We start from the raw sequence: 115,343 nt of genomic DNA on the forward strand, positions 1-115,343 counted from the left end.
AGACAGTTCCATTGCACGAATTCTGGATATGGTGCAAAATGCAACTGCCAGAAAATCAAAGACGGAATTATTCATCAGAAAATTTGCTCGGATTTATACGCCTATCGTTGTATTCCTTGCCATCGGACTTACGTTTTTACCTTACTTTTTTGTAGATGATTATGTGTTTAGGGATTGGCTGTATAGAGCATTGATATTCCTCGTGATTTCGTGTCCTTGTGCGTTGGTCATTTCTATTCCTCTCGGCTATTTTGGTGGATTGGGTGCGGCATCGCGCAATGGTATTCTATTCAAGGGTGCATCCTTTCTCGATGCAATGACCCAAGTAAACACGGTCGTAATGGACAAAACCGGAACCGTTACCAAAGGCGTTTTTAAAATCAAGGAAATCAATTCCATCACATTTGAGGAAGCCGAGTTTATGAAATACCTGATGGCGATGGAAGAACAATCCACCCATCCCATTGCCAAGGCGATTCTCGAATACAAAGCGGACGGCTCGGATTACGAGGCAACCAATGTTTCAGAGGTTGCAGGAAAGGGACTAAAAGGAACGGTCAACGGAAAAACCGTACTGGTAGGAAACAAAGCCTTGATGACCTCAAACAGCATAGAAGTCCCCTCGGAAACAGATGGTATTGTAGAATCCATCGTTATGGTGTCCATAGATGGAACATTTGCAGGTTATGTAACCATTGCAGATGAATTAAAAGATGATGCGCACCAAGCCATTAAACAAATTCGGTATTCAGGAATTCAGCAACTCATAATGCTATCAGGCGACAAAGACTCAATTACACAACAGGTTGCAAAAGAGTTAAACATCGATTGGGCAAAAGGCGGACTGTTGCCTGAAGATAAACTCAATGAGGTTGAAGAGCTCAAAAAGCAACCCGAAACCAAAGTAGCATTTATTGGCGATGGTATTAACGATGCACCCGTTTTGGCAGCAAGTGGTGTAGGCATTGCGATGGGTGGTTTAGGAAGCGATGTTGCCATTGAAACGGCCGATGTTATTATACAGACCGACCAACCCAGCAAGATTGCAAGAGCGATTAAAATTGGTCGATCAACGCGAAGAATCGTATGGCAGAATATTGTTCTTGCATTTGGGGTCAAAGTCATAGTTTTAATTCTCGGTGCGGGTGGATTGGCCACAATGTGGGAAGCCGTTTTTGCTGATGTGGGTGTGGCACTTTTGGCCATTTTCAATGCGGTTCGGTTGCAGCGGATGACGTGGGATTAAAATCATACCAAATACAGAGATCATTATTTTCTTTCTGGACAACTGACAGCATCTCATACAATATAGTATTTCCATAATCCACTAACGCAGACCTTCCAAAGATTCCATAAGTTTTGCCCTGAGGAATTATATTAAAATATTTAGGCATATCTAAAAATATAATTATATTCGTATAAATATTTTTATAGTAATGTCTAAAATAATTTATATTTTTATTGGGGTCTCTTTACTTCTGCTTTGTGGCTGTGAAAATTTGGGACCCGAGGAACCTATGGAATTTGAGCTGTTGGATGGACCTATCGATGGCCTGTCCACAAGCGAGCAAAAACGGTTTTTAGCTGGTGACATTGCTTTTAACGATGACGTTTTTACTGTTGAAAATGGCCTTGGCCCCTTATTTGTCGGGACTAGCTGCGTTAGCTGCCATTCAGGGGATGGCAAGGGCCATCCTTTCAACCAACTTATCAGGTTTGGCAACAATGATTTGGGTCTACCCTCAATGCCAACTATCGGCGATGGCAGGAACCAAATTCAAAATAAGGCCATACCAGGTTTTGAGCCTGAAACCGTTCCTGATGGTTTGCCCTTTTCCATTTTAGTGGCACCTGCAGTAACAGGATTGGGTTTACTGGATGCTGTCCCCGATATGGATATTCTGGCATTGGCCGACCCAATGGATGAGGACGGAGATGGAATTAGTGGAAGACCCCACTATAATCGTCCTCCCAAATTCACCGAGATTCGGGAAAACAGTGTTCCAATTGGAAATAATTTTATCTTCAGGTTTGGTAAGAAGGCCAGTAGTTATGATTTGTTGCATCAAACCGTAGGTGCATATAATCAAGACATTGGGATAACCTCCCTTTTCGACCCCATTGACCCATTCAGCGGTCTTGAAGAAGATCCGGAGATAAGCACCCAAACTTTGAATGATGTTGTATTTTACCTTAAAACTCTTAAAGCTCCTATTCCAAGAAACCAGACAGATCCGGATGTTATTGCCGGGAAAGAGCTTTTTCAGTCCATACAATGCGCAGCTTGTCACACGCCGACCCTGACAACGGGGTTTTCGCCAATTGAATCTTTGTCCTTTAAGGAGTTCCATCCTTATACGGATTTACTGTTACATGATATGGGTCCTGGTCTTGATGATAGATTCACAGAGGGCAATGTTGAGACCTCCGAATGGAGAACTCCGCCGTTATGGGGAATCGGCCTGTCCGCCAATTCCCAAGGTGGACAAATGTTCCTGTTACATGACGGAAGGGCTTCAAGTATTGGGGAAGCCATTGAAATGCACGGTGGCGAGGCAAATAATTCAAAGGCACAGTACCTCTTATTAGAGCCAGAAGAAAAGTCACAATTGATACAATTCATTAACTCCCTATAGATGCGCAGGAAAGATTTCATCAAGCGTTTGGGATATCTAGCAACAGCCCTCCCGGCTTCCTCCTTTTTGCTCCACGGCTGTGCGGGCCTGTACTATGCCTCCTTCGCTGAGGAAGAGGGGATGTTGAGAATATCAAAAGGTGAGTTTAAACAGATAAAAGGAAAGAAACAAATAGAGCGGGATTTTGTGGTCATCCAAAGCGATTCCATGCAATATCCCATCGGCATTTTCAGAACACCAAAGCTTGACTATACGGCTAGTTTAATGCAATGTACCCATAGAGGCTGCGAACTCAACATTGGTGGTGGCATATATAATTGTCCATGTCATGGCAGCGAATTTGATCGCTCGGGCGGGGTCATGCAAGGGCCTGCAGAAGAAAACTTAAAGTCATTCCCAATAACAACCGATAATGAACATATCTATGTACATGTCTCCTAAAATATACGCTGCCCTTTTCATAGTGAATATTTACATTTCGACCATTAGCGCCCAAACCAGCGATAAAGACAGTATCAGGGCATCCATGAATATGGATGCAGTCTATGACCGTCCCTTTTTGACTTTTGACAAATTTCCCGTCAATCTGGGTGGTTATCTGGAGGCGAACTCAATCTATAGCATTGAGGATGGATTGTCAGAAGGGTTATCTTTTCAGGCCAGGAGATTGACTCTTTTCGTTTCGGCATCCATATCGAAGCGCATTAAGTTTTTGACTGAGTTGGAATTTGAAAACGGAACTGAGGAAATCGCCATCGAATTTGCCTCAATGGATATCGCCTTACATCCCTTGCTCAATCTTCGAGGAGGAATTGTATTGAATCCCATCGGCTCATTTAATCAAAATCATGACGGTCCGAAATGGGAATTCGTGGAGCGACCGGATGTTAGCACCAATTTGTTGCCTGCCACTTTCTCCAATGCCGGTTTTGGCATATATGGAAAGACGTATAAGGGAGATTGGACCTTGGGATATGAAGGGTATCTAACCAATGGTTTTGACACCAGCATTATCAATAACGAAGAGGAACGGACATTTTTACCTGCTGTAAAGGAAAATTCTGAGCGATTTGAGAACAATTTTAGTGGCAACCCGCTATTAAATGGAAAATTGGCGATTAAACATCGAAAAATTGGAGAACTGGGTATCTCTTATATGGGAGGCACATACAACAGGGAAGAAATAGATGGCCTCCAAGTTGACACTGAATCAAGGAGGGTCGATGTTCTTGCCTTCGACTTAAATACAACGATCAATAAGACAGGAACGAGGTTAATAGGCGAGATGACCTACATTTGGGTGGATGTACCGGATACTTTCACACAACAATTTGGAAATCAACAAGCGGGCTTTTTTGTTGATATTATTCAACCCGTGCTCAAAACGAAAATACTTGACTGGGAAGATGCAATACTGAACCTGTCGCTCAGGACGGATTATGTGGATTACAATATCGGGAAGTTTGCCCAGACCAACACCGATATTGGAGCTGACCTGTTTGCTTTGACCCCTGCCTTGAGCTTGAGGCCATCACCCCAGACCGTTCTAAGGATTAATTATAGGTACCAATGGCAGCAGGATATATTGAACAATCCTGCCTCAAAAACCGCAACATGGTATTTTGGAATCAGCACCTATTTTTAAAGTGATATCCTATTTATCAGCTTAAATCCGCCTGATTGCAAAGCAGTCATATCGAGCTTGAAAAATGTTTGCAAGTGCAACAACAATATATATTTAAGTATTTGCTTAAATAATATAATAATGATATATTTGTGACCACTTTAAATAAAAAAAGATGAGCTTGGAAATAACTTGTACACGGAACGAAGCAGACAAGAAGCAAATATCGAGATGCAAGGAAACCATAGAGAATTCTTCGGGCAGCTTAGAAGCAATAAGCAAAGTTTTGTCTCTCGCGGGAAGCGAGGTGCGACTGAAAGTCCTGTTCCTCTTGAACATAGAAAACGAATTATGCCCTTGCGATATTGCTGACATTCTTGAAATGAGTGTTCCTGCCGTATCCCAACATATCCGTAAAATGAAGGATGCAGGAATTATTTTGTCGAGACGTGAAGGGCAAACATTATATTATTCGCTGGTAAAGAGTGAGGACAATGTTTTGAATGGAATTTTCAATTCAATTTCAGCAAGAAAGAAAACAGCTTAGAAAGTTTACATTATGGCACCGAATAAAACTTCAAATACCGCGGCCTATACCGGCATTTTTACCGCAGTTGCAGCATCAATATGTTGTATAACCCCTGTCTTGGCATTAATTGCCGGAACAAGCGGAATTGCATCTACCTTTTCTTGGGTCGAGCCATTTAGACCCTATCTTATCGGCTTGACCATTATTGTTTTGGTGTTTGCCTGGTATCAGAAACTGCGACCGAAAACACAGGAAGAAATAGATTGCGCCTGTGAAGATGATGCGAAACCATCATTTTGGCAATCCAAACGCTTCTTGTTGATAGTAACACTATTCGCCGCATTGATGCTGGCCTTTCCGTACTATTCCAACCTATTTTATGCACAGCCCACCAAGGATATCGTCTATGTCTCTCAATCGAATATCAAAAAGCAGACTTTTGAAGTCGCTGGAATGACCTGTGCAGGTTGTGAGGCACACGTAGAAAGTGAAGTCAATAAATTGGACGGAATTATTTCGGTCAAAGCCAGCTACGAAAATGCCAACACCATAGTGGAATTTGACAAGGCCAAAACCGATTTGCCCGCAATACGAAAAGCTATAGAAAGCACCGGCTATAAAGTTGTCGAGAAAACCACTAAAGAAAATAAGTAGATGAAAAAATATGATGTTTTCATTATTGGTTCGGGTATGTCAGGTATGACAATCGCCAATAAATGCGCTTCAAAAGGTCTTTCGGTGGGCATTACTGATGAACTGCCTTATGGTGGCACTTGTGCCCTACGAGGCTGTGACCCAAAAAAAGTGATTATCGGTGCCACGGAAGTACGCGACTTCGCTAAAAGACTTAAAGGGAAAGGCATTGATACCATTCCGAATATCAACTGGAAGGATATAATGGCGTTCAAACAGACCTTTGTCGATGAAATGCCGAGGAAAATAGAAAAGGGGTATAAGAAGAACGGCATCGACACCTTTCACAGTTCCGCTACGTTTATAAATGAAAAGTCCTTATGTGTAGGTAACGAGACCATTCAAGCTGATAAAGTTGTAATTGCGTCAGGTTCAAAACCAAAAGTTTTAGATTTTGAAGGCGGACAGCTTGCGAAAACGAGTACGGATTTTCTAAACCTTAAGGAATTACCCCAATCCCTGCTTTTCATCGGTGGTGGATATATCGCCTTTGAATTCGCCCATATTGCCGCACGTTCCGGTGCCGAGGTAACAATAGTACATCGAGGCAAACGTCCATTGGAAAACTTTGACAAGGATATTGTAAAACATTTGGTCGATGCCACACGTAAATTAGGTGTTAAGCTCGTTCTTGAAACTGAAGTTTCTAAAATTGAACGTAAAGATGACAACTACATAACTACAGGAATTTCAAACGGAAAGGAAACTAACTTCAAATCGGCAGCGGTATTTAATTCCGCTGGTCGTCCCCCAGCCATTTTTGATTTAGAATTGGAAAAAGCGGGTATATCCTTCTCAAAAAAGGGCATAGAGGTCAACGAATACCTTCAGAGCACATCGAACGCGAACATATATGCAGCTGGCGATGCAGCGGACTCAAGAGGGTTGCCCCTGACACCCGTAGCTGTTTTGGAAGGACACGTCGTAGCTTCAAATATCATTAAAGGAAATGAGAAGAAAGTCAGTTATCCCCCAATGCCTTCCGTAGTTTTCACTTTGCCCGCTATGGCAACCGTTGGCCTATTGGAAGATGAGGCCAAAGAAAAGGGATATGATATCAATGTCAATTTTGAAAAAGTGGATGATTGGTTCAATGCGAGACGGCTGAATGTGGATAAATATGCTTTTAAAACAATCATCGATAAAGATAACAATACCATTTTGGGCGCACATCTTATCGGGCCTCACTGTGAAGAAACCATCAATCTTTTCGCAATGGCGATAAAGACCAAGATGACCATAAGCGATTTGCGGACAATGATATTTTCATATCCTACAATGGCATCTGACCTAACCTATATGCTCTAACTATTATTTATGGAAACTACTATATTAAAATCTACGATTACCTGTCCGGAATGCGGCCACAAAAAGGCTGAAGAGATGCCAACCACGGCCTGTCAATTCTTTTATGAATGTGATAATTGCAAACAAATACTAAAACCAAAAGAAGGCGATTGCTGCGTATTCTGTTCTTACGGAACTGTGGCCTGTCCACCTATTCAGGAAGGTTCAAAATATTGCTAATAAAATTGGAAAAATATTTGGAGACCACCCTACGAGCATACTTACATTGCAATAAAATTTTAACAAATGATACCACGGGATTTAAGTAAGGACATAAAAACAAGGTTACAAAGTATTAATGGGCAACTTAGCGGCCTCATTAAAATGCTGGACGAGGATACAGATCCTGAAAAGATATTGATACAGTTCAAAGCAGCACAAAAGGGTTTGGACAAGGCTCATTTCCTGTTACTGGACGAAACTTACAGAAAGGCCTTGGCAATCAAGATTTCAGAAACCGTGGAAGCTTGTCCTGGAGATTGTGGTAATGAAGACCGTATTGAATTTATACGGAAACAGTTCCCTGATTTGGAGCTGGACAGTCTTACCGACAAAATGAAAGAAATTGCCACGCTCAAATCCAAATTGGAAGACTCTAACGAGGAATAGAACTCGCAAAAAAACAACCCCCGTTGATGGCCCAAAGTTATGGGTCATTTTTTTTTGAAATAATGTTTGGAGACCACCCCGGGCACCCACCTACCTTTGTACCGTGCTTAATTGATAAGCCATTATAAATGAAATACTAATAAAAAAAAGAGATTATGAAACGTCAAGTAGAAGTCTTTACAGCCAACTGCCCCGTTTGTGACCCAGTGGTCAAAATGATTGAGGAACTGGCCTGTGATGAATGTGAAGTAACAACATACGATTTGGTAAAACAATGCGATGATAAGACTTATCTTACCAAGATGAACGAATATGGGGTACAAAAAATACCCGCAGTAGCCGTAAACGGAAAATTATTGGATTGCTGCAAGGATTCCGCCATTACCAAAGAAAAGTTGATGAAAGCGGGTATTGGACAAAATTAAAAAAAGATTTGGGTACGGCCATTTTCACCAATTATCCTGTTGCCGTACCAACAGGATATCATTTAAAATCCAAAAAATATGAAACCATTAAATTCTGAATTACAAAAATGTATTGATGATTGCAATGCCTGTATTACTGCGGCAAGAATCTGCCTTGACCAACATTTGGGCGAACCCGATATGAAAAAATGCCATCAGTTTTGTTTGGATTGCATTGCGCTATGTATCGCTTGTGTTCAATTACTCGCCAGCCAATCTGATTATTCGAAGCGCTTATGTGCCATTTGTGCGGACTTATGTAAAGCCTGCGCCGATGAATGTGCAAAATTCGATAGCGAGGTTTGCCAGCAATGTGCGGAAAAATGCTATGCCTGTGCCGAGAGTTGTAAAAAAATGGCAGCTTAACATTTAAAAACAAGTGATTTATGGCCATTTCTAATTTACATCTCAAAATCGTTCTAATCATTATACTCTGCTCATCGACAATATCCATTCTTAATGCGCAGGGACACGGGCCATTATATGGTTTACAGACCCCGACCCTCGCGAGGGGTGGCGTGGATCTAAATGTCGCAAGTATGAGTTTGAGCACCGAGAACGAAACTTCTTATATGCTGCGTTATTTGTTTTCCTATGGTATCACCGAAGATTTGCAGATTAACTTGACCACACCCACTATGATAGAGCGGCTTGACAATGCGCCGAGAACAAGGGGGAATAGCAATATGCCCGCAAATGGCGATATAGAAGCATCTCTTTGGTATCGATTTTTTTCCAATGCCTTTGGGGTGGGAAAACGTTTTGAGGGAACAGCTGTCCTCGGGGTTTCAGCACCTACCGATGATGTCCGCGCGCAAGTAAACGTGGGCAATTCCATTCACGGTGCAATTTCTACGGGATATGCTTCACGTACCTGGTATGCGTGGTTAGGTGGTGGCTATCAATATTACTTTGAAAAAGATAACGAACAACTCGGCGACCTGCCATACGCGAGTGCTGTGGTAGGGTATCGCCCCAATATCTTTATGGGCGATTATCCAAAACCCGATTGGAGGATATTTTTGGAAACAATGGCAGAATTCCCCGGTGACAATAAATATAACGGACAACAAAATTTTAGTGATACAAGAAGTAAAAAAGTATTGATGGGACCTTCATTTTTAGGGTTGTACGGAGCGTGGGGGATTTCATTTGGAGCCTTGTTTCCGGTGGTGCAGGATTTGACGCCAAGTGCCGTAAAAGAAAATTATAGGGTATCCATTAATCTAAGTTATTGGTTATAATAGAATTAAAATTTAAAAATTAAGAAGATGAAAAAAATAGCATTGGTTATGATAATAGCATTACTCGGTACTTTGAGTTCCGAGGCACAAATTCAAAAAGTTGACCAAGAGGTCTATGGAATGGATTGTGCACCTTGTGCCTATGGTCTTGAACGCGGTCTAAACAAAATGGACGGACTTCAAAATGTAAGGGTAAGTCTTAACGACGGGAAAGCCTATTTGCAACTTTTGAAAAATAACGGTTTAAGCCTCAAAAATATCCAAGAGGAAGTAAAGAAGAATGGTTTTTCAGCAAAGAAAGCCCAAATCACCATTTCAGGAACCGTGAAGAAGGAAAACGGGCTGTGGGTAATTGAAACCGGCCAAGAGCTATTTGATATATCGCAGCATTCACCGACTGAACTAGTGCAAGCATTGACTCCTGGAATGGCAATTGTAAGTGGTACGGTAGAAGATGAGGAGGATGGAAACCTTTCGGGCCGATGGGCCATAATACTTACAAAAGTCAAATAAGTTTTTATGAAGTCTTTCGTCAAAATGTTATTGAGCTCCAGTTTGCTTGCTGCCGTTCTTCCCTTGATGTGTTGTTTCATTCCCGCATTGCTTTCGGTGGTGGCCGGATTGGGATTTATAAGTAGAGGTTTTCAATGGGTACACCCCGCCGAGATCTATCTGACTCTATTTTCGGTTGGCAGCCTTGGAGTCGCACACTATAAAAATTTTGAAGGTTCGAAGAGGCTTTGCCGGAGGAAATCGTGCCAAGATGGTAAAATCAATCGTGGTATCAACTCCTGGTCTCTATGGATAATTACATCTCTGGTTTTAATTTCTATGATAGTAAACTTTTGGTATGAATTTTAGAAAGGTGTACATCTTCCCCGTTGTTTTTTTGGTTCTTGTCATATCTAGTTGTAAAAAGGTTAAAAAACAATGGCATTTCGAAAGGAAAATTAAGCTACCCATAGAATCCCGCCCCTTGGCATTGGCCAAGGACGGGGAAACCATTTGGTTTTCGGATCCTGATCATTTTCGTTTATATAAAATTGCCCTGAATGGGCAGGTATTAGATTCAATCACCGGTATCCAAAGGCCAATGAACATACATTTTGACAAGGGAGCACTATATATCCCCGAATTTTTGACCGACACCATCTGGCAATATAAAATGGGAAACTCCCGCCCCTTGAAAATCAATAAACGACCACAGGCCCCGGCCGGTGTTTCGGTATATGGGGATAGTATTCTAATAGCGGATTTTTACAATCATCGGATTCTAGTACAGACATCGAATGAAAGTTTTACCATTGGCAAGCAGGGCCACAAGGAGGGCGAACTGTACTATCCAATAGATGTCAAGCTAAAAGAGGGGAAAGTATATGTAACGGATGCCTATAACCACAGGGTTCAGGTCTTTGGTTTTGGTGGAAAACACTTAAAGACGATTGGTCTAAATGACCAAATAAACGTGGCCTCTGGTATTGCTTTGAATAGTCAGGAAATAGCGGTAACAGATCAAGAGAACGATCGTGTTTTGCTTTATGGCTATGATGGGCAACTGTTTCAAGTTTTGGAAGAAGGGATAAATTATCCTACGGATGTTTTATTGGATATGGAATATTTATACATTACAAATTTTAAGGAGAATTCCATTTTGATCTATCAAAAGAGGTGACTTGTTTCTGTTGATTGGAGGTTTGACATGGAGTGATAAGAAAAAGATGGCTCCTATTTTAGCTATTCCTTTTAATTTAGTGACTCAACCGATGCAATTAATTTTATCTCACACGTTCATATTCAGTAAATTCATAGACGGTTCCGTCAAGTGCTTTCGTGCCTGATTCATTCCTAATAAGTAACTTCTGAGTTGTCAATATAATCACGATAAGCGATTTGCTAACATCAGAATAGGAATGGGTCAGTTTCCCCGATTCCTCGATGTTCCAAGTACCAATCTCAAAGAATGAGTTGGCTATCTGGCTATGGCATGCAATTTCCCCTATTCCCCAGAAATAGATGTTTTCTTGGGGAGTCGTGCCCTGTTCATATCGGAGAATATCGTCTTTACGACAACTTTCGAACTTGGCAAACAAATCTTCCGTTGATATAATATTCCCAGCGAATCATTGGGTTGCCCCCTAAATTCAGCTATCCTTTTCCAATCTCCTATTAGATTATCTTCGGTAAACAATAGGTTAACCTGTTGTGAACCTTGGTCGTCGTTATTACATGCCAATAAAATCAACAAAATTAAGGGTAATAAAAGATTTGCCCGTTTTAACATAGCTATAGTAGTATAAAGTTACTTTCTATCATAACGTTCAATGTATCTATTCTTGGCATTTCATCATTTTTTAAAATTGCCCTATAGCTTTAGCCCATTATTGATAGTATCTTTAGGTTTCCCTGCGTTTTCCCATAATTTCCAGTATTTTGATACGGTAAACAATTGGAATACCCCTAGAGTATAATTTGCTTGAAAATTCGTTGATGAACTCGACCTCTTTGTGTTCTTTTCGTTTTATTGTATTTTTTATGCCTTCGGTAAATACGTGTAACTTTTGCTTTGCAACGCTGCCTTCAAGTTCTTCGAATGTGCCGTGTGCCATGGCCGATTCCCAATTAAACATGGATTGTATTTCTTCAACCTGTACGGAGACCGAATTGTTTTTGCGCATCGCATCGATTTTATGGCCTTCCGAGGTATAGCTAATGATTGTATTGTCAGTAGGATCAAAATAATAGGTAATGGGAATTACATAGGGTTTGCCCTGCCATAGATAGGCCAGGTGGCCAAGGTAGTTGTTTCTGAAGACACGCGTACTTGCGCTTGTTGTTAAATCTGTCATCGTTTTTTTTTTTAAAATTACAAATCGTTTAGAGACTGTTTTGGAACAGGTCGATTAATTATAATGACCATGCTTTACCTCCAGTAAGTTTTTGTGTAGCCTCACATGAAATATATTCTGCCGGAATAGGGAGATAGGCCAGTACTTCCTCACCCATATATTCAGAGATTTTATAGCCCCAGATAGTCAGCCCACGAAGATTGTTCGCAAAGCCAAATCGGGCAACAATGTCATCCAGATTAGCAATGTTACCATGGGCAACCGATTCTTGATACGAGTTTATCGTTTCAAAATTTTTGGCCTCCTGTTCTTTGGATACCTTTAATGACGAGGCCAAGACCGGCTTTAAATCCTCGGGAGTGAGGTCAAATGCCCTATCCTTGCCAGAATCCTTTAAAGCTTTGTCCATAAAACGGCCCATTGACATTTTAACGAAATCCTGCTGATTCTTCTCCATGGCCTCATCGAAAAATTTGTCGATAAATAGGTGTGTTTTTACCTCAGAGGCCGACGGTGTATCGGTCTTTGGAAGAATAATGTCCACCAAGTGAGTAATAACCGTACCTTCTTCCTTTGTAAAAAATTTCGGTGTCCATGTAGTTGCACTTTCATTTTTACAGCTTTGGGCAATGCCCATCAATGTCGGGGTTGCCACAATATAACCAAGAGACAGCCCCATGTTCTTCAATGCTTTTCTTCTTTCCATTAGATATTTCCTTTTTTAAGTTCTTGCGCTGCATGATCGGCAGCTCTCGCCGTAAAGGCCATGTAGGTCAATGATGGGTTTACACAACTGGCAGAGGTCATAAAAGCCCCGTCGGTTACGTATACATTGGGAACGTCATGAATTTGATTGTTTCCATTAAGGACAGAAGTCCTAGGGTCCCTGCCCATCCGGGCCGTACCCATTTCATGAATGCCAAGACCCAGTGCCCCGGGGGTGTCATAAGGTTCTACGTTGCGAAAACCTGCCTTCTGGAGCATTTCAACGGCGGATTCTTTCATGTCTTTGCGCATGGCCCATTCATTCGCCTTGAATTCGGCATCGAAGGTTACCGTGGGCAGCCCCCAGCCGTCCAATTTATCATAGTCCAAGGTCATTCTGTTGTCTTCATATGGGAGCACTTCACCGAAGCCCCCAAGGCCCATGGACCAACCTCCCGGTTTTAGAACGGCCTCCTTGAGTTCCTTGCCAAAAGATAGTTCCGCGATCAAGTCTTCCCAGTTGCCCCTTCCGCCACCGCCCTGGTAGCCAAAGCCCCTTTTGTAATCGTTTCTGTTGGTATTGTCGCCCAGATTTCTAAAACGCGGAATATAGATGCCATTAGGTTTTCTTCCTTTATAGTATCTATCCTCGAAGCCGTCGAACTTTCCTTGTGCCCCGACACCGAGATGGTGATCCATGATATTTCTTCCCAATTGATCTGAGTCGTTGCCCATCCCGTTTGGGAAGCGATCGGATCTCGATTGCATTAATATAGAGGTTGAGGCAATGGCCGAGGCGCATAAGAAAATTACCTTGGCCTTGAATTCGTAGGCTTCCTTGGAGACCCTATCGATGACCTTAACTCCGGTTGCCCGTTTCGTATCCGGACCGTATATTATCTGATGTACGATGGAATCTGGTCTCAATGTCATATTTCCGGTGCGTTCGGCAGCGGGCAAAGTAGATGAATTGCTGCTAAAATACGCCCCGAATGGGCAACCCCTAATACAGCGATTTCTGAACATGCAATGCTGCCGTCCCTCGAATTTCTTGGTTCCCGTGATATTGGCGACCCTTCCTGCCGTGACCACACGGCCATCGAAATTCTCGCTTACCTTTTCCCGAAAACGTTGTTCGACACAATTTAGTTCCATCATCGGTAAAAACTGGCCATCGGGTAATTGTTTCAACCCAAGATTTTCCCCCGACACGCCGATATAGGTCTCTACTTTATCGTACCAAGGGGCAATATCTTTATATCTAACAGGCCAATCCACTGCGATTCCCTCTCGCTGGTTGGCGGTAAAATCGATATCGCTCCAGCGGTAACTATGTCGCCCCCACATGATAGAACGCCCACCCACATGGTAGCCACGCATCCAGTCAAAACGTTTGATTTCGTTGTAGGGGTGTTCCAAATCGTTCACGAACCAAAGGGCACTGGCCGCATTGGTCGTGTACCCGGTCCTATTTTGCTTTGGTTGTTTTTTTAAATCTTCCTGGGTTGGTTTCCCTCCGTTCCGTAAGTCCCATGGATCTTTATAGGCAGTCGGATAGTCCTCGATATGGCGTACCATCCTTCCACGCTCAAGAACCAAGGTCTTAAGGCCGTTCTCACAAAGTTCTTTGGCGGCCCAGCCACCGCTGATGCCGGTTCCCACAACAATCGCATCATAGGATTGCTGTTCTTCGTTGTAATAGAATTTTTTCATTGTCAAATCTTTTAAAAAGCCATTCATTCTTTCGCTATCTTAAAATGTATAAATGACTTTGTGTTCACATTTTTATCATCTTTTAGCATTTAGTTTTCTAATCGGGCTCCATAGTTCTTATAACCATTTATCAATATTCTATAACCTGTAGTCTTTCAAAAACCTTAAATGGGGAAGAAAGGTGAGTAAAAGCATCGCCGTACGAACCATTTGATAGGAAACCCAATTTGCCAACCTGTTGAATATACCTGCTCTTTGTTTGAGACTCTCCTTTGTAATTTCGCTACACTCGCTGATAACCTTTTCAAAGTCAGCGCGAAGGTTTTCGGCAAATTCTACGGAGTGAATTTCCACGTTCATTTCAATACTACCGTAGCAACTAAGACTGTTCAGGTTAAATGAGCCTACGGTGGACCATTTTTTATCTACCACGGAGGCTTTACCATGCACTACGGATTTGTTCCACTCATATATCCTCATATGGTGGTTTAAAAAAGAGGAATACAAATGTTCGGTTGCCCTACGTACCAACGGCACATCGCTAATGCCCGCTAAGATTACCGTTGTCTTTATTCCTCTTTTACAGGCTTTTTTCAATGCCTTTGCTATTATGCTTCCAGGCAAAAAATACGAGCCTACGATTACTATCTCTTTTTCGGCATGGAGAATGGCATTAGTATAGGCATCGCAGACTTCAGTTTTACTTTTAAGCCAGTCGTTCTGTAAGATTCCAACCCTTGCTTTTTCCACCAAATGCAAGACAGGCTTTATTTTTTTTGAGCTACTTTGTTTAAAAAAATAATCCCTACACAGTTTCTGTAAATCTTCTGCGGCCGGACAATACAACTGCACGGCATAATCTAGCCAAGGCTCCGATTCAGTTGTGCCGTGGTATTTGTCGGCAATATTGATTCCCCCGATGAGTGCTGTTTTTCCGTCGGCAACGACTACTTTGTGATGCATACGCCTACCGAGATAAAAATTGTTCCAAGAGAACAAAGGGGAGAAAAAACGTAGTGAAATACCATGTTGTACCAAATCATGGGCAAAACTATCGGGGAGCGCAGCACAGCCATAGGCATCCAGTAAGACATACACTTTGACTTTTCGTTTGGCGGCTTCCTTCAGTAGAGTAGCTATGCGATTTCCCGTACTATCGTTTTCAAAAATGTAGGTTTGTAAATGTATTTCCTCTTGCGCCTTTTCAATTGTTTTTTCCAACCTATAAAAATAATCTTCGCCCGAATGCACCAACTCGATATAGTCTTCATTATGGTCCATAACGTGCAATACTTTTTTGGTATTATCTTCTGCTGATTTCTGTATCATCACTATTTCCTTAAATAATAAACCAATCCTATTGCAACTAAAACGACTAATCCTGCAATTATAAAAGGATAATAAAAGCCACCTGCAAGCAACCAAGTTCCCAATACGGGCCCCAAAATCTGTCCGATACTGTTCGTTGAGCTTTGTATGGAAATGTTTCTTCCCGTATCTTCCTTAGATAACAAAGAGACGGCTGAAAGCAGATTTGGGGTTACCATCGCACCACCACTGGCAAATAGTATTATCATACCATATACAGATAGCTCATTGCGCAAAAAAGGGAATACAATAAGTGAAAGTCCGGTAATCACTAAGCCTAACGTGATTTGCTGTTTCGAGGTCATTATCTTTTCCCCATAAGTAGCAAAAACAGGCTGTAAGACTGCCATCACTGAACCGCAAAGCATAAAGCCAATACCGACTTGACTACTATTGAACGCTAATTCATCCTTGCCATAGATTGAAAATACGGTTTCAAACAGGGTCACAACAAATTGCATTACAAAGGATAGCAGCAACAGTATGATAAAATAATTACTAAAAGTAAAATTAAATTTTATCGTTTTTTCTCTGATCTTGGTCACTATTGCCGTGTTCTTCAACCATTTCATAATTACGAATAATATGATTAACCCTAATATGGAAGCAAAGAAAAATGGAACCGAAAATCGGTCAAAATGAAATATGCCAAAAGAATATTTCAAGTGCACGTTGGTCTGTGATAACAGCCCCCCCAAAACAGGGCCAAAGATAACACCCGAACTGATCGCGACCCCGGACCATGCCATTATCTTGATTCTGCGCTTTTCCGAGGTTATATCACTTAGATAGGCATTGCTGACGGGAATTACCGAAGAGGTAAATATTCCTCCGATTATACGAGCTACATACAACATGGTGAGCGAAGTTGCCAGACCGGTCAATAGGTTCATTGTTATAAACCCGATAAGCCCAACCAGAATTATGGGCTTACGACCATATTTATCGGAAAGTCTGCCCCACACGATTACGAATACCAGTTGAAAAAATGGATAAATGCTGGTCAACATCCCTACGTGGAAGTTGATTAGGTCGGTATCCAGATTATCCTTTAATGCCAATCTTTCTGTATAATAGGGAAGAATGGGCAGTAGAATACCGTACCCCAACATTACTACAAATAGGCTCAACAAAACCAAAAATATCCTGTTGAGCTTTTCTTTCTTGTTCATTATTTTTTACCGATTTTTCGCTTTAATAATTGTGCATTAATGGCCACTATAATCGTACTCAAACTCATAAATACAGCAGCTACGGCTGGTCCCAATACGAATCCAGTTGAATATAGTACACCGGCTGCTAACGGGATGGCTACGACATTATAACCTGTAGCCCATATTAAATTCTGAATCATTTTATTATAGGTAGCCTTTCCGAATAAGATCAGGTTAGCGATGTCTTTTGGATTGCTGTTCACTAAAATAATATCGGCTGTTTCAGCAGCTATATCAGAACCAGAACCCACAGCAACACCAACATTTGCCTGTGCTAATGCAGGTGCATCGTTCACGCCATCGCCTGTCATGGCAACAAATTCACCTTTGCCCTGTAATTCTTGCACGATTTCAACTTTTTGATGGGGCAATACTTCAGCATAATAGCCATCCAGTCCAAGTTTATCGCTTACGGCTTTAGCGGTTTTTTCATTATCTCCGGTAGCCATATATACTTTAATATTGTTCTTTTTAAAGGTTTGTATCGCACTAGCGGATTCTGGTCTAATTTCATCCGAAAGGGCTATGTATCCTGCTAATTTTCCATCAATTAAAACGAACACTACTGTTTCGGCCGCATCGCTATAGGCATCCTCGGGAATGGTTATTTTTTCGTCCCGTAGATAACCGGGGCTTACCACCTTTATTTCCTTGCCTTCCACAATCGCTTCCACTCCTTTTCCTGTAATGGCATTGAAGTTTTTAGGTTTTGGTATGGCTATCTTGTCATCCTTTACCTTTTTTATGATTCCGACCGCAATGGGATGTTCGGAGCTTTGTTCCAGGGCACTTGACAATCGAAGGATTTCGGCTGTTGAATAATTATGGATAACAGATTCTATTCGGGTAACCCCAAAATCACCTTTGGTCAATGTTCCAGTCTTGTCAAATAATAATGCCGATATCTTTCTGGATTCTTCAAACGCAGTTCTATTTCGAATAAGCAAGCCATTTTGTGCTGAAACTGCGGTAGAAATCGCAACCACAAGTGGAATGGCAAGTCCTAAAGCATGCGGACAGGCAATTACCATAACGGTAACCATTCTTTCCAAAGCATATACGAACGGAAAACCTAAAGCCAGCCAAACTGCTAATGTTCCAAAACCAATTACTAAAGCGATGTAGGTCAACCATTTTGCAGCCCTATCTGAAAGGTTTTGCATTTTGGATTTAGTACGTTGTGCCTCATCGACCATTTTAATAACCTTGTTGAGGTAGCTGTCCTTACCTGTATGTTGAACCTTTACTTTTAAGGTGCTGTTGCCGTTAATGGAACCGCCGATTACTTTGTCATCCAATTCTTTTTTTACTGGTTTAGATTCGCCTGTGAGCATGGATTCGTTTAGGTAACTGGTGCCTTCGGTAATAATACCGTCTGCCGGTACTTTTTCTCCAGGTTTTATTAGGATGATGTCATCTTTCACCAGGTTTTCAAGACTAACATCTTCAATTTTATCGCCCACAACTTTGTGCGCTTCCGAAGGTAGCATGCTCACCAATAATTGCAACGCCTTGGAAGCACCTAAAACTGATTTCATTTCCAACCAATGCCCCAAAAGCATAATGACAATAAGCGTACTCAATTCCCAAAAGAAATCTTCGCCTTTAAGTCCGAAAACGGTTGCCGTACTATAAAAATAGGCAACACTGATAGCCATGGAGATTAGGGTCATCATTCCTGGACCTTTAGCTTTAATTTCCTTATAAAAGCCTTTTAAGAAAGGCCATGCGCCCCAAAAATATACAAAGGACGATAGGATAAACAGCACATAGGGATTTCCCGGCAATAAATAATCATAACCAAAAAATTCCTGTATCATTGGCGAGAAGAACAGAATTGGGATGGTAATTATCAATGATACCCAGAACCGTTTTCTAAAGTCCTTGACCATCATTTTATGATGGTCGTGACCCATTTGACCGTGACCCGGATTGTGACCCGAATGGTCCCCACCTTTGTGGTTCATTTTAGAATGGTCTTCTTTTTTGTGTTTCATCTTCGAATGGTCCATTTTTGAATGGTCCATTTCTTCGTGATTGTGGTGTTCGTGATTTTCCATTATTATCTTGTTTAAGTGTTATCGTAATTTTTTTCTCATAGCTTCCGAAATGTTTTCGGCATAGACGCCATAGGCATCTACCAAAAGTCCTTTAATCCCATTTTTTGATGAAATAGCATAAAGCACACTATTATCATCGGTACTGCTCATGCCTTCAAAGCGATAGGTTTTATCCACTTCAAAATCTTCCGGGTGTATTTCAATTTTTAGTGAAGCACACTCCAAACATTCAGGTTTTAGGTTAAAATCGTATGTATAACCATTTGCCTGCAAATCGTTAATTGCTTCTGAAAGGGTGTCGTAATTGTTCATTTTCGTTCTATTTATAAGTCATTGTAAAATAACTATTATCTTCCTCTGTAAATTTCTGAAAGGTCAGAAAGCCTTTACCATTTATTTTTTCATTGACAGTATAGTTGAGTTGCTTAATGCGAATTCCCCAGGCATAGGCCTTAATATTGATTTTTGAATTAATATTGTTTTCGTTGTCCTCTAATGTTCGGTTGTAAATCTTTATGATGCTTTTTGAACCAAAAAAATTCAATAAGCCCGAGCCAAAAGTCATTTTCAGTTCTACATCTTCCAGGTTTTCCAAATCGTATAGCTCTTTAAATTTTTCAGAGGTGGTATTAATTTCAGTCTCCTTTGATTTTGGATTAGAAAACGGAAAAGCCATAACCATTACACTTGCTTCATTAGGCCTACAGCGATATGTTGTTGTATATTTATCTGTAGACTTTTTGTTCTTATCAAACAATTCTGTAACCACCTTAATTTCATAATATTCATTTTTCTTTATTGCTTCACCCGCTTCAAAAGTTTGTTTGTTTAGAAAAGAGCCTTCTTCATCAAAATTTTCTCGAACAACAACTCTACCTGAAATCTGCCCAATAAGCATTTCAGTTTGTCCAGTCATTGTGATGCTGAACAAAGTGATTAGTACTATAAAGCCTTGTTTTCTCATATATGGTGCATTAATTTTTTTACCTCTTTTGCCATAATATCACTTAAATCTATTCCATTTGAAGAGTGTGGTATGGTATTACAAGTTACAATTTTTTCTACTCCGGAATCCAATAAATCTTGATAGGCGTTTCCTGAAAAAACTGCGTGAATACCTACGCAAATAGGTGCTTTCATTCCTGCTTTTTTAAGGTGCTGTACGGTTTCAATCATTGTTCGGGCTGTGGAAATAATGTCATCTACTAAAATAGGTGTGGCATTCTTGTACTTATCCACATCGGGAACAGAGACTTCTACATCACGGTCACTGTGACGTACCTTTTGTAATACGGTAAACGGAACCCCTGCTTTTTTTGCCACATCGGAGACCCATTGCTCGCTTTCGGAATCAGGGCCAATCAGTACAGGATTGTGTATATTTTCCTTGATGTATTTGGAGATGGCATCCGCGGCACGGATGACCCTATTTGGAATATCGTATACCTCGCCCAAAGAACTTATTCTATGCAAATGCGGGTCAATAGTAGTGATGCTATCTGCAAATCCTGAAATCAATTTCCCGAAATAAGAAGAGGTAACCCCTTCCCCCTCGTGAAACACTTTGTCCTGACGCATATATGCCAAATAGGGTGCCACCAAACAGGTGCACATAGCGCCTAATGATTTGGCAGTATGGCTTAAAAAGTAGAGCGGCAACAGTTTTTCATCGGGTTCATGAAGGGTACAGACCATTACTACACATTTGCCTTTCACATCGGAAAGGATACGGGTATAGGATTCGCCGTCAGGAAATTTGCGCAATTTGCACTCCCCGATTTCGGCGTTCATCTTTTTAGCTAGTTGTGCCGTAAGTTCCTGGTTTCCCGGAAGGCTGAACAGTATCGTTTTCATAATCACTTGTATTTAAAATTTTAACATTATGTTTTTCCAGATAGCCCTTCAATTCATCAAAATCACAAACTTCCTCAATGTGTTTCAATCCTTTTTGGGTTTTATTCAAGTACATCAGTTCAGAGGCGTATGAAGTAGCCGTTGCAGTAGCCAGAGCCTCATTTTCTCCTGTCGCCAAATACTTTATACTGTACTGCATCCCTAGACTGTCTTTTCCATTAATCTCTATTTGTAGCCCAAACCGTTCTGAACCTATGCGGATAAAATCCAGAACCTTTTTAAATCTTTTTGGACTTATATTCTTAAACCATTTCAAAACACCGATTTTCTGAAATAGATAGAACAAATACGTAATCACCTTTGAATCGAAACCAATGCGGGTATCTATGGCCTTGGTATCCACAAGAAGTGGAATGGCGTGATGGTCCGAGAAATCGAACAAATAGAAAGTCCGTTCTCTTTGTTCGTTCAATAAGCGGGTCGATCTAGGGTGGGTAAAACCTTTCACGCCAACACTTCCTTTTTTTGTCTTTATTTTGAAGGAACTATTGGCCTTTTCCAGCATCCACCTAACGGAATCAACACCATGTGATTCTCCCAAACCAAGTATCACATAAGTATGTATTTCATCTATTTCGGCAAATTGCTTAGCACCGTTGAATGCCAATATATTTGAAAGACCTGGCACCAAACCAACACTGGGAATTACTAAACAATCGGCATTGTCGATGTAATCCGATAGTTCAAAAAATCGTTTGTGTGCCTTGAAAGAGGCACCAACCTCTGTATAATTAATATTGAACTGTAGACACTCAAGAATAAAGGAAATATTCATGGTTTCTATACAACTTACAGCAGTATGTATTTCATTGAAATCTACTTCTTTCAATCTTTCTTTCTCAACATCTAAATATATGGCCTTGGCATTAAGTCCATTTTGTTCAATAAGCATTTGGGCCTTATCCTTGTTTCTGCCTCCGACGATGATTTTTGAAGGATATTGCAATGCAAGCTGTCGCGAGACAATAGATCCAACGGTACCGTACCCTCCGATTATTAATATTTTATCTTTATCTACCATATATTATTCGATTTCGATAATATCATCATGATTCTCATAATATTCCAAGGCATAGTTCAGTTCCCCATTTGTTTCCGCGTGGAGTATATACACCAACTCTCCTTTTTCTAACTCATCGCCCAACCGGACGTTCATCGAAATGCCTGCCGATTTGGATTGTGGCGCTCCTGACAGTTTTGCGAGTTTTGCAATCTTTCGATTGTTTATTTTTTTGACCGTCCCACGTTTAGGTGCATGCATCTCAAATTGATAAGGGGCAACATAGGTTTTGGAAAATCTTCCTTGGGCCGTGCATATGGCCTCGAATTTTTGGTAGGCCTTTCCACTTTCCAGCAGTTCTTTCGCTATTTCAAGACCTTTTTCGGGCTTCACTTTTTCGGATAGCTCCAAGAGATGCCCCGCCAACAATATTGCCCGTTCTTTAAGGTCTTGTGGCGCATCCTCTTTATTCTGCAAAACACTTAGAACATCAACCGCTTCTAAATTGGGACCGATACCCCTTCCCACGGGCTGGCTGCCATCGGTAATGACCACCTTTATTTTAAGCCCCACAGCATCGCCCACGGCTTCCATATGTTCCTTGAGTTTTTGCGCGGCCTCTTCGCTGCGCACCTTGGCCGTTTCTCCAACAGGAATGTCGATGACCACATGGGTAGAACCTGCGGCTGCTTTTTTGGACAATACAGAGGCTATTAGCTGGCCTTCACTGTCAATATCCAAGGCTTTTTCCACCTTGATGAGAATATCGTCCGCTGGACTTAATTGTGCCGTACCGCCCCACACCAAACATCCACCTTCCTGTTCCACGACACGTTTGATTTCTTCGCCAGAGAGGGTAACATTCGTTAGTACTTCCATGGTATCGGCCGTACCCGCTGGCGAAGTAATGGCCCGTGATGAAGTTTTGGGCATTGTCAGCCCGTATGCGGCAGCAATTGCGACAACTATAGGCGTTGTTCTATTCCCCGGTAGGCCTCCGATGCAGTGTTTGTCCACCACTATTTCCTTGTTCCAATCCAATTGTTTTCCCGAGGTTATCATCGCCTTGGTAAGGTCCGAGATTTCATCTAAATCCATTCGGTCGCCAGCACAGGCCGTAATAAATGCCGATAGGTGGATGTTTGAATAATCCCCTTCGATGATATCCGTAATGATGTCTTTGTAGGCTTTGTAATCGAGTCGTTGATTATAAATTTTCGCTCTTACAGAACTCAATGATTCTATGGGTTCCAAATGGGATACGTATAGCGTTTCGCCCTCCGATACTTTGAGTTTTTTTGCTGCTATTTGTGACAACCCTATTTCGCCCTGCCTAAGTACATCCGAAGTAATAATGTGGAGGCTTGCAATTACCGAGGTACTCATGTTAGATACCCGTATTCGGGTCAATGCTTCGAAACCTTCTGAAATGCAGACATGACAATCTTGCCGCATGTACACGACGTTTTCATTTTGCGTATAAATGCCTAGCGATTTGTATTTAAGGATGTTCGATTTTTCTTCCATTTCCGTGTTAATTTTTGTCTATTTTCATTACCTATCTTATCTCTTCGATACCATAGAGTTGGGGAATTTCACTCTCCCAACCATAGGTTTCCTTAATTCCCTTTTTTAAGGCTTCCGCTCCTTCCTTTTCTCCGTGGATTATGAATATCCGTTCCGGTCTTTCTTCTATATCGCTCAACCAATCCAGCAGTTCGGCATGGTCTGCATGGGCCGAAAGTCCTTCTATCTCTGTTACTTGCATTTTGAAGGGCACGGTCTTTCCGTAGACCTTTAGTACCTTTTCTCCTTCCAATAATTTTCTTCCACGGGTCCCGTCTGCTTGATATCCAACAAAGAGTAAAGTGTTATCAGGATTTTGTGCCTGCGTTTCCAGATAGTTCAACATTCTGCCGCCTGTGAGCATTCCGCTTCCTGCAATCACGATTTTTGGTTTGTTGTCTGTTCTTAATTCCATTGTTTCACGATAACTGCTAACAACTGTAAAGTGTGAGCACATTTCGTCACAATCGTGGGCTTCCAATCTGTGCCAATCCCGAGTTCTATGAAACAGTTCCCATACGTTGGCACCCATTGGACTATCCATAATCATGGGAACTTTCGGGATTTTGTTTTGCTCCAGCAACCTCCAGAATATCAACATCATCAATTGGGCCCGTTCAACCGAAAAACTTGGGATGAAAAGACTACCGCCCCTAGATAGGGTGTCGTTGACCAATTTTTCTATAAGAGGGATGGCCTCTTTCTCTTCGGGATGGAACCTGCCGCCATAGGTAGATTCCATAAACAAAACATCGGCCCGTTCTGGTTTTACGGGTGGATATAAGAGCAAATCATTCGTTCTACCAATATCCCCTGAAAAGACAAATCGTTTATCCTGCACATCCAATTCAATATAGGTTGCCCCAAGAATATGTCCGTTATACTGAAATCTTGCCTTTACGTTCTTTAACAGGGGAAGCCACTGGTTGGGCGGTATTCCCTTGAAATACGGAATGGTCTTTTCAACATCTTTTAAATCGTACAGCGGTTCTGCGGGACTGTGCTTTGAATACCCTTCCTTATTGGCACGTTCGGCCTCTTGTTCCTGTATTTTGGCACTATCGTTCAATATAATCTTGGCGATGTCCAGAGTGGGGTAGGTGCCATAAATGGGTCCCCTAAAACCTTGCTTTACCAACCTTGGCAGATAGCCGGTATGGTCCAAATGACCATGGGTAAGCAATACCGCATCAATTTCGTTGATGTTGACAGGTGGATATTCCCAGTTTTTCAGGCGTAGTTCTTTGAGCCCCTGAAATAGACCACAATCCACAAGTATTTTTCTGTCCCCTGTATCCAGAAGATATTTGGAGCCGGTAACGGTTCCCGCCGCACCTAAAAAATGGATTTTTATCGTATCTGTTTCCATTACTTTTATTCGTTAATGCTGGTTGCCGAACTCTTGTAAATCTCCTAAAATCGTTTTACCGCTTGTCTCCAAACTCAACATCACATTTTATTAATACTAATTTCACTTATCACTACATTCACTAACCCGCGCCTTGGCAGGGGTATAGACCTGTTCAATGGATACTACCATTTGTTGAGGTCTTTTATTTGTCCGTTGCTAGAGTCCCCCACAGCTGGAAGGTGTGTTTCCTTTGTCTTGGTCCGGTTTGCACAATGCTTCTATTTCCTTATACAAATCGTGAAAGTCCTCTTTAATCAAAAGGGCTAGTTTCTTAGCAGATTTAGGTTCTGAATTGACCATTTCCAATAGTATTTCAAAGGCTTCTTCCAGCAACATTGGATCGTCTTCCATTGCTTGGTAAAATGGCTCTAACTCGGTACTCTTCTGTTTTTGCAATTCTTTTGTTTTCATCTGTATTATTTTTTAGGATTACTAAATGTTTAATTATTTTAATGTGCTGTACATAATTCCCTTGAATCTTCGAGAATGTTTTTTTGTCTTTGTTTGGGGATATCTATTTGCTCCAATAGCGATGGGTTTTCGATAATTTCCTTGCAGAGCACAATGCCTGCATCCAATAGTTTGGATTTTTCAGCTTTGGTCAATGTGGTCAAAGAGGTTAAAGGATGTAGGCCGAGTCTGTCTACTCGTTCCTTCAAACCGTGACCTTTAGGATGATCCCAACTTACAAGCATCAATCCGACACAGTTCCCATATTGTAGGGCATCGCTCGTGAAACGGGTATTGGTACAAACACCACCTTGATGAAATTTGGTTTTATGGCCTTGTTGTTTTTCCCATTGCTTTTGTACATCCAGAAATCGTGATTGGATGTATAGCGGAATCTTTACATTGCAAAATCGGCCTTGATCGCTATGATATTTACATTCAATCATAAAGTGTTTATTATCTTTTTTCGCGATTACATCAATTTCGTGTTGTACGCAGTGGCCTTGAACAATAATCCCTACTTTGGTTTCATAACCTTCATGGCCGAATACCTTACCAACGAACCTTTCAAAGGGGTATCCTGATGGGCCTAACTCCATCAGGGCTTTTTTCAACTTATACTTTGAGGCACTTACCCTAGATTTTCTCTTTAATATGTTAAAGGCCATTTGATATATCTTTTTTGTAGTCATTCCATCGCGAACTTCCTTATCAATATCTTGAACTATCTTTTTGATCAACAATTTATCGGCACCCGCCCGTTCTAGTGAACGTATCACTTTTTCTATTTCAAAAGGTGCTTTCTCGCCACTTGCCTTTATGATATTTATCTTATCCATTTATGTGTATTTTTTTAATATTGGCCAAAGCGAAGACGATCAAGAAAAAACTTAAGAATATTTCGAGCATAACAACGAACCGAGCTACATCGGACGTTGGAATTATATCGCCGTAGCCCACCGTTGAAAAAGTTATCACGCTGAAGTAGAAAAAGTGGTACAAATTGTACAAGTACGAATTTGAATAATCGGGTATACCTTCAAATGTAGAATGGCTAAATTGGAAAAGGCAGGCATAATCAGTTGCAAAAGAAAAAATGCTTATAATGATTATCAAACCAAAAACCCATAGCAACCGCTCCAACGAATGACAGATTTTTATCAGTTTTGATAACCGTTTTAAAGTGGTCATCGTAATCACGATGGTCTTGCCCAATGCTGCTGTAACAATGATAATGTGGAATGGCAACGATTTATGGTCGACCATTGACATTAAAGCAACATACAAGATGCCAATACCCAAAATGCTAACAAGGGGTAAAATCGTTCTTCCCAACAATAATTTGTAAAAGGGTTTTTCTCCTATTTGATTTAAGCTTCCCGACATTGTAATATGCTTTATTTAAATTTTAATCGTCATTACCGGAAGTGTGGAATGATTGGCCACACCCTCGGCGATACTTTTTGAGAACAAGCTCAAAAAACCGGTACTACCGTGGGTACACATGGCAATTAAGTCTGCCGGTTCATAGTTTAAGAAAGTATTGATACCAGTTTCTACCGAAGGTTCGTTATTGACGAACATGGAATAATTTTTAAGGTCTGGGAACTTTTCAACAAATGTTTTGATGGGATTTAGTCCCGCTTCAATACTATTGGTATCCGTTTTTGTGTTGACTCGTAATAGACGGATATGTGCATTGCATTTGTCAGCGATGGAGATTACATGCTTAAAGGCTTCACTTACGTCCTCTTCAAAATCCGAAACGAACACAATATTCTTAAACGGAAAGTGAACCTCGTCCTCCTTGACCACGATTACCGGAACATTCGATTTTCGCACTATTTGCTCAACGTTACTACCGAACAATTCCCTAACAGTACCTTTTGTACCACTGCTCCCCGTGATGATAAAATCATGATGAAAATGCCCTGAATGTTTTAAAATATTCCTGGTGTCTACTTGGTATTGAAGGAAGGTTTGACATTTCAGATGTTCCTTTTCGGCCTTCCTTTCCAGCTCGCGTAAAGCGGATTTTGCACTACCGATTTTTTTCAAGGTTTCAGGATACCGTTTTTCCTTTTGCTTGTCCAGCTTTACCCAATCCACAGGGGTCTGAATCAAATGGAAAAAATGGATTTCGGCATCAAAAAGTTTGGCCATCGCTATTCCGACATTGGCAGCTTTATTGCAGTTTTCGGAAAAATCTGTTGGTACTAGTATATTTCTCATTCTTTCTAATTTTTGGTGTAACATTTATTGTGCGGTATAACCTCCATCGATAACCAATTCGGAGCCGGTCATGAATTTAGATTCGTCAGAGGCCAGATACACTACGCCATAACCTATGTCATCGGGTTCTCCCAAATGTCCGACGGGGTGTAAACTTTCCAATTGTTTTTTGCCTTCTTCCACATCACCTTGGGATTTCAGAAAATTTTCTACCATCGGTGTCCAGATATAAGCTGGATGAATAGAATTGACCCGAATCTTGTAACCTTGTTTTGCGCAATGGAGCGCTGCAGATTTGGTAAATATGGTAACACCGCCTTTACTCGCGTTGTATGCCGGTAGATTGGGATCACCAATAAGTCCTTCGATAGACGAGAAATTAATGATTGAGCCGCCCTCTCCGGTCTCTTTCATCCCCTTGATGCCATATTGGGTACCTAAGAAGGTGCCGTTGAGGTTTATATCCAAAAGATTTTTCCAATCTTCAAGACTAACTTCTTCTACCGTTCCACCGAGTCCTATACCTGCGGCATTAGCTACAACATGTAGCTTTCCAAATTTTTTGAGCGTAGTTTCGATGACCATTTCCCATTGATTTTCTTTGGATACATCTTGTTCAATGTATATGGCCTCACCGCCATTATACTTTATTTGTTGAACTACCTGATTTCCATTTTCTTCATCGATATCGGTTACAACTATTTTTGCTCCTTCCCGCGCCAACAAAATAGCACTTGATTTTCCTAGGCCGGAGGCACCTCCTGTGACAATAGCCACCTTATTTTTTACTCGATCCATATCTTAAGTTTATATAATTATTGTATTCATATTTTGTTTTTCTCAATTAAGAGACTTCATTTTCAGAATTTTTTCCTTTCTCAAAACAATCCAAATTGTATATTGTGGTCTCGGCAATATTTGTCAACGCCGTATCGGTCAGAAAAGCCTGATGGCTGGTTATCAAAACATTGTTGAAGGTCATCAAACGCGCAATGACATCGTCTTGTAGTATTTCGTCCGAACGGTCCTCAAAGAAAAGCCCTTCCTCTTCTTCATACACGTCCATCCCGAAATAACCGATTTTACCTGTTTTTAGACCTTCGATGACCGCCTTGGTATCCACCAAGCCCCCTCTGCTTGTGTTGATCAGCATGACCCCTTTTTTCATCATTCCAATTTGATTCGTGTCAATTAAATGCTTAGTTCCAGAAGTCAAGGGAACATGTAGGCTAATGATATCCGATTCGGCACATAGCGTTTCGCAATCGGTATAGCGAACGCCGTACTTTTCTATAAGACCTACATCCTCAGAAGTGTCATGGGCCAGTATCTTACATCCAAACCCGTGAAGGATTTTAACAAGGATTGCTCCGATTTTACCGGTACCGATGATGCCAACCGTCTTTCCGTTTAGATCAAAACCAGTGAGACCATTTAAGGAGAAATTCATGTCCCGTACCCTATTGTGCGCCCTAATCAGTTTTCTGTTCAAGGCCAATATCAGGGCAACTGTATGTTCGGCTATGGCATAGGGGGAGTAGGCTGGAACTCGGGAAACTTTGATGCCCAATTCTTTCGCTTTTTCCCTGGCTACGTTATTGTAACCTGCCGTACGAAGCGCGATGTATTTTACCCCCAGGGCACTTAACTTTTCAAGTACTTTCTCCGAGGCATCATCACTTGTAAACAGACTGATAGCCTCGGCCCCCTCTGCCAAGGATGCCGTGTTTTCAGTTAATCGCAGCTCAAGTAGTTTTAATTCATGCTTGCCATTGTTTGCGGATACTAAATGGGCTTCTTCAAATTTATGTGCACTAAATACCGTTGTTTTCATATTCTTTTATCTCTCAATTTATCAATTTATCCATGCGTTAAGCAAAATATAAAGGATTCCCAGAAGTACTACCGACCCAAAAGAATATCCAACAAGGTTTCCTGTTTTTCTGGAGCCTTTAAAAAAGACAATCCCTAATTTCACGGCCATATTACTTAGGGTCGCGGTTATGATGACATTGGCCGCAAGAATAAGTTTATCTTCCAACAAGGCAAATTTTGCCATGCTAATGGTAATGGCATCGGTATCGGCTAAACCCGCTATCAAAGCTGAATAATACAGCCCGCTTTCACCAAAAAATTTATTCCCATAAAAAACAGCGAACAAGATCGCTACATAAATACCGCCGAACCCTATCGCATTCCATATGTTGAGCGGGTTGCCTAAATTTATATCGGTGTTGGGCTGATCGGTATCCTTTCTGATCAACAATAGGGAAGCCGCCAAACAAACTAGCGTAAGTAGGCCAAAGGGTATCGCCAAATATCCCAGGATGGCACTATTAAAAATATAGGCCAATACGGCTAGCCTAGGAAACATAATGGCCGAGGCGATGATGATACCCGAAGCGTATTTTTTAGAAAGTTCAGGGGATTCCTTGCTTCTCGAAGCATATATCCAGGCTACGGCAGTACTCGATATCAGACCACCTAGTACAGCGGTCAATAGGATTCCCTTTTTTGACCCTACATATTTTACCAGAAAATAACCGATAAAGTTCAGAAACGAAACGATTACTATGATGGCACCGATTTCAAAAGGATTCAACAGGCCTTCGGGACCGTAATCTTTATCGGGTAGAAAAGGCAGTATCAACAAGGCAATGATTGAAAACTTGATAAAAGCGAACAGTTCTGCAGGGGTAATGTTTTTAATGAACGAACGAAAGGTCGTCTTAAGTGATAGCAGCGTTACTACAATAACCGCTGTGGCAATGGCTTCCTTATAAAGATGGGCCGAAACCATGATGCCAAGGATAAAAGTGGTGATTAGCGCTAAATTGGTGGTTATACCGGTCATCGAATGTTTTTGGACAATGGATAAATGACTGATGCCGAAGAACAGGATAATAGTGGCTAAACCTATAATTACCAACCATGGGGTATACATCTCGTTCAAACTACCCAATATGAACCCGATAACGGTAACTATCGGGAAGGTTCGGATACCGGCAAACCCCTGTTCGTCCTTTAGTTTGTCATATTCCCGCTCCAAGCCTAGGATAAGTCCTATTCCGGTACTGAGGAGCACACCCAAAATATAGGGGCTTAACAACTCGTTGATGTTTTGATGTGCTTGCATTATCTTTTGATTCCCTTTGTTATTACTACCATTTCGTTAATGCCTGTGGCATCCACAATGCCTATAAGATGCCCTCCCTCTAGGACGGGGGCAAGTTGGGCATTGTCGGTCATGAGCTTTTCATATACTTGCTGTAAAGGCATGTCCGGGACAATAACGACGAAATCTTTCCGCATTATTTTGGATACCGGAGAGGTATTTCCATATGCCGATAATCCCTTGATTAGCTCTTTTCGTGTCAAGACACCCTGTACCTGATCGTTTTCTACAACTACAAATCCTTGTTCCTGGGTATTCCGTAATAACTGTACGGCCTTTTCCAAGGTTTCCTCGGGAAACAAACGGGTATATTGCCGAATCAGAACATCCTTGGCCGTATATCCGGTGAGTGCTGATTTGGTGCTTTCCAGGACTTCCTCGGCCCCGGCCCCCAGATAGATGAACAGACCAATAAAGACCAACCAGAAATTGGAAAAGAATCCCAGAAATACAAATACTATCGCAAGAAACTGCCCCACCCGCGCGGCGATTGTGGTCGCTTTCAATTTGCCCATATTGAATGCCAATAATGCCCGCAATACCCTTCCACCATCCATCGGAAAGGCAGGTATCAAATTAAAAACGGCCAAGATCACATTGGCGGCCATGATATTGAACCAGAAATTGTCGCCGCTCATATGGTCTATTTCCGAGATAGGCAACAATTGGTCGTTAACGTACAGAAAGATATAGAGAACTCCGGCAATGACGAAGTTTACCGCTGGACCGGCCAGGGCCACGGCCAGTTCTTTTGCAGGTTTGTCGGGCATTTTATCGAGACTGGCCACGCCACCAATGGGATAGAGTGTAATATCGCGTGTAGGAATCCCATATCTTTTTGCCATCAGGGCATGACCAAACTCGTGCAGCACCACACAGGCGAACAGAACGAGAATGAACAGAGCCCCTTTTATGCCTTCCGCCCAGCCATGTCCCATTTGAAAGTGCATCATGAAAATCCATCCAATGATGATCCAAAAGGTCCAATGGATAAATACCTTGATGCCGGAGTAGCTTCCTATAAATAACGACCATTTTTTCATAGTTGTACGATTTCGGTTTTTTTTAATCGATATGCCATTACTATCAATACCGCATACCCCAAGAGTCCAAGCAGGAATACGTAGCTGTAACCGTATAGGATAGAGATGACAATGGCAAAAATAGAGGCCGCGACCCCTGCCACGCTGGATATACCCAATAAATAGGAAATTATCTGCTTCTCTTTAAATGAGGTGGCTATTCTTAACAACAGGGGAAAGGGAACTCCTACGAAAAAGGATGGAAATAGTAAAAGAATAGCCACCCAAAATTCTGATAACCGTTCGTACCACATAGGGAGCAGTACATACACTGTGACCAAACATGCTATAATAATCAATGCCGCATACACCGTCAGTTTTTGGGGAAGGTTTTTTTTGAACGCCCTCGTCATTAAGCTGCCCATACCATTGCCCAATAGAAATGTAAAAAGCAACAATGAAAATGACTGCGACGGGCTCGACAGTTTTAAATTGAGTACCTGGAACAGGTAACCTTGTATGAGAATGTACGAAAACCCTAATAAAAAGACCAATAGGGCCAAGACACGGAACTTTTTTTGAGCGGTTACAGCGGTGTCTTCATAAAAGGAAACAGATTTCCATTTGTTTACATGATTGAACAGAAACCACCCAATGATGAATATACCCAGCCATAGGGGCGTTGCCATGGCATCGGGTATACCGTTGTTATAATTAAAGAAATAAGGCGAATCATCGCTGACCGGTCTTAGGTTTATGGATGCCGTTTTCCAAAGTTCATCATGGGGATAGGTTCCGGAGGAAATATCATAGATCAGGTCGTCGAACATAAACCATTGATAATTTACGTTCCGGACGATAGTATCCAAACCCTCTTGTTTTATGTATGGAAAGTAAAACGCATCTTGGTCCAGTTCCAAATAATGTGCGATACGATGGACCTCCTCGATTATTTCCTGTTCAAAAGGAGTCTTTTTAATGACCAGTACGGGATTCATCCCATTTGAGAAGATATAGACCTTTTTGAGTGCCTCCTTTTGGCCGATCCCCATCCGATCTTGGAGTTCCATATAGTTGGCCAACATTTTATATACTTCCTGCCTGCCGTGCATTGTAAAATAGATAGCTCCGTTTTCCGTCAGGCCCTCTAAGTAATCGGCCAAAGCTTCCATAGTAAACAGGTAATTTTCCGTAAGCCCATAAAAGTCGGTGCCCCGGGAACCCTTGGTTACGGGAATGGTCAATAGTATGGCATCATATTTTCCCTTGTTCTTGATCACAAAATTCCTGCCCTCGTTTACCTCTACCTTTATATTCTCCTTTTCAAGGAATGTAGCGGGATTGTATTTTTCCATGAGCTGCACAAAAGAGGGATTGACCTCGACGGCATCAACATAGCTGTAGCCCGAAAAATATGCCGCTGCAATGTCGATCCCTCCACCTGGTCCGATTATAAGGACTGAATCCTTATCGTTTTCATTGACAAAATTCATGGCAAATACGGCCGGGAATCCCGATAGTGCCTTTCTTATTTTTATGTTGTCCTTTGCCAACTCGTCAATGTTCACCACCTCGGTCCCCGCGGCCCCATCGATGAACATGGTTTTTGATACGGTACTGTCGGGATAAGTAAATTGCACCAGATCGGTCTTGCCAAAAGCGCTCCAACGACTTTCCAGTTTTTCACTTTGTAGGGCAGGATTGTTCATTAGACGATACATATCCTTCGAGGGGTCTTTTGAAATGGGGATATCGATGTCGAGGGCATCCTTTCCAAGCCCCATCAAAATGATAATGGCCACCGATAAAAGGGACAATGCCATTGAATAGCGATTTTTGCTTGCGAATGCGTGTATAGCCCAAACGACCAGCAAAAGTGCTATGGCTATTGCCACCACAAAGACTAAGCTGAACGTATTGAGCAGATATACCGATACCAGTGCCCCCCCGGCCGCTCCAATAAGATCTATAGCATAAAAGGTAGATGCATGCCGTTTATTCCTTTCGAATATAAAGGTATAGACAACCCCGATGGCTATAAAAGGAACGATAGAGAAGACAATAAAAGCAAGCAGGCCCAAATCATTAAAGGACGAACCACTGATTTTTGATAGTGCGAGCAATAGGGAAAAACCCAAGAACATGGCAATCGCAGGTAAGGCGGCCCAAAAACCCAATGCCTTGTCCATTCTATTGTAGAACTTGGCATAGCTTATCTGGCCGATTCCCAATCCCAATATGGAAAAGGCAATGATAATGAGCACGAAATGAAAACTGAGAAGGTAGGAGAACAATCGTGAGAGACTGATCTCAAAGATAATGGTCGCCGCGGTCAGCAGGAAGATGATCAATATGTCGGGTAAGGATTTTTTCATTTTTAAGTACCGAATATTTTTAAAAGTTCTTGTAACTCATCGTTCACTTGGTGTTGTTTTACCACCTGCTCAAAGGGGGTAAGGCTCAATTGATTGTCCAAAACCCCGACCATTGCATTTCTTCTGCCCAGCAAAAGTGCCCTCACTGCGGCCGATCCAAGTCTGATTCCCAACATTCTGTCTAGGGACGAAGGGCTACCTCCCCGTTGCACATGACCAAGTTTTGTAATCCGCAGGTCCACTTTTGAATTGATTTCCTTGATCTTTGACGCCACGAGTCCTGCTCCCAATTCATCTCCTTCCGAAACCACTACGATAAACCCATCTTCACTTTTATAGTCCTTGACTTTTTTAAGCAACTGGAGAAAATCTTCACCGCTCTCGGGTATCAATATGGCATCAGCACCAACGCCCAATCCGGAATGAATGGCAATATAGCCGCTATCCCGGCCCATTACTTCCACAATAAATACCCGATTGTGAGATTCGGCAGTATCTTTAATTTTATCGATATTTTCAATGGCTGTGTTGACCGCGGAATCAAAACCAAGGGTGTAATCGGTGCCGGAAATATCGTTATCTATGGTCCCGGGAATACCTATGAATGGGATGTCACAAATTTCTGAAAAAGCAAGCAGGCCCTTAAAAGTACCGTCGCCACCAATGGCTACCACAGCATCGATATCATTGTCCTGAAGGTTTTTAAAGGCAAGTTGCCTTCCTTCCACGGCCATAAAGCGCTCGCTTCTGGCGGTTTTCAATACCGTACCACCACGGTGTACCGTTTTTTGTAGCTGTTGGCTTTCCAAAGGGATAAAATGCCCATCTATCATGCCTTCGTACCCCTTTAGGATGCCGCTTGCCCTAATGCCATGTTGCTCAGCTACCTTTACTGTTCCGTATAGTGCAGCGTTCATTCCCGGAGAATCGCCCCCTGAAGTGAATACCCCGATATGTTTAATTTTACTATTATCCATTTTCCTTTTTTTTTAAACTATTATTTACTCGATAGTCGAGCTTTGCTATCACTTTAGGCTTGCCCGTTCCACTTCCAATCCCTGACCTCGGGCATATCCAGCCCATTTTTACGGATGTAGTACTTGTGTTCGATCAGTTTGTCTTGCATTTCCTGTTTCAGGTATGCCACTTCGTCGCCGAGGTTCGGCAACCTGTCCAAAACATCCTGTACCAAATGAAATCGATCTATATCGTTCAATACCGTCATATCAAAAGCGGTAGTTATAGTGCCTTCTTCCTTATAGCCCCTTACGTGAAAATTGGAATGGTTCGTACGATTGTAGGTCAATCTATGTATAAGCCATGGATAGCCATGAAAAGCGAAAATGACAGGCTTGTCTTTAGTGAACAACATATCAAAATCGGCATCCTTTAATCCATGTGGATGTGCCGTCTCGGTCTGGAGCTTCATCAGATCGACCACGTTTACGACCCGTATTTTCAGATTTGGTAATTTTTCGCGAAGTATGGATACGGCCGCCAAGGTTTCAAGGGTAGGCACGTCGCCTGCGCAGGCCATAACGACATCGGGTTCCGCATCTATATCATTACTGGCCCATGCCCAGATACCGATGCCTTTGGCACAATGTATGACCGCCTCCTCCATAGGGAGCCATTGCGGTGCGGGATGTTTACCGGCGACGACAACATTTACATAATGCTTGCTTCGAAAACAATGGTCCATGACGGATAGAAGACAATTGGCATCGGGCGGCAAATAAACACGGACTATTTCGGCTTTTTTATTGACCACATGATCAATAAAGCCAGGATCTTGGTGGGTGAACCCATTGTGGTCCTGTCGCCATACATGGGACGCCAAAAGTATGTTCAGGGAGGCGATCTTTCTGCGCCAAGGTAGCTCTGAGGTTACTTTTAGCCACTTGGCGTGTTGGTTGAACATGGAATCGATAATATGGATGAACGCCTCGTAACAATTGAACAGACCATGTCGTCCGGTTAAGAGATACCCTTCTAGCCAGCCCTCGCATTGGTGCTCGCTCAACATTTCCACCACGCGCCCGTCTTTTTTGAGGAGTTCATCGGTAGCCATGGTTTCGGCTTCCCATTGGCGATCAGTAGCCTCGAAAACTGAATTTAAACGATTGGAAAGCGTTTCGTCGGGGCCGAAAATCCTAAAGTTTCGTTGTGCTTCGTTCAATTTTATGATATCCCTGGCAAATTCGCCTAGAACGCGGGTGTCGCCATTTCCCATTTTTCCCCGTTCCGAAACATCCAATGCATAATTCCTAAAGTCGGGCATATGTAAATCCTTTAATAAAATTCCTCCGTTGGCATGCGGATTAGCCCCCATTCGCCGTTCGCCTTTAGGTGCCAGGTCGGCCAATTCTGATAAAAATCGTCCCTGTTCATCAAAAAGCGCTTCAGGTCTGTAGCTTTTAAACCAATCTTCCAACTGCTTTAGGTGCTTTGGATTATTTGCCACATCCGATAAGGGTACCTGATGCGATCTGAAATGATTTTCCACCGGTAGGCCGTCCACAAACTTGGGTCCCGTCCACCCTTTGGGGGACTTGAGAATGATCATGGGCCAACGAGGACGTTCCGAATTGTCATCCTGGGCGGCATTCTCCTTTATCGCTTTAATTTCCTTGACTACCTGATCCAATAGCTGCGCCATTTTTTGGTGCATGGCCATTGGGTCTTCCCCTTCGATCCAATAGGGTTTCCATCCATACCCAGAAAAAAGTTGTTCCAGTTCTTCATTCCCGATACGGGCCAAGATAGTGGGGTTGGCAATCTTATACCCATTGAGATGTAAAATCGGAAGCACCACACCGTCGGTCACCGGATTTAGGAATTTGTTGGAGTGCCATGCCGTAGCCAACGGACCGGTTTCCGCTTCCCCGTCACCCACTACACAGGACACGATGAGATCGGGATTGTCAAAGGCCGCACCGAATGCATGGCTCAGGGAATAGCCCAGTTCACCGCCTTCGTGTATGGAACCAGGACATTCGGGGGAGACATGGCTAGGGATTCCGCCCGGAAAGGAAAACTGTGTAAACAGTTTTTTTAATCCTTCTTCATCCTGACTTATGTGAGGATACACTTCACTATATGTTCCTTCAAGGTAGGTACTGCCAACAAGTGCCGGTCCGCCATGACCCGGACCTGATACGTATATCATATTCAGATCATATTTTTTGATGATACGGTTCAGATGTACGTAAATGAAATTTTGGCCGGGCGTAGTACCCCAATGCCCTAATAACATAGGTTTGATATGTTCCGGTTTCAGCGGTTCCCGCATCAGCGGATTGTCACGCAAATATATCTGCCCCACAGAAAGATAATTGGTGGCCCTCCAATAGGCATCTATTCTCCCTAGATGTTCGTTGGATAATTCCTCTTGTCCTATTTCACTATGTTGCTTTTCCATGTCTTACTTATTTTTGAACCGTTGTTCTTTATTTTTGATTCCATATAGAGGTCCGTCGTACATTTCGCGATCATTAGCTCTTCGTTGGTAGGGATTACCAATACCTTTACTTTGCCACCCTCTATCGAAATTTCGGATTGATTTTGGATGTTTCGGTCTTTGTCCAATTCAACTCCTGCAAAACGAAGGCCTTCACAAACCCTTGATCGTATTATGGGTGCGTTCTCCCCGATGCCGCCCGAAAAAACCAAGGTATCAAGGCCTTCCAATACGGTCATAAATGAGCCGATCCATTTTTTTAACTGGTAGCAAAATAGAGCCACCGCTTCCGCAGCCCTTACATCTGAGCTTTCCGTTTTCAGAAGATCCTGCATATCGGCACTCGTTTCCGAAACCCCTAAAAGACCGGCTTCATGATTGATCAAATGATTGAACTGTTTTGTGTTCATTCCCTCACAGTTCATCATGTACCAAGCAACCCCCGGATCCAAATCCCCACTCCTTGTACCCATCATACATCCACCTGCAGGTGTAAAGCCCATACTGGTATCCATACTTTTGCCATCTTTCAAAGCCGCCAAACTGGCCCCGTTCCCAAGATGGGCCAGAATGATGCGTCCGTTCGCTTCACCGGCACCCGCTATTTCCTTTAGCTTTTCCATAAGAAAAGCATACGATAATCCATGAAAACCATACCGCTGAACTCCAGCTCGATCAAAGCGCCTTGGTATAGGCAATATTTTTGCTATGCGTGGCATTGTTGTGTGAAAGGCGGTATCGAAACAGGCTACCTGTAATACTCCCGGACATCTATATTTAAAAAGTTCAATGATTTCGATCTCAGCAGGTAAATGTTCCGGGTCGTAATCCCTTATTCGCTTTAATTCCTTAATTAAAGTTGCATCTATCACTTCGGCACGGGAATGTTCCATGCCATGGACGACACGATGGCCGATACATTTAATTCTATCAAAACTCTTTTGCCTTTTTAGCCATGAGATCAAAAAGATGGCGGCCTCGTAAAAACCTGGACAGTATACATCATAGCTCATTTTTTTATCCTGATTGACGTAGGTAACATTGAAGCTTGTATTTTTTAATCCAATGCGGTTTATGCTCCCGGAAAATAGAGGCTTAGGAGTCTTGGCCATTTCGTACATGGCGAACTTGATGCTGGACGAACCACCATTTATGGTAAATATGTTTGAATTTTCCGGGTACATTATTTGTATCAGATTAAAATTTTTGGCTTTTAGTAATGAAGATTCAACCCATTCGACCGATTGACCCATTTCTTTCGTTTATCAAGAATCATTTATTTGGCAAGGCACAATCCTTGTCCTTCATATAAAAAGCGGCAATCTTTTCATATTTTGGCCCCAGTTCCCTCCCACACCACGCTAACAGGGCGGGCTGTTCCGAACAAGTGGTATTCCTGACCGCTTTTTCCAATTCTTTCTTTAACAGTTCATCATTAAAGCTTACCTTCTTTAGTACAACTTCATGGTATTCAAGCGTTTTCATTACTTATTTATTTTTAAATTCTTATAGATGTTAATGTTGCCACTGAATCATGTTATCCTCCAAGGGCACGGCAACGCCTTCGTAATCCGGTAGAATACGAACGGTATAGTGATTGGTGGGCCGGGGAGTATTGGCCTGGGCATAAAAATTATGTTCCCCTTGTTCTCCCATCCAGTCAAATTTCATTTTGATTCTTTCCGGTGGTTTGCCGTTCATACCTTCTGCAAAAAGCTCTACGATAATATTTTTAGGATTTATTTCGTTCAGCCAAACCGGGACTTTAAAATGATGCTTATGGCGCTCGCTCTCAATTTGAACTTTTCCGAATTTTATGGCCTCCCATTTATGCCCAAGATCATGCGCAGCATCTAAAACCCTTTTTCCTGCGGCTCCTTTTCTTGCCGCCCGTTTTTTATATCTTGCCGCCGCGGGAAGGTAAAATTGTTCCGTATACTCGCGTACGGTGCGATTGGCAGAAAATTGGGGAGTAAGGGTCGCCATGCTTTTTCGCATCCGTGATACCCATTGTTCGGGCACGTTTTTTTTATTGCGCGCATAAAATTCGGGCACGACGTGCTGTTCCAATAGGTCAAACAGGGCTGTCGCCTCGGCTGCATCCCAAGCGGGGTCATCGCCGTGTTCTTGACCGTCTCCCAAGGCCCAACCTACCTCCGGGGTATAGGCCTCGGCCCACCAACCATCCAGTTCAGATAAATTGATGCCCCCGTTGACAAGTACTTTCATGCCACTGGTTCCGCTCGCTTCCCACGGGCGTCTTGGGGTATTGAGCCATACATCGACACCCTGTACCAAATTCTCGGCCAACATCATGTCATAGTCGCTCAAAAAAATCACATGCTTGTACAAATTATGCTGTTGGATAAATTGCACCCATTTTTGTATCAATGCTTTCCCCGATTCGTCAAATGGTGGAGCTTTACCGGCCAAGACTATTTGTACAGGATGTTCTGGATTGGTTAGAATGCGCTTAAACCTTTCTGGATCGTGCAATAGAATGTCCGGTCTCTTGTACGATACAAATCGCCTGGCAAAGCCCAAGGTCAAGGTATTGGGGTCAAACACCTTTTTCGCGGTAGCAATTATATCGGAGGAAAGACCGGAAACGATAGCTTGTCTTTCAAATCTTTCCCTGATAAAACCAACGAGCCGATTTCTCGATTGGTTCCTGAATTGCCATAATTTTGCATCAGGAATTTTCGAAATATGTGCTTCATGGTCCGTGAGTTCCCCTCTCCAACGATCTTTTCCGCAGGACTCCGTCCAGAGTTCATCGGCATATTTGGAATCCCAACACGGCATATGGACCCCATTGGTCACATGGTCGACTGGAATTTCGGATATGGGCCATCGTGGAAAAAGATTGGTAAAAAGATTTCTACTTACTTCGCTGTGCAACCGGCTAACACCGTTCACGGCACCACTTCCACGAATGGCGAGATAGGCCATATTAAAACTCTCCCATTGATTATTGGCATCTGCCCGGCCCAGGGCCATCAAGTCGTTGAAATCGATACTTAGTTCTTCCTTGGCATACCGGCCAAGAAATTGCTCCATAAGCGATGGGCTGAAATGGTCAAAACCGGCGGGGACGGCAGTGTGCGTCGTAAATAGGTTGCCCGCCCTGGTTACGGCTAGGGCCTCTTCGAACGAAGTGCCGTTCGCCTTCATAAAATCGTTGGCACGTTCCAGTACGAGAAAGGCGGCATGGCCTTCGTTCATATGGCAAACCTCGGGATCGATATCCAGGGCCTTGAGCAGTTTGTAGCCCCCGATGCCCAGAACAATTTCCTGTTTAATGCGATGGTCCGGACCACCTCCATATAGTTCATCGGTAATACCCCGATGGACCGGTAAATTCGCGGCGTCATTGCTATCCAATAAATATAGCTTTGCCCTACCTACCTTTACCTGCCACGCACGTAGCCATAGTGGATGGCCAGGTAAAGACACTTTTAAGCGAAGCCATTCCCCATTGGGCAGACGTAAGGGCGTAATGGGCAACTGACCGGGGTCATTGTAAGGGAACAGGGCATTTTGAGTGCCGTGTTTGTCTATTTCCTGGCGGAAGTAGCCTTTATCGTAGAGTAGTCCCACCGCAACGACGGGCACGCCCAAATCACTTGCCGATTTTAGTTGATCGCCAGCTACATTGCCCAAGCCACCGGCATATATGGGAAGGGCCTCGTTCAGCATATATTCCATACTGAAATAGGCAACGGTGCGCAACTGCGTCTTTGGATGCTTTTGCTGGAACCAAGAGGGAGCGGAAAGGGCTTCGTCGTTCAACTTTAAAAGAGCGTCCAGTGTTGACCGAAAATCGGGATCGGACAAATGCTGCTCCAGCTTATCCCGTGAAACGGTCTGTAATATGACCCATGGATTCCTTGTAAATTCCCACAGTTCGGGATCCAATTGTTGCCAAAGTTCATCGGAAGCGTGGTTCCATGACCATCGTATATTGAGGGCAAGTTCTATGAGGTTTTCTACTCCCTCGATGTCGGTGTGCATCGATCCGTAGAGTTGATGCGTAGTGTTATTTGTTTTTTTCATCTTCATTTTTATTTTCCAGTTCTTATTTTCCAGTTCTTATTCTAATCCATTTTTACTGCCGATCAACCGAAAAAATCCGTGACTGCTTTCCAGACGATGTTCGGGTCTTTCAAAAAAAGTTGATGGTCGCCACCATTGACGGTCAGAAATTCGGCATTTGAAACGGTATTGGCCAATTTTACCGCATTAACCAGGGGAGCCGTGGTATCTTGATCGCCATGGATAAAAACAACTTTTTTGTTTCCGATGTTTCTGGCGATGGCATATAGGTCAGTATCCAGGATTATTTCGTTCAACGAATTGTAATAGCTCTGCCAAGTGTGTTTATTGGCATCTGCAAATACGTCATCCGACAGGTTATCGGGCTTGAATATCCGGGTCATAAAAATGGGATGCAGCAAACAGAGGTATTTGGAATATTTGTTTGCCGTAAGCCTGTCAAAAAGAGAATGTTCTGACATTATATCATTAAATTCTTTCATATCCTTATAGACCGGGGTACCTATCGCTATTGCCCCTTTAAACCAATCGGGATGTTTTTCAAGAAGTGCCAATGCGATGACAGTGCCCATGGAGTGTGCGACGAGCACGGTTCTGCCCCCATCAAAACCTTCTTTTGAAATAATCGCTTCCAAAGTTCCCACCTGCATCTCAAGGCTGTAATCGCTATTGGGCTTTGGGGAGTCGCCAAAACCGAGCAGGTCGACCAACAGAAGTTTATGTGTGCCTGAACTGGTATCCAAATCCCTTTTCCAATAGTTTTTGGAGCCCGTTAGGCCATGGATAAAAACCAGATTCCTATCCCCAGAGCCCACTATTTCAAAATTCAAGGCCATGGTTTCGGGATTATACTTAGGTGCTACGGCAACAACAAGGTATTGATACCCACCTATAGAAATAAAAAGTACGGCTACTACCAGTAATAAGACCAACATCCTTTTTCCCGTTTTAATAATGAAATCTTTCATGGTTCTACTCGATTATAACTAGTATTTGATTCGTAAAAAATAATCTAGCTCTTACTACAATATCCTTGTTTTAACTAACTGTTCTTGAATATCAAAAACTCCATGGGTTTCAGTTTTAACTTGATATAAAGTCGGCTATCTTGCCTATCTGAATTTTTTTGCACTTTTATTTTAGTTTTACCTCCATAAATACATTTCATCTGGCCACCTGCTTTGTTAATGGTAGCGTCGATTAGGACATACTCTTCTTTCGCATCTTTTGGGGACGAATTATAGACCACCAAAATCTCCCCGTTGTGGAGTATTCTGGAAAAGGCCAAAAGACATTCTTCGCAATTGGGATAATGAAAATCAACTGCTTTTTTTGAAGTTTTCCTAAAATACATCCTACCGAATTTCAGGATAGGTTCTGTTTGCCTAAGTTGTGCCAAATCTGCAATGGTCCTGTATATCCACGAATTGGGGTTCAATACATTGGTCTTGGTATCATTGGGATTGAACAGGCCTTCCCTGATATATCGGTCATCCATCCCATTTCCATCCAGGCCTTGTTCGGTTCCATAATAGATACAAGGTGCGCCAAGGGCACAGAGCAGAAAGCCCATGCCCGCTACTATCTGTTCTGGAGTGGCATCATAGCCAAAGCGATGCTTAAAATCAGTGCCAACCTGATCGTGATCATCGATATAGGTCACCAAGAAATCTCCATATTCACCACGTCTGAGCGCATTTCGTTGTAAAGAAGCATATCGTTCCAATAGTCTTTCAGGTGAGGAAACACCCTTGATGACCCCTGCCAGAACACTGTGCAGCGGATGGTCCAAAACGGAATCCAGCCCATAATACACGTTCTGGTCCTCCGGTAACATTTTCGGCCCGATATACGGATTGCCCGTCTCGTCATCGCCGATAATCTCGCCAAACAAAAAGAAGTTTCTCTTGCCCAAGGAGTAGGCATATTCACGAATGGTGGAACAAAAACGGCTAATATCCTGTCCCTTCATGTGTTTGACCGCATCCAACCGAAAACCGTCCACGTCGGTCTCGCGTATCCAGTAACAATGTATGGCTGCCAATAGTTCCCCTAACTTCTCGCTTTCGGGGGTACCATCATTACGGAATGTTTTTAAGGTCAAAAAATCACCCTCCTGGGTTTCGGGATACTTATCGAAATTCCTTATTTGTCCTTTTCGGTTGTAAAGCTCCGGGTCTCTCAGTTCTATCGGGAGTGGCCTATCATTCTCGCGCCAATCTCCCAATGGAAAACGTTGTCCGTCTAAATAGTAATACTCATGATCAAAAGGATACGACCAATTGTCACCGGAATGATGCAGAACAACATCCAAGAAAACCCGTATATCCAATTCATGTGCTTTGTCAACAAGCCTTTCCAAATCTTTTTTGGTGCCCCAGCGGTTGTCCACATCCAAATAGTTCTGGATGGCATAGCCATGGTAAGCTTTAGGATTGTTTTCAAAAACAGGACTAAGCCAAAGGGCCGTACAGCCCAAGTCTTTGATGTAATCGATATTGTCGATGATTCCCTTGATTGTGCCCCCAAAGGGTTTTTGCAATTCGTCTTCATTGCCAAAACCTGAATGTCGAACATCGAAGTCCAAAGAGCTCCGTTTGTTACTGTCATGAAACCGGTCTACCATAAGAAAGTATATGATTTCCTCTCGCCATTCCCTATGGCAGTTTATCCAATATTCCTTTTTCGGTTTTGGGGAAAGATCAATATCGTTGATTGACTTCATCATTTTTTTAGCTTTTAAAAAGTGGAGTACTCTTTTTGTGTTTTTAATACTTTATCTGAGCCTATGATGGGCTTATTTCCATAAAATCGATTGAATACCATACAGGCAGTAAGATCGCCGGTAACGTTGACCGCAGTTCTGAACATTCCCAGCAATCGTTCCACCCCTATGATGATGATGATGCCTTCTGCCGGTATCCCGGCACTGGACAGTACGGAGGCCAAAATCACTACCCCACCACCAGGTATTGCCGGAGTGCCAATGGATGCGGCCACGATAGTAATCACCACTACGATAATGTTCATAAGGCCCATTTCCAATCCGTAGGCCTGTGCAATAAACAAGGTCGTAATGGTCTGGTAAAGTGCCGTGCCGTCCATATTCACGGTGGCTCCGATGGGAATGATAAAATTACTGATGGCCGGATCCACTTCAAGTTCTTCCTCGGCCGTTTCAAGGGATAAGGGCATTACCGCCGCAGAACTTGTGGTTGAGAAGGCCAGCAGTTGGACATCCCTGATCTTACGTAAAAATCGTAATGGATTCCCCTTGCCCAAAAGGCTTACGCCAATGAGGTAAATTGCGACTAACAACAACAACCCTATCAAAACGACGAGCACATAAAAGCCCAGACCTGAAAGGGAATTCAATCCAACGCTAGAAGTCAACTGTGCCATCAAACCGAACACGGCTACCGGAACCAACAACATGGCCCACTTGACCACGGTCATGCATATTTCCTGAATGGCACTTAACAATAACTTTACGGGTCTTAGCAGATAATCGGGAAGGGATAATACGGCAACCCCGATTATAATGGTAAAAATGACGATACTTAACATTTCGCCGCTAACCATGGACGCCAGTGGATTGTCGGGCAACAAATTTGTTATTGCATCGGGAATATCGTTTATCCCAAATGATAATTCTGTGCTTTCGGCTGTATCGGCCAAAGCCTGTTCATGATCTGCAACCGCTTGTTGGTGCAGATACTTTCCAGGGCTAAAGATCAATCCAAGGATTGTACCTATGGTTACCGAGATAATGGTTGTGGATACAAAATACAAGAGCACACCGCCCCCCAATCTTTTTAAATTATCCTTGTCGTTACTGGCAATGCCCGTAATTATCGAGGCAACGATCAAGGGAATCATGATCATTTGTACCAACTTGAGAAAGAGCATGCCCGGCAGGGCCAACCAATTGCCCAAAACATCAGCTTTGCCTTTGGTTATCCAACCATTTTGCGGACTTAACAAAAGACCAAGGCCCACCCCTAGGAACAGAGCGATGATAACCTTTAGCCATAGCCTATCTTCTACCAATTTTTTCAGGTAGTGGTTAAGGGATTTCAGTGATTTTATTTCCGTATCGAACATTCCTTAGTATCTGTTATGCTATTGTTATTTTCTTTTCCAAATAAACACTTTGTACCACGTGCAAAAGTTCAACCCCCTCTTTGAACGGCCGCTGGAATGCCTTTCTTCCCAGAATCAGACCGGACCCTCCGGCCCGTTTATTGATGACTGCGGTGGTAATTGCCTCGGCCAAATCAGATTCGCCTTTGGAGCCACCTCCCGAATTGATCAACCCGATTTTTCCCATATAGCAATTCGCCACTTGTAACCTACAAAGGTCAATGGGATGTTCCGTGGTCAAGGTTTCATACATGGCATCGTCGTATTTGCCGAATCCGATGTTTTTAAAACCATAGTTGTTCGTGGGCAATTTTTGCTTGATGATATCGGCCTTTATCGTTACCCCAAGGTGATTGGCCTGTGATGTCAAATCGGCCGATGAATGATAGTCTTCCTTATCGGTTTTAAAGGCTTCATTGCGGGTATAGCACCAAAGAATAGTGGCCATTCCAAGACTGTGTGCCTCCGCAAATGCCTCGGAAATCTCCCTCAACTGCCGATTGCTTTCCTCGGAACCGAAATAGATGGTCGCCCCGATCGCCGTTGCACCCATGTTCCAAGCTTCCTTCACCGTACCGAAGAGGGTTTGGTCGTATTTGGTGGGATGGGTCAACAGCTGATTATGGTTTATCTTGACAATGAAGGGAATTTTGTGCGCATATTTCCTAGCATAAAGGCCCAAGCCCCCAAAGGTGGAGGCCACCCCATTGCATCCGGCTTCGACGGCCAATTTTATAATATTCTCCGGATCAAAGTAATCGGGGTTCTTATAGAAGGAAAATGCGGCGCTATGTTCAATGCCTTGATCCACCGGAAGAATACTAAGGTATCCGGTGCCTCCAAGGTTGCCGTGATTATAAAGTTTAGATAGGTTTCCGAGGACCCGTGTATTTCGGTCACTGGGCACGAATACCTTGTCTACCACATTTTTTTCTGGCAACTGCAATTCGTCCTTCGTGATTTTCTCGCTCACATGGTCCAAATAGTAGGGTGCTTTATCCCCCAAGAGTTCTACGATATGTTCATATGTTTTCATTGTCTTTTTTTTAATTGATTCCCAAACTTTTGTTGGTTTTGACGATAGATTTTTGACCATCACTTTCGATACCTGTTAATGCCCGTATCGCATCAATGGTCTCAGGAATCACGATAGCTTGGTTGTCCACCACATAGGCATAAAACAGCTCGTCGCCCACGACTTTCAGCATATCTTCCCACAGGGCCACTTCGTACATATCGCCCCATGGCCGTCCCATATCCAAATACATTTCCTTAATGGTGTTGTTGGAAACCAGTCCTTGGTCATAGTGTATCAGTTTAATCCGGCTTGAGGTCTTAAAGGCATCGAGCACTTCTTCTTTAGTGGCCTTTTTCTTTAGTTTCACGTTCCAATAATGCATATGGCTCAAAGTTTCGGGCACCTTTACCGCCGCTGTGATTACATCGAGATCGGGATCTACACTTTGGGCATCCGGACCTTGGTGGCTGGGGATATCCTTTTCGGGAACCATGGTGTTCATAATGCCTCCCAAATGGCTTTCCCAAGGGTCTGTGGCACGTCTTAACAAAGTGCCCCTGGCATAGTCCAACAGGTCGGCCCTTTTTAGCGCGGTGAGCGTGCGAAGAATGGAGGTGGTGTTGCAGGATACCACTCTAGTAGAGTCCAAATTCAAAGCCGAGTTATAATTGTTCTCGGCACTAAAGGAATGACCGGTGGTTTCATGTTTTTCACCGCCCTGAACAATGAATTTGATACCTTTTTCCCTATAGACTTCAACATTTTTTGCCGCAATCTTTTTAGGGGTGCAATCCACGATAAGGTCCACCTGCGCCAAAAGTTCTTGCATCGAACCTGCAACGGGAATTGCCTCCGATCGCATTTCCTTATCGGCTTCCTCGGTTGCGGCAAATACCGCAAAACCTTTTTCCAAGGCAGTATGTATGCGCCAATCACTGATGATGTCACATACTCCGACAAGGTTCATATCATCTTGTAAATGCACCGCATCGGCTACTCTTTTCCCGATGACCCCGTATCCTACTACTGCTACTTTTTTCATGTTGTATTTATTTAATCGTTATTAATTTTTTACTGTTTTTATACAATAGTATGGCACCTACTACTCCGGAGACCAGAGAAGCAAATAGGATGCTTACTTTTGCAGTGAAAATCAAAGATTCATCTGAGAAGGCCAGTTCATTGATAAACAGGGACATGGTAAAACCGATGCCCCCCAAAAAGGCCGTTCCATAAATCATATTCCAACTCACGTTTTCAGGGAGCTTGGCAAGTTTAAGTGCCACAAGAATTCTCGAAAAGGCCGCAATACCAATGAATTTCCCGAAAATCAGCCCCAAACCGATTCCCAGGCCGACCGGGCCGGTTAGTACCTTCAGCAAATCCCCATGAAGATGTATCCCCGCATTTGCCAAGGCGAACAAAGGAAGAATGATGAAGCTTACCAGAGGGTGTAAAGCCCTTTCCAGTTTTTGTAGCGGAGTCTCGGCTTCTGAACTTGTGGTTTTAATATCCTCCAATATTTCCAACTGTTGGTTGGATATAAGGGTGCCTTTGATCGACTTTGATTCCTGAAATCTTTTATGGAGTGCGTCCAAACGTTTTAGAAAGGTTCCCTCTTTGATTTTTACCCGACCCGGAATTGCCAAAGCAGTAAGAATTCCTGCAATTGTAGGGTGCACCCCGGAAAAAAAGAAGGCCAGCCACACGCCTCCTATTCCTATAATAGCATAAAACCAAGTGCTTCTTACCCCAACAAAATTTCCTATGATGAGAAGTCCGAAGAAGAGCAGCCCGTGGAGCAAATCCATTCCCGAAATACCGGAAGTATAAAATAAGGCGATGACCATTACACCGCCCAGATCGTCCACGATTGCCAATGTGACCAAAAATACCCTTAGAGCGGTGGGCAATCTTTTCCCCACAAGTGCCAGGACCCCCAACGAAAAGGCAATATCGGTGGCCATTGGAATGCCCCATCCTTGGGAAGCCTCCCCGGAACCGTTGAACAAATAGTAAATGAAGGCGGGGATCACCATTCCACCTATTGCAGCCCCTATGGGCAATACCGCATTTTTGGGGGATGAAAGTTTGCCTCCTAGTATTTCCCGTTTAAGTTCTAGCCCGACCTGTAAAAAGAAAAGTGCCATCAACCCATCATTGATCCACAAAAGCAAAGGTTCCGATAACCGAAAATCCGCGATGTAAAAACCGATATCCGTTTGCATAAGACGCGTATAAAACTCTTTCCAAGGCGAATTTGCCCAGACCATTGCAATAACCACGGTAACAAAGAGAACAACCCCACTGTTGTTGAGTCCCTTGGCATAATGGCCAAAGAATTTTCGAATGCCTATATCATTACGGTTTTTAAGCATCGATTTTTGTTTTTTGCATATTTTCGGACTTTTCCAATGTTCCAAATTGTTCATCCGATGGGGAGTCTATATGGGAACTTTGTTTGAAATTCCTAATGATGACCCTATTGCTCTTTTCATAGGTAAAATAACTTATGACCCAATTAAAGCCTACCAACAGTTTGTTTCTAAACCCACTGATGGACATCAGGTGTACAACGGACCATAGTAACCAGGCAAAATAACCACCAAATTTGAGCTTACCGAGATCGGCGACCGCTCTTCGTTTTCCAACGGTAGCCAGCGATCCCTTATCCTTATATTTAAACTGTTTTGATGGTTTGTCATCGATTAGATCGGTCAGCATTTCGGCAAGATATTTTCCTTGTTGAATGGCTGTCTGTGCTACTTGTGGATGTCCTTTCGGCGTAGCTTCAGAAATCAATGCGGCAATGTCTCCAATGGCGTAGATGTTCTTATGGCCGTCCACCTGTAAATACCCGTTTGTTTTTAAGCGATTCCCTTTTACTATGGACTCTTTGCTGATTCCCTTAGGAAATTGTCCCTTGACCCCTGCTGTCCAGACGAGGTTTCTTGCCAATAGCATTTTACCGCTCTTGGTCTGTACTACTTTGCCATCATAATCACTGACCGCTTCGTTCAATAGAACTTCAACATCAAGATTTTTAAGGTACTCCAATGTTTTTTCCGAGGCCTTATCGGACATAGCTCCCAGTAGCTCGTCCATGGCTTCCACCAAATAGATCTTCATAATTGAAGAGGGATATTCGGGATAGTCCTTTGGAAGGATGTACCTGCAAAACTCTGCCAAGGCCCCTGCCATTTCAACCCCTGCGGGACCCCCGCCCACGATCACAAAATTGGTCAGGGCATCGCGTTCTTCATCATCACAGGTAATCGCTGCCTGTTCCAGGTTTTGCAGCATCATGTGGCGGATGTTCAGGGAATCACGGATATCCTTCATCCCCAAACTATTTTTTTCCACATTTTCAAGTCCGAAAAAGTTAGTGGTCGTTCCTGTAGCCAAAATCAGGTAATCATAGGTCAATTTGCCCTTGTTCGTAAACAGTAGGTTTCGGGATGGCTCTATTTCTACGACTTCCGCCAGGCGGAATTGAACATTCTTGTAACCGCTGATCTGTTTTCTGATAGGGAATACGATGCTGTCGGGTTCGAGTGCACTGGTGGCCACCTGATAGAACAGGGGCTGGAATTGATGAAAATTATTCTTGTCTATCAACACGACCTGCACATTTCTCTTTTTTAGCCCTTCTACCAAGGCAAGGCCTGCAAAACCCCCACCGACCACCACCACCCGGGGTAGTTTGGTGTCCGGTAAGCAAATCAAATCGGTAATTTTACAAGTATTTTCCATAGTAGTGTTCAACGTATCTATATTTTTCAAACCAACTCTTCCTTCATTTTTTTTCGCTGAGGTTGAAGCGAATTACCTTTTCTCTTCTGTATTCGGTTTACGAACTATCAATACCGAGCAGTCGGCGTGAACTGCGACGGACTGGGAAACCGAGCCCAGTAGGAAACGTTTGAACGCACCATGGCCATGTGACCCGACCACGATCAGTTCCGCACCAAATGTCTCCGCCTCATCCAGAATCGCCATTTTGGGAAGGCCGTTCACAGTTATTTTCGAAACCGATAAATTGGTGTTCTTGTTTTGCAATTGCCTTGCGGCGACCTTTACGTTCTCTTCCGCTGATTTTTTTGCGTTGGATAGCACTTCTTCATAATAACCGCCCAACGAACCTCCCAAGGGGGCTATTCCCGGAGTGGCCAGTATGGGATTTTCATACACAGATAGAATACGTACTTCCGTATTGGAGGGGAACGATAACCTTGATAGTTCTTCTACTGCCGCCTTGCTGTAGTCCGAGCCGTCTATGGCCAATAGTATTTTCATGACATTTAATTTATAAGTGATACTTTATGTTCTTAATAAACAACCATTAATCAATGGTTATCGGTTTCATTACTTTTCTCCAATACAGGTGCTCATATAGCCCTGACCAGTACATCCCGAAAGTGAAGGCAAATATTAGTTCTTCAAGGGGGATTCCCAGAACAAGTACATGTGTCAGGTTGTCCAGATTCCAGTACAGCTCCACATATTGGGGGTAAAACGGAAGGATACTTCCGAAATAGATAAAGTATAGCACTGTAAACAGCATACCACCGACCCAGATTTTACCCTTTAGATCGGGGCGGCAGTATAGGGTTGCCAGTCCTCCGAAAAACAAGGCGATGACCCCACAATAAATATGATTAAGACCTGTAAAAAGGCTTAGTGCCGCAAAAATCAGAACAGGAACAAAAAGAATGTAAACGTGGAGTGAATGCCTCCGGTGGCTTCTTTCCGAATGCGGCATTTCAACAAATGCCCTCTTAAAAATAAGGTTGTAAAGCACCGTTCCAATGCCGCCGATGGCAAAGGAGAAGATAAGGCTCTCTATATCAAAACCAGTATTTTGCGCTAGGTCGAAAAGGGAAGGAGGGAACCAGTACTCGGGCACGAACAAGGGTTCCGTAAGGCCAAAGGGCATGGTGATCCAACTCATTTTGAGCATTTCTTTCCTAGTATCCTTTTTAAATAGATAGATTACCGCCCAAAGGGTGAGGATGATAAGAGACCATATGAACCAGACATATTGCATAGCTTTAGGTTTTTTTTGTTTTTAAAAAATCTACAGTTTCCTTGACCGTCAATGGATATGTGGCATTGCCAGTTCTAACATAAAAGGTGGTATTTTCGGTATCGTTAACGTAAATAGGTTTTTCAGAAGGTTCGATGTCTACCAAACACACATCTTTTTCATTTAAGCTGTAGAATGAAATATGATTGCTGAAACAAGCCTCATGGCCTAATTGAGTAGAAATGATTCTGAAAACTTCTCGCTCATAACCATCCCTGTTTTTGTGTTTAAGGGTCTTGAAATCGTTTTCTAATCCTAAAACATTTCCATCATCATCTATACCAATAATTAATTTTCCACCATTTGCATTCATAAAACCTGTAATGGTTTTAGCGATAACCTTTTCTAGGTCGCGGTTGGTTGCTTTGCGATAATAGTCATAGCGTATGGAAGACTTGAATTCCACCTTTTCATTTTCACCAGCTTGTATCAATGCCTCAATATCACGAACAAGTAATCGTTGTTGTGTGCCGATGAGCTTATTCTTTTGTTTAATCGTTATGAAAAACAGACCTGAGATTATACCCAGAAAACTTCCTAAAAGCATGAGTAGAATACCCATTCCCCGCATATCGAAAGTGAAAGATTCTAAAAAACGAGTTTTTAAAACGTCTTGAAACAAAGGAAATGAAAATGCTGTATTGCTATACTCAAACCAATAGAGGACCATTGTAAAAGGGTGTACCAAGAAATAGAAAATGCCTGCCCAAATCACTATTTGAACAATTATTGTTTTAATATGTTGCGTGGTATAGGTCACTAACTTTTATTTGATATAATTGTGTTCTAGGTTTAATAAGTCTTCACGGTCACCAAACTGCTTATTGAATATTTGACTAAAAGAATAAACCAATGCCAATTGAAAACGGTGCTCATTCTTCCCAAATAAGTTTTGGGTAAAACCTGCATTTTCAGTATAGCGATACTGAAATCCAATATCAAAATTCTGGCCCATTCGATAAAACCCGTTTGTTATAAATATTAATTGGTCTGAATCAGTAGACAGATTGCCCAAAGATTTATATCCACCGCCAATAGAAATTTGATAATGCGGGCGTTCTAGTTTTTGTTTCAAAAATCTAAAGGTGCCAAAGAGAGATGTTGACTGCGTTCTTGTATAGTCGAAATAGTCATTAAGCTCCGTTATTTCGTCCCATCCAAAGTTTTGAATAGCTTGAAATTTAAAATCCACAAAATCTATTGGGTCTGGCTTTAAATTTAGTATCGTACTAAAGAGTAAGTTTTTGACCGAAGAATCAAAATCATTAGAATAGCCTGGTCTATCAGTGAAATAATTGTTGTAACTCAACCCAATTTGTTGCACGATATTTCTATTCCACCTTTGACTTTCTGGTACTCTGTATACCAACGATAACCCCATAGAGTTTAACCTAAAATCGTCAGGCTCTAAACTATCGTAGAAGTTTTCACCGTGTATTGAAACAAAAAAGCGTTGTTTGAATATATGTGTATAATCCAACACATTGGCATATTGGTCACGTTCTGTATTTACTCCATCAGAGAAAGGATTAAGCGCATAGACAAACTGTTGTGCATCATCGTCACGTAGGGTTGGAAATTCATTTAAATTGGTCTGTGCAAGTGTACGTCCTACTTTAATAACATTGGTTTGGTCTTCCAATTTCATAAAAATATTATTGTAAAAGACCTCGCCCAAATTTGAATTGGCATCAGGAAATTGAAGTCCCAAAACAAATTGTGCTCTCCAGTTGTTATAAAGCTTTTGACTAAGCCCCATTAACAATTGGGTATCAGAGAAATCTGTAACTGCATTGGACTCTTCGGAATTAAAGTTTAAATTCCCAGAGAAAACGCCTTTGGCTCCGATTTCAAATTCTGGTGTTATTTGTGCATTAACAAGCCCTGTAATGAATAGGGTTAGATATATGAGTTTTTTCATTTTAACTGTTTTATGAATTATTCATCAAGAGCGATTTTTGGAAGTTTATCTTCTCCAAACATCATTTTGTTCATATTACCCATTTTTTCATTTTCCATTCCTTTCATATCTCCCATACCTGCATTTGGATTGTACATTGGATTTCCTGAATGTTTTGAAATAATCAACTCATCAGCTGGTAAGTCTTCATATACTAATGCCAACAGATTTCCGCCTGGATACAAACCGTTATTGGTCACTTTACGCGTGTCGTGGTCGTGGAATGTCCAGATACCTCTATTACTACCTTCTATTATGACATCGAAAGTTTTTCCTGGTGTAAGCGGCACAGTATTTCTTTTCCAAGGATGCTCAAGTGGGACTCCATCATCAGCTACCATCCAAAAATCGTGTCCGTGTAAATGCAAATGATGTGTTTCTGCCCCTGCATTGATTAGCCTAACCCTAATATTTTCACCTGACTTTATAAACAAGTATGGTGTTGAAGGGTATGATTTTCCATTTACAGTAAACCAGTTGGCTTGTGGCAGCTCTGCATTAGACCTTCTATTCGTAACATAAGGTGGTTGATACCCATTCTCCATACTCGCGAGAAACTGTTCTTTGTTATCAAAAACACCCCACTGTTCACTAGTAAACCGACCTTGCTTCATTAAATAACTCCGTTGCTTCATTCTTTCTAACATTCCGTTCATTTCTTCACGGATGTAATTGGTATCGTGAGCCGAATAAACCAAGGTGTATTCTCTTTCATATGGAAACTTTTCTTTTATAGGGTCTTTTGGGTTTTCTACTATTAAACTACCAAACATACCAGCTTGCATATGCATTAGTGTTCCCCAATGGCAATGGTAAAAATGTGTCCCTTCGGGTTCTGCCACAAATTCATAAATAAATTCATTTTTTGGCATTACAGGAAGTTGTGTAACAAAGGGGACACCATCCATACGCCATGGCACAAAAATACCGTGCCAATGAATCGTATGATTTAAATCTGTTTTGTTAATGAATTTTACCCTTACTTTATCACCAGCATTGACTCTGATTTCTGGTCCAGGAATCATATCATTAAAAGCCAAGGTGTGGTATTTATATCCTGGTGCAGGCTCGTGTGTATGAAGATCTATGTATAGTTCAAATTCTTTCCATTCACCATCTCTTTTATATCGCAAAGGCTGCACAAGCCTTGTCTGATTATCTATTTTGGCTTCGCTCGCCAGCAAATTACCAGGGAAAAATAACATTCCTGCTGTTGAAACTGCTCCGGTTCCCAAAAAATCTCTTCTATCCATAGTTTTCGTCTATCTTCTTTTTAGTTGCGCATTGTAAAATGCCGCGATCAGGGCACCTGTAAGCCATGCGATTATAAAGGTCTGTACAATGCCGATTAGGGCTTCCCAAACAGGCACGTCCATCCTTATTATACTAGTAGTGTCCAAACCGTGCAGCAAGCTGTTAAAAAACTTTATACTTCCTTCTTGTCCAGCAGTGGCAAGGACGATCATACAGCCGGCGTAAAGTATCGCGGCGGTAAGGCCCATGGCAAATCCAAATTTTTTTACATTTAATCGATTCATGATTGTTTTTTTTTACGTTAATTATTCTTGTAAATTCATTCCGTACCGAACTAGGATTGTAACTAGTGGTTTAACTCTAAGCTCTTTTTGTACTCCATCTTTTCATGCATGGCCTTAGCCAAATTTTCATGCTCCAAAGTATGGTCGCAAAAGGTGTCGCTCAAAAGACTGTCGTTGGCGATGATCGGCATAAAATGGTGGGTGGTAAGCAACATCAGGTCCGGGTATCTTGTTATCATATCGCTAAGTTTCCCGGCAAGTATGGTATCGTTTGCCGCTGCTTTGACCAATTCATCTACCATCATCCCCGTGTCATGGTCGCTATCCATCATTTTTGTGATGTATTTTTTGCCTAGTTCATGGTCTTCGGTCATCAAAGTCAAAACCTCTTCTTGTTGGGACGGATCCTTGAGTCTGTCCTTTATGGCGCTCTCTTGTTTTTGTGAACAGGCCGATAGTATAAAAGTGGCCAGTACCAGACCTACTGCCATTTTGATCGTTGTTTTCATTTCATTTTGCTTTAAGTGTTAAAATTTTACTCGATAATCGAGATTTAGATGTTCCAAGGCTTGCCTCGAATCCATTTTTTTCCATTTAATGCCCCGTGGGCTTGCCGCGAAGTAGTTTACTCCTTATTCAGATTTTAAAAGTTTCTTTGATTCCTCGTATTCTTCTTTCGTGATCTCTCCTTTTACAAATCGCTTTTTAAGAATGCGTAGTGGGTCTTCTTTTCTGTTTTTGGTATAGGGAAGATCGTAGGGCACAAAAAAGATCCAGATCAATAGGATCAACCATACGATCCACCATAAAAAGTGCATACCGCCGTAATGTCCTTCGAAAAAGTGCATAGTTTTGAATTTTAGTTGTTAATACTTGTTTTTGTGGACTATCCGTCCGATTTTAAAAGCTTTTTTGATTCTTCATATTCACTCTTGGTAATCTCTCCTTTGGCAAACCGCCTTTTGAGTGATATAAGTGGGTCATCGTGTTCAATTTCATCATAGGATGTACTGGACGGGGCAAAGAAAATCCAGCCCAGCAATACAAACCATATGGCCCACCATATAAGGTGCATGCCCCAAAAAACTCCGTCTCTATAAAACATACTGTTAGATTTAAGATTATTGTTATTCTAATTGATTTCTGTTATGGTATAGCCTTCAAGTTCGTTGAGTTGTTCTTGTAACTCATCTACTGAAAGTTCTTCCTTCATGCTGATAATCGTTGCACCTTTCGGCTGCAAGAAAATCTGTGTTTTCTCTACCGACGGATGTTCCTCCAAAGCTCTTTTGACCCTTGTCACACATCCGCCACAGCTTATTCCTTCGATTTGAAATTTGCGTCTCATTGTCCAAGTTTTACTGTTTTTTAATGATGTCGATGCCCTTCATGTCCTTTTTTGTCCCCATCTAACACTTCCTCTTTACCCTCTCCGTGCTTCTTATCGCTATGACCGGTATGGTTATGTCCACTGCGACCATGTGAGCCATGCGGCATAAACAGGTGCAATACGAACATCACGATTATAAAGGCAAAAAGCCCATTATACCCTGTGATTCCCAATGCTGGGGCAAAAAATATCAGTAGTAGGGGCAGCCCACAACCGATAACCATCCATATCCAATGACTTTTCATTATTGCTGTATTTACGTTATAATTTTGTGTTTTTAGTGGTGTTCGGAATGGTCATCTTCAGATGATTTCATTTTGTTGTCATCATCCATCATTCCCATCATGTCCATGCCTTTTTCTCCCATCATCTGTGTACAGGACTCCATACAATCTTCGCTCATCATGCCTTTTTCGTGCATCATTTTCATCATGTTCCCCATCATCTTACCATCTTTCATCATGGATTTCATCATGTTCTTCATCATCATACTGTCTTTCATCATCATTTGCATACCATCGCCTTTCATCATGCCGCCCATCATTTTATGGTTGCCCTGCATCATTTGCATTGCATGATCGCTCTCTTGTATGTTTTCCATAAGGCCGGTCATGTATGAGTGGTTGTTCGCAATGGCATCAAAAATTTCACTACGTGTCTCGGAGTTGTCGAGCATTGCGTTAACATCAGTTTTCTGGTTGCAACCGTTTAAGGCAACCAACCCGATCGTCAAAAAAATTAGTGTTGCTGTTTTCATTGTATTTGATTTAAGATTTACTCGATTCGTTTTAACTTTATCCTTTACTTACTTCCGAAGTTTCAGAGGCATATTTAGTGCCCTAATTTTCGCTTCAATCCAAAAGTTTAAATGGGTTCACTTCAACTTTTTGTCCCATTGTGCTGAACAAAAAATCAATTATTGCCCAATATCAGAGGTAGTCCAGAATTGCCACTTCCAACTACGACTACTTTCGAGTTAGGCGACTTTGCTAGTTCCAATGTTGCATCGATACCCTTGTCCTGTAATATTTTATCGGTCAGGGAAGCGCTTAAAATTTTGTTGGCATCCGCCTTTCCTTGTGCTTCAATGGTTACTTTTTCCGCTTCCTTTTTGGCGGTAACCAAACGAAATTCATATTCCAACGACTCTTGTTCTTGTTTAAGCTTACGCTCTATAGCTTCCTTTATGGTGGCTGGCAAAGTAACATCTCGTACTAGTATCTCATTGAGCTGAATGTACTGTCCGTCAACGATTTTTTTGGTCTCTTCGTAGATCTCTGCCTGTATTGCATCTCGTTTACTGGAATACAATTGCTCCGGGGTATAGCGCCCCACAACGCTTCTTGCTGCAGATCTTATCGTGGGCAGTAGTACACGGTTAACGTATTCCGTACCTTTTTCTTGATGAAGCTTTCCTAAAAATTCCCTCTTTGGCTCGAACCAAGCGGAGGCGTCCAATTTTATCTCCAATCCGTTGGAAGAGAGCACCTGCATTTTTTCAAAGACTTCTTGCTGTCTAACCTCATATACAAAAACCTTGTTCCAAGGTGCCACGATATGAAAACCCTCGCCCAAAGGCGGCTGATCCGTAACCACTCCGCCCCCAAAAGTCTTGTAGAGTACCCCGGCTTCCCCGGATCCAATAGTTACTGCAGATTTTGCTATTAAAACAACCAGTACAATAAAAATAATTATTGCTGGTAACGCAATTTTTGGTAATTTTTCCATATTCATAATAATTTAAATTAGTACTGTTTTGCCTTGTTCCATTTTTGGAATCGGGCATTATTTTGCCTCTATTGCTGTATTATTGAAGCAACTATTGGAGTGTTTTTGGTCATTTTAATTGGCCGATTTTAAAAACTCTTCTATCTTCTTACTTTCATGCTCGGTAAGGTTGGCCCTGACCCTCATATGAAGGCTGATGGTCTCCCAATCCGTATCGTTATAATCCGCAGGGGATGGTGCGATATGGCATCTATTGCAGGTTTCTCCCCACATTTGGGCTCCCGATTTTTCGATCTTGAATTCTTCCTCCGCTGCTGCGGTTGCTGTATCGGTAACATCGGTATAGCCCTTCTTTGTGGAAGAACAGGCAACAGCCGTAATTCCCACAATTGTCATTACTATGACGCCTACTACGATTTTGTGTATTGTTTTCATGTTATTCGATTTTAAATAGTTTCATTACAATTCTATACCCGATAGCCAGGACAAAAAAACCTATGACTATTATCTGATTTACTATTTTCATGTTTTCTATTTTTTTAATACTGTTATTAGAATCCGATGGCCCAGTGTACAAAGAGGCCATCCGTGTTGGTTAAACCATCTCCGTCATGACCACCTTCCGTTTCAGTGGTCTGATAACTAAGTTTGATTACGGAACGCCAGCTCAGCCAATAATTTAGACCGAAGGCGTACTGGACCGATTTTTCTTCCCATTCTGCGCCTTCCGGAGCATTAAAGTCCGAGTATCTGCCCACAAACTCCAGTTTTTTGACAAAATCGCTGCTGGCCATAGTCGGTCGGTAACTCAGCTGCCCATAGAAGGAGTTGCTTTGGTTGTCAAAAGAGTATTCCTCCAGTATGTCATCCTCCAGCTCAAAATAAGTGGCCGTATCCACGTTTGAATTGTTGTACTGGGCTTTGACATCCACAACGCCGCCCAATCCGGATATTTGCTTAACGAAAGAAAAATCCAAAGCGAACAAAAACGCCCCAACATCTTCGTATTCTGAGTCCTGTTCCCCTGTGTCACTTGTAGAATATGCAGAAAAACCAATCTCCGTGGAAGAATCAGAAAAAGGTAATATCCCCAGGCGACCTCCATATGCCTTGGCGAGGTTGGTATCCTCATAATTTTCAAACCTGAGGATGCCGGCTTCCTCTGGTTCATCGCTTCCGTCATTTAGCCTTGGGCCATTGGTGGCATAGACCGAATAATTCAATGTTGGACCGCCCAAATCGAAGGCTCCCCTAAGCTCCACACCGATTCCTGAAGAGGGTGCTATACCGTCGTGTCCATAGCCCAAAGGGGCATTGGGCAATCTATTTATCCAAGCGGGATGCAATCTTTCCATAAACGTACCAAAAGGCAAAAGAAACTTTCCTGCCCGAACCGTCATGTTCTTATTGAGTACGTACATGACATCGGCATACTCTAAACCGGTCTCCAGTTGATTTCCTTCAAGCACAAACTCAAGTTCGGCCTCGAACATCAATCTGTCCGAATGTTTATATAGAAAAATTGGGGCATAGGCTAAGCCTAAGAATGTAGATTCGGTTTCATCCCCAGAGTCCATATATTCAAATCCAGTATGGCCGTAGCCCCTTAGCATAAACTGGGTGTTGCTAGGTTCAAAAGTGTTGTATGTTTGGCCGTACATCTGACCGCCAAAAACAACTGCTGTTAGTAATACTAGTAGCTTTTTCATTACTTTAATGTTCTGATATAATTAATTAGTTCCCAGCGTTTTTTCTCAGGGATGGCAGTTTTATAAGAGGCCATCGGTGAGCGGCCTTCTTCTAATTTCCAGAAAAGGGCCCCATCTGTCTGGGCCTGGACTTCGGCACTGGTAAAATCGGTTGGTTTAGGTGTGAGGCCCGCGCCTCCTACACCATCGCCTTTGCCCTTGGCACCGTGGCACACGACACACAGCATCTTATAGGTTCTTTTGCCCGATGCAGCGGCATTGGCATCTCCTTTAAGTGGGTTTACAATCTTGTCAGCACTCGCGGGTGCCACCCATTTTTCCTGTGCATGGGTATTGAATCCCACAAACAGGAAACATATCACGGTTAGTATTGTTATACTTGGTAAGAATTTTTTGTTTTTCATTTTATTGGTATTAAGTTGTTAACAAATCTATTTTTTCTTGAAAGTGTTCGTCTGCATAATTTTCTTTCTTATCTATATAATTTCGTCATAGAAATTTCGCTCCCAGTTTTCAAGGTTCTTATAATCTGTCATGCTTATTCCAGTTGTATTCTTGAACTGTCTCGACAGATGGTTTACACTACTATAATCAAGCAGGTATGCAATATCAGAGAAGCTATATTGTTGCAACTGTATCAGCTCTTTGACCTTCTCGATTTTTAGTTTTATAAAGTACTTTTCAATAGTGGTGCTTTCGTTTTTTGAAAACAGTTTGCTCAAAATCTTGTAATCACGATGTAAGGTCGATGCCAAATGTTCCGACGTCTTTTCCTTTATTTGCATTGGCAGCTCTTTAATAAGATGGATGAGCGTGATCTTTACCTCCTCTACCAACTTTTCCTCTTCGCTTTTGGCGATTTCAAACCCATTGGTATGAAGTACATCAGAGACTTTACTATCAATTTCTTTATCAGTACTATTGATAGTGCGTACGGTCAGTTTTCCCAATTCAAGGGAAAATACTTCGATATTGATTTCTTCAAGCTCATGTTTTATGACCTTCAGACACCGTCTACAGACCATGTTCTTAATCCAATACGTTCTAATGGATTCCATCTATAAAAAATGTTTAAAGTTTTAAAATGACTTGTTTATATTTTAGATATGTAAACTACTAAAAACAAATAAGTTATATTATTTTTTAGCTAATTAACTGTCCAAATGTAAGTGAAGGGTTTAAACAAAAACATGACCATTATCATGTTTGTAGGAAATTGTTGTAAAAGTTGAAAACGACCTAATAATTAATAGCGACGTATTGACTAATACTATTTTTCCAATAAAGTCGTTCATTTCTTATAAACAAATCTGTTATGGAAAGAAAGCAATTTTTACGAAGTCTGGGTGCCGGTGCGGCATTCGCTATAGTTTTTCCCTGTGTTCATGGTTGTTCCAAAGACAGTGCCGAAACGGGTCTTCCGGTCCCCACCGGAATTGATTTTACCATTGACCTTGACGCTCAGGAAAGTACGCCTTTACAGAACAACGGGGGATTTATCCTAAAGGAATTTGTGGTTGTGGCTAAAAACTTGGAGGGACAGTATGTGGCCGCCAGCCAAATCTGTAGCCATCAACAAACCGAAGAGGTGCGGTTTATTACCGAAGATGGCGGCATCTACCGTTGTGCCACCCACGGGGCCAGATTCAATCAAGAGGGAGCTCCCTTGAACAACATCACAAACAATCCGTTAAAGGTATTTAACACGGAACTTACAGGTAGTCTGTTGCGGGTATTTGAATAGAATATTTTGTTTTTAACCCCGTTTTCGGGTATATTCAAAATTAGTCCATTGTACGAATTCACGTTTTGGGTATTGCCTTTATTTTTACATTTTTCAATTCTATGATGGAAAGCTCTTCCAATTGCCCATTCTCGAACGCCTTTTCGATTAGGTCAAAAGGAACGCTTCCCTTTAACTTTGGCCTGAAGTTGTGGTAGTCCTGTATGGTTACTCCATTGACCTTACGAATATTATAAGCTTCTCGAAACCTCATACCTCCTTTGCCCGTTTTATATTTATAGGCTAAGTAATCCATACTGAGGTCCTTTACATCAAACCAATAATAGAAAATATCCTCAAAATCATCACCACCGTCTTCCTGTCCAAAGGTTACTTTAATTTTATGGTATTCCCTGCCCTTGATTTTGGATGTTCCCTTGTCTTGGAGTATGACGGCCGGATCTTTCAGCCATAAGGGCAAAAACGCAAAATATATAACAGAGTTCACGGAATTGGCATAGGCCTTTCTCCTTTTCTCGGTTAGGCTAACCAAGGTATCGCCAACATAACGAACGAGCCCATCGTTGCTATATATATCACGGACCGGACTTCCATCTCGGTTTTTACCCATCCTAGTATAGGTAAATTGTCCATTATCTCTTTTATATTGATAGGCATGGTCACGAAAGTCAAATGAAGCTTGCGCACTTTTCAACTTGGCTGTTCCATAGACGGCAATGACCCTATCCACAATATCATCCTGCCCAAAACATCGAGTTTGGGAAATGAAAAAAAATAGGCCGATGCCCAAAACAAAAAAAGGTTTATGGATAAATTGATTCATTCAAAATTATTTTAAACGTTCTAACATCAGTTGCATCAAAATGTTGGCACTAATACGTGTTTTTTCCTTTAAAAACTCCCTCGGAGTATTGTCCCCGATTTCAAAGACCAAAGCTTCGGCACCATGTTCTACGAAGAAATAATTGCGGGAGACCGTGGTCGGCCGCATTTTGTCACTGGGCCTGATATTGGGATTATACCCTTCAACTTCCTCTTTCATGCCCGTAAGCCAATCGGTAACCAAATTGGGCATATTCCCTTCTAGTTTTGGGTCAACGGTATAGTAGATATCATCCCAAGTGGAATGAAAATCTATGCCAAAATAGAACTTTCCTTGGGTCTGTTCAACCTTTTCTTCCATAAAACGTTTGACCGCTTGGGTTTCCGGTTGGTTGAAATTGGCCCAATCCCTGTTCAAGTCAACCCCCCCGGCATTATGTCGCCAATGGCCATTGTCAACGCCGTCGGGGTTCATCAAGGGCACCACATAGGTAGTAAATTTCCTTCTGAACTTTCTGGCCAATTTGGTATCGGAACTTATGGTTTCGATAAAGGATTTCATCGCAAGATAGCCCGTGACTTCGGGAGGATGTTGTCTTGATATGACCATGAGCATGTTTTTGGACGATTCCTTACCTATGGTAAGAACTTTTATGCTTCTTCCCTCACGGCTTTTACCTATTTCCATTTGACTTATGAAAGGTTTTTGCGACAATGTCCCTCTCCAGTTGGACACATGTTTCGAGGTATGCAGTTCTTGGCCCGCAACCCAAAGCGTATCGGGGCCTACCTCCAATTTCATGTTTACTTTTAACGGGAGCGAACCAGGGCCAAAATCCTTGTCCCCCTTTTCATATTCGGTATAGTTCACCGAATCAATTGGCGACCAGTGGAGCCCATCACGGCTTAGTTTGGGATAATACCTATGTTTGGACGATTCCTGATACGTCAGCATCAGCGAAATCTCCTCCTTTTCCTTGGCCCATACCTTAAAGGCATACCATGGACTGGTATTGACCGGGGTGTTTTCAGAGGTAATTAAAGCCGTGTACGTACTATCATTTTCCTGTAGGACACCATTAAGTCTAGCCCCCTCAAAATCATTGGAAAAAACCACGTCCCCACTGTTGAATTTAAAGTTGGCCTTCCATTGTTTTTGTATTGGTTTGGAAGTAGTAGGTACAATTTTAATTGGCGGCTGCCCCTGAAATTTCGTCGTTTGGGCGCTGATCGATGTGAGGCTCGCTAGATATAAAAGAATTACGATCTTTTTCATAGCCTTTGGTTTAAATAGTGCTGGATTTTAGATATACCTTTTTAAAATAGATAAGTGTGGCCCTATTCACCTTTGGAGAAAGGATTAGGGCAGATAGCATAGTGGGTATGGCCATCAAGGCAAAGCTAATGTCAATGAGACCTACAATACCGCTCATCGTAGAAATTGAACCCAACGTTATGCTGGCCACATACATATAATTGTAGGTTTTTTTGTGCCGCGTTCCCAGAAGAAAGGCGATACACTTAGTGCCGTAATAGGAATACGTAAACAAGGAAGTGAGCGCAAAGATGAATACAATGAACACCAATAATATTGCACCATAATCGGGCATGGTCGTTGTAAAGGCATTTAATGTTACGGTTACGCCGCCGATGTCCGGGGTTTCCCAACTTTTGGTTACTAAAATGGCGATGGCGGTCAAGGTGCATACCACAATGGTATCAATAAAAGGGCCCAACATGGCCACCAAGCCTTCCCGAACCGGCTCCGTATTCTTGGATGCGCCATGTGCCATAGGGGCCGTGCCGATACCTGCCTCGTTGGAGAAAGCGGCCCTTCTCACGCCAATAATGATAATAGCCCCAAGACTACCGCCCAAAACGGCATTTCCCGTCAAGGCATCCGTAAACACTTGTTCAAATGCCGGTATAATGTTGGTATGGTTCATGGCTAGAATATAAAATACGGATAAGAAATACAGCAATACCATCAAAGGAACGAGTTTGCTTGCATAGTTAGCAATACGTTGAATCCCTCCAAAGATGACTATGGACACCATAACACTAATAGCAATTCCGATGAGCAATGAGGATTTCGTGGACGCCTCATAACCCAGACCGGGCAAGAGAACGTCATTTAAGACCTGGGTGAGCTGATTGGCCGTAAAAATTGGAAGGGAACCAAAAAGACCCGTTATGGAGAAGAAAACAGCTAGGGGTTTCCATTTTTTCCCAAGCCCCTGCATAATCACATACATAGGACCGCCTTGAACAACACCCGAATCATCTTTGCCCCGATACATAATGGCCAGTGAGCAGGTATAGTATTTGGTCGCCATCCCGATCAAGGCACTTATCCACATCCAAAAAAGAGCACCAGGTCCGCCCATGCCAATAGCTATAGCTACACCAGAAATGTTACCCATGCCCAAGGTAGATGACAAAGCCGTCGACAACGCCCTAAAGGCACTGATCTGGCCAACACTGGCTTTGCTATCATATTTTCCGCGTAAAACGGCTATTGCATGCCAAAAATGCTTGAACGGTAAAAATCTGGAGTACAATAAAAGATAGATGCCACCGCCTACCAGCAATATCAATAAGGGCAGATCCCATATCCAGTTGCTTAAATCGACAAGGATTTTTTCAATATCCATTCCGCGCAACTAGTGTTCTTGGCCAAATTTATTGGAATATCTAAGATAAAGTTCTTGGTGCGGACCATCAAGAGTTATCTTTTTACCTCGGATAAAAGCATGGGTAAGTGAATTGTCCAAAATATCCAGGGCATCGCCCATCGAAACAAAAAAAGTAGCATCCTTTCCAACTTCAAGGGATCCGACCCGACCATCGATGCCCAAAATCTTGGCAGGATTCAGGGAGACCAACTTTAACGCTTCCTCTTTGTCCATTCCAAAAGCGGCCGCAACACCTGCATAGAAAGGAAAATTTCTGGAAGTGGACAACATTCCCTTGTGGCTCAATGCCACTACTATGCCTTTTTCTGAAAGTAAACGTGGCAGGCTGTAATGGGCATCATAATCCATGTCGTCCATATTCGGAAGATTGTACGTTGGGGGTATTATAACGGGTATATTGTTGCTCTTCAGAAAATCTACAACGTCAAGGGCCGCATAAGAGGTTAGGATACCTATTTTTTGTACGCCCATGCCTTTGGCGAACTGTACACTCTCCACAATTTCTTTCGCTTCATTGGCATGTATCATCAAGGCCTTAGTACCTTTAAAAAGCCCTTGTAGGGCTTCTAATTTAAGGTTGGCGGGCCTATTCTTTAATTTACCGTAAGATAGTGCGGCAAGGAACAAAGCCTCCAGTTCTTGTACCCTGTTCTCGTATGAACCGCTGTTTTTTATCTTAGTGGTCTTGGTATCGGAATCGTAGGAGCGGGACAATGAAGAAGGCCAGTGCAAGTGTACCGCAGCTTCCTTTTTATGGACCGCCTCCTGCCAGCTCCATCCATCCAGTTCCATTACGGAGGAAGTGCCCGATATCGTACCCCCGGAGGGTATCGTCTCTACCATAAGTATACCGGTGTACCTAAGCGTGGGAATATGCCCTGAGCCTGTGTCGAACGCATAAAAGGACTTTAGTCCCGGATTGATCGACCCCTCCTCAAACTTGTCATTGGAGTGGGGGACACCGCTGATTTCCTCGATACCGATTAAGGAATTTGGCAAAATAAGGCCGGGGTACAGGTGTTGTCCCCTTACTTCAATACTAGTATACCCTGATGCGTCGAACGCCGGATCGCTGGCCTTGCCGACAAACGAAATTTTACCATCGGCAAAAGCCAATGCTCCATTGTTGATGACCTCCCCGGTAGCGGTATGGATAGTTCCTCCTATCAGCACTATAGGTTCTTGTTGGGCCTCGGCGGGTTTCGGCACCAGTTGTGCGGTTCCAATACTAAAAAAGAAAAGTAGGACAAGGACACAGCTACATTTTTGAATAAACTCTTTGGTTTTCATATAAACATTTTTTTTACTCTTCGCCCAGATACTCACAATGAAATTCAGGCTTCGTGGTGGATATTTTTTGTTCAGCTTTGGCCGTCCCTTTTTCAGAGCGCATAAGTTGGATGATTCGTGCTCTTTCCTTTTTGATTTCGGCCCTGAGCTTAAGATCCCTATCCATATCAAAATAAATGGCACCTTCAACAATGGTCTTTTCCGGTTTTGCATAGATAGAAAGCGGTGGGCCGGACCATAGGACCAGATCGGCGGATTTGCCCTCTTTGATACTGCCCATCGTTTTATCTAAATGCAACAGTTTGGCGGGGTTAAGGGTAATCAGTTTAAGGGCATCCTCGGCACTCATTCCCCCATACTTCATCGATTTGGCCGCTTCGTGGTTCAGGTGCCTAATGGTTTCCCTGCTGTCGGAATTAATGGCCGTTGTCACTCCTTCCCGATGCATAATAACCGCATTGTACGGAATGGCGTTTCGGGTTTCCCACTTAAAATTCCATTTGTCGGAAAATGTACTACCGCCGACCCCGTGAGCGGCCATTTTATCGGCAATGCGATGACCTTCCAAGGCATGGGTAAACGTATTGACCGTAAAACCGAACCTGTCGGCTACATCCATCAACATGAGCATTTCCTTTTCTTGATAGGAATGGCACGAGATAAAGCGATTCCCTTCTACAATTTCCAGCATGGTCTGCTTAAGGATATCCGTTCTAGGAGCGGAAACCGATGTTCTTTGTTTTTTCCCCGATCCGTTGTAGGCATTCCATTCTTTTTTATAGTCCAGGGCCTCGACGAAGGCATTGGTGTAGAATTGTTCCAGACCCATAAGGCTCCTCGGAAAACGTAGGGACGGAGCACTTTTGGAACGCTTGGGGTTTTCGCCAAGGGCAAATTTTATAAAGGGTGACGCTTTGCTAATTTTTAGATTTTCAGGGTTTTCTCCCCATTTTAATTTGATCAGTGCGGACTGCCCTCCTATGGGGTCGGACGACCCGTGCAAAATATGGGCGGCCACCACACCCCCGGCCAACGCCCTGTATATACTTATATCTTCGGAATCGATGACGTCCCCCATACGTACCATACCGGAGTTGGCCGCAATGTCGTTGACCGCACTGATGGCAATATGCGAATGTTCATCAATGATGCCCGGGGTAAGGTGTTTACCTGTACCATCGATTCTTTTGGCAGTGGTGTCTTCCAGATTTGTTCCGATGCGCTCAATTTTACCATTGGTTACCAATACGTCCATATTCTCCAACACGCCGATGTCTTCGTTGGTCCATACATTGGTGTTTTTGATAAGTAGTCTTTCTGGCCTAATTTTCTCTGTATTTCCATAGGCCATAAATGGATAAACAATATTTCCGCTGATTCGTCTATCGATCAAATCATTGTCATTGATAGTCTCTTTTAAGGGGGAAATCTTCCGTGCGCTCCAACTCCATTCATTTTCGTAGTTCAAGCTGCCCGTTCCTGAAAAAAGGACTGTTTGGTCTTCGAAAGTATAGAAGCCGCCCAAAGTATAGGTTCCTTTACTCGGCAAGTTAAATTGTAGGCTTGCCATAGATCCGTGAATCGAAAAATCGGCTTTGAGATTTTCCCCTGATGCGTTAATGACATGGGCCCGATATTTTCCTTTGGCGGACTCCAGTTTCAGATCGAACCGGCCTTCGGGTAGCTTAAGCCGGTATGTCCCCAAAATTTTGGCAATAGGAAGTTGTTGTAGGGTATGTCGTGTTCCCCTTATCCAATTCTCCAATACGCTCGTATTAGGGTTAAATAGATTTCCGTCCGTTATCAAAAAGTTGGCGATCTTGCCCTTTTCCAAAGAACCCAAACTGCTTTCCGATCGCAGCATCTTGGCAGGTACGGTAGTCAGTGCCGCCAAAGCCGTTTCTTCATTTAGCCCAAAACTGACCGCTTTCCTGAGGTTGGCAAGAAAATCACTACTGTTGGCCGACGGATGCGCGGTAAACGCAAAGGTGATACCGTTTTTTTCCAGAAGGGCAGGATTGCTCGGGGCCATTTCCCAATGTTTGAGGTCTGCCAGGGAAATTTTTTGGGTGATGTACGGATTGCTTACATCAAATGTCTTGGGGAAATTCAAGGGAATTATTAACTGGGAATTTGTTGCTTTAATTTCCTCCAAACGTTGGTACTCGTCACCGCCTCCCTTGATGATGAACCGCATATTGAATTCTTGGGCAATTTTTGCCGCCCGTAAGGCAGTCAACCAACCGTTCGTTTCAAAAATCTTTGGTAACGGGTTGCTATTTGCCAGGGCTTCCAGTGAAAGATCGGTAAAAGGTTTGGGAGCCAGGTCCTTGTACCATGCGGCATCATAAAAGGTCTGTCTTAACAGCGCAATGGAACCCATGGGGGATATCGGAAAATCTTGGGTAGAGCTGCCCTTATCAAATGAAAAGTGGGATGCAACCTGTGACCGTACTACCATTTGGTTTTCTCGCTTGTCGCCCAAAAGCACCAAAGCGGCCGTACCCCTTGCAATACCGTCCGGGCGCAGACTCGCTACGGCACCGAACCCCTGTTCCCTTAGTTTTTTGGCGTTCTGGGTATCCACTTCAAATCCGTCCGCCGCTTTATAGGAAGCCTTTATGGCCTCGTTGGCGTTATAGGCACCCTTGGTGTCCGACTGTATCTGTTCTTTTTTAACGTAAGGATTTCCTCTTGGCCGTTTTGTTACCTCAGGCTGTCCATAGGTACTGAAAATATCTATAAATGAGGGATAAATGTGATGCCCGGCCATATCAATTTTCGTGTAGCCATCCGGAACCGTCCCGTTGGATGTCACCGTTTCGACCATACCATTTCTAATCAACAGTGTAGCGTTTTCCAATTTTGCTCCAGGGGCCGTGACGATCATGGCGTTGGTAAGGGCAAAGGCTTCGGGCCTCTTGTCTGCCACATCGTTTTTCGGAAAGGTTTCCTGACCAATCATGGTGTTAAAAAAAAAGCCAAAGACCAGGGCAAAGAACAATGAAGTCCGTTCAGCTTTTATAAAGTATCTCAATTTCATATAAATATAGTATTCATGGATTATAGGCTGAACCAATCGGTCAGGTTGGGGTTTTCCGATTTTTCTTGGATGTGGTAAAACTCATTCTTGTTTGCATTGTACCGATATTCCCTCGACCATTCCTTTCCATGCTCCGAAATCTCTCTGATTGCATTGAGAATATAGTCCAGCTCATCATTGGTCATGGTCGGATGCAGCGACACCCTTACCCAACCCGGCTTTTCGGCAAGGACACCTTCATCTATTTGATCCGTTATCCTTTTGGATTCTTCTTTGCTAACGTTGAGCAACAAATGGCCATACGTACCTGCACAGGAACAACCGCCCCGTACTTGTATTCCATATCGGTCGTTCAAAAGTTTTACGGCCAAATTGTAGTGTACATCTTCAAAATAGAAGGAAAAGACCCCCAACCTGTACCGTACTTCTTTTGCCAATATTTGTATTCCCCTAATTTTATGAAGTCCTTCAAAACATTTGCGTACCAATTCATTTTCGCGTTGGCGGATTTTTTCAACTCCCATTTTTTCCTTCAACTTAATTGCCAACACCGTTCTCATGGTTTGGAGAAATCCGGGCGTACCACCGTCTTCACGGGCCTCGACACTCTCAAAAAAATGATGTCCGCCCCAAGGATTGGTCCAGGTTACCGTTCCTCCACCGGGATTATCGGGGATACGGTTTTTGTATAGGTTTTTACTAAAGACCAAGACACCGGAACTTCCGGGACCTCCCAGGAATTTATGGGGCGAAAAGAAGATGGCATCCAACCTTTGGGATTCTTTTTTGGGATGCATATCCATATCGACGTAGGGTGCGGAGGCCGCAAAATCCACGAAGCAAAATCCGCCGTGTTCATGCATGATCTCTGCCAGTTCGTAGTAGGGGGCACTTACCCCGGTTACATTCGAGCAGGCGGTAAAGGAGCCTATTTTTAATTTGCGGTCCTTATATTTATCCAGTTGTTGTTCAAGCTTTTTCGCATCTACGAACAATCCTTCCGAAGGTTCCAGAACCACCACATCTGCAATGGTCTCCAGCCAAGTGGTTTGATTGGAGTGATGCTCCATATGGGTCAGAAAAACTACGGGACGTTCGCTTTCGGATATTTCCAACAAATGCGAAAGTTTTTCGGGAACCTTAAGACCTAGAATCCGTTGAAACTTACAGAGAACACCGGTCATGCCCGTGTCCGTCGTAATGATGACATCTTCGTCTGATGCATTCACATGCCCCTTAATAAGCTGCTTGGCCGTTTCATACAAATGGGTCATCAATTTACCGGTTTGCGAGCTTTCCGAATGGGTATTGCCGACCATAGGTCCGATGCTGTTGCGCATGATATCCTCTATCGGGGCGTAGAGCCGACCGCTGGCGATCCAATCCGCGTAGACCAGCGGTTTTTTTCCATATGGGGTCTCTATTTCATGGGTAACCCCTATGATATCCCTTCTAAAACCCTGGAAATAGGTTTCAAGGGCAGTTGTTTTTTCTTCGACCATCCTTTTGTAATAAAAAAGGGCTGCTCTAACATTATTGATCCAGAACGGGATCGACTAACTCAAACAAGGAAAACTAACTCTAAAATTTTCTTCCAATCCGGGTCCTGAAATGATTCGAATAATGCGAACAGCCCTAAGTTTAAAATGTTTATTGCACCCTATCATACTGGCAACAGCCCGGTAAGTCATTATATATTGACGCTTCGGCCTTATGAAATTCGGTATCGTGGCCTACGCCAGCAATCGCCTCCGAAACCATATCCCTTGTTGTGCTATCCTCGGAAACTTGGATATCGACAACCTTGGTCTCTTTATCCCAATTTGCATCGATTACTCCCGCTACACCTTTAGCCGCTTTTTCGATACGTTTTTTGCACATTCCGCAATTTCCGGAAACCGTAAAGCTATAAGAAGCTACGGCCTCTTCTTTGGAAGCTTTTGAACTGTCGGGACCTTCCCTATCATACTGGCAACAGCCCGGTAAGGCATCATAGGCGCTATCGCTTGCTTTCCCAAATTTTGTATCGTGGCCTACTTCGTTTATGGCCTTGGATATATCTTCCAATGAGGTCTTTTCCGAATCATACGCCACCTCTATTATTTTGCTGTCCTTGTTCCACGAGGCGCTGGCCACACCTTCTATTGAGTTAGCTGCTTTCTCGATACGTTTTTTGCAGCCATTGCAGTTGCCCAATACCTCGAATTCTGTCGATTTCTCTTGGGCATTACCAAGGGATACAGCACAAAGGGTAAACATTAGTAGCATAAAATTTTTTACTTGCTTTTTCATTGAATTTAATTTTAAGAAAATTGATATTTATTATTGATTAATGGGATTTGGCGCAAAAAGACCTGGATCATCTGGCACGCTTGTGTTGGCTAGAACTTCATCCTCTGGGTACAAAAACCGTTCTACCCTTCCTGGGGCGGTGGTTGTATTATTTGGAAAAGGTACCGCCACGGCATTCTCCCTACGCAACCTTCTGGCATCGTCGAACGGCATGAAGGTGGTAAAGCCCGTTACGTATCGTTCTTCTACAATCTCACGAAGTAATGCAGTGTCCGTATCTATATTGTCAGGGTTTTCTATACCGCCCGGGCCAAAATCAGCACCGGTGTAGGCATCGTATAAAATGGGTTCCCCCGCAACACTGGCATTGAAAAAATCACCAGTGGCCAGTTGGGACCGCCATGAGTTCAGATGGCCCAGACCGACATTGAAACCTTGGGTACGGGCACCGGCCTCGGCCAAGATCAATATATTCTCTTTATAGGTGATCAAGGGTTGTGGTTCCAGTTCATTGGCGATACCCAAATTACCGTCGGGGTCGTTCTCGTTGATGGTATAGTACCGTAACCTGGCAGTTTCATCGGTTTTTGTATTGTTTCTCGAAATACCACTGGACGGATCCAAAAGCTGGACAAGGTAACTGTTTCCAGTTCCCACACTAGGCGTGTTGTTAAGCAATATCCAAAATTTGTTTTTTGTGCTGGTCACGTCCTCAAGATCCAAGGGAACAAAGATCATACTGTTGTCCTGTGATGCTATTCCGTTCTGTGCCGCTGCATAGGCCAAATCATATTGCCGGGTCAGCATATAAAACCTGGCTTTCAAAGTCCAAGCGGACTGTAACCATTTTGTTGCGTCGCCATTGAACAGAAAATCCTCCAATACCACATCTTGAGGGGTAACGTTGGACAGGTTACTGATTCCTATATCCAACAGGGACTGTAACGAATCGAATACTTCTGCCTGACCATCGAATTCGGGATTGTCAATATCCGACAGGGCATTCGAGTAAACGATATCACCGTACACAGAAGCATAGTTGCCTATAATCTGAGCTTCCAAGATCCTTGTAATTCCTTGATAAAGGTTGTTGTCTTCCGTTCTTATCCTAATCTCCCTTAAAGGAGTTACTACACTTTGATACCCGTCCCAACTGAAATCTGTAAAGGTTACGTTGTAGTTATAGCGCTCTAGCTCGGTCTGGTCAAAGCCTATTAGTTGACCGGACCAATATCCAGCCATTCGGCTGGTGGAACCCAATAGGATATTTATGGAATTAAGCTCCGCACCATTCAGGAAAAGCCCTGGATCCAATTCGTCTAATGTAAAACTGTTGGGGTTTTCATTTATATCATCCACCAATTCTTCACATCCGATAAAAAGGGAAGCGAACATTAGTAATAGGATGATATGATTTTTATTTGTTGTTTTCATTTTATACTGTTTTAGGGTTCGTGGTTTAAAAGGTAGCCGTTAGGTTAAAAAGCACGGAACGGGTCGAGGGGTTGGTAAAATAGTCCATCCCCGAGGCATTGCTGATACCATAATAACTGGTCTCTGGATCAGAGCCTACGATGTCCGTCCACAAAATGAGGTCCCTACCCGTCAAAGCTATCCTTAGGCTTTTCAGGGGAAAGTTTTTGTACCTGTTTCTATCGAACGTATAACCTAAGGTCACGTTCCGAAGTTTGGTCCATGTGGCATCCTCAACATAGAGGTCGTTGAGTTTGTTGAACCCAAGGCCCCCGCCACGTGTTCTATAAAAGGATTCATCGAGCAATACATTACCGGCCCCAAAATCAGTTATGTTGCCCCTAACCGTAGTTCCGGCACTGAACACATCGCCATTTACGTTCACCAAATCCTCGGTCAGGGTAACTTCGTTGCCTACATCAGCGTGCGTACCGAACCCATACATCACGATTCTTCCGCGGTTGATGAAATCCCCGCCCTGTGAGTGTTCAAAGAGAAAGCTAAAGTCAAAACCCTTAAAGTTCAGTTGCATACCGGCACCACCTCTCCAATCGGGATTGGGATCCCCTATAACCCGTCTTTCGGTATCCACTTCAGGAAATCCGTTCTCATCCAATGCACGGGTACCATCTTCATTAAGAACTGAAGCGGGCAACCAAAAGGAGCTCATAGGAAACCCTTTGACAGCTTTTGATGTACCCCCGATATCAACGGTCTCCGCCCCGAAAATGTCAACTACTAAGTTGTCATTGTTGTTGAAGTTTGCGTTAAACGACCAATTAAAATCTTCTTTGTCAATGATTTTTGCGGTCAGGTCCACTTCCCAACCTTTGTTTTCTATAATTCCCGCATTTCGGTAACTATTGTTGAATCCTGAGCTAGGGTTGGTTTTAACTTCAAAAAGAATATCATCGATTTCATTTTCATAATAGGTGATACCTAAATTCAGCCTGTTCTTAAAAAACCGTAGATCGGCACCAATTTCATATTCTGTTTTTATTTCTGGCCTAAGATTACGGTTTCCTTGCACATCGGAGACCTCAAAAACACCACCGAAGTCTGTAAAACCGGTGGTCGCAAGTGTTTCAAAACGATAAGGAGCCGGTTGAATACCTACTTTGCCCCATGAAGCCCTCAACTTCCCGAAAAATTGTCCGTCACTTTCAAAAAGGTCGCTGAACTGCCATGCCATGTCCACGGAAGGATAAAAGAACGCTCCTTCAATGGTAGAAGATGCCTCTAACGAGGCAGACGCATTGACGAACAGCTGGTCGAACAAGCCAAAATTAACCAGCGCATAACCTCTATTGGTACGGATCTGACGTAAATTCCTGCTCCAGCTTGTGGAAGCATCATCCGGGTTCAAATCTGAAATAGGTTGCCTGGAATCCACCACAAACGGGGTCAATCTTATGGATGATGTGGCTCTTTTTCTGTTATTGAAGTTAAAACCCAATGTTGTGTTCACGTTTATATCCGGTGTGAGATTATGCTTGGTTTTCATAAGAAGGTCAAAATTGTACTCCTTACTTACCGCAACGGTTGAACGCATATCACCAAACCTCGCCCCCCCGGACGTATTGATCGGCAGAAACTGCAACCTTTCATCCGAGTAATAGTCCAATCCACCACGAAGTGTGAAGTCTAGCCAGTTCAAGGCCCTAATATTTATTTCGGGGGTCATTAAAAATCGATCTACCCTGGTTTCGTTTCGTTGCTCGTATAGGGTCCATAAGGGGTTGTTATATCCTGCATTGTTGGAAGCCCCTAGCTGGTTACGATAAGAACGCTGCCTGTTCTGGAAAACATCACCGTCTTCATCGACATAGGTTCCAATGTGGCCTCGGATATCAAAATCCGCAGGATTTCTCAGCAAACCAATATAAAGGCCCGTGATACTTCCACCTCCTCGAATTCGGTTCGATTTGGTAAACGTGTAGGCCACGTTGTTTCGAACATCCAGCCAATCAGTAAGATTTACTTTGGTGTTCAGTCTAATGTTCTGACGGTTATAATCCGCGTTTTTGACGATTCCATCCTGTTCCAGGATACCGTAGCTAAAAAAATAGGAGGCCTTTTGACCACCACCGGCAACAGAAAAATCGTGCTGTAGAAATGAGCCGTTTCTAAATACGGCATCAAAATTCTCGTCGATAAACGTTTGCCTGGAATTTTTATTGGCAATGGGATAATACAATTCGCCGGAAGGGGTAACAAAATACTCTCCACTGGTGTCAAAGTCATCTTCACCTCCGGGTCGGTCAGCGATACGGTCGCCCCATGATTCGGTCCTGTTCAATGCCCGTACGCCTCCTCTTCCTTGTCCAAACTTGTCCTGCAAGGGTACCCTTACCGAAATATCATCAATGGAGTAGGTAGAGCTGTAGGTAAATGTAGGGCGTCTATTGAACGACCCTCCTTTGGTGGTAATTAAAATAACCCCGTTGGCCGCACGCGAACCCCATAAGGCGGCCGCCGATGCCCCTTTCAAAATTTGAACATTTTCAATATCGTTCTGGTTGATGTCGTTTAATCTTGATTGTTGGGTAACGCTTGTACTGCCGCCAACACCGTCATCATCAAACGAGTCGTTGCTTACCGGGATACCGTCTATAATGATCAGTGGATTACTATCGCCCTCAATGGAGTTGATGCCCCTAATCTGTATATTGGCACCTGCCCCGGGATCACCATTTTGCCGGGCAATACGAAGACCGGAAACTTTTCCCGAAAGCGCATTGATGACACCTGTTTCCCCGGATTTTACGATGCGTTCGGGTTCTACGGATGAACTGGTGGCACCCGTTTCGTCTTTTAATTGCTTTGTACCAATGGCCGTCAAAATTACTTCATCCAATTGGTTGGCACTAGGTGCCATTTCAAGATTTATTATAGCATCTTGGCCAACCGTTACCTCAGTGGTCCGAAAACCGATATAGGAGAAAACCAATATGTCTCCAGAAGATGCTCTAGTTTTATACTTTCCGTCGAAGTTGGTGGAAACACCTTTGGTCGTTCCCTTGATTATAATATTGACCCCTGCGAGGGGAACCCCTTCCTTGTCGGTTACAGTTCCAGTAACGGTCATGGACTGCTGTTCTTTTAACAGTACTCGTTGTTGATCGTCCTTTTCTTTTTTAAGCCTTAAAACGATATAGTTTTTTCGTACCACATAAGCAATGTTCGTTTCTGAAAAAATTTTTTCCAAAATTGCGGAAATAGGTTTTTTCTCCACGTTTATGGTTATTTTTCTGTTAATATCTACTTTTCGGTGGTTATAGGTAAATTTGAAATCCGAAAGGGATTCAATCTTATCCAGTACTTTTTGAAGGGAGACGTTGTCCTGTCTTAACGAGATTTTTTTATTTTGAGAGTAGGTATTCGCATGAATCTCAAACAATGATATAACTAGCAGTAAAGTGGTAATTTTCATTTTGAGATCAAATTTATATGCGTTTTTCAATTTGAAAAACGTACCTATGATTGATTTTTTCATACTTTTAAATAGTTTTTAGTGGTTTAAATTCTTTTTTAAATCATGCTACTATCGGGAAATGTTGGCGCATTTTCCGATTTTTTATTCATGATTTATTGAAGTCATTGTTTTTCTATCCCATAGGCTCTTCTGGTATTTATTAACGAATCGGTCGGGTAAGGGTTATTGTTTTGTCTTCCGTGCGGTACTCGAACGGAGTATCTTCCTTAAAAACCTCTAAAATTTGTTTTACATCTTCTTCTTTATAAAATGAGGCCGTATATATTTGATTGTCCAAAAATTTGTAGTTATTCACTATGGAGATGTTAAAATGGCGTTCAAGCTTCTTTTTGATGCTGGAAAAAGGGGTGTTCCTAAAAAGTAGAATACCGTCTTTCCAAGCGGTGTAGAGTGAGGTATCTACCCTGGTGATATCCAGTGAGCCGTTTTTCCTATTAAATGCGGCCATGTGTCCTGGATTCAGCAAAGTCGAGGATTGTTCAAGGTTCGATCGGAATACCTTCACTGCACCTTCCACCAAAACCGTTCTTACCTCAGGATCTTCAGGATAAAAGGAAACATTGAACTCTGTACCCAACACCTCAATGTCTACCTGATCCGCATTTACAACAAAGGGGTTTTCACTATTTTCTGTTACCGAAAAATAAGCTTCTCCCTTCAAGAATACTTGCCTTTGGCCGCTTTCTTTAAATCTGACCGGATATCTCAGCGAACTACCGGCGTTTAGGTGAACCCTTGTTTTATCCGATAGTACCAGCTCGAATATTTTTCCATAGGGTACTTGTAATTCGTTATAAATGACATTACCGCTCGTGTTCCCGCTCGAATAAAGTAGGCTATTCCCTTTTTGTACAACTGTTACCTCACCATTTGTATTAATAATCTGTTTCTCTTTTTTATTTTTATCGGAAATAACTTCAACAGTACCATCTCCCAGTTTAAGTATAATGTTTTCATCTGAAACATTCGAAACGCCGGTGCCTTCCATAATATTTTCAGAAGTGTAATTTTTATAGAAAAAGAGCAACCCAACGATCCCTATAAACAATGCGGCATACTTATAGAACGGGGCTATCCGATTTTTTACTCTTCTTCTGGTCTTAACTTTTGCCAAAAGGGCATTCCGAGCCTTTTTGATATTTTCCGTTGCAACGGACCCTTTGATCAAGGTGTTCAAACGAATGTATTCAGCAAACTTATCTTCGTTCGCTTCTACCCAATTGCCCAGAACACGAAGATCATTGTCATCGGCCGTTTTGTCCAGGTATTTAAAAATCAATAATTCGACCTCTTTATCTATCATTTTGCGAAATTAATTCTTGAGCAAAAATGTTGCTTATTATTAGTATGACGAACGAATATGCCACTACCCTTGCCCCTTTAAATAAAAATTTATGATATTGTATGTTAAAATTAGTTGTGCCGATGAATTTGGAATTTGATAGCGAGAAGGACTTGATCGAGAACCTTAATAGGGGAAACCTGCAGGCCTTTCAAATTGTGGTCGAGCAATTTTATGACATTCTTTACGTGTACGCACTCGGTCTTGTTAATGAAAGGGCGGTGGCAGAGGATATAGTTCAAGAAGTATTTCTTAGGCTATGGTCAAAGAAAGGAAAGCTATTTATAGAAACTTCGTTGAAAAGTTTTCTGTACAGGTCTATTCACAATGAATTTGTGGATTACTATCGAAAAAAGAAAAAGGAAATCGATTTTTTGGATCGGATCTCATTGGAAACCGTACATACCTTTATTCAGCTAGAAGACCAAGATCTTGTAAAGAAATTGGAAAAAGTAAACATAGCAATAGAGCTGCTTCCCAAAAAATGTAGAGAGGTCTTTCTTTTAAGTAAAAGAGATGGATTGACCAACCAAGAAATCTCCCAATATTTGAACGTTTCAAAAAAGACCGTTGAAGGTCATATCTCCAAGGCTTTTAAGGTAATCAGGAAAGGGTTGAAAAAAACCAATCTACTGTTGCTTTTTATTAGACCTTTTTAACATGCCTTTTTGGGACCTAGTTTTCGAATCCCTTGATTTCAAAGTGGCAAGAACATACCATAAGCTCAATCGTCAAGGGATCCGGTTTCCTTTTTCAAGAAGTCGGGCGCCAGAAGCTGTATCCGTTCAAGTACTATTTTTGCTTCTTTGTCTTTCCCCGCATTCATAAGCCGAATATAACGCTGATAGAGCGAACCTACTTTTACGTACCGGATTTCGTCCGGTGGCAGGTCCGAGAGGTAGGGATCCTCTTCTGGGGGGAGGTTACCGGCCAGTTCTTTGAGAAAGTTTTCCAATTCTGTTCCTGTAACATACTTGGCCCGCCCCGCATTGGCTTGTTGCGATAAAATGGGGGCTTCGAATTCGACCGATCTTTTGTCGTCGGTGTTGGGGCGAATTCCCGATAAACGGTTTCGAACGGCATCGAGGTTGCCTAAATAGAACAGGCCTGCCATATGATCGTCTTTGGTCGAACTGCCTTGCCCACGAACGATATGGGCACTATTTTGCCTAAGCGTATTTTCGTCTAGCGGCGTACCTTTCTCTTGGCCAATTAGCACGATACTTGCCCGTGTTCCTGAAAAATCGGCCCTCCATAGGGTCACTTGGGGAAAAACCGAAGCGAACGTGGCGGCAATGATATCGAAGTTTTCGGAAGTAAGCTGGTACATTGGCAACCATTGTGCAAAAATCCCACCGGAAGATAACCGCTTTTTCGCCTCTTTAAAATGTTCAAGGGTGTAAAGGCTTCCGGTACCCGCGTGCCAAGGGGTAAAAAGATCACCAACAATAACATCGAATTGCTCGTGCGTGCCCAAAAGATAGTTTCGGGCATCATCGGCAACAATGCTTACGCGTTCGTCATTGAAAAGTCCGTTGGCCCAAGGGGCAAAATAGCGCTGTGCGGCCGGAATTACGTTGGATACCAACTCTACCGCGACTACCTTTTCTACATTATGGTGGAGTGCCGCCCCCGCAGTAATACCGGTTCCCATGCCCAAGAAAACTACTTTTTTTGGTGCTGGATGGATAAGTAACGGAATGTGGGCCTGCATTTGTTCGACCAACAGGGAGCCGGAATCCCCGAGCACATAAAAGTTATCCAAGCGCATCTGAATATTCTTTGGTACTTGCACAATGGAAACTACACCATCGCTCGATTGCCAGGAATCCAATAAAGTTTCATCAGCGTCCAAGCGCACTATGGGTGGATCTTTCAGAACAAGGATCCCCATAATTACGGCAATGGGCATTAAGGCCCAACCAATTTTCTTTCGCCCATAAAACGATAGGGAGGCCATAACGGCCAAGATTCCGTACGAAACGGCAACGATTTTTATACCGCCCCAAAGGCCTAAAGTGTCGAGCAGAACGAAACCTGATAGTACGGGGCCAACGAAGCTACCCATGGAATTGAAAAGTACCAACCTGCCCACGAGCTGCCCTGACGGCTTATCTGTCATGGGAGCTACTTTGAGCAAGAATGGAAACACTGCGCCCAGAACAACCGTTGGCGGTAAGACCACCAAAAAGGCCAATTTAAAAACGGCCCATACATAGGCGTACCAAGATGCGCCCATTGCCAGATACCCAAGGCCGCTTGTCGCGATATTGAAAACATTCGGGGAAACCCCTATTAAAATGGCCGATACGGAGAGGAGTATGGCCAAGGCACTTTTTGAGGGCATCCTTGACCTAACAAGCAGATGTGCGACGAACCCACCCAATGCCAAAGCCAAAAGAAATACCACCAAAATTGCGGAGAACGAATACACCGAATTTTGTAGTACTTGAGCGAACATCCTGGTCCACAAGGTTTCGGCCGATAGTGCCAATACTCCTGAAAAAAAAGCCACCACGGCAAACTGGGTATAACTTAACTTGGCCGAACGTTCGGTATTCTTTTTGGGTTTTGGCTTTACCTCGGCCATCGTGGGCGCAACGGAATAAGACACAAGGAATTTATCAAGAACAATGGCAAGAACACCTACGGAAGCTGCCAGTATCAATGCAAGGCCATAGGTTGAACTTACCCCATATTCCCTGATCAGATAAAACCCCGTAAAAAAGGCTCCAAGTGCTGCTCCCAATGTATTCACCGCATATAGAATGGTTCCGCGCCTTTCGAGGTACCTGCGATCTTTACCGATATACTGTGCCAATATGGGAAAAGTACCTCCCATAAGGAACGTTGGAGGCAAAAGCAATAAAGCGCCAAAAAAGAATTTCGCCAGTAAAAGCGCACTTTTTGAACCGCCCAAAAAGGATACGACCTCGGCATAGTACATTTCATATAGATCAAGACTTGGTATTATCAACAAGGCAGTTAGCGCAATGCCCAGCTCCATAAGCCCATATACACGGAACGGTCTCTTCAAACGAGCGCCGACATTGCCAAAAAACCTTCCCCCAATTGCGAGCCCAAGAAAAAAAACGGAGAGTGTTGCCGCGGTTGCGTACGCGGCGTTTCCGAATACCAGCCCTAAACGGTACATCCAGACCACCTGGAAAATTAGGCCGGCGGTACCGGACAGAAAAAATAAAGCATATAAAAAAGTGAAGTTTCCCGAACGTTCAAATTGTGGAGACATAAACTTATCCTTCATAAAAAATGGCTAATTTTCACTCGATAATCGAGATTTGAATGCTCTGAGACTTGCCTCGAAATCAAAATGTTTTTTCTTTAAATGCCTCGTGGGCTTGCCCGGAGGTAGTTTACTTAAATGTAAAAAGTTTAAATCAGTTCATTGTGGTATTTTACAAACATAAAAAGAAATATGACTATCGGATAGTTTGCACATGAAGTCAACTTTTAAGTTTTGTAAAAAAAACACCTCCCTCTATCCCTCCTTTCTAGGAGGGAAGAAATCGTATCCCTTCTAAAAAGAGGGGATCAAGGGGTGTGTAGGCCTAAATTTAGTCGTAAATCGTATGATCCGGAAAAAAAGAGGATAACTTGATCGACGTGCCGACTACAAAAAAAGCTATGTAACAAATCCGATAGTCATAAAAAGAAAAGAGGCTTTATAGCAGCCTCTTTTCCCTCTATTATTTTGGTGATCAATTTAATCTAAACACCCTAGATAATTAGGGTTGTTCGATTCTGACTGTGGAACGAGAAATTTAAGGGTGGAACTATATTCCCCTCCCTTGAAATACGGCCCCCACGGAAATACATTGGAGGGCATCATGCCATAAACGTCCACAAGTCTTCTAAGGTCGCCCAGGCGATGACCGGTACTGAAGAGCCAAAAGGCACGCTCAGAAAAATGGGCCAGCAATAGGTCGTCACCGCTAATTCCTGAGAGGTCTAAATCTGACAGACCTATAGTAGCCCTAAGTGCATTATGTATGTCCTCCACGGTGGCAGCATCATCCGCATTGGCGGCTGCCTCGGCCTCGATCAATCTTGCCTCTGTTCCAGAAGCCAGGACTACGGGCACATTGGAAGAATCATATTTGAGCTGATTGTAATACAGGGTGATATCATCCTGCCCAAATTCCGTACCGCCGTCCCAAGGCGTCCTGGGATCCATGGAAGAGCGGAACATTAAGCCGTTCCCCCCCTTTCCGTCGGCGATGGAAAACTGACGGCGAACGGTGCTCATGATGTAAATACCGTTTTCTTGCCTAAAACTATTGTCGGATTGCTCTATGTTGTACACAAAATCGGTGGGGATGCCGGCCACTTCGGCGGCGGCGTTCTCAATTTGGCCCAAGCCCAAAAGGGAGCGTGCTTTACCTACACGGGCCAAGTTCGCCAAGTTGGCATTGCTACCGGCATTGGCAGCCGCCTGATCGAACCAGCTAATTGCCGTGTTAAACATTTCCTCGGTCGTCAAAGGCTCCCCATAGATCAATTCCCCACCATCGGCCGGGGCCTTGCTGAACGGGACCCCCCCGCAAAAGGTTTCCGCGAACATGACATAGGCATAGCCAGTAACGCTTTGCATCTCGCTTTCAATTTCTGGGTTTCCACCGAAATCGGCAAGAAGGTCAACCGTAGTTTCGGCACCCGTTCGCGATCTATGCAGGTTGCCATAAATTGTATTTACGTCACTGTTGATATCTTGAAGATTACGGGTGTCTGCCTCACGCCTGGTGGGAAAGGTTCCCGAATAGGTATACTCATCAGCCATAAGGCCACTCATAATAATTAGGCCCGTAGTGGCGCCGTGGCCCGCAGCGGAACCGCTCATGGCCACCGCTAGATCCCCCAAAGAGCCCGCGCGAAGGGTTTGTATACCGGCCTCACTATTTAATGATTCCGGGGTAACGATATCAGGATCTGTGACTTCTACCACGGAATCGCATGACATACCTAACGAGGTAAGTACCATCAAGACAATGACGTTGAAAAGAAGTTTGGAATAGTTTTTTTCTGCATTAATTGACTTTTTCATTTTCTTAGATTTTTATGTTAAAAAGATAGGTTCAGTCTTGCTTTCCAAGAACGTACAGGCGGCTGACTGAGAAATTCTTCGGTGGTGAAATTGGCCTGTCCTTCAGAACTAATTTCGGGATCCAGTCCGGAGTAATCCGTCCACACGCCCAAATTCTGTCCGGAAAGTGTAACGCTTATACGGTCAAAACCAAGTTGGCTTGAAAAGGTGCCCGGTGCGTTGTAAGTTAATGAGATTTCACGAAGCCTCCAAAAAGAGGCATCTTCGATATAACCTGCATTTGTCCCCAAAAATTTTGAGGCCACTGCCCTGGCCTGATCTTCAAGCGAGGCATTGGGGTCGTTCAGTTCTCGGTTATTACTGTTCCCGTTTCTCCATGAACCGGTGTTATTGTAAAGTTTTTGACCGCCCCTATAGTTTAAGAGCCCTCTGACCACAAATTGATTTTCGAAAAAGCTCAGTGTCGGGGTAAAAGAAATATCGGTGGTTGCAAACGGGGTGCCCAAATACCCTATTTCCCCTACCTGTATTTCATCTTGCCCAATGAAACCGTCGCCATTGGCATCGCTAAAGGTATAGGTTTCGTCCCAATATCCACCGAGGGGAAAGCCTTCAACATGACGTTGCTGACCAAATATGACCGATTGTATACCCTCGCCCAGTTCGATCAGCTCGTTATCGATAAAAGAACCGACCAAATCCAGTCCAAAGAAAAACTTGTCGGTCTCGATGATTCTGGTATTCACTGCTATTTCGATACCCGAGTTTTTTACGGAACCCAAATTCTCAAAACGTCCTTCACCCACACCCAATGACAAGGGTAGTTGCCTGAAAATAAGGGCATCCTCGGTACGTTTATTGAAATAGGTCATTTCAAAACCGATTTTATCGGACAATAGTTTGGCGTCGAACCCGAATTCAACTTCTGTGGATATCTCAGGACTTAAACCGGTATTGCCGACACTTCCAATGGTTACCCCGGTTACACTTTGCCCGTCCAAGGTAGCTGCGATAGGATTGAAAAATCTTAAGGCATCATTAGTGCCGGGCTGGACCCCGGAGGCGCCCCATGCCCCCCTGAGCCGTAAGGAACTTATTCCATATTTATCGGAATTATTAAAGAATTCTTCCTCGGAAATTAGCCATGAGGCACTCACCTTGGGGTAAAAAATAGAGTTGAACGAGGCACCAAATGAACTTCCGCGATCCGCCCTTACTGCACCGGTTACGAACAGTCTATCGTTAAAACCGACCTGTTCTTCCAAAAAGACACCAACGGTACGTGATTCGATGGTCTGTTCATTACTCTGTGTAACAGCGGCCCCGGCAATGGAGTTGCTACCGGCAACCAACAGAAGCCCGGTCGCAAATGTACCCTGTGATAAATTCTGTAAATACTGGAACCCAAGGGAAGTACGTGAATTTATACCTTCCCATAAATCGGTTTTGTAAGACCCTACCATGTCAAGGGTATAAACAAAGTCGTTAAACCTATTGGAAAATCGGGCACCTTCGTCATAATTGAGAAAAGCCGGTGCTTCTCCCGTTGGAAAAAACTGGCTGTCCCAACGGGAGGTAAAGTCAAGTCCACCGGAGGCCCTAAAATTCAGTTTTTCGGTGGGTTGCCATATAGCTTCGAGACCCGAAGTAAAACGATTGATTCTTTGTCGGGTATCGATCGTGAACAGTTCATCCGGGGTAAATTCGCCCCAACCACTATTTATATCTATCGAAGAAGTTCCATTCAGGCCCTGGCTCATCAACGCTAGGGCAAAATTGTCGTTCAAGGGCAATTCCAAATCGCTATTGGTGTAGCCCGTAGTTAAATTGATCTTTAAATCATCAGTAACTTTGGCCCCAAAATTTCCCCTGAAATTGGTTCTTTTTATATTATTTACCGGCAGTACACCTTCACCGTCGGTAAGACTACCTGAAAGGAAGTAGGTAAGCACTTCCGAACCTCCCGATACGCTCAATCCGGCGCCATAGGACTGTCCCGTTCTAAAGGGCGAGGTCCGCGGGTCGTTCAAGGGCTGAAAGGAATTGACCGTACTGGGGACAAAAGTGCCCTCGGCCGCTTCAAAATTGAAGCCAGGATTACCTTGCGCATCCAGTGCCTGATAATTTCTAGGATAAGTCGTCACATCCTCTACCAGACCGCTCTCCATAAAAGCGGACCATCGCGGTTCCCCTTGCTTCCCTTTTTTAGTGGTAATCCGAATTACACCGTTCGCCGCAATTGAACCGTACAAGGTCGCTGCAGAAGGGCCCTTGATGATTTCGATAGATTCAATATCCTCCGGGTTGATATCGTTTAACCTTGAAGGTGACTGCCCGCCCGTTTCAAACGAGATGGAATTGGCCTCGTTGTTGATGAGGATTCCGTCAACATATATTACCGGTTCATTGGAAAGGGATGCACTATTTGAACCCCTGACCCTAATACGGGAGCCCATGCCCGTAGAACCTCCACTACTTGAAATTTGGACACCGGTGGCCTGACCCTGAAGCAAGTCTGAAACATTGCTGATCGGACGCTGTTTTACGTCGTCTACAACGTTGAGATTTGCGATGGAATTACCCATCTCGACTTTACGGCGTACACCGGTTGCGGTAACGATTACCTCGTTAAGATCCATCAAATCAGCCTTCATGACTACGTTGATGACCGTTTCTTGTGCTACTTGTACCTCATGTTTGGCGAAACCGATGTAAGAGAATACAAGAATGTCCCCTTCTGAAGCCTCAATTTCATATTGCCCGTCAAAATTGGTGGAAACCCCTTTTGTGGTGCCCTTAATCACTATACTTACCCCGCCCAAGGGCACATTTTGCTGGTCGGTTACCATTCCGGTTACCGTCATTGCCTGCTGCTTTATCTTCGGAGGATCTAAGGATGATGTCTTAATTTCCGTTCTCGGAACCATCTTCTTTTCCAGAAGAACAATAAGTTTTCTCCTTATTTCAAAAGAAACATTTGTTTCCTTTAAAATAAGGCCCATTAAATCTTCAATTTTGACTTTATCCGCCTTTACCGTTACTTTTCTGCTTGTGTCCAAGGTGGAATTTTTGTACAGGATGTTGAAATCCGTCTGTCTTTCTATTTCATTAAATATGGACTCAATGGTGGCATCCTCCATATTCATTGAAATTTTCCCCTTTTGGGAATACGCATTCTTGGCACTAAGTTGGAATAGGGCAACCAATAATAACAATGCGGTTATCTTCATTTTCAGGTCTACTTTAATCGTAAAATAGCTTTTACATAGTGTGCTTTTCATATTTTTGTAAAAATTTAGAAATTGGTCAATCAGTTTTTAAGTTTGTTTGGAATTCGGGGATTGTTAGAGCAGTCCCTGATTCTTTTGTTTATTTCATACTTTTATCTTTTAGGGTTAATGATTACTTCTTTGTCCTTTATTGCGAAATCAAAATCTTTTATACGTTGAAACGCTTGTAATATTTCTTGAATAGTCTCCGTTTTAAACCTTCCGGTGTACCGCTCTTTCCCCACTTCTACGTCGTTGAAATCAATCTTTATGTTATAGTGCCTTTCAAGCTTTTTGGTGATTCGATAAAAGTCCTCGTTTTTAAACAATAAGATACCATCCTTCCATGCAATGTGACTGCTTACATCAACATTTGTTTTAGCCAGTTCCTTATCAGAGAAACTATAGGAGGCCATTTGATCTGGCCTTAAAACAATAGCCTCTTCATCAGAATTTTTGTCTTTGTTCACCGATAGACTACCTTCCACGAGAACAACCTTGGAATATTCATCGTTGGGGTAATTGGAGATATTAAATTCGGTGCCCAAAACCCGGGTGTCCAATAAACCGGCGTCCACCGAGAAAGGCCTCAAGGAGTCTGACTTGACAGTAAAGTAAGCCTCCCCCCTTAAGACCACGTTCCGAGGTCCTTCATCATAAAAAGCCACGGGATATGTCAAGGATGATCCTGAGTTTAAGTATACCTCGGTACCATCAGACAATACTATCTGGAATTTCTTACCATAGGGGACTTCCAAAGTATTGTAGACCAACGGCCCTGAGTTTTTCAGGGTTTTCGCCGATTTTTTTTTGTAAATGATTTTACTTCCTTCCTGCTCGGCCACATACGTGCCGGAGCTGGAGACCACTTCCGAAGTTTTGGCTTCCAAAATTTCCTTGGTGGATCCATCACCCAAAGTAATGGTGATTTGCTTTTGGGGTAAATCTTTATCCGCAATTCCCCCCAAATAAAATAAAGTGCCGACCGTAACAATACCTATGAAGACAGCGGCATATTTCAGTACATTGAACCTTCGAATTCTTCTTTCCTTGATCTCGAACTGTTCAATATTGTCCAACAAGTCCCTTTTCAGGCGTTCCGCTTTTTCTTCCTCAAAAAGCCCTGTAACGAGATGGTGCAGTTTGATCTCTTCTTGAAAGCTGGCCTTGTTGTTATTAACCCATTTCGTCAAAAATTCAATTTCCTCAACAGTGGCGGTATTGCCCAGGAATTTATGAACGATGGTTTTGATATTCCTTTTTTTCATTGTGAAATATTAAGATAATGCCAATGCATACTAACCAAACGACCGAACTTTACAATACCCTCGCTTTTTATTTACATTTACCTATAATTTTGATAAATTTTTGTTAAAATAGTTTATGAATTCAAATGATCGTAATATAAATGTTGATGTCAATGCAATCCGAAATGGGGACAAAGCGGCATTTAGGACGGTCATTGATCTGTACTACAAAGAAGTCTATTGGTATGCCAAAAGTTTAGGTCGTGATGACACTTTGGCAAAGGACCTTACCCAAGAAACATTTTTTACGTTATGGAAAAAAAGGGACAAGTTAAGCGATGGAGTGGTGATTAAGGGATGGCTGTACAAATCTGTTCGCAACAAGTTCCTAGACCACGTAAAAAAATACAGGAAAGAGACTTATTTATTGGAAACCGCTTTTGTTGAGACACTCGATTCTGTTGTCTGGTCAGAAAACCAGGAAATTTTAAGGCGCAAAATGGAAATCATTGATAGGGAGATTCTGAATCTCCCTAAAAAATGCTCCAAAGTATTTTTGTTGAGCAAAAAGGAAGGATTGACCAATAATGAAATTGCAGATTACCTGGGCGTTTCCCTTAAAACGGTAGAAGGGCATCTTACAAAAGCGATTAAAATACTGAAGGAGAAATTGAGAGAAAAGTTTTCAGTATTATTCATGCTTTTTCGTCATTTGGGACAGAACTAAAACAATTATGGACATTTTGTACTATTACGCATTCAGATTGAATCTTCCATTTTTTAAAAATTGTACGCTACTGAAAAGTTGATGCCAAAAGGATGCCCCGGTCTTAAGCCCGCAGGAACTCTTGATACTGCGTAAACTTCATCCAACAGGTTTATGACATTAGTGGAAATTACAAAGTGTTTGTTGTAGAAATATCGCGCCGACATATCGATAACAAAATTCGACTCCACCTTTAGGTTTGACGGAATCGCACCTGTTCCCGCCAGTGTCCTGAAAGCATCCGTGTAACGTGCCCCCACATCAAGGGCAAATTTCTCATGTTCCAGCCCTAGGTTCAAATTGAATTGGTTTTTGGCTATATAGGGTATTTCATCCCCTGCCGTGACCGCACCAAAGATGTCATTATCACTTTCAAAAGAGCTTAGAAATTCGGTATCCGTCAAGGTATAGGTAAAGGATATGGGTAGGCCGAATTTTTCGGAGGTATTCTTCAGGAGATTGTAACCCAATAGCAGTTCCGCTCCACTGACCCTTACAGCTCCGGCATTAAACTGATCCAGACTGCCCGTGCCCCCGCTAGCGGCAAGGTCACTGCCCAATAGGTTTTGGTAATCATTATAATATAGGACGACCTCGCCGCGAATTCCCTTATGGTTAAAACGGGTCCCCAGTTCGTAATTTATGCTTTTTTCGGCATCCTGGCCATCGATGTTTCCAGGGGGAGAAAATCCTTTGTGTACCCCGCCGAAAACCGATAGGTTATTGGAAAGGGTATAATTTGCCCCCACTCCCGGAATCCAAACATCCACCCTGTTGGATCGCTCGGAAAGCTCCGTGCCCAATCTACTAGTATCATCTGTTCCATAATCCATTCTCTCCATGGTTATTTTCTCGTAACGAAGCCCGGGAGTTAAGGTAAACCTGCCAATATTTAGTTTGTACAAGGTATGAGCCGCAAATGCTTTCGCGTTGCTGATTCTATTTGCATTGGCTCCCTTGACCCCCACTGTTGTCCGTATAAGTTCATTATTGGAGAAGGCATACCTGTCCACCCATTGGAATCTATCTTCCTCATCTACGTGGTACCTAATCCCCAATTCCAGGCTTTGCAGCCAATCCGTGCCCCAACGCATCCTGGCAATGGACTGTATGCCCTTGGAATTGTAAGCCCTGTTATTGGCCTTTATTCCAAACACGTCAGCTACCGTATCCGTATTTCCCAGCAATGCACTGTATTCCATATCATATGTGCCAGGGTCTGAGAGTACCTCATTTATTCCAACACGCTCCCCTAGGTTGACATCGTCCAGTTTATACCAATTACGTTTAAACTTGTTCACGTATCCAGTGGTACTGAAACTGAGTGCAGGCGAAAATTTAAGAAAATGGGTCAATTGATACTGCCGGTGCTCCGTATCCATAACGTCCTCTGAAGATGCCCTATATCTTCGATATGGATCTTCATTAAAATCGGTATCCGTCAGGCCCAAATAGGTTTCATTGGCCTTTTCCTCTGAAAATTGAATTTTAAACAGAAGCGCTTGGTAGATTTTGGCATCTTCATCCGTATTTATTCTGAATTTTGCCAAATAGTCGGATTTATCAAAACCAGTATTGCCTCCCCCATCGAGGTTTTTGAAACCATCGGAATTATAATTGTAATACTCACTTACGAATCCAAAATTTCCGAAATCATTGCCGACAATAACTTGGGCGTTCCTTGAATTATAATTGCCGGCCGATAGGGAGACCTTACCCCCAAATTGATCGGGAATCCGTGCAGAAACCATATTGATCGCCCCGCCCGTTGTATTCGGGCCGTATTGGATCTGACTGCTTCCCTTTAAAATTTCCACGGCCTGCATTCTGCCCAAAGTAGGAAAGTAGTAGGCCGCAGGGGCACTATACGGTGCAGGGGCGATCAGGACCCCATCTTCCATCAGGTTAATTTTTGCGCTCCTTTCCGGGGAGGTGCCCCTTAGGCTGATATTGGGCCGTAGACCGAAGCCATCCTCCTCATATATATTGACCCCCGGAATTCTTTTCAACGTTCGATTGATGTCGGTGTAACCAAATCTTTTCAATTCCTTTTCCGAAATAAATTGCGCCGATCCGGTCCTATTCCTCGCCTCGAATTCACTCCCTAAGATTACGCTGCCGCTGACCACCACCTCATTGAGCACCTCAATTTTTGCAGTTGCCGAATCTTTTTCGGTTTCATTCTGTTGAGAAAGGCCGGTATGCGCTACCAGTACCGCCGCAATGGCCGAGAACAAGTAATTTCTCATATAATATTTATTTAGATTTGATAAAAATAGAGTACAAACCTAGGCATGTTTTCCCAAGTCGCAAAATAATTAAGAAGGATTCTAAATAATATTTCAGATTATTTTTCCCGATGCCGCTACCTTGCTACTATGAGCAATATCATAATTTCCGTGGTTCTAGTATGGTTATCTTTGAAAAACAAAAACACATAATGATCTCGAAAATTGGCAAAGTCCTATTTCTGCTGTTTTTTTTAAACTTTTCCCTGTTTTCACAGGAGGGACTTGATGATTATATTATCGAATATCGGACCCTTACCAGAGGGATGTTCAAAAGGATAGTGGTCAAGGAAAAAATATTTATCTATCACAGCTCACGAAACAGCAAGACTGCCGATAGCTTGGAGATCAAGGATGAACTACGGGCAAGATTGGCTAAATTGTTGGAAGATTTACCTTTGAAAGGAATACCCTACTTAAAGGCTCCATCGGATAAAAGGTTGGCTGATGGCGCTGCCCATGCCAAACTGAAAATTTCCTTAAAAAAGCAGGCTTATGAATCGTCTGGCTTTGACCATGGAAACCCTCCGGAAGAAATCAGGGATCTTGTGGAATTTATATTGAACATCAGTGGATCTGTACAAAAAAAGCAGTGATATGATCTTTTTTCTGCCTCTAAAATTATGTTAAACAAAGTTTTCGTGTTAAAATTTTTGTAGTTTTGTTGTTGGAATGAAGAAAATTCTTTTCAAAATATCATCTTTTTGCATGGCACTTTTAGTGTTTGTCTCAACATTGTCTTTCACTATTGAGAGTCATTATTGTGGCGATGTTTTAGTGGATTCTTCTGTGTTTGGTTCAGTTGAATCTTGTGGTATGGAAGTTCAGCAGAAACCATCTTCAAAAGAATGTGACCTTATTAACAAAAAAAACTGTTGTAGTGATGAGCAGTTGGTTGTTGATGGGCAAGATAATTTAAAAATTTCTTTCGATAAATTAGATAAGGAACAACAGTTATTGGTTGCTACTTTCATCTATTCATACATAAATCTGTTTACTGAACAACAAACAGAAAACACTTCTTTTAGAGATTATTCTCCTCCTCCCTTGGTCAGGGACGTTCAAGTTTTAGACCAAACCTTCCTTATTTGATTTTTAAGTAATTAGTACTGTAGTCCAACATTAAATTGTTTGGACTAAACTGCTTGTCTTTTGTTTTTTAAAACAAAAATTATAATTACTTAAAAACTCATTTTTATGCTAAATAAAAGCATCAAATTTTTAATAGAAAATAAATTAGTAGCTGTTTTGTTACTAGCTTTATTCGTGGCATGGGGTGTTGTAAATGCACCTTTTGAATGGAATACTGGTTCTTTACCACGTAATCCTGTAGCCGTAGACGCCATACCCGATATAGGTGAAAACCAACAAATTGTATTTACAAAATGGGATGGTCGTTCCCCTCAAGATATTGAGGACCAAATTACCTATCCACTAACCACATCACTTCTGGGAATTCCTGGAGTTAAAACCATACGTAGCTCTTCGATGTTTGGCTTTTCCAGTATCTACATCATTTTTGAAGAAGATATTGAGTTCTACTGGAGTCGAAGTCGTATTCTCGAAAAATTAAATTCATTGCCGGCAGGTTTGCTACCCAGTGGTGTTAATCCTGCACTTGGCCCTGATGCCACAGGTCTAGGGCAGATATATTGGTACACCCTAGAAGGCCGTGACGAAAATGGAAATGTAACTGGTGGTTGGGATTTACAGGAATTGCGTAGCATTCAGGATTTCTATGTAAAATATGCGCTGTCATCCGCAAGCGGTGTTTCAGAAGTAGCTTCAATTGGTGGCTACGTTTTGGAATATCAAGTAGATGTCAACCCAGAGTTGATGAAACAATATAAAATTGGTTTAAATGAAGTTGTAAAGGCAGTTAAACAAAGTAATCGAGATGTTGGAGCTCAAACATTAGAAATCAATCAAGCAGAATATCTTATTCGTGGTTTAGGATATGTCAAGTCCATTTCCGACTTGGAGAATGCAGTAGTTACATCAGAAGATTTTACTTCAATACGTTTAAAAGACATTGCAAAAGTATCTCACGGTCCTGCAACTAGGAGAGGACTTTTAGATAAAGAAGGTGCCGAAGTTGTAGGAGGAGTAGTTGTGGCGCGATATGGTGCAAACCCTATGGCGGTTATTAATAATGTAAAAGAGAAAATAAGTGAATTAAGTTCGGGACTACCTTCAAAAACGTTAAGTGATGGTAGAACGTCGCAGTTAACCATCGTTCCTTTTTATGATAGAACTGAACTTATCCAAGAAACCTTGGGTACACTTGATGAAGCACTGACGTTAGAGATTTTGATTACCATTTTCGTGATAATAATAATGGTATTCAATTTAAGAGCTTCTGTGCTAATTTCAGGACTGCTACCAGTAGCTGTATTAATGGTTTTTATTTCAATGAAACTATTTAATGTAGATGCAAACATTGTGGCCTTATCAGGTATTGCCATTGCTATTGGTACAATGGTCGATGTAGGTGTTATTCTATCCGAAAATGTGCTGCGGCATATTGATGAAAATGATGAAAACCTACCAATGAATACCGTTGTGTATAATGCAACTGCCGAAGTCTCTGGAGCCATATTGACAGCGGTAATGACCACTATTATAAGTTTTATTCCCGTATTCACGATGATTGGTGCAGAAGGAAAATTATTTAGACCCTTGGCTTTTACCAAAACCTCTGCATTAACGGCTTCTCTAATTGTAGCCTTGTTTTTAATACCACCCTTCGCAGCATATTTGTTTAAAAAGCGAAACATTAAGACTTCCTTTAGTTATATGCTCAATGGAGCAATGATTATTCTAGGTGTTCTTTCCATTATTTTTGGATATCCTCTTGGGTTAATATTAATAGCATTTGGTGTCGTTGGCTTTCTTTCGCTAAAAGAAAAAATTACACCAAAACGTGCTAATATCATTAACATATTTGTATCGGCTTTCGCTATCATATTTTTACTAGCCGAGTATTGGAGACCATTGGGAGTAGATAGAAGTATTTTTTGGAATTTAATATTCGTAGGCTTAATATGCTTCGGACTTTTAGGTGTTTTTACACTGTTTAGAAGCTATTATGTACGTATTTTAAACTGGGCATTACGCAATAAGTTGTTATTTCTTTCGGTGCCTACGGCCATTGTAATTTTTGGAGTGATGATTATGCGTAATACTGGTAAAGAATTTATGCCGTCATTAAATGAAGGTTCATTCCTGTTAATGCCCACTTCAATGCCTCACTCCGGTGTAGAAGAAAATAAAAGGGTATTACAGCAATTGGATATGGCAGTAGCCAGTATTCCAGAAATTGAAACTGTAGTCGGTAAATCCGGTCGTACAGAATCGGCATTAGACCCTGCACCGTTATCAATGTATGAAAATGTAATTCAGTATAAATCTGAATACATTCTAAATGAGAAAAGAGCTAGACAACGTTATAAAGTAGACGAAGACGGACTTTTTATTCTGAAAGATGGAAGCTTAGTTGTTAACCCAAATAGCGAAATCAATGAAGGGGCAGACTACGACATTTCCAAAACCAAAGACCCATTTTCAGTTCGTCGTTCACAACTTATACCAGATGATGATGGAGAATATTTTAGAAACTGGCGACCTGAAATTGAATCCCCAGATGATATTTGGAAAGAGATTGTAAAAGTCACTAAACTACCAGGAGTTACTTCTGCACCTAAACTGCAACCCATAGAAACACGCTTAGTAATGTTACAAACAGGTATGCGAGCACCAATGGGAATTAAGGTAAAAGGACAGGATTTAAATGAGATTGAAGCATTTGGAGTACAATTAGAAGATATTCTCAAGCAAGCCGATGGTGTTAAGGATGAAGCTGTTTTTGCAGACCGTATTGTAGGGAAGCCTTATCTATTGTTAGATATCGATAGAGAACGGCTTGCACGTTATGGGATTTCCATAGAACAGGTACAGCAAGTCATTCAGGTATCTGTTGGTGGTATGGTACTAACTCAAACCGTTGAGGGTAGAGAGCGATATGGTATACGTGTACGATATCCAAGAGAGCTACGTGCAAATCCAAGTGATTTAAAAGATATTTATGTGCCTGTAGAAAAAGGTAATCCAATTCCATTAAGTGAACTGGTTACTATTCGTTACGAACAGGGTCCACAGATTATTAAAAGTGAGGACACATTTTTGGTAGGCTATGTCCTGTTTGACAAATTAGATGGATATGCTGAAGTAGATGTTGTTGAAAATGCACAAGCGCTCATTCAAGAAAAAATTGATAGTGGCGAATTAATTGTTCCCAAAGGAATTAACTACCTATTTACTGGTACATATGAGAATCAATTGCGCGCTGAAAAAACCCTGTCTGTGGTTGTGCCGTTAGCACTAGCAATAATATTTCTTATTCTCTATTTCCAGTTCCGTTCTGTTGGTACATCATTAATGGTATTTACAGGTATCGCAGTTGCATTTGCCGGTGGATTTTTAATGATTTGGTTCTATGGACAAGACTGGTTTTTAAACTTTAGCTTCTTTGGAGAAAACCTTCGAGACCTTTTCCAAATGCATACCATAAACTTGAGTGTTGCCGTATGGGTAGGGTTTATTGCCTTATTTGGTATTGCAACAGATGATGGTGTAGTAATGGCGACTTATCTAACGCAAACCTTTGACAAAAATAAACCTAAAGACAGAAAAGGAATAAGGGCTTCTGTAGTCGAAGCTGGGGAAAAACGTATTCGACCTTGTTTGATGACAACGGCAACTACCATTCTTGCTTTACTGCCTGTACTCACATCGACAGGTCGTGGTAGTGATATAATGATACCAATGGCTATTCCATCTTTTGGAGGAATGCTCATTGCCTTAGTAACCCTATTTGTTGTGCCAGTTTTATTTAGCTGGAAACACGAGTTTCAATTAAAAAGAGCTACAAAATGAGATATATAATTTTAATAGGAATAGTTGTTTTCGCTTTCACGAAAACAAATGCACAAGAGTTAGTGTCTTATATTCAGGAAGCTGAAAGGAATAATCCAGAAATTCAAGCTTTTGAATTGCGGTATAACATAGCCGAAGAAAAAGTAAATGAGGTCAATACCTTACCAGATACTCAAGTAAGTGCTGGCTATTTTGTGAGTGAACCCGAAACCCGCACAGGAGCACAACGCGCACGTTTTTCAGTTAAGCAAATGTTGCCTTGGTTTGGAACCATTACAGCTAGAGAAAATTACGCAAGTTCAATGGCAGAAACTCAATATGTAGATATTGCGATTGCCAAGCGAAAACTTGCCCTAGCAGTATCTCAATCTTATTATAAGCTATATGCCATCAGAGCAAAACAACGTGTTTTAGATGAGAATATTGAGCTTTTAGAAACTTATGAACGCCTTGCACTAACCTCGGTAGAAGTTGGTAAGGCATCTGCAGTAGACGTACTGCGCCTTCAAATAAGACAAAATGAACTTGTACAGAAAAAAGATGTACTGGAGCAAGATTACCTTGCTGAACAAGTAGCTTTCAACAATCTATTAAATCGTGATGAAACTATTACGGTAACCGTTGTTGAGGAGATGTTTATTCCAGAGGAGGATGCATTAATATTAACCGAAAATCTTCAGTTAAATCCTGAACTGCTGAGGTATGATAAGTTATACGAATCGGTTGAACAATCAGAGTTATTAAATCAGAAAGAAAGTGCACCCAACATAGGTTTTGGTTTGGATTATGTGCCAGTTTCTGAACGTCCTGATTTGAGTTTCAGTGATAACGGAAAAGATATAGTAATGCCAATGGTATCTATTTCAATTCCAATTTTCAATAACAAGTATAAGTCTGTAACAAAGCAGAATGAATTAAAACAGTTACAAATACAATCTCAAAAAGCAGATAGGCTAAACAAACTAGAGACGTTACTTGCAGATGCGCAATATAGTAGAGAGACAACAAGAATTAAGTTCAATATTCAATCAGATAATTTGAAGCAAGCCAATGATGCTGAACAAATCCTAATAAGAAATTATGAGACGGGTACTATTGATTTTAATGATGTATTAGACGTTCAGGAGTTACAGTTAAAATTTCAAATCAATCTTATTGAATCTATTAAGGGCTATTATATACAATATGCCTTGATTAATTACTTAACACAATAAAAATGAGAATAATAAATATAATAGCACTATTACTATTTACCTCTTCAATTTTTGCCCAAGTTGGAACAAATGGTGAAGATAGAAAAGAAGAAAGTCGCCCAGTTAAGGAGTATAACCTTACTCTGGAACAAAAGGAAATGACACTTGGTGGTGTAACGGCCAAATCAATGACCATCAACGGCAGTATTCCTGGTCCTACATTAGAATTTACTGAAGGTGACCTTGCCATAATCAATGTGACTAATAAAATGGACGAAGAAACTTCAGTACACTGGCACGGGCTAATTCTTCCAAATTTCTATGATGGTGTTCCTTATTTAAATACACCGCCAATTGAACCCGGAGATACGTTTCAATACAGAATCCCTATTAACCAATCAGGTACCTATTGGTACCATTCCCATACAATGCTTCAAGAACAAAAGGGGGTTTTTGGTTCCATTATCATTCAGCCCAAAGAAAAAACATTGGATTATGATAAAGATTTGATTGTAATGCTGTCTGACTGGACCAATGAAAAACCACTAAATGTATTACGCAACCTCAAAAGAGGTAACGAGTGGTATCAGGTAAAAAAAGGTACAGCAGTACCATTGAGTCGAGTCATTAAAGAAGGTGCATTGGGCGCACAATTTAAATTTTGGCGAGACCGTATGGAAGGTGCGGACATTTCGGATATCTACTATCCAGCATTTTTGACCAATGGAAAAAAAGTAGCAGAATACCCAGAGTTTAAGCCAGGTGAAAAGGTCAGACTTCGCTTTATAAATGCTTCAGCATCCACCTATTATTGGATGGATTTTGGTGGAGGCAACCCAATCATAGTTGCGAGTGACGGTATAGATGTGGAACCTGTGCATAAAAGCCGATTTCTTTTTGGAATAGCCGAAACCTATGATGTGATAGTAACTATCCCGGAAGGTACTTTAGAGATTACTGCCACAACGCAAGATGGTTCTGGTAACACCTCTTTACATCTAGGACAAGGAACACTTTTTCCCGCAGTTGTAATAGACAGACCAGACAAAGTGGAAATGATGAAGCAAATGGCAAAAATGGATATGAAGATGGGTGCACCTGCAATGGTGGGCAATCAAAAGAAAAAAACGCCAGAAGTATTAATGCAAAAGTACGGGATGAAGATGGATATGAAGGATGGGCAGATGAAAATGAATATGGGCAATACGATGGAGATGAAAAAGGACTCGATGTCAATGAACCATAACGAAACATCGGACAAAATGAAAGGTCATATGAATCATGATATGTCCAAGATGAAAAAAGACAGTTCCGTTTTCGATTACAGTACTCGTAAAACCTATTTCAACTATGATTTTTTAAAGGCAAAAGAGAATACCTCTTTTGAGACAGATGCGCCAGTAAATGAGATACTGCTTAATCTAACCGGAAATATGCAACGATACATTTGGAGTATGAATGGCGTACCATTGTCAGAAACCGATAATATTAAAATTAAAGGCGGTGAGGTTACAAGAATCACCTTAAATAACATAACAATGATGCATCACCCAATGCACCTTCACGGACATTTTTTCAGGGTGATTAATGAAAATGGGGAGCGTTCACCATTAAAGCACACGGTTAACGTGCCACCAATGCAAAAAGTGATTATAGAGTTCTATAATGAAGAAGTTGGTGATTGGATTTTTCATTGTCACGTACTATATCATATGATGGGTGGTATGGCAAGAGTATTTAGTTATGATACACCAAGAGACGAAAGGATGAAAGAATTTCCAGCTCAAAAGCTAGTGGATGAAACAGACCTGTATTACTCGTGGGGAGCTGCGCGGATAGGTTCAAACTTTAATGAACTCTTTTTAACGACGAGCAACATTCGTAACGAATTTGGATTACGTGCCGAATTTGATTATGACCAAAATGCCGAAATAGAAGTAAATTATAACAGGTATTTGAATGATTGGGTACGTGTTTATGTAGGTGTAAATACTGAAACCGAAATCCCAAATTCTTATGATGAATTTAATACCGTAGGATTGGTAGGTTTAAAATATTTCACGCCTTACAGATTTAACGTAGATGTGAGTATGGACCATCAATTGCGCCCAAGAATACGGTTGGATAGAGAGATATTGATTTTTCCAAGAATTTTTCTGGAAGGGGAATATGAATATAGAGCCGACTTTGGTTGGGTCAATGATTTAGAAAATAATAGTTCTTATGAAGGTGAGACCCAGTGGTTGGTAGGAGCTTCTTATATCCTTTCAAGAAATTTTTCAATACAAGGAAATTATAATAATGTATATGGTTGGGGTGGTGGCCTTTTAGCCAGATTTTAAAACTATAAATGATAAACTTTAAACAAATAAAAATGAGCAAATTAAAATTAGTATTTGGAGTGGTTGCAATAGCATTTGTAACCTTAACAGTAGTGTCTTGTAAAGATGCTAAAACAGAAAGCAGTACCAATTCTGAAATCGGTACTGAGGAAGACCATTCAAAAATGAACCACGACAATACCGATGGTCATCATGATGGTGATAAAAAGGAAATGTCAATGAGTGGAAATGGTAATTCACAAACTGTGTTAAACGATTATTTTACTCTTAAAGATGCCTTGGTGGCAGATGAAAATGCTAAAGCCAAAGGGCTTGGTGCAACCCTCGCAACAACTTTGGGAAAACTTGACATTTCAAAATATACTGACACTCAAAAGGCAGATTTAAAAGATATTATTGAGGATGCTGTGGAGCATGCAGAGCATATTTCTGAAAGTGACATTGCACATCAACGTGAGCATTTCAAAGTTTTAAGTAAGGATGTAATAGATATGGTTGCTATAACAGGAACAGAGATGAAACTCTACGAGCAGTTCTGCCCTATGTATGATGGCGGTACGGCGTGGTTAAGTACAAAGGAAGAAGTCCGCAATCCTTATTACGGTAGCAAAATGCTGAAGTGCGGTAAAGTACAGCGAGAAATTAACTAAATGAAAGTAGTAAAAATCATAGCGATAGTTTTATTGGTAGTGTTTGTGGGGATTCAATTTATCCCCACAACACGCAATCAAAGTGAAGGTGTTCCAAAAACCGACTTTATGTTGGTAAATGATGTCCCAAGTGATATCAAGAACAAATTACAAGTCTCTTGCTATGATTGTCACAGTAACAACACAAAATATCCTTGGTACAACAAGGTGCAACCGGTAGCCTGGTTGCTGGAAGACCATATAAAAGAAGGCAAGGCAGAATTGAATTTTAATGAATGGGATTCGTTGTCTAGTAGAAGAAAAGCAAGTAAACTTAGATCCATTATTAAGCAGATTGAAAGTGGCGAAATGCCTCTGGATTCTTACACTTTGATTCATAAAGACGCAAAGTTTTCAGAAGAAGAAACCCAGCAGCTAGTTAAGTATATAGAAAATTTAAAAGACAGTTTATAATTAAGAACAATTAAAAATGAAAAGAATGAAAAATTTAAAAATGAGTATCGCAACAATGCTATTGTTAGCAGTATCTTTCACTTATGCACAAGATGGGCATAATCATGACCATGGTAAAATGGAAAAAAATGGTAAGAAAATGGGCCATAGTAAAATGATGAATATGAAATCTGAAGCGATTTTAAGTGATTATTTCAGCTTGAAGGATGTATTGGTAGCAGATGATTCTAAAAAAGCAGCTGAGGCAGGTTCTAAATTGGCGGCTTCACTAAAGGCATTTGACAAGTCAAATTACACCGCAGGAGAGCAAAAAGAATTGACGGATATTATTGAAGATGCTACAGAGCACGCAGAGCATATTGCAAAAAGTGAAATAGGCCATCAAAGAGAACATTTTAAGACATTAAGTAAGGATATTACGGATATGGTAGCTATAACTGGCACTAAGAATACGCTGTATGAACAGTTTTGCCCAATGTACGATAAGGGTAGTTCTTGGTTAAGTACAAAAGAAGAGGTGAGAAACCCATATTATGGAAGTAAAATGCTTAAGTGCGGGAAAGTTCAAAAGACTATTCAATAGATAATCCCTTCCTTATGTCTTTATACATTCTTCTGGTTTATTAGTTAACATAAGATGATAAAATGACAAGGATATCTGAATAGTTAGAAGTCCTGTCGTGGGAAGGAAAAATAGTTGATGGTTAGTGTTAGTTCCTTCCCAGGTCAGGCACAAAATAATTGAAAAAGAAAAGTTGATTTGGTTAATAGCAGCCTGTGCAAGGGAGAGAGAATAATCCCCTATAATATAGTATCTCTCTTCCTTTTTCAGGCAAAACATAAGCTTTTGAAAAAGAGAAGTTTAATTAAATGCACTTGATTTTGAGAGAAGAACCTGTTTTTTGATTGATGGATAGCGTCTAACTCTCATTTTCAGGTGCTGTTTAAAGAGAAAATAATAATGAAGCAAAATTATAATTTAATTTAACTAGAGTAGTGTAATGAAAGATTGCTGCAAGGACGGTTGCTATAACAAAACAGAGAAATCTGTAGTTAGAAAATGGTTCAATTATATAGTATACGCAATACTTATATTAATAATTGGTGGTGCATTGGCACTTCAATTATTTGATTAAGAGTATTAACCAAAGTGAGTATGGAGAACATAACAAAAATATCAAACAACACAGGCTTTTACGAACAGCTTTTTAAAAAAGTATTGTTTACCACTAGCGTAGTGACTATTGTGTCATTGAGTTATCTGTTTTGGATTTATGAGAATTCGGATAGCTCATTCCTACCGTTTTTAATTGTTGGTTTGGCTCTGATTAAAACAGTTTTTATTGTCAGGCTCACTTTTATACAATTAAGTAAAATAATAGGGGAAAGTCATCAGCTTACGCACGTTCTAACATTATTTGGCGTATTAATTGTTTTGATTGTCCTTTCATTTTCGGCAGATTATCTAGCGTTGTACGTATTGAATTCAGAAAGTTTTAAAATTGCTACAGTACTCAATGGTTCCTCTTTTTTGCAATTCTTTGAGTTTACATACTTCAGCTTAATCACTTTTTCATCTGTTGGTTTTGGAGATATAGTACCATTAACTATTTCAGGAAAACTTTTAGTGATGATGGAAGTTTTTTTAAGCTTTTTGGTACTCGTATTTGGTATAGCCAACATAAATAGAATACACGTCAATAAATAAAACTTAATAAAACCAAAATTATGAAAACACTAAAACTTACAGCATTCTTAACGCTATTGTTATTTGCAACTAGTCAAATCTATAGCCAAAACAGAGATTTAGAAACAGAGAAAGAAACTGTTCTTGAAGTAATGAAATCATACAAAGATGCCTTGCAAAACCTTACTACAGAAGGTACATTCGAGTTATTTACAAAAGACTCTAAAGTGTTTGAATCTGGAGGCGTAGAAGGAACTTACAGCCACTATATAGAGCATCATTTGGGTCCAGAATTAGGGCACTTTAAAAGTTTTACATTTTCAGATTATGAAATCGATGTACAAGTAGATGCACCTTATGCATTTACAACAGAAACCTATATCTATACCATCGTTCTAAACCCTGATGATAAGGGCAATTCTAGAACCATAAAGAAAAAAGGAGTGGCAACATCAATTTTAAAGAAGATAGATGGTAAATGGAAAATTATTAAAACACATTCTTCATCAAGAAATATAAAGTAAAATCTAATGAAAAAATATATCCATCTTTCTGTATTACTTATCGCTTTTTTAGGTGCCTCTTGTAAAAAAGAGGTGAAAGAAGTGAAAGAGGTAGTTGTTGAGGAAAAAGCTTCAGAAACTTCTGCACAACCAGATAAAAAGAAACCTTTAAGCCCACATACATCAACAATGGCAATGATAGGCGATGCCCATATTCATATAGATTATTCATCACCAGGAGTAAGAAATAGAATCGTTTTTGGTGGATTGTTGGCTTATGACCAAGTTTGGCAGGCGGGTGCTCATATGGCTACATGGATAGAAACGAACAAGGATTTAGTTATTGATGGTAAAATGTTGCCTGCCGGCAAGTATGGATTTTTTACAATTCCATCAAAAGATGAATGGACTATAATTTTTAATTCAAATTGGGACCAACACGGAAAGGATGAATACGACAAAAAAGATGATGTCTTGCGCTTCAAAGTTAAGCCTATCATTTCAGACGAAGTAACAGAACACTTGGCATATCAAGTGAATAAGATTAATGATAACGAAGGTACAATTTCATTGAGTTGGGAGAAAGTATCTATAAAGTTCAACTTTAAGGTAAATCAGTAATATGGTAAATAGGCATACAGCACTAAAAATTAGAAAAACACATAGGTATTTAGGCCTTTTCATCGGCATTCAATTCTTAATGTGGACTATTAGTGGTCTATATTTCAGTTGGACAGACATTGATGAGATTCATGGTGACCATTTCAAAAAAGACGTTCCTGAACAAGCTACATTTAAGAACTTGATTGGTTTATCTGAGTTGGAAAATGAGTTGAATGTAAAATCTTTAGAGTTATTAGAAATTGATGACAAACCTTATTATTGGATAAATGAAGAGCATCTGTACAACGCTGTTTCAGGAGCTAAGAAGAAAGAAATTACCCAACAGGAAGCAATTAGAGTAGCTGAACGCTATATGTTGTCAGATTTAGAGTTTGACAAAATACAGAGAATTGAATCCGTAGGCAATCATCACGAGTATAGGGGAAGACCTTTACCAGCTTATGAGATTTCATATAAAACCGATGAAAATCTTAAGGCTTATGTGGCGATTGAAAATGGAGCTTTTCAAACAGTACGTCATCGAGATTGGCGATGGTTCGATTTTCTTTGGATGACGCATACTATGGACTATGAGGGACGAGATAATTTCAACACCATTGTTTTAAGAGCATTTTCACTTTTAGGTTTGATAACCGTTTTAAGTGGATTCTTGCTTTGGTATACGTCATCACCAACGATTAGAAAAATTAATAAAAAAAATAAAAAATAAATATTATGAATAAAAACATCATTTATATAGGTGTTGCGTTGATTGTTGGCCTGTTGGGCGGCTTTCTAATTTTTGGTGGAGATTCTGCCGATAGTGCAACAAATGAGGTTATGGACAACCATAATCATTCAGAAGAAATTGCTTCCAATCAAATGTGGACCTGCTCTATGCATCCGCAAATTATGCAACCGGAAGCAGGAGATTGCCCCATTTGCGGAATGGATTTAATTCCAGCTGAAACTGGTGCAGATGGTCTTAGTGCAAATGAGATTAAAATGACAGACAATGCGACAGCATTGGCTAACATTCAAACATCCGTGGTAGGACAAGGAGAAATGGAAGATAACTCTTTAAAGTTATCAGGTAAAATAAAGGCCAATGAAGAGTCTAATGCAGTACAAGTCACTTATTTTGGCGGAAGAATTGAAAAACTATACGTTAATTCTACGGGAGAACGTGTAGGTGCTGGACAGCGTCTAGCAACTATTTACTCACCAGAATTAGTTGCTGCACAGCAAGAATTGCTTACGGCTTCATCCCTAAAAGAATCGCAGCCAGAATTATATAAAGCTGTTAGAAACAAACTTAAACTTTGGAAACTTTCAGAAAAGCAAATAAACGCTATTGAATCTGCTGGAAAAGTACAAGAGTACTTTCCCGTATTTGCAACAGTTTCAGGCACGGTAACTCATAAAATGGTAGAAGAAGGTGACTACGTAAAACAAGGACAACCTCTTTATAAAATAGCCAATTTCAATACGGTTTGGGCAGAATTTGATGCCTATGAAAATCAAATTGCTTTGCTAAAAGAAGGTCAATCTATTAAGGTTACTACAAATGCATACCGCAATGAGGTTTTTGATGCAAAGATTTCTTTCATAGACCCATTACTGAATTCAACAACCAGAACTATCGTTGTAAGAGCAGTGCTCAACAATAAAAAAGATAAGTTTAAACCAGGAATGTTTGTTGAAGGTAAAGTTGAAGGGATTCAATCGAGTTCTAAAAGTACGGTTACGGTTCCTGCTACTGCTGTAATGTGGACAGGTGAACGCTCTGTGGTTTATATTAAAACAAAGCCAAATGAGTCTGTTTTTGAAATGAGAGAAGTTCTTTTAGGTAATACCAATGGCACTAATTATACAATATTAGAAGGTCTTAAAAATGGAGATGAAGTAGTAACTAATGGAACATTTACGGTAGATGCAGCGGCTCAATTACAGGGTAAAAAATCTATGATGAACGCCGAAGGAGGTAAAACAACAACTGGGCACGAAGGGCATCTAGGTATGCAAGACAATGGTTCCGGAGACAAAAAGGAAGAGGCTAATCATTCAGAAATGAATAAAAGAATAGAAGTTTCCAATAAATTTCAAAACCAATTAAAGGAAGTTTTTGATGGTTATATTTTGTTAAAAGATGCACTCGTTAATGACGACCCTGAAGATGCACAAACAGCTGCAAAAAAAATTGGTCAGAATTTAGCAAAGGTGGATATGAAATTATTATCCAGTAATGAGGCACATAATCATTGGATGACCATACAGAAAGAATTAAAAAGCTCTGCCAGTGCTATTGAGAAAAACTCGGACATAGCGGTACAAAGAGGACATTTTAAACATCTTTCTGCACATATGATAAGTAGCGTAAGGCTTTTTGGGATTAACCAAACAGTATATAGTGAGTTTTGCCCTATGGCAGATAATAACAAGGGAGCCTATTGGTTGAGTTTAGAAAAAGAAATTCGTAACCCATATTATGGAGAAGCAATGTTAACCTGTGGTGAAGTAAAAGAGACTTTAGAATAAATAAGGTTATAAACTAAAACAAATATATAGATTAAGAAAACTTTGTAATGATAATAGTAAGAGGGATGACGATGAGTGAAAGTAGAAGAAATAGAAGAAAAGCTAAAAAGAATAAGCGACAGTCCAAAAATGATATTTCTCGAAAAGATAAAATTATTGGCATCTTGGCTATTATTGCCATATTTATAATTGCCGCTATAGCAGCATATTATTATTCACTTTCAAAAGCAGGAGTAAATCTATTTTAAAAAAATGAGTTCAATTATCCACATAAAAAATATGGTCTGTCCGAGATGTATATCGACAGTATCACAAATTTTGTCAGATTTAAATCTTGACTTCAAGGCTATTAAGTTGGGTGAAGTAGAATTGATTTCAAAACTTAACGAATCACAAAGAGAAGCGTTAGCCAGAAAACTTCAAGGGTCTGGTTTTAATATAATTAATGACCGTAAATCACAGCTTATTGAGCAAATGAAGAATTTAGTAGTTGAAAAAATACATCATTCCAATGAAGAAACCGATGAAAAATGGGCAGATGTTATAAGTGGCGAGCTCAAACTGGATTACAAATATTTAAGTTCCCTATTCTCATCAGTAGAAAGTGTCACGTTTGAGCAATACATTATCAACCAAAAAATTGAACGTATTAAAGAACTGATTGTTTACGATGAATTGACCTTGAGTGAGATAGCTTTTCAACTACATTATAGTAGTGTAGCCTATTTGAGTAATCAGTTTAAAAAAGTTACAGGAATGACACCTACACAGTTTAAGAAGTCTGTGGACAAAAACCTAAAATCTTTGGACGATGTTTAATAAATTCTTTTATGAAAGAATAAGATATATGGTCAACTTACGTGACAATTTACAACTTGTACATTATAACATAAAGAAAGAACAGTGAATTATAAAAAACAGATTGGTAAAAGTATAGTTGCATTAGTGCTCTTTGTAGCATTAATGACACCTTCTGCCATTCAGTTTTTTCATACACTCGAAGGCCACGAAAATATCACCTGTACAAAAAAGGTCACACATATTCATAAATCCATTTCAAAATGTGAAATATGTAGTTTTCTTTTTACATCCCTCAACTACGATATAGCTAAATACACTGATTTATTATTACCTATAATTTTTGTAAAGGTTGATGAAACCTTAACGTTATTACAGTTCCATTCCCTTAAAATAACCAATAAACAACTACGCGCACCCCCATTTTTTTCTTAATAGACAAATTAACTGATACGTTTTATTTTAATTAAGAATTTATATGCGCAAGTATGCATTATTGATACTGCTATTGAACAGTATCACATCTTTTTCACAAAATTGTGACAACACCCTTTCCGGCACAGTAACAGACCTGCACGATGGGTCTCTGCTTGTAGGCGCAACACTTATTGTTGCTGGTTCTGAACAAGCTGTGGTTACAAACCTCTACGGAAAATTTATAATTAGAAATCTCTGTAATGATACGTATAACATACAGGTTTCGCACCCCTATTGCCTAACCAAAGGGTTTACCATTAAGGTATCTGGCAACACGGTCAAGAACTTTAAACTGGAGCATCATTTAGAAGAATTGAACCAAGTTACCGTTAGGGGGAAAGCTTACGGTAATAAAACGAAAACAATACAGGAAAACACAATCTCAAAAGATAAATTGGAGCGTTTTAGCAGCGGCACACTCGGTGACGCGTTAAATAGCTTGAGCGGTGTATCTTCCCTCAACACAGGAAATACAGTTGTAAAACCTTTAATTAATGGACTTCACAGTAGTCGTGTTGTCATCATCAACAATGGTGTTAGGATGGAAGACCAAGAATGGGGAGCAGAGCACGCCCCAAATGTGGATATCAATTCCGCAGGAAACCTAACGTTGATTAAAGGAGCAGGAGCATTACAATATAGCGGAGACGCCGTGGGAGGTGTAATAGTTGCCGAAGCTTCAAAAGTTCCCGTTAAAGATAGTATTTACGGTAAGACCTTACTAACAGGAGCAAGCAACGGTCGTGGTGCTTCCCTGACTTCGCAATTGACCAAAAGCTATCAAAGCGGATGGCACGCAACGTTGCAAGGAACATTAAAACGTTTTGGTGATTTTGAGGCACCTGATTATGTGTTGAGTAACACGGGAACTTTTGAGCGTAACCTGTCTTTAAAGGTAGGTTTAAATCAATTTGATTATGGTGTAGAGGCATATTATTCACTTTTTAAAAATGAAATTGGCATTTTAAGGGCATCTCATTTGGGTGGTATTCAAGACCTAGTTATGGCATTAAATAGTGCTAGGCCTTTAAGAATAAATGACTTTACCTACGATATCGCTGCACCAAAACAAGATGTCACGCACCATTTGGCACGAATAAAAGGTTTTAAGAGGTTCGACGGTTTCGGAAAAGTGAGCCTACAATATGATTTTCAGCGTAATAACCGTTTGGAATTTGATATCAGGCGTGGTGCGGATAGGGATAAGGCTTCATTGGATTTGCAATTGGACACACACACATTGATGCTCGATTTAGATTCGCACTTAACCGATGCAGTAAACCTAAAAACTGGTTTAATGGCAAGGTATCAAAACAACTTTGCTGACCCCAATACGGGAGTACGAAGGTTGATACCTGATTATGACAAATATGATTTTGGGATATATGCCATAGCAGATTATAGGTTAAACGACAAGTTTCTTTTAGAAGCTGGTGGACGTTTTGATTTCACATATATGGACGTTTTCAAATTTTACCGAACGTCCTTTTGGGAATCACGTAATTACGGAGAACTCTTCCCTGAAATTATAGTCGAAGAATTGACCAATCAGATTTTAACCAATCCACAACTTAATTTTTACAACGCTTCGGCAACGTTGGGTGCCACATACTCTTTTAGCGATGAATATAAACTGTTTTTCAACTATTCACTGGCATCTCGTGCACCGAACCCTTCCGAACTTTTTAGCGAGGGCTTACATCAATCTGCCTCTCGCATCGAGTTGGGCGATTTAAGTTTCAATTCAGAAATCGGAAATAAAATCGCATTGACCTTTCAGCGGGAAAATGAAAAGTTCAGTTTTTCAATAAGTCCTTTTATAAATATTATCAAAGACTTTATGATTATAGAACCTGTAGAAATCCAACAAACCATACGAGGTAGCTTTCAAGTTTGGGAATACAGGCAGACAGATGCCCAACTTTTAGGGGTAGATTTTGATGCCTCTTACGCCTTTGCCCCAAACCTTCGCTTAAACCACCAATTTTCTCTCGTAAAGGGATACGACAGTAAAAGGGATGAGCCCTTGATAAACATACCACCCATAAACACAAAAAACGAAATTGTATATCAAAACCCAAACTTTAAGAATATAAGGTTGGCACTACAAAGCGAGTATGTATTTCGTCAAAACGAATTTCCAGATAACAATTTTGAAGTGTTCTTACCAGTAACCCAAACGATGGAAGTTGTTGACGTGAGCACACCACCTGATGCATTTCATTTAATCAATTTTAATTCTAGTATTGATTTTAAGACCACTGAAAAATCAGTACTCACGATAGGTTTTGGCATTACAAACCTATTTAATACACCCTATAGAAATTACCTGAATCGCCTGCGCTTTTACGCAGACGATTTGGGCAGGAACTTTTTATTAAATCTCAAATTCAATTATTAACCTTTGAAATCAAAATACAATGAATGCAAAACTTTTTAATTCAAACTCAATTATTAATTTTTTAAACCAAAAACAGATGAAAAACGTAAAATTTTTAGCCACTGCAATTTTTGCAACCGTTTTGTTCGTATCGTGTTCAAATGACGATGATGCGCCAGAACCAGTAAATGAAGAAGAACCATTAACCACTTTCACGGTGACACTTGAACCCGATGGAGGAGGCACACCCATTACTTTACAGACTCGGGATTTGGATGACGATGGCCCAGAGCCGCCAGTCGTTACCGTTTCGGGCAACCTAAGTGCTGGAGTTACGTACAATGGTAGTATTGTAATTCTTAATGAAACAGTGAGTCCGCCTGAAAACGTTACCGTAGAAATAGAACAAGAAGATGTAGACCATCAGTTTTTCTATACTACTGCTGGCGGTCTCGATGTGACAACGGAGTATGGCAATTTTGACGTCAACGGTAATCCCTTAGGTACAGAATTTACGCTTACGGCTGGGGCAGCAAGTTCAGGGGTATTGACCTTTACATTGAGACATCTGCCTACTAAACCAAATACGGGGCTTGATGATGCCGGTGGCAATACAGACATTGCAGCACCCTTTAATGTAACAATCGAGTAAATCTAAATTAAGTCGCACTTTTCTTTACCACAAAATGGATGCCCTCCATGGTTTTGCCATAGAGGGCATTTTAAATTGGACCAATGAAAAACCAAATCTAAATTATTTTATATTTCTTTAAAGATGTTAAAAACTGTACAAATAATAGCTGTTATACAAGGGGTCTTTATACTGCTTGTTTTATTTCATAAGCGTAGTAAATATAAGACACCAACATTCTGGTTATTTGTTGGAAGTATTATTTCTATTCTTTTATTCATAATTGGTGATGATAGCAATAATCTTTTTCAAGAAGGAGCAGACTGGCTTCTTTCTGATAGTACTTTGTTCATTACTTTTTTATTACTATTCTTTAAGTATTATAAAACGGAAAAAACACATTTCAATAAAAAAGATTTATTGTTCTTTTTACCAAATATTCTTTACTTTATTATGGAATCTATTGAGCTATATCAGGGTGAAGAAACCATGTTTGTTGAAGCTGCTGAAGAATTAATAGATTTTGCATTTTTGGGATATTTAGTATATATCATTTTTGATTTGTTTAAGAATAAATCAAAGTATTGGATTTTATACCTAACAATACCAATAGTGCTGCTCATGGGGTTTAATTACTTTAATGAAGTGACCGAGTTGGCTGAATATAAAACAATAGCCGTATCAGAAAGTGTGCAATACCAAAGTTATCTTCTACTCATATATGCTTTTCTTTTCTATAGCATGACCTATTATTTAATTATTTGGCCTAAAGAATTATTGCCAATATCCAAACCAACTAAATACAAAGGTTCAAAATTAAATAAAGAGCAAGTTAAAAACTACAAAACAGCGTTGTTGGATGCCATGCAACGTAAAGCATTGTATAAAGACCCAAAATTGTCTATCCACAAATTATCTCAAGAATTAAGCATCCCAAGACAATATATTTCGGAAGTTCTTAATATACATTTTGGCAAAAGTTTTCAGGATTTTGTAAATGAATATAGGGTAGAAGAGTTTGTAAAAAACCTGGAAAACGACCAATATGACCATTTTACACTTTTTGGTCTCGCAAATGAGGTGGGTTTCAACTCAAAATCAACATTTAATGCTATATTCAAGAAACATAAGGGCTTAACACCTTCTCAATTTAAAAAATCACTTACACAAAGATTGTAAATATGTCCAAACTACTTATCCTGGACTAATACAATATATTCTTACTAAAAAAAGCGACGTTCATTAGGGCAACAATACTAATCCCGTTTAATGAAGGTTTCTTTTTTTAGTATATCCATTCTATTTTGTTTTTCACTACTGAAAGCACAAATTAGTCAACAATCATCTCAATCCATAACTATGGGAAGAATTGGTGATGTTGTTTTGGTTGCACTACCTATTGCTACACTTGGTACTTCCCTTATTGTTGGAGACAGGAAAGGACCTTGGCAATTTACTAAAGGTTTTTTGTTAACAGAGATGGTTACTTATGGCTTAAAATGGAGTATCAATAAGCCAAGACCGGATTTGAGTGATAATAACTCATTTCCTTCTGGTCATGCTTCCACAACATTTCATAGTGCAGGTTTTATCCATAGGCGATATGGCTTTAAATATAGTGTGCCTGCCTATGTATTGGCAGGCTTTACGGGAGCAAGTAGGATTGTGGCAAACAAACACGATATTTTAGATGTGCTTGCAGGTGCGGCATTAGGCTTAGGAAGCAACCTGATTTTTGTAACGGAATATCAAAGTGAACACTTTCAACTCACTTTCAACAGTATAGAGGGCAATTATCTGCTTGGTATTAACTATAAATTTTAATACAACATGAGAAAAGTCTATAAATACCTAAATCCATTAAAAATAAGTTTTTTCAATATTGTGACAAGCGCAATGAAAAACCATAACGTTCCTTTTTCTATTTCAAACTTTAAAAACGGTAAAACCAAAGTTTTAATAACCAGACCAAATCACAGGTTAGGTAATCAATTATTACTGTCGCCGTTAATTCAAGAAATCCACAATCAAATACCTAATTGCGAGATAGATTTATTGGTAAGTGGTATGCTTTCACAGGACTTGTACAAGAACTATGATTATATAAATGTTATACACACTTTGCCAAAAAACCCCTTTAAAAACCCTTTTAAATATTTAAATACGTCAATCAGGTTAATTAGTCGAAAATATCATGTCGGTATTTCTGCCTGCGAAGATTCCAATTCTGGAAAAATATTCTTGAAACTATCAAGATGCAAGCACAAAATTTATGACTCTGGCCAATACTCTCTTAACAGACCCAAGCATATAGCAAAGTATCCTGTGTACAACTTCACTGTAAATCAAGATAAGGCTAAATCACTATCAATTAAATATCCAAAAATGGATTTAAAGTTGTCCGAACGGGAAATTAAAAAAGGTAAAGAAATACTACAAGAACTGTTTTCAAACAACAAAAAATCAATAGTGATTTTTACGTATGCAACAGGTAATAAAATGTTTTCTAAGCGGAGCTGGCAGTCATTATATGAAGATTTACAAAAAAGTTTTTCGGACTATAATATTTTAGAAATTCTACCTAAAGAAAATGTCTCTCAAGTTGATTTTTCAGCAGTACATTATTACAGCCAAGATTTAAGAGAAATTGCCGCAATAATTGAAAATACTGAAGTATTTATTGGAACAGATAGTGGAATGATGCATTTAGCTGTATCAACTAACACCACAACTATTGGGCTGTTTAGTGTTACTGACCCTGAGGTTTATGAGCCTTACGGAAATAAAAATATAAGCATATCTATTAATGAGTTCCACAATGACGACGAAATCAAAGAAATTAATAAAGTAATCAATAGTAAAAATTAAATTTTTAAATAGTATGAATCATAACAAAATAAAAGAATGTATTGAGGCTTGTCGCAGTTATCACGGTCAAAAACACAATAAGAGCCACAAAGGTTATTGTAACCATGATAGCTTGGTTAAGCCTTTGTATATGAAGTATTTTATATCGCTATCTATTTTTTTAATCAGCAACATATTAATTGCTCAAGAAGAATACACTATAAGAGGAACTATTAGTGACAAAACAAATGGAGAAACAGTATTTGGCATAGCGGTATATCTTAAAGGTACCACAATAGGAACCACAACAAACGAATATGGTTTCTACTCTATAACAGCTCCAAAAGGAGAATATACTTTGGTTATTTCGTCTTTGGGATACAAAGAGATACAAGAAAAAATATCGCTTGTTAAAGATATAAGATTGAGCATTGAAATTACAGAAGACTTAAACACTTTAGACGAAGTTGTTATTACAGCAACAGAAGACTCAAAAAAACTAAACATTCGAAAACCTCAAATTGGGGTTACTACTTTAAGCGCATCAACAATAAAAATAGCTCCAGCTGTAATGGGCGAAGTAGATCTTATAAAAACCATCCAGCTTTTGCCAGGAGTTACAAATAATGGAGAAGGTTCTGCCGGGTTTAATGTAAGAGGCGGAGCAGTAGATCAAAACTTGGTGCTTTTAGACGAAGCTATTATTTACAATACATCTCACTTTTTTGGACTATTCTCTGTTTTTAATAACGATGCAATTAAAAATGTAAAACTTTACAAAGGTGATATACCCGCAAAATTTGGAGGTAGAACAGCTTCTGTATTAGATGTAAGACAAAAAGAGGGGAACAATAAAAGGCTCGAACTCAATGGAGGTATTGGGCTAATATCAAGTAGGCTTACTGTTGAGGCTCCACTGTTTAAAAAGAAAGGCTCTTTTCTATTAGCAGGAAGAACAACTTACGCACAGTTATTTTCGGGCTTGTTAGACGATTTAAGAAATAGTAATATTAGTTTTTACGATATAAACCTAAAAACAAATTATGAAATAAATGAAAATAATAAGATATATCTATCAAGTTATTTTGGGCGAGATGTTTTTAATATTGTAAATCTAATAGACAGTAATTATGGAAACATTTCTGCAAATCTTAGGTGGAATCATGTCTTCAATGATAAGCTGTTTTCTAACCTATCGCTTATATATAGTAAATATGATTATCAGATAATACTGGACTTTGATCAATTAGATTGGATATCGGACATAACAAATTATAACCTAAAATACGATTTTGGATATTTTGCAAGCGATAAACTAAAAATAGATTTTGGAGCAAGTGGCATCTCATATAATCTCAATCCTGGAGAAATTACTCCATCGACCCAAACCTCTCCTATTAATCCATTAACATTAGACCAAAAAAGGGCTTTTGAGGGAGGACTTTATGTAAGTGCAGATCATAAAATTACAGATAAACTTACTGCAAGATATGGTTTACGCCATAGCACATTTGACCGATTAGGAGGGCAGTCTATTACTGATTATGCTAATAATCAACCTGTAATTTACAATCAAGAGTTGGGTATTTACCAAGAAGGAGAAGCCACAGGAGAAACAGCTTACTCAAAAGAACAGACTATTGAAAAATTTGGAAATTTAGAACCACGATTAGGTTTATCTTATGTATTAACAGACAACTCGTCCATAAAGGGAAGTTACACTCGCACAGCACAATATATGCATTTACTGTCTAATACAGCATCGGTGACTCCTTTAGACGTTTGGACAACAAGTGGAACATATGTAAAACCACAATTATCCAACCAATATGCTTTTGGTTACTATAAAAAATTTAATAATAACGCATATTCACTTGAAGCAGAAACCTATTATAAAACTACCCAAAACCGTATTGATTATATTGACGGGGCAAGCTTAATAGGAAACAATAATATCGAGACCGAAATTTTAAATGGTGAAGCGAGAGCCTATGGACTTGAATTGATGTTTAGAAAAAACAAAGGTCGCTATACAGGGTGGATTTCATATACTTTAGCTAAATCCGAGCAGCGTTCTTTTGGAGGAAATGCCGGAGGTCCTGGAATTAATAATGGCAATTGGTACAATGCCCCTTTTGATCGTACACACGATATTTCTATTACAGGAGTCTATAAATTAACCGATAAATGG

General features: G+C 41.3%; 104 protein-coding genes (1 of these 104 running past the window's edge). 38 read left to right on the forward strand and 66 right to left on the reverse strand.

All coding sequences use genetic code 11. From position 1 onward, the window contains the following. From AACP56_RS11725 to AACP56_RS11790, 14 genes are all read left to right on the forward strand, one after another. On the forward strand, nucleotides 1-1,246 hold a 1,246-nt coding region (locus tag AACP56_RS11725), incomplete at its 5' end, for a heavy metal translocating P-type ATPase (RefSeq protein ID WP_339337242.1). Between the two features lie 190 nt (nucleotides 1,247-1,436). Next, nucleotides 1,437-2,636, forward strand: coding sequence for a di-heme oxidoredictase family protein (locus tag AACP56_RS11730; RefSeq protein WP_339337241.1), 1,200 nt, complete (start codon nucleotides 1,437-1,439; stop codon nucleotides 2,634-2,636). 66 nt (nucleotides 2,637-2,702) lie between these two features. Beyond that, complete coding sequence (locus tag AACP56_RS11735) at nucleotides 2,703-3,077, forward strand: QcrA and Rieske domain-containing protein (protein WP_339337240.1); 375 nt, start codon at nucleotides 2,703-2,705, stop codon at nucleotides 3,075-3,077. Next, nucleotides 3,067-4,281 carry a hypothetical protein gene (locus AACP56_RS11740; RefSeq protein WP_339337239.1) on the forward strand — a complete coding sequence of 405 codons (1,215 nt, stop codon included), beginning with the start codon at nucleotides 3,067-3,069 and terminating at the stop codon, nucleotides 4,279-4,281. The genes AACP56_RS11735 and AACP56_RS11740 overlap by 11 nt, the downstream gene beginning before the upstream one ends. A 154-nt stretch (nucleotides 4,282-4,435) precedes the next feature. Continuing rightward, entirely contained in the window at nucleotides 4,436-4,807 is a 372-nt protein-coding gene (locus tag AACP56_RS11745; RefSeq protein ID WP_339337238.1) for an ArsR/SmtB family transcription factor, read from the forward strand. A 12-nt stretch (nucleotides 4,808-4,819) separates the two neighbouring features. Beyond that, nucleotides 4,820-5,443 (forward strand): mercuric transport protein MerTP, encoded by a 624-nt coding sequence (merTP, locus tag AACP56_RS11750; RefSeq protein WP_339337237.1) that lies wholly within the window; start codon nucleotides 4,820-4,822, stop codon nucleotides 5,441-5,443. After that, the gene (locus AACP56_RS11755; RefSeq protein WP_339337236.1) at nucleotides 5,444-6,790 is read left to right on the forward strand and encodes a dihydrolipoyl dehydrogenase family protein; all 1,347 of its coding nucleotides are present in this window, start codon (nucleotides 5,444-5,446) and stop codon (nucleotides 6,788-6,790) included. Nucleotides 6,791-6,799: 9 nt separating this feature from the next. Further along, a complete protein-coding gene (locus AACP56_RS11760; RefSeq protein ID WP_339337235.1) occupies nucleotides 6,800-7,009 on the forward strand; it encodes a GDCCVxC domain-containing (seleno)protein in 210 nt (69 codons plus the stop codon). Between the two features lie 66 nt (nucleotides 7,010-7,075). Then, nucleotides 7,076-7,438: a metal-sensitive transcriptional regulator gene (locus AACP56_RS11765; protein WP_339337234.1), complete on the forward strand. Its 363-nt coding sequence runs from the start codon at nucleotides 7,076-7,078 to the stop codon at nucleotides 7,436-7,438. Nucleotides 7,439-7,593: 155 nt separating this feature from the next. Then, nucleotides 7,594-7,863, forward strand: coding sequence for a thioredoxin family protein (locus AACP56_RS11770; protein WP_339337233.1), 270 nt, complete (start codon nucleotides 7,594-7,596; stop codon nucleotides 7,861-7,863). A 78-nt stretch (nucleotides 7,864-7,941) separates the two neighbouring features. Beyond that, entirely contained in the window at nucleotides 7,942-8,268 is a 327-nt protein-coding gene (locus AACP56_RS11775; RefSeq protein ID WP_339337232.1) for a four-helix bundle copper-binding protein, read from the forward strand. 173 nt (nucleotides 8,269-8,441) lie between these two features. Further along, complete coding sequence (locus tag AACP56_RS11780; protein ID WP_339337231.1) at nucleotides 8,442-9,146, forward strand: hypothetical protein; 705 nt, start codon at nucleotides 8,442-8,444, stop codon at nucleotides 9,144-9,146. Nucleotides 9,147-9,173: 27 nt separating this feature from the next. Continuing rightward, nucleotides 9,174-9,659 (forward strand): heavy-metal-associated domain-containing protein, encoded by a 486-nt coding sequence (locus tag AACP56_RS11785; RefSeq protein WP_339337230.1) that lies wholly within the window; start codon nucleotides 9,174-9,176, stop codon nucleotides 9,657-9,659. Nucleotides 9,660-9,996: 337 nt separating this feature from the next. Then, entirely contained in the window at nucleotides 9,997-10,818 is an 822-nt protein-coding gene (locus tag AACP56_RS11790) for a hypothetical protein (RefSeq protein ID WP_339337229.1), read from the forward strand. 103 nt (nucleotides 10,819-10,921) lie between these two features. Here AACP56_RS11790 and AACP56_RS11795 read toward each other — a convergent pair whose 3' ends face one another. The 51 genes from AACP56_RS11795 to AACP56_RS12045 all read right to left on the reverse strand — a co-directional run bounded on the left by AACP56_RS11795 (nucleotide 10,922) and on the right by AACP56_RS12045 (nucleotide 61,343). Then, on the reverse strand, nucleotides 10,922-11,236 hold the full coding sequence (locus AACP56_RS11795) for a hypothetical protein (protein WP_339337228.1): 315 nt from the start codon (nucleotides 11,234-11,236) through the stop codon (nucleotides 10,922-10,924). A gap of 303 nt (nucleotides 11,237-11,539) precedes the next feature. Beyond that, nucleotides 11,540-11,992, reverse strand: coding sequence for a pyridoxamine 5'-phosphate oxidase family protein (locus AACP56_RS11800; RefSeq protein ID WP_339337227.1), 453 nt, complete (start codon nucleotides 11,990-11,992; stop codon nucleotides 11,540-11,542). A 58-nt stretch (nucleotides 11,993-12,050) separates the two neighbouring features. Continuing rightward, the gene (locus tag AACP56_RS11805) at nucleotides 12,051-12,698 is read right to left on the reverse strand and encodes a gluconate 2-dehydrogenase subunit 3 family protein (RefSeq protein WP_272651050.1); all 648 of its coding nucleotides are present in this window, start codon (nucleotides 12,696-12,698) and stop codon (nucleotides 12,051-12,053) included. After that, nucleotides 12,698-14,410, reverse strand: a complete 1,713-nt coding sequence (locus tag AACP56_RS11810) for a GMC family oxidoreductase (protein ID WP_339337226.1) — start codon at nucleotides 14,408-14,410, stop codon at nucleotides 12,698-12,700. Before AACP56_RS11810 ends, AACP56_RS11805 begins: the two co-directional genes overlap by 1 nt. 138 nt (nucleotides 14,411-14,548) lie before the next feature. Beyond that, the gene (locus AACP56_RS11815) at nucleotides 14,549-15,739 is read right to left on the reverse strand and encodes a phospholipase D-like domain-containing protein (protein WP_339337225.1); all 1,191 of its coding nucleotides are present in this window, start codon (nucleotides 15,737-15,739) and stop codon (nucleotides 14,549-14,551) included. A gap of 2 nt (nucleotides 15,740-15,741) precedes the next feature. Next, nucleotides 15,742-16,950, reverse strand: coding sequence for an MFS transporter (locus AACP56_RS11820; RefSeq protein WP_339337224.1), 1,209 nt, complete (start codon nucleotides 16,948-16,950; stop codon nucleotides 15,742-15,744). Then, a complete protein-coding gene (locus tag AACP56_RS11825) occupies nucleotides 16,950-19,052 on the reverse strand; it encodes a copper-translocating P-type ATPase (protein ID WP_339337223.1) in 2,103 nt (700 codons plus the stop codon). The genes AACP56_RS11820 and AACP56_RS11825 overlap by 1 nt, the downstream gene beginning before the upstream one ends. Nucleotides 19,053-19,070: 18 nt before the next feature. After that, nucleotides 19,071-19,364, reverse strand: coding sequence for a phosphoribosylpyrophosphate synthetase (locus tag AACP56_RS11830; RefSeq protein WP_089369749.1), 294 nt, complete (start codon nucleotides 19,362-19,364; stop codon nucleotides 19,071-19,073). Nucleotides 19,365-19,371: 7 nt separating this feature from the next. After that, a complete protein-coding gene (locus AACP56_RS11835) occupies nucleotides 19,372-20,016 on the reverse strand; it encodes a hypothetical protein (protein WP_339337222.1) in 645 nt (214 codons plus the stop codon). After that, nucleotides 20,013-20,906: a ribose-phosphate pyrophosphokinase gene (locus AACP56_RS11840; protein ID WP_339337221.1), complete on the reverse strand. Its 894-nt coding sequence runs from the start codon at nucleotides 20,904-20,906 to the stop codon at nucleotides 20,013-20,015. The genes AACP56_RS11835 and AACP56_RS11840 overlap by 4 nt, the downstream gene beginning before the upstream one ends. Then, nucleotides 20,848-21,987, reverse strand: a complete 1,140-nt coding sequence (locus AACP56_RS11845) for a hypothetical protein (RefSeq protein ID WP_272651042.1) — start codon at nucleotides 21,985-21,987, stop codon at nucleotides 20,848-20,850. Before AACP56_RS11845 ends, AACP56_RS11840 begins: the two co-directional genes overlap by 59 nt. A 3-nt stretch (nucleotides 21,988-21,990) precedes the next feature. Further along, nucleotides 21,991-23,493, reverse strand: a complete 1,503-nt coding sequence (locus tag AACP56_RS11850; RefSeq protein WP_272651041.1) for a thymidine phosphorylase family protein — start codon at nucleotides 23,491-23,493, stop codon at nucleotides 21,991-21,993. 31 nt (nucleotides 23,494-23,524) lie between these two features. Further along, complete coding sequence (locus tag AACP56_RS11855; RefSeq protein WP_339337220.1) at nucleotides 23,525-24,901, reverse strand: MBL fold metallo-hydrolase; 1,377 nt, start codon at nucleotides 24,899-24,901, stop codon at nucleotides 23,525-23,527. A 198-nt stretch (nucleotides 24,902-25,099) separates the two neighbouring features. Further along, on the reverse strand, nucleotides 25,100-25,354 hold the full coding sequence (locus AACP56_RS11860) for a hypothetical protein (RefSeq protein ID WP_339337219.1): 255 nt from the start codon (nucleotides 25,352-25,354) through the stop codon (nucleotides 25,100-25,102). Between the two features lie 38 nt (nucleotides 25,355-25,392). Then, nucleotides 25,393-26,232, reverse strand: a complete 840-nt coding sequence (locus tag AACP56_RS11865) for an ATP cone domain-containing protein (protein WP_339337218.1) — start codon at nucleotides 26,230-26,232, stop codon at nucleotides 25,393-25,395. Next, on the reverse strand, nucleotides 26,225-26,779 hold the full coding sequence (locus AACP56_RS11870) for a potassium channel family protein (RefSeq protein ID WP_272651037.1): 555 nt from the start codon (nucleotides 26,777-26,779) through the stop codon (nucleotides 26,225-26,227). The genes AACP56_RS11865 and AACP56_RS11870 overlap by 8 nt, the downstream gene beginning before the upstream one ends. A gap of 15 nt (nucleotides 26,780-26,794) precedes the next feature. Continuing rightward, complete coding sequence (locus tag AACP56_RS11875) at nucleotides 26,795-27,625, reverse strand: universal stress protein (protein WP_339337217.1); 831 nt, start codon at nucleotides 27,623-27,625, stop codon at nucleotides 26,795-26,797. A 24-nt stretch (nucleotides 27,626-27,649) separates the two neighbouring features. Further along, nucleotides 27,650-28,423 carry an SDR family oxidoreductase gene (locus AACP56_RS11880; protein WP_272651035.1) on the reverse strand — a complete coding sequence of 258 codons (774 nt, stop codon included), beginning with the start codon at nucleotides 28,421-28,423 and terminating at the stop codon, nucleotides 27,650-27,652. 46 nt (nucleotides 28,424-28,469) lie between these two features. Beyond that, nucleotides 28,470-29,459 carry a 2-hydroxyacid dehydrogenase gene (locus AACP56_RS11885; RefSeq protein ID WP_272651034.1) on the reverse strand — a complete coding sequence of 330 codons (990 nt, stop codon included), beginning with the start codon at nucleotides 29,457-29,459 and terminating at the stop codon, nucleotides 28,470-28,472. Nucleotides 29,460-29,480: 21 nt separating this feature from the next. Beyond that, nucleotides 29,481-30,761, reverse strand: a complete 1,281-nt coding sequence (locus AACP56_RS11890; protein ID WP_339337216.1) for an MgtC/SapB family protein — start codon at nucleotides 30,759-30,761, stop codon at nucleotides 29,481-29,483. Further along, the gene (locus AACP56_RS11895; RefSeq protein WP_339337215.1) at nucleotides 30,761-31,843 is read right to left on the reverse strand and encodes a site-2 protease family protein; all 1,083 of its coding nucleotides are present in this window, start codon (nucleotides 31,841-31,843) and stop codon (nucleotides 30,761-30,763) included. Before AACP56_RS11895 ends, AACP56_RS11890 begins: the two co-directional genes overlap by 1 nt. After that, the gene (locus AACP56_RS11900; RefSeq protein ID WP_339337214.1) at nucleotides 31,840-34,197 is read right to left on the reverse strand and encodes a hypothetical protein; all 2,358 of its coding nucleotides are present in this window, start codon (nucleotides 34,195-34,197) and stop codon (nucleotides 31,840-31,842) included. Before AACP56_RS11900 ends, AACP56_RS11895 begins: the two co-directional genes overlap by 4 nt. A 2-nt stretch (nucleotides 34,198-34,199) precedes the next feature. Then, nucleotides 34,200-35,174 carry an ATP-dependent 6-phosphofructokinase gene (locus AACP56_RS11905; protein WP_339337213.1) on the reverse strand — a complete coding sequence of 325 codons (975 nt, stop codon included), beginning with the start codon at nucleotides 35,172-35,174 and terminating at the stop codon, nucleotides 34,200-34,202. 53 nt (nucleotides 35,175-35,227) lie between these two features. Further along, the gene (locus AACP56_RS11910) at nucleotides 35,228-37,618 is read right to left on the reverse strand and encodes a phosphoketolase family protein (RefSeq protein WP_339337212.1); all 2,391 of its coding nucleotides are present in this window, start codon (nucleotides 37,616-37,618) and stop codon (nucleotides 35,228-35,230) included. Next, nucleotides 37,594-38,910: an acetate/propionate family kinase gene (locus AACP56_RS11915; RefSeq protein WP_339337211.1), complete on the reverse strand. Its 1,317-nt coding sequence runs from the start codon at nucleotides 38,908-38,910 to the stop codon at nucleotides 37,594-37,596. Before AACP56_RS11915 ends, AACP56_RS11910 begins: the two co-directional genes overlap by 25 nt. Before the next feature lie 19 nt (nucleotides 38,911-38,929). Continuing rightward, complete coding sequence (locus AACP56_RS11920; protein WP_339337210.1) at nucleotides 38,930-39,142, reverse strand: hypothetical protein; 213 nt, start codon at nucleotides 39,140-39,142, stop codon at nucleotides 38,930-38,932. Nucleotides 39,143-39,172: 30 nt separating this feature from the next. Next, a complete protein-coding gene (gene glgP / locus AACP56_RS11925) occupies nucleotides 39,173-41,713 on the reverse strand; it encodes an alpha-glucan family phosphorylase (RefSeq protein WP_339337209.1) in 2,541 nt (846 codons plus the stop codon). A 62-nt stretch (nucleotides 41,714-41,775) separates the two neighbouring features. Next, nucleotides 41,776-42,681 carry an alpha/beta fold hydrolase gene (locus tag AACP56_RS11930; protein ID WP_339337208.1) on the reverse strand — a complete coding sequence of 302 codons (906 nt, stop codon included), beginning with the start codon at nucleotides 42,679-42,681 and terminating at the stop codon, nucleotides 41,776-41,778. A gap of 74 nt (nucleotides 42,682-42,755) precedes the next feature. Next, complete coding sequence (locus tag AACP56_RS11935; RefSeq protein ID WP_339337207.1) at nucleotides 42,756-44,441, reverse strand: alpha-amylase family glycosyl hydrolase; 1,686 nt, start codon at nucleotides 44,439-44,441, stop codon at nucleotides 42,756-42,758. An 11-nt stretch (nucleotides 44,442-44,452) separates the two neighbouring features. Further along, a complete protein-coding gene (locus tag AACP56_RS11940; protein WP_339337206.1) occupies nucleotides 44,453-45,817 on the reverse strand; it encodes a dicarboxylate/amino acid:cation symporter in 1,365 nt (454 codons plus the stop codon). Nucleotides 45,818-45,830: 13 nt separating this feature from the next. Further along, entirely contained in the window at nucleotides 45,831-46,892 is a 1,062-nt protein-coding gene (locus AACP56_RS11945; RefSeq protein WP_339337205.1) for a class I fructose-bisphosphate aldolase, read from the reverse strand. A 10-nt stretch (nucleotides 46,893-46,902) separates the two neighbouring features. Beyond that, entirely contained in the window at nucleotides 46,903-47,916 is a 1,014-nt protein-coding gene (locus AACP56_RS11950; protein ID WP_339337204.1) for a type II glyceraldehyde-3-phosphate dehydrogenase, read from the reverse strand. Nucleotides 47,917-47,923: 7 nt separating this feature from the next. After that, complete coding sequence (gene nhaA, locus AACP56_RS11955; protein WP_339337203.1) at nucleotides 47,924-49,252, reverse strand: Na+/H+ antiporter NhaA; 1,329 nt, start codon at nucleotides 49,250-49,252, stop codon at nucleotides 47,924-47,926. Continuing rightward, the gene (locus AACP56_RS11960) at nucleotides 49,245-50,627 is read right to left on the reverse strand and encodes an NAD(P)/FAD-dependent oxidoreductase (RefSeq protein WP_339337202.1); all 1,383 of its coding nucleotides are present in this window, start codon (nucleotides 50,625-50,627) and stop codon (nucleotides 49,245-49,247) included. The genes nhaA and AACP56_RS11960 overlap by 8 nt, the downstream gene beginning before the upstream one ends. Before the next feature lie 72 nt (nucleotides 50,628-50,699). Then, nucleotides 50,700-51,170 carry a universal stress protein gene (locus tag AACP56_RS11965; protein WP_339337201.1) on the reverse strand — a complete coding sequence of 157 codons (471 nt, stop codon included), beginning with the start codon at nucleotides 51,168-51,170 and terminating at the stop codon, nucleotides 50,700-50,702. 46 nt (nucleotides 51,171-51,216) lie between these two features. Further along, nucleotides 51,217-51,921, reverse strand: a complete 705-nt coding sequence (locus tag AACP56_RS11970) for a lycopene cyclase domain-containing protein (protein ID WP_339337200.1) — start codon at nucleotides 51,919-51,921, stop codon at nucleotides 51,217-51,219. Nucleotides 51,922-51,925: 4 nt separating this feature from the next. Continuing rightward, nucleotides 51,926-52,720, reverse strand: coding sequence for an AlbA family DNA-binding domain-containing protein (locus tag AACP56_RS11975; RefSeq protein WP_099543643.1), 795 nt, complete (start codon nucleotides 52,718-52,720; stop codon nucleotides 51,926-51,928). Between the two features lie 6 nt (nucleotides 52,721-52,726). Continuing rightward, on the reverse strand, nucleotides 52,727-53,881 hold the full coding sequence (locus AACP56_RS11980; RefSeq protein ID WP_339337199.1) for a hypothetical protein: 1,155 nt from the start codon (nucleotides 53,879-53,881) through the stop codon (nucleotides 52,727-52,729). Between the two features lie 17 nt (nucleotides 53,882-53,898). Further along, nucleotides 53,899-55,173 carry a multicopper oxidase family protein gene (locus AACP56_RS11985; protein ID WP_099543638.1) on the reverse strand — a complete coding sequence of 425 codons (1,275 nt, stop codon included), beginning with the start codon at nucleotides 55,171-55,173 and terminating at the stop codon, nucleotides 53,899-53,901. 9 nt (nucleotides 55,174-55,182) lie between these two features. Continuing rightward, on the reverse strand, nucleotides 55,183-55,458 hold the full coding sequence (locus AACP56_RS11990) for a DUF5676 family membrane protein (protein ID WP_339337198.1): 276 nt from the start codon (nucleotides 55,456-55,458) through the stop codon (nucleotides 55,183-55,185). A 62-nt stretch (nucleotides 55,459-55,520) separates the two neighbouring features. After that, nucleotides 55,521-55,967: a hypothetical protein gene (locus AACP56_RS11995; protein WP_339337197.1), complete on the reverse strand. Its 447-nt coding sequence runs from the start codon at nucleotides 55,965-55,967 to the stop codon at nucleotides 55,521-55,523. A 123-nt stretch (nucleotides 55,968-56,090) separates the two neighbouring features. Beyond that, entirely contained in the window at nucleotides 56,091-56,306 is a 216-nt protein-coding gene (locus AACP56_RS12000; RefSeq protein ID WP_339337196.1) for an SHOCT domain-containing protein, read from the reverse strand. Between the two features lie 38 nt (nucleotides 56,307-56,344). Beyond that, the gene (locus tag AACP56_RS12005) at nucleotides 56,345-56,563 is read right to left on the reverse strand and encodes an SHOCT domain-containing protein (protein WP_339337195.1); all 219 of its coding nucleotides are present in this window, start codon (nucleotides 56,561-56,563) and stop codon (nucleotides 56,345-56,347) included. A 27-nt stretch (nucleotides 56,564-56,590) separates the two neighbouring features. Continuing rightward, complete coding sequence (locus tag AACP56_RS12010; RefSeq protein WP_339337194.1) at nucleotides 56,591-56,806, reverse strand: heavy-metal-associated domain-containing protein; 216 nt, start codon at nucleotides 56,804-56,806, stop codon at nucleotides 56,591-56,593. A gap of 20 nt (nucleotides 56,807-56,826) precedes the next feature. Next, complete coding sequence (locus AACP56_RS12015; RefSeq protein ID WP_339337193.1) at nucleotides 56,827-57,093, reverse strand: hypothetical protein; 267 nt, start codon at nucleotides 57,091-57,093, stop codon at nucleotides 56,827-56,829. A 32-nt stretch (nucleotides 57,094-57,125) separates the two neighbouring features. Beyond that, entirely contained in the window at nucleotides 57,126-57,581 is a 456-nt protein-coding gene (locus tag AACP56_RS12020) for a hypothetical protein (protein ID WP_339337192.1), read from the reverse strand. Nucleotides 57,582-57,760: 179 nt separating this feature from the next. Next, a complete protein-coding gene (locus AACP56_RS12025) occupies nucleotides 57,761-58,576 on the reverse strand; it encodes a prohibitin family protein (RefSeq protein WP_339337191.1) in 816 nt (271 codons plus the stop codon). 114 nt (nucleotides 58,577-58,690) lie between these two features. Beyond that, on the reverse strand, nucleotides 58,691-59,011 hold the full coding sequence (locus AACP56_RS12030; RefSeq protein WP_339337190.1) for a hypothetical protein: 321 nt from the start codon (nucleotides 59,009-59,011) through the stop codon (nucleotides 58,691-58,693). 116 nt (nucleotides 59,012-59,127) lie between these two features. After that, complete coding sequence (locus AACP56_RS12035) at nucleotides 59,128-60,285, reverse strand: hypothetical protein (protein WP_339337189.1); 1,158 nt, start codon at nucleotides 60,283-60,285, stop codon at nucleotides 59,128-59,130. After that, entirely contained in the window at nucleotides 60,285-60,596 is a 312-nt protein-coding gene (locus AACP56_RS12040) for a c-type cytochrome (protein WP_339337188.1), read from the reverse strand. Before AACP56_RS12040 ends, AACP56_RS12035 begins: the two co-directional genes overlap by 1 nt. A gap of 165 nt (nucleotides 60,597-60,761) precedes the next feature. Beyond that, nucleotides 60,762-61,343 carry a helix-turn-helix domain-containing protein gene (locus AACP56_RS12045; RefSeq protein ID WP_339337187.1) on the reverse strand — a complete coding sequence of 194 codons (582 nt, stop codon included), beginning with the start codon at nucleotides 61,341-61,343 and terminating at the stop codon, nucleotides 60,762-60,764. 257 nt (nucleotides 61,344-61,600) lie between these two features. Between AACP56_RS12045 and AACP56_RS12050 the strand changes: the two genes are divergently transcribed. Then, a complete protein-coding gene (locus tag AACP56_RS12050) occupies nucleotides 61,601-62,029 on the forward strand; it encodes a Rieske (2Fe-2S) protein (RefSeq protein WP_339337186.1) in 429 nt (142 codons plus the stop codon). 58 nt (nucleotides 62,030-62,087) lie between these two features. Here AACP56_RS12050 and AACP56_RS12055 read toward each other — a convergent pair whose 3' ends face one another. The 10 genes from AACP56_RS12055 to AACP56_RS12100 all read right to left on the reverse strand — a co-directional run bounded on the left by AACP56_RS12055 (nucleotide 62,088) and on the right by AACP56_RS12100 (nucleotide 78,444). Next, on the reverse strand, nucleotides 62,088-62,852 hold the full coding sequence (locus AACP56_RS12055; protein ID WP_339337185.1) for a DUF6503 family protein: 765 nt from the start codon (nucleotides 62,850-62,852) through the stop codon (nucleotides 62,088-62,090). A gap of 6 nt (nucleotides 62,853-62,858) precedes the next feature. Continuing rightward, complete coding sequence (locus tag AACP56_RS12060; protein WP_339337184.1) at nucleotides 62,859-64,127, reverse strand: M14 family metallopeptidase; 1,269 nt, start codon at nucleotides 64,125-64,127, stop codon at nucleotides 62,859-62,861. Between the two features lie 10 nt (nucleotides 64,128-64,137). Then, nucleotides 64,138-65,505, reverse strand: coding sequence for an alanine/glycine:cation symporter family protein (locus AACP56_RS12065; RefSeq protein ID WP_339337183.1), 1,368 nt, complete (start codon nucleotides 65,503-65,505; stop codon nucleotides 64,138-64,140). A 9-nt stretch (nucleotides 65,506-65,514) separates the two neighbouring features. Next, nucleotides 65,515-66,837, reverse strand: a complete 1,323-nt coding sequence (locus AACP56_RS12070; RefSeq protein ID WP_339337182.1) for an amidohydrolase family protein — start codon at nucleotides 66,835-66,837, stop codon at nucleotides 65,515-65,517. A gap of 13 nt (nucleotides 66,838-66,850) precedes the next feature. Next, a complete protein-coding gene (locus AACP56_RS12075) occupies nucleotides 66,851-69,880 on the reverse strand; it encodes an amidohydrolase family protein (protein ID WP_339337181.1) in 3,030 nt (1,009 codons plus the stop codon). A 20-nt stretch (nucleotides 69,881-69,900) separates the two neighbouring features. Continuing rightward, nucleotides 69,901-71,382, reverse strand: coding sequence for an aminotransferase class V-fold PLP-dependent enzyme (locus AACP56_RS12080; protein WP_339337180.1), 1,482 nt, complete (start codon nucleotides 71,380-71,382; stop codon nucleotides 69,901-69,903). Nucleotides 71,383-71,530: 148 nt separating this feature from the next. After that, complete coding sequence (locus tag AACP56_RS12085) at nucleotides 71,531-72,172, reverse strand: heavy-metal-associated domain-containing protein (RefSeq protein WP_339337179.1); 642 nt, start codon at nucleotides 72,170-72,172, stop codon at nucleotides 71,531-71,533. Between the two features lie 30 nt (nucleotides 72,173-72,202). After that, nucleotides 72,203-73,606, reverse strand: coding sequence for a SusD/RagB family nutrient-binding outer membrane lipoprotein (locus AACP56_RS12090; RefSeq protein WP_339337178.1), 1,404 nt, complete (start codon nucleotides 73,604-73,606; stop codon nucleotides 72,203-72,205). A 25-nt stretch (nucleotides 73,607-73,631) separates the two neighbouring features. After that, entirely contained in the window at nucleotides 73,632-77,141 is a 3,510-nt protein-coding gene (locus tag AACP56_RS12095; RefSeq protein ID WP_339337177.1) for a SusC/RagA family TonB-linked outer membrane protein, read from the reverse strand. A gap of 139 nt (nucleotides 77,142-77,280) precedes the next feature. After that, nucleotides 77,281-78,444: a FecR family protein gene (locus tag AACP56_RS12100; protein WP_339337176.1), complete on the reverse strand. Its 1,164-nt coding sequence runs from the start codon at nucleotides 78,442-78,444 to the stop codon at nucleotides 77,281-77,283. A 101-nt stretch (nucleotides 78,445-78,545) separates the two neighbouring features. Between AACP56_RS12100 and AACP56_RS12105 the strand changes: the two genes are divergently transcribed. Further along, entirely contained in the window at nucleotides 78,546-79,142 is a 597-nt protein-coding gene (locus AACP56_RS12105; RefSeq protein ID WP_339337175.1) for an RNA polymerase sigma factor, read from the forward strand. 65 nt (nucleotides 79,143-79,207) lie between these two features. Here the strand turns inward: AACP56_RS12105 and AACP56_RS12110 are convergent, their stop codons facing one another. The 4 genes from AACP56_RS12110 to AACP56_RS12125 all read right to left on the reverse strand — a co-directional run bounded on the left by AACP56_RS12110 (nucleotide 79,208) and on the right by AACP56_RS12125 (nucleotide 88,082). Next, complete coding sequence (locus AACP56_RS12110; RefSeq protein WP_339337174.1) at nucleotides 79,208-81,748, reverse strand: fused MFS/spermidine synthase; 2,541 nt, start codon at nucleotides 81,746-81,748, stop codon at nucleotides 79,208-79,210. A gap of 459 nt (nucleotides 81,749-82,207) precedes the next feature. Then, a complete protein-coding gene (locus tag AACP56_RS12115; RefSeq protein ID WP_339337173.1) occupies nucleotides 82,208-83,545 on the reverse strand; it encodes a hypothetical protein in 1,338 nt (445 codons plus the stop codon). A gap of 17 nt (nucleotides 83,546-83,562) precedes the next feature. After that, nucleotides 83,563-86,826 (reverse strand): SusC/RagA family TonB-linked outer membrane protein, encoded by a 3,264-nt coding sequence (locus AACP56_RS12120; protein WP_339337172.1) that lies wholly within the window; start codon nucleotides 86,824-86,826, stop codon nucleotides 83,563-83,565. A gap of 101 nt (nucleotides 86,827-86,927) precedes the next feature. Further along, nucleotides 86,928-88,082 (reverse strand): FecR family protein, encoded by a 1,155-nt coding sequence (locus AACP56_RS12125; RefSeq protein WP_339337171.1) that lies wholly within the window; start codon nucleotides 88,080-88,082, stop codon nucleotides 86,928-86,930. 115 nt (nucleotides 88,083-88,197) lie between these two features. Here AACP56_RS12125 and AACP56_RS12130 point away from each other — a divergent pair, with 115 nt between their 5' ends. Further along, on the forward strand, nucleotides 88,198-88,788 hold the full coding sequence (locus tag AACP56_RS12130; protein WP_339337170.1) for an RNA polymerase sigma factor: 591 nt from the start codon (nucleotides 88,198-88,200) through the stop codon (nucleotides 88,786-88,788). Nucleotides 88,789-88,841: 53 nt separating this feature from the next. Here AACP56_RS12130 and AACP56_RS12135 read toward each other — a convergent pair whose 3' ends face one another. Continuing rightward, on the reverse strand, nucleotides 88,842-91,076 hold the full coding sequence (locus AACP56_RS12135) for a TonB-dependent receptor family protein (protein ID WP_339337169.1): 2,235 nt from the start codon (nucleotides 91,074-91,076) through the stop codon (nucleotides 88,842-88,844). 191 nt (nucleotides 91,077-91,267) lie between these two features. Here AACP56_RS12135 and AACP56_RS12140 point away from each other — a divergent pair, with 191 nt between their 5' ends. The 21 genes from AACP56_RS12140 to AACP56_RS12240 all read left to right on the forward strand — a co-directional run. Further along, nucleotides 91,268-91,711, forward strand: coding sequence for a hypothetical protein (locus tag AACP56_RS12140; protein WP_339337168.1), 444 nt, complete (start codon nucleotides 91,268-91,270; stop codon nucleotides 91,709-91,711). 76 nt (nucleotides 91,712-91,787) lie between these two features. Beyond that, a complete protein-coding gene (locus AACP56_RS12145) occupies nucleotides 91,788-92,207 on the forward strand; it encodes an HYC_CC_PP family protein (protein ID WP_339337167.1) in 420 nt (139 codons plus the stop codon). 105 nt (nucleotides 92,208-92,312) lie between these two features. Further along, nucleotides 92,313-96,050, forward strand: a complete 3,738-nt coding sequence (locus AACP56_RS12150; protein ID WP_339337166.1) for an efflux RND transporter permease subunit — start codon at nucleotides 92,313-92,315, stop codon at nucleotides 96,048-96,050. Continuing rightward, entirely contained in the window at nucleotides 96,047-97,264 is a 1,218-nt protein-coding gene (locus AACP56_RS12155; RefSeq protein ID WP_339337165.1) for a TolC family protein, read from the forward strand. The genes AACP56_RS12150 and AACP56_RS12155 overlap by 4 nt, the downstream gene beginning before the upstream one ends. 2 nt (nucleotides 97,265-97,266) lie before the next feature. Next, complete coding sequence (locus tag AACP56_RS12160; protein WP_339337164.1) at nucleotides 97,267-99,585, forward strand: multicopper oxidase domain-containing protein; 2,319 nt, start codon at nucleotides 97,267-97,269, stop codon at nucleotides 99,583-99,585. Between the two features lie 32 nt (nucleotides 99,586-99,617). Continuing rightward, nucleotides 99,618-100,235 carry a DUF3347 domain-containing protein gene (locus tag AACP56_RS12165; RefSeq protein WP_339337163.1) on the forward strand — a complete coding sequence of 206 codons (618 nt, stop codon included), beginning with the start codon at nucleotides 99,618-99,620 and terminating at the stop codon, nucleotides 100,233-100,235. After that, nucleotides 100,236-100,688, forward strand: a complete 453-nt coding sequence (locus AACP56_RS12170; protein WP_339337162.1) for a heme-binding domain-containing protein — start codon at nucleotides 100,236-100,238, stop codon at nucleotides 100,686-100,688. A 25-nt stretch (nucleotides 100,689-100,713) separates the two neighbouring features. Next, complete coding sequence (locus tag AACP56_RS12175; protein WP_339337161.1) at nucleotides 100,714-101,271, forward strand: DUF3347 domain-containing protein; 558 nt, start codon at nucleotides 100,714-100,716, stop codon at nucleotides 101,269-101,271. A gap of 573 nt (nucleotides 101,272-101,844) precedes the next feature. Next, on the forward strand, nucleotides 101,845-102,396 hold the full coding sequence (locus AACP56_RS12180; RefSeq protein ID WP_339337160.1) for a potassium channel family protein: 552 nt from the start codon (nucleotides 101,845-101,847) through the stop codon (nucleotides 102,394-102,396). A 20-nt stretch (nucleotides 102,397-102,416) separates the two neighbouring features. After that, the gene (locus AACP56_RS12185; RefSeq protein ID WP_089369714.1) at nucleotides 102,417-102,899 is read left to right on the forward strand and encodes a YybH family protein; all 483 of its coding nucleotides are present in this window, start codon (nucleotides 102,417-102,419) and stop codon (nucleotides 102,897-102,899) included. A 6-nt stretch (nucleotides 102,900-102,905) separates the two neighbouring features. Further along, entirely contained in the window at nucleotides 102,906-103,499 is a 594-nt protein-coding gene (locus tag AACP56_RS12190; RefSeq protein WP_339337159.1) for a DUF2911 domain-containing protein, read from the forward strand. 1 nt (nucleotide 103,500) lies between these two features. Then, the gene (locus tag AACP56_RS12195) at nucleotides 103,501-104,211 is read left to right on the forward strand and encodes a PepSY domain-containing protein (RefSeq protein ID WP_339337158.1); all 711 of its coding nucleotides are present in this window, start codon (nucleotides 103,501-103,503) and stop codon (nucleotides 104,209-104,211) included. Between the two features lie 5 nt (nucleotides 104,212-104,216). Further along, nucleotides 104,217-106,019, forward strand: a complete 1,803-nt coding sequence (locus AACP56_RS12200) for an efflux RND transporter periplasmic adaptor subunit (RefSeq protein ID WP_339337157.1) — start codon at nucleotides 104,217-104,219, stop codon at nucleotides 106,017-106,019. 47 nt (nucleotides 106,020-106,066) lie between these two features. After that, nucleotides 106,067-106,267, forward strand: coding sequence for a hypothetical protein (locus AACP56_RS12205; protein ID WP_339337156.1), 201 nt, complete (start codon nucleotides 106,067-106,069; stop codon nucleotides 106,265-106,267). A gap of 4 nt (nucleotides 106,268-106,271) precedes the next feature. Next, nucleotides 106,272-106,838 (forward strand): helix-turn-helix domain-containing protein, encoded by a 567-nt coding sequence (locus tag AACP56_RS12210; protein ID WP_339337155.1) that lies wholly within the window; start codon nucleotides 106,272-106,274, stop codon nucleotides 106,836-106,838. 457 nt (nucleotides 106,839-107,295) lie between these two features. Next, nucleotides 107,296-109,695, forward strand: a complete 2,400-nt coding sequence (locus tag AACP56_RS12215; RefSeq protein WP_339337154.1) for a TonB-dependent receptor — start codon at nucleotides 107,296-107,298, stop codon at nucleotides 109,693-109,695. 76 nt (nucleotides 109,696-109,771) lie between these two features. Then, nucleotides 109,772-110,326 (forward strand): type 1 periplasmic binding fold superfamily protein, encoded by a 555-nt coding sequence (locus AACP56_RS12220; protein ID WP_339337153.1) that lies wholly within the window; start codon nucleotides 109,772-109,774, stop codon nucleotides 110,324-110,326. Nucleotides 110,327-110,449: 123 nt separating this feature from the next. Then, entirely contained in the window at nucleotides 110,450-111,484 is a 1,035-nt protein-coding gene (locus tag AACP56_RS12225; protein ID WP_339337152.1) for a helix-turn-helix domain-containing protein, read from the forward strand. 180 nt (nucleotides 111,485-111,664) lie between these two features. Further along, complete coding sequence (locus tag AACP56_RS12230; protein ID WP_339337151.1) at nucleotides 111,665-112,129, forward strand: phosphatase PAP2 family protein; 465 nt, start codon at nucleotides 111,665-111,667, stop codon at nucleotides 112,127-112,129. A 6-nt stretch (nucleotides 112,130-112,135) separates the two neighbouring features. Further along, complete coding sequence (locus AACP56_RS12235; RefSeq protein WP_339337150.1) at nucleotides 112,136-113,173, forward strand: glycosyltransferase family 9 protein; 1,038 nt, start codon at nucleotides 112,136-112,138, stop codon at nucleotides 113,171-113,173. Between the two features lie 130 nt (nucleotides 113,174-113,303). Beyond that, nucleotides 113,304-115,343, forward strand: the 5' portion of a protein-coding gene (locus AACP56_RS12240) for a TonB-dependent receptor (protein ID WP_339337149.1). 339 nt of this gene lie beyond the right edge of the window; only the first 2,040 of its 2,379 coding nucleotides appear in the window; the start codon lies at nucleotides 113,304-113,306; the stop codon falls past the right edge of the window.

The sequence above is a fragment of the Croceitalea sp. MTPC6 genome, assembly GCF_036985525.1.
Lineage (GTDB): Bacteria > Bacteroidota > Bacteroidia > Flavobacteriales > Flavobacteriaceae > Croceitalea.

Bases quoted from the DNA above. Each gene is read 5' to 3' on its own strand.
- AACP56_RS11970 (WP_339337200.1), bottom strand. From the start codon at position 51,921: ATGCAATATGTCTGGTTCATATGGTCTCTTATCATCCTCACCCTTTGG.
- AACP56_RS12230 (WP_339337151.1), top strand. From the start codon at position 111,665: ATGGGAAGAATTGGTGATGTTGTTTTGGTTGCACTACCTATTGCTACA.
- AACP56_RS11950 (WP_339337204.1), bottom strand. From the start codon at position 47,916: ATGAAAAAAGTAGCAGTAGTAGGATACGGGGTCATCGGGAAAAGAGTA.
- AACP56_RS11740 (WP_339337239.1), top strand. From the start codon at position 3,067: ATGTCTCCTAAAATATACGCTGCCCTTTTCATAGTGAATATTTACATT.
- AACP56_RS12110 (WP_339337174.1), bottom strand. From the start codon at position 81,748: ATGAAGGATAAGTTTATGTCTCCACAATTTGAACGTTCGGGAAACTTC.
- AACP56_RS12220 (WP_339337153.1), top strand. From the start codon at position 109,772: ATGAAAAACGTAAAATTTTTAGCCACTGCAATTTTTGCAACCGTTTTG.
- AACP56_RS12035 (WP_339337189.1), bottom strand. From the start codon at position 60,285: ATGAAAAAGCTACTAGTATTACTAACAGCAGTTGTTTTTGGCGGTCAG.
- AACP56_RS11930 (WP_339337208.1), bottom strand. From the start codon at position 42,681: ATGAAAGATTTCATTATTAAAACGGGAAAAAGGATGTTGGTCTTATTA.
- AACP56_RS11785 (WP_339337230.1), top strand. From the start codon at position 9,174: ATGAAAAAAATAGCATTGGTTATGATAATAGCATTACTCGGTACTTTG.
- AACP56_RS11865 (WP_339337218.1), bottom strand. From the start codon at position 26,232: ATGGATAAGATAAATATCATAAAGGCAAGTGGCGAGAAAGCACCTTTT.
- AACP56_RS12195 (WP_339337158.1), top strand. From the start codon at position 103,501: ATGGTAAATAGGCATACAGCACTAAAAATTAGAAAAACACATAGGTAT.
- AACP56_RS12065 (WP_339337183.1), bottom strand. From the start codon at position 65,505: ATGGATATTGAAAAAATCCTTGTCGATTTAAGCAACTGGATATGGGAT.
- AACP56_RS12150 (WP_339337166.1), top strand. From the start codon at position 92,313: ATGCTAAATAAAAGCATCAAATTTTTAATAGAAAATAAATTAGTAGCT.
- AACP56_RS11755 (WP_339337236.1), top strand. From the start codon at position 5,444: ATGAAAAAATATGATGTTTTCATTATTGGTTCGGGTATGTCAGGTATG.
- glgP (WP_339337209.1), bottom strand. From the start codon at position 41,713: ATGAAAAAAACAAATAACACTACGCATCAACTCTACGGATCGATGCAC.
- AACP56_RS12055 (WP_339337185.1), bottom strand. From the start codon at position 62,852: ATGAATCAATTTATCCATAAACCTTTTTTTGTTTTGGGCATCGGCCTA.
- AACP56_RS11745 (WP_339337238.1), top strand. From the start codon at position 4,436: ATGAGCTTGGAAATAACTTGTACACGGAACGAAGCAGACAAGAAGCAA.
- AACP56_RS12185 (WP_089369714.1), top strand. From the start codon at position 102,417: ATGAAAACACTAAAACTTACAGCATTCTTAACGCTATTGTTATTTGCA.
- AACP56_RS11980 (WP_339337199.1), bottom strand. From the start codon at position 53,881: ATGAAAAAACTCATATATCTAACCCTATTCATTACAGGGCTTGTTAAT.
- AACP56_RS11770 (WP_339337233.1), top strand. From the start codon at position 7,594: ATGAAACGTCAAGTAGAAGTCTTTACAGCCAACTGCCCCGTTTGTGAC.
- AACP56_RS11775 (WP_339337232.1), top strand. From the start codon at position 7,942: ATGAAACCATTAAATTCTGAATTACAAAAATGTATTGATGATTGCAAT.
- AACP56_RS11965 (WP_339337201.1), bottom strand. From the start codon at position 51,170: ATGAAAATACTATTGGCCATAGACGGCTCGGACTACAGCAAGGCGGCA.
- AACP56_RS12070 (WP_339337182.1), bottom strand. From the start codon at position 66,837: ATGAAAACCAAAGAGTTTATTCAAAAATGTAGCTGTGTCCTTGTCCTA.
- merTP (WP_339337237.1), top strand. From the start codon at position 4,820: ATGGCACCGAATAAAACTTCAAATACCGCGGCCTATACCGGCATTTTT.
- AACP56_RS11985 (WP_099543638.1), bottom strand. From the start codon at position 55,173: ATGGATAGAAGAGATTTTTTGGGAACCGGAGCAGTTTCAACAGCAGGA.
- AACP56_RS12000 (WP_339337196.1), bottom strand. From the start codon at position 56,306: ATGCACTTTTTCGAAGGACATTACGGCGGTATGCACTTTTTATGGTGG.
- AACP56_RS12095 (WP_339337177.1), bottom strand. From the start codon at position 77,141: ATGAAAAAATCAATCATAGGTACGTTTTTCAAATTGAAAAACGCATAT.
- AACP56_RS11820 (WP_339337224.1), bottom strand. From the start codon at position 16,950: ATGAACAAGAAAGAAAAGCTCAACAGGATATTTTTGGTTTTGTTGAGC.
- AACP56_RS12200 (WP_339337157.1), top strand. From the start codon at position 104,217: ATGAATAAAAACATCATTTATATAGGTGTTGCGTTGATTGTTGGCCTG.
- AACP56_RS12100 (WP_339337176.1), bottom strand. From the start codon at position 78,444: ATGATAGATAAAGAGGTCGAATTATTGATTTTTAAATACCTGGACAAA.
- AACP56_RS11730 (WP_339337241.1), top strand. From the start codon at position 1,437: ATGTCTAAAATAATTTATATTTTTATTGGGGTCTCTTTACTTCTGCTT.
- AACP56_RS11870 (WP_272651037.1), bottom strand. From the start codon at position 26,779: ATGTCGGGAAGCTTAAATCAAATAGGAGAAAAACCCTTTTACAAATTA.
- AACP56_RS11920 (WP_339337210.1), bottom strand. From the start codon at position 39,142: ATGAAAACGCTTGAATACCATGAAGTTGTACTAAAGAAGGTAAGCTTT.
- AACP56_RS12060 (WP_339337184.1), bottom strand. From the start codon at position 64,127: ATGAAAAAGATCGTAATTCTTTTATATCTAGCGAGCCTCACATCGATC.
- AACP56_RS12175 (WP_339337161.1), top strand. From the start codon at position 100,714: ATGAAAAATTTAAAAATGAGTATCGCAACAATGCTATTGTTAGCAGTA.
- AACP56_RS12225 (WP_339337152.1), top strand. From the start codon at position 110,450: ATGTTAAAAACTGTACAAATAATAGCTGTTATACAAGGGGTCTTTATA.
- AACP56_RS11995 (WP_339337197.1), bottom strand. From the start codon at position 55,967: ATGAAAACAACGATCAAAATGGCAGTAGGTCTGGTACTGGCCACTTTT.
- AACP56_RS12145 (WP_339337167.1), top strand. From the start codon at position 91,788: ATGAAGAAAATTCTTTTCAAAATATCATCTTTTTGCATGGCACTTTTA.
- AACP56_RS12015 (WP_339337193.1), bottom strand. From the start codon at position 57,093: ATGAAAAGTCATTGGATATGGATGGTTATCGGTTGTGGGCTGCCCCTA.
- AACP56_RS11990 (WP_339337198.1), bottom strand. From the start codon at position 55,458: ATGAATCGATTAAATGTAAAAAAATTTGGATTTGCCATGGGCCTTACC.
- AACP56_RS11940 (WP_339337206.1), bottom strand. From the start codon at position 45,817: ATGTTCGATACGGAAATAAAATCACTGAAATCCCTTAACCACTACCTG.
- AACP56_RS12160 (WP_339337164.1), top strand. From the start codon at position 97,267: ATGAGAATAATAAATATAATAGCACTATTACTATTTACCTCTTCAATT.
- AACP56_RS11945 (WP_339337205.1), bottom strand. From the start codon at position 46,892: ATGAAAACATATGAACATATCGTAGAACTCTTGGGGGATAAAGCACCC.
- AACP56_RS12045 (WP_339337187.1), bottom strand. From the start codon at position 61,343: ATGGAATCCATTAGAACGTATTGGATTAAGAACATGGTCTGTAGACGG.
- AACP56_RS11840 (WP_339337221.1), bottom strand. From the start codon at position 20,906: ATGAAAACGATACTGTTCAGCCTTCCGGGAAACCAGGAACTTACGGCA.
- AACP56_RS11780 (WP_339337231.1), top strand. From the start codon at position 8,442: ATGAGTTTGAGCACCGAGAACGAAACTTCTTATATGCTGCGTTATTTG.
- AACP56_RS12165 (WP_339337163.1), top strand. From the start codon at position 99,618: ATGAGCAAATTAAAATTAGTATTTGGAGTGGTTGCAATAGCATTTGTA.
- AACP56_RS11830 (WP_089369749.1), bottom strand. From the start codon at position 19,364: ATGAACAATTACGACACCCTTTCAGAAGCAATTAACGATTTGCAGGCA.
- AACP56_RS12215 (WP_339337154.1), top strand. From the start codon at position 107,296: ATGCGCAAGTATGCATTATTGATACTGCTATTGAACAGTATCACATCT.
- AACP56_RS12235 (WP_339337150.1), top strand. From the start codon at position 112,136: ATGAGAAAAGTCTATAAATACCTAAATCCATTAAAAATAAGTTTTTTC.
- AACP56_RS11915 (WP_339337211.1), bottom strand. From the start codon at position 38,910: ATGGGTCAATCGGTCGAATGGGTTGAATCTTCATTACTAAAAGCCAAA.
- AACP56_RS11910 (WP_339337212.1), bottom strand. From the start codon at position 37,618: ATGGAAAAGCAACATAGTGAAATAGGACAAGAGGAATTATCCAACGAA.
- AACP56_RS11860 (WP_339337219.1), bottom strand. From the start codon at position 25,354: ATGAAAACAAAAGAATTGCAAAAACAGAAGAGTACCGAGTTAGAGCCA.
- AACP56_RS11810 (WP_339337226.1), bottom strand. From the start codon at position 14,410: ATGAAAAAATTCTATTACAACGAAGAACAGCAATCCTATGATGCGATT.
- AACP56_RS11895 (WP_339337215.1), bottom strand. From the start codon at position 31,843: ATGAAAAAATGGTCGTTATTTATAGGAAGCTACTCCGGCATCAAGGTA.
- AACP56_RS12140 (WP_339337168.1), top strand. From the start codon at position 91,268: ATGATCTCGAAAATTGGCAAAGTCCTATTTCTGCTGTTTTTTTTAAAC.
- AACP56_RS11805 (WP_272651050.1), bottom strand. From the start codon at position 12,698: ATGGAAAGAAGAAAAGCATTGAAGAACATGGGGCTGTCTCTTGGTTAT.
- AACP56_RS12050 (WP_339337186.1), top strand. From the start codon at position 61,601: ATGGAAAGAAAGCAATTTTTACGAAGTCTGGGTGCCGGTGCGGCATTC.
- AACP56_RS12170 (WP_339337162.1), top strand. From the start codon at position 100,236: ATGAAAGTAGTAAAAATCATAGCGATAGTTTTATTGGTAGTGTTTGTG.
- AACP56_RS12105 (WP_339337175.1), top strand. From the start codon at position 78,546: ATGTTAAAATTAGTTGTGCCGATGAATTTGGAATTTGATAGCGAGAAG.
- AACP56_RS12130 (WP_339337170.1), top strand. From the start codon at position 88,198: ATGAATTCAAATGATCGTAATATAAATGTTGATGTCAATGCAATCCGA.
- AACP56_RS12080 (WP_339337180.1), bottom strand. From the start codon at position 71,382: ATGGTCGAAGAAAAAACAACTGCCCTTGAAACCTATTTCCAGGGTTTT.
- AACP56_RS12125 (WP_339337171.1), bottom strand. From the start codon at position 88,082: ATGAAAAAAAGGAATATCAAAACCATCGTTCATAAATTCCTGGGCAAT.
- AACP56_RS12205 (WP_339337156.1), top strand. From the start codon at position 106,067: ATGATAATAGTAAGAGGGATGACGATGAGTGAAAGTAGAAGAAATAGA.
- AACP56_RS11875 (WP_339337217.1), bottom strand. From the start codon at position 27,625: ATGAGAAATATACTAGTACCAACAGATTTTTCCGAAAACTGCAATAAA.
- AACP56_RS11835 (WP_339337222.1), bottom strand. From the start codon at position 20,016: ATGAGAAAACAAGGCTTTATAGTACTAATCACTTTGTTCAGCATCACA.
- AACP56_RS12115 (WP_339337173.1), bottom strand. From the start codon at position 83,545: ATGAAAAAGTCAATTAATGCAGAAAAAAACTATTCCAAACTTCTTTTC.
- AACP56_RS12010 (WP_339337194.1), bottom strand. From the start codon at position 56,806: ATGAGACGCAAATTTCAAATCGAAGGAATAAGCTGTGGCGGATGTGTG.
- AACP56_RS12025 (WP_339337191.1), bottom strand. From the start codon at position 58,576: ATGGAAAAATTACCAAAAATTGCGTTACCAGCAATAATTATTTTTATT.
- AACP56_RS11960 (WP_339337202.1), bottom strand. From the start codon at position 50,627: ATGGAAAATACTTGTAAAATTACCGATTTGATTTGCTTACCGGACACC.
- AACP56_RS11790 (WP_339337229.1), top strand. From the start codon at position 9,997: ATGAATTTTAGAAAGGTGTACATCTTCCCCGTTGTTTTTTTGGTTCTT.
- AACP56_RS12180 (WP_339337160.1), top strand. From the start codon at position 101,845: ATGGAGAACATAACAAAAATATCAAACAACACAGGCTTTTACGAACAG.
- AACP56_RS11760 (WP_339337235.1), top strand. From the start codon at position 6,800: ATGGAAACTACTATATTAAAATCTACGATTACCTGTCCGGAATGCGGC.
- AACP56_RS11815 (WP_339337225.1), bottom strand. From the start codon at position 15,739: ATGATACAGAAATCAGCAGAAGATAATACCAAAAAAGTATTGCACGTT.
- AACP56_RS11880 (WP_272651035.1), bottom strand. From the start codon at position 28,423: ATGGATCGAGTAAAAAATAAGGTGGCTATTGTCACAGGAGGTGCCTCC.
- AACP56_RS11900 (WP_339337214.1), bottom strand. From the start codon at position 34,197: ATGAAAAAATCCTTACCCGACATATTGATCATCTTCCTGCTGACCGCG.
- AACP56_RS12030 (WP_339337190.1), bottom strand. From the start codon at position 59,011: ATGAAAACAATACACAAAATCGTAGTAGGCGTCATAGTAATGACAATT.
- AACP56_RS12190 (WP_339337159.1), top strand. From the start codon at position 102,906: ATGAAAAAATATATCCATCTTTCTGTATTACTTATCGCTTTTTTAGGT.
- AACP56_RS11905 (WP_339337213.1), bottom strand. From the start codon at position 35,174: ATGGATAATAGTAAAATTAAACATATCGGGGTATTCACTTCAGGGGGC.
- AACP56_RS11855 (WP_339337220.1), bottom strand. From the start codon at position 24,901: ATGGAAACAGATACGATAAAAATCCATTTTTTAGGTGCGGCGGGAACC.
- AACP56_RS11935 (WP_339337207.1), bottom strand. From the start codon at position 44,441: ATGATGAAGTCAATCAACGATATTGATCTTTCCCCAAAACCGAAAAAG.
- AACP56_RS11825 (WP_339337223.1), bottom strand. From the start codon at position 19,052: ATGGAAAATCACGAACACCACAATCACGAAGAAATGGACCATTCAAAA.
- AACP56_RS12120 (WP_339337172.1), bottom strand. From the start codon at position 86,826: ATGAAAAGCACACTATGTAAAAGCTATTTTACGATTAAAGTAGACCTG.
- AACP56_RS11800 (WP_339337227.1), bottom strand. From the start codon at position 11,992: ATGACAGATTTAACAACAAGCGCAAGTACGCGTGTCTTCAGAAACAAC.
- nhaA (WP_339337203.1), bottom strand. From the start codon at position 49,252: ATGCTTAAAAACCGTAATGATATAGGCATTCGAAAATTCTTTGGCCAT.
- AACP56_RS11850 (WP_272651041.1), bottom strand. From the start codon at position 23,493: ATGGAAGAAAAATCGAACATCCTTAAATACAAATCGCTAGGCATTTAT.
- AACP56_RS12085 (WP_339337179.1), bottom strand. From the start codon at position 72,172: ATGAAAAAGCAAGTAAAAAATTTTATGCTACTAATGTTTACCCTTTGT.
- AACP56_RS11845 (WP_272651042.1), bottom strand. From the start codon at position 21,987: ATGGTAGATAAAGATAAAATATTAATAATCGGAGGGTACGGTACCGTT.
- AACP56_RS11765 (WP_339337234.1), top strand. From the start codon at position 7,076: ATGATACCACGGGATTTAAGTAAGGACATAAAAACAAGGTTACAAAGT.
- AACP56_RS12135 (WP_339337169.1), bottom strand. From the start codon at position 91,076: ATGAGAAATTACTTGTTCTCGGCCATTGCGGCGGTACTGGTAGCGCAT.
- AACP56_RS12075 (WP_339337181.1), bottom strand. From the start codon at position 69,880: ATGAAATTGAGATACTTTATAAAAGCTGAACGGACTTCATTGTTCTTT.
- AACP56_RS11890 (WP_339337216.1), bottom strand. From the start codon at position 30,761: ATGCAAGCACATCAAAACATCAACGAGTTGTTAAGCCCCTATATTTTG.
- AACP56_RS11885 (WP_272651034.1), bottom strand. From the start codon at position 29,459: ATGAAAACAACGGTATTTAGTGCACATAAATTTGAAGAAGCCCATTTA.
- AACP56_RS12090 (WP_339337178.1), bottom strand. From the start codon at position 73,606: ATGAAAACAACAAATAAAAATCATATCATCCTATTACTAATGTTCGCT.
- AACP56_RS12210 (WP_339337155.1), top strand. From the start codon at position 106,272: ATGAGTTCAATTATCCACATAAAAAATATGGTCTGTCCGAGATGTATA.
- AACP56_RS12005 (WP_339337195.1), bottom strand. From the start codon at position 56,563: ATGTTTTATAGAGACGGAGTTTTTTGGGGCATGCACCTTATATGGTGG.
- AACP56_RS12155 (WP_339337165.1), top strand. From the start codon at position 96,047: ATGAGATATATAATTTTAATAGGAATAGTTGTTTTCGCTTTCACGAAA.